Origin of the sequence: Bradyrhizobium sp. LTSP885 (assembly GCF_000938305.1) — a bacterium.
Taxonomy (GTDB): domain Bacteria; phylum Pseudomonadota; class Alphaproteobacteria; order Rhizobiales; family Xanthobacteraceae; genus Bradyrhizobium.
Window position 1 is genome coordinate 1 of record NZ_JYMT01000041.1, and the last position, 115,343, is coordinate 115,343.

98 protein-coding genes (1 of these 98 running past the window's edge) are annotated in these 115,343 nt (G+C 63.2%); 34 read left to right on the forward strand and 64 right to left on the reverse strand.

The features are described 5' to 3' along the window. A partial coding sequence (locus UP09_RS28440) for a caspase family protein (RefSeq protein ID WP_044541679.1) occupies positions 1 to 756 on the forward strand: 756 nt, incomplete at its 5' end. 110 nt (positions 757 to 866) lie between these two features. Here UP09_RS28440 and UP09_RS28445 read toward each other — a convergent pair. The 6 genes from UP09_RS28445 to UP09_RS28470 form a co-directional block, all read right to left on the reverse strand. Then, positions 867 to 1,985 carry a cobalamin-independent methionine synthase II family protein gene (locus tag UP09_RS28445; protein WP_044541680.1) on the reverse strand — a complete coding sequence of 373 codons (1,119 nt, stop codon included), beginning with the start codon at positions 1,983 to 1,985 and terminating at the stop codon, positions 867 to 869. A gap of 30 nt (positions 1,986 to 2,015) precedes the next feature. Continuing rightward, positions 2,016 to 2,732, reverse strand: a complete 717-nt coding sequence (locus tag UP09_RS28450; protein WP_044541681.1) for an ABC transporter ATP-binding protein — start codon at positions 2,730 to 2,732, stop codon at positions 2,016 to 2,018. Then, positions 2,725 to 3,477, reverse strand: a complete 753-nt coding sequence (locus tag UP09_RS28455; RefSeq protein WP_044541682.1) for an ABC transporter ATP-binding protein — start codon at positions 3,475 to 3,477, stop codon at positions 2,725 to 2,727. Before UP09_RS28455 ends, UP09_RS28450 begins: the two co-directional genes overlap by 8 nt. Further along, a complete protein-coding gene (locus tag UP09_RS28460; protein WP_044541683.1) occupies positions 3,474 to 4,505 on the reverse strand; it encodes a branched-chain amino acid ABC transporter permease in 1,032 nt (343 codons plus the stop codon). Before UP09_RS28460 ends, UP09_RS28455 begins: the two co-directional genes overlap by 4 nt. 7 nt (positions 4,506 to 4,512) lie before the next feature. After that, positions 4,513 to 5,382, reverse strand: coding sequence for a branched-chain amino acid ABC transporter permease (locus UP09_RS28465; RefSeq protein ID WP_044541684.1), 870 nt, complete (start codon positions 5,380 to 5,382; stop codon positions 4,513 to 4,515). A gap of 178 nt (positions 5,383 to 5,560) precedes the next feature. After that, entirely contained in the window at positions 5,561 to 6,724 is a 1,164-nt protein-coding gene (locus tag UP09_RS28470; RefSeq protein ID WP_502689095.1) for an ABC transporter substrate-binding protein, read from the reverse strand. A gap of 396 nt (positions 6,725 to 7,120) precedes the next feature. On the opposite strand from UP09_RS28470, the gene UP09_RS28475 reads away from it, so the two are divergent. Then, the gene (locus UP09_RS28475) at positions 7,121 to 7,429 is read left to right on the forward strand and encodes a hypothetical protein (protein WP_044541686.1); all 309 of its coding nucleotides are present in this window, start codon (positions 7,121 to 7,123) and stop codon (positions 7,427 to 7,429) included. 35 nt (positions 7,430 to 7,464) lie between these two features. Here UP09_RS28475 and UP09_RS28480 read toward each other — a convergent pair whose 3' ends face one another. Genes UP09_RS28480 through UP09_RS28490 form a run of 3 tightly spaced genes read right to left on the reverse strand, consistent with a single transcriptional unit; the run spans position 7,465 to position 13,294 of the window. Then, complete coding sequence (locus UP09_RS28480; protein ID WP_044541687.1) at positions 7,465 to 10,578, reverse strand: efflux RND transporter permease subunit; 3,114 nt, start codon at positions 10,576 to 10,578, stop codon at positions 7,465 to 7,467. 11 nt (positions 10,579 to 10,589) lie between these two features. Next, entirely contained in the window at positions 10,590 to 11,714 is a 1,125-nt protein-coding gene (locus UP09_RS28485) for an efflux RND transporter periplasmic adaptor subunit (protein WP_044541689.1), read from the reverse strand. 17 nt (positions 11,715 to 11,731) lie between these two features. Next, positions 11,732 to 13,294, reverse strand: coding sequence for an efflux transporter outer membrane subunit (locus UP09_RS28490; RefSeq protein ID WP_044541690.1), 1,563 nt, complete (start codon positions 13,292 to 13,294; stop codon positions 11,732 to 11,734). Positions 13,295 to 13,553: 259 nt separating this feature from the next. Here UP09_RS28490 and UP09_RS28495 point away from each other — a divergent pair, with 259 nt between their 5' ends. Continuing rightward, complete coding sequence (locus UP09_RS28495) at positions 13,554 to 14,147, forward strand: TetR/AcrR family transcriptional regulator (RefSeq protein WP_156164823.1); 594 nt, start codon at positions 13,554 to 13,556, stop codon at positions 14,145 to 14,147. A gap of 2 nt (positions 14,148 to 14,149) precedes the next feature. Here UP09_RS28495 and purU read toward each other — a convergent pair whose 3' ends face one another. Further along, positions 14,150 to 15,013: a formyltetrahydrofolate deformylase gene (gene purU / locus UP09_RS28500; RefSeq protein ID WP_044541692.1), complete on the reverse strand. Its 864-nt coding sequence runs from the start codon at positions 15,011 to 15,013 to the stop codon at positions 14,150 to 14,152. 136 nt (positions 15,014 to 15,149) lie between these two features. Here purU and UP09_RS28505 point away from each other — a divergent pair, with 136 nt between their 5' ends. Beyond that, positions 15,150 to 15,992: a uroporphyrinogen-III synthase gene (locus UP09_RS28505; protein WP_044541693.1), complete on the forward strand. Its 843-nt coding sequence runs from the start codon at positions 15,150 to 15,152 to the stop codon at positions 15,990 to 15,992. 114 nt (positions 15,993 to 16,106) lie between these two features. Here UP09_RS28505 and fcl read toward each other — a convergent pair whose 3' ends face one another. The 3 genes from fcl to UP09_RS28520 form a co-directional block, all read right to left on the reverse strand. After that, complete coding sequence (gene fcl / locus UP09_RS28510) at positions 16,107 to 17,063, reverse strand: GDP-L-fucose synthase (protein ID WP_044541694.1); 957 nt, start codon at positions 17,061 to 17,063, stop codon at positions 16,107 to 16,109. Next, positions 17,044 to 18,129 (reverse strand): GDP-mannose 4,6-dehydratase, encoded by a 1,086-nt coding sequence (gene gmd, locus UP09_RS28515; RefSeq protein ID WP_044541695.1) that lies wholly within the window; start codon positions 18,127 to 18,129, stop codon positions 17,044 to 17,046. The genes fcl and gmd overlap by 20 nt, the downstream gene beginning before the upstream one ends. Before the next feature lie 142 nt (positions 18,130 to 18,271). Then, a complete protein-coding gene (locus UP09_RS28520; RefSeq protein ID WP_044541696.1) occupies positions 18,272 to 18,946 on the reverse strand; it encodes a Crp/Fnr family transcriptional regulator in 675 nt (224 codons plus the stop codon). A gap of 387 nt (positions 18,947 to 19,333) precedes the next feature. On the opposite strand from UP09_RS28520, the gene UP09_RS28525 reads away from it, so the two are divergent. The 6 genes from UP09_RS28525 to UP09_RS28550 all read left to right on the forward strand — a co-directional run bounded on the left by UP09_RS28525 (position 19,334) and on the right by UP09_RS28550 (position 26,589). After that, positions 19,334 to 20,155 (forward strand): ABC transporter ATP-binding protein, encoded by an 822-nt coding sequence (locus tag UP09_RS28525; protein WP_044541697.1) that lies wholly within the window; start codon positions 19,334 to 19,336, stop codon positions 20,153 to 20,155. Next, complete coding sequence (locus tag UP09_RS28530) at positions 20,152 to 22,080, forward strand: long-chain fatty acid--CoA ligase (protein WP_044541698.1); 1,929 nt, start codon at positions 20,152 to 20,154, stop codon at positions 22,078 to 22,080. The genes UP09_RS28525 and UP09_RS28530 overlap by 4 nt, the downstream gene beginning before the upstream one ends. Positions 22,081 to 22,288: 208 nt before the next feature. Continuing rightward, positions 22,289 to 23,182, forward strand: a complete 894-nt coding sequence (locus UP09_RS28535) for a branched-chain amino acid ABC transporter permease (RefSeq protein ID WP_044541699.1) — start codon at positions 22,289 to 22,291, stop codon at positions 23,180 to 23,182. Positions 23,183 to 23,185: 3 nt separating this feature from the next. Beyond that, complete coding sequence (locus UP09_RS28540) at positions 23,186 to 24,259, forward strand: branched-chain amino acid ABC transporter permease (protein WP_044541700.1); 1,074 nt, start codon at positions 23,186 to 23,188, stop codon at positions 24,257 to 24,259. Positions 24,260 to 24,317: 58 nt separating this feature from the next. Continuing rightward, a complete protein-coding gene (locus UP09_RS28545) occupies positions 24,318 to 25,601 on the forward strand; it encodes an ABC transporter substrate-binding protein (RefSeq protein WP_044541701.1) in 1,284 nt (427 codons plus the stop codon). A 148-nt stretch (positions 25,602 to 25,749) separates the two neighbouring features. Then, positions 25,750 to 26,589, forward strand: a complete 840-nt coding sequence (locus UP09_RS28550) for an ABC transporter ATP-binding protein (RefSeq protein WP_044541702.1) — start codon at positions 25,750 to 25,752, stop codon at positions 26,587 to 26,589. A gap of 73 nt (positions 26,590 to 26,662) precedes the next feature. On the opposite strand, the gene UP09_RS28555 is transcribed toward UP09_RS28550, so the two are convergent. After that, positions 26,663 to 27,814, reverse strand: a complete 1,152-nt coding sequence (locus UP09_RS28555) for an AGE family epimerase/isomerase (RefSeq protein ID WP_044541703.1) — start codon at positions 27,812 to 27,814, stop codon at positions 26,663 to 26,665. 96 nt (positions 27,815 to 27,910) lie between these two features. Between UP09_RS28555 and UP09_RS28560 the strand changes: the two genes are divergently transcribed. Beyond that, the gene (locus tag UP09_RS28560) at positions 27,911 to 29,134 is read left to right on the forward strand and encodes a phenylacetate--CoA ligase family protein (protein ID WP_044541704.1); all 1,224 of its coding nucleotides are present in this window, start codon (positions 27,911 to 27,913) and stop codon (positions 29,132 to 29,134) included. Between the two features lie 88 nt (positions 29,135 to 29,222). After that, positions 29,223 to 30,380 (forward strand): acyltransferase family protein, encoded by a 1,158-nt coding sequence (locus tag UP09_RS28565; RefSeq protein WP_044541705.1) that lies wholly within the window; start codon positions 29,223 to 29,225, stop codon positions 30,378 to 30,380. A gap of 80 nt (positions 30,381 to 30,460) precedes the next feature. Here the strand turns inward: UP09_RS28565 and UP09_RS28570 are convergent, their stop codons facing one another. After that, entirely contained in the window at positions 30,461 to 30,910 is a 450-nt protein-coding gene (locus UP09_RS28570) for a hypothetical protein (RefSeq protein ID WP_156164824.1), read from the reverse strand. 591 nt (positions 30,911 to 31,501) lie between these two features. Here UP09_RS28570 and UP09_RS28575 point away from each other — a divergent pair. The 3 genes from UP09_RS28575 to UP09_RS28585 all read left to right on the forward strand — a co-directional run bounded on the left by UP09_RS28575 (position 31,502) and on the right by UP09_RS28585 (position 34,734). Continuing rightward, a complete protein-coding gene (locus UP09_RS28575) occupies positions 31,502 to 32,656 on the forward strand; it encodes a tetratricopeptide repeat protein (RefSeq protein ID WP_245302261.1) in 1,155 nt (384 codons plus the stop codon). Between the two features lie 155 nt (positions 32,657 to 32,811). Then, a complete protein-coding gene (locus tag UP09_RS28580) occupies positions 32,812 to 33,342 on the forward strand; it encodes an HAD family hydrolase (RefSeq protein ID WP_044541708.1) in 531 nt (176 codons plus the stop codon). Between the two features lie 9 nt (positions 33,343 to 33,351). Beyond that, a complete protein-coding gene (locus UP09_RS28585) occupies positions 33,352 to 34,734 on the forward strand; it encodes a glycosyltransferase family 4 protein (RefSeq protein ID WP_082070326.1) in 1,383 nt (460 codons plus the stop codon). On the opposite strand, the gene UP09_RS28590 is transcribed toward UP09_RS28585, so the two are convergent. From UP09_RS28590 to UP09_RS28605, 4 genes are all read right to left on the reverse strand, one after another. Beyond that, the gene (locus tag UP09_RS28590) at positions 34,731 to 35,828 is read right to left on the reverse strand and encodes a DegT/DnrJ/EryC1/StrS family aminotransferase (protein ID WP_044541710.1); all 1,098 of its coding nucleotides are present in this window, start codon (positions 35,826 to 35,828) and stop codon (positions 34,731 to 34,733) included. The genes UP09_RS28585 and UP09_RS28590 overlap by 4 nt on opposite strands. 11 nt (positions 35,829 to 35,839) lie before the next feature. Continuing rightward, positions 35,840 to 36,307, reverse strand: a complete 468-nt coding sequence (locus UP09_RS28595) for an acyltransferase (RefSeq protein WP_044541711.1) — start codon at positions 36,305 to 36,307, stop codon at positions 35,840 to 35,842. Beyond that, on the reverse strand, positions 36,304 to 37,365 hold the full coding sequence (locus UP09_RS28600; RefSeq protein WP_044541712.1) for a Gfo/Idh/MocA family protein: 1,062 nt from the start codon (positions 37,363 to 37,365) through the stop codon (positions 36,304 to 36,306). Before UP09_RS28600 ends, UP09_RS28595 begins: the two co-directional genes overlap by 4 nt. A 264-nt stretch (positions 37,366 to 37,629) precedes the next feature. Beyond that, entirely contained in the window at positions 37,630 to 39,345 is a 1,716-nt protein-coding gene (locus UP09_RS28605; RefSeq protein ID WP_156164825.1) for a hypothetical protein, read from the reverse strand. 166 nt (positions 39,346 to 39,511) lie between these two features. Between UP09_RS28605 and UP09_RS28610 the strand changes: the two genes are divergently transcribed. Further along, positions 39,512 to 40,825, forward strand: coding sequence for an aminotransferase class III-fold pyridoxal phosphate-dependent enzyme (locus tag UP09_RS28610; protein WP_044541715.1), 1,314 nt, complete (start codon positions 39,512 to 39,514; stop codon positions 40,823 to 40,825). 18 nt (positions 40,826 to 40,843) lie between these two features. Here the strand turns inward: UP09_RS28610 and UP09_RS28615 are convergent, their stop codons facing one another. Genes UP09_RS28615 through neuB form a run of 8 tightly spaced genes read right to left on the reverse strand, consistent with a single transcriptional unit; the run spans position 40,844 to position 47,780 of the window. Next, on the reverse strand, positions 40,844 to 41,509 hold the full coding sequence (locus tag UP09_RS28615) for an LbetaH domain-containing protein (RefSeq protein ID WP_052833236.1): 666 nt from the start codon (positions 41,507 to 41,509) through the stop codon (positions 40,844 to 40,846). A gap of 4 nt (positions 41,510 to 41,513) precedes the next feature. Then, positions 41,514 to 42,290 carry an imidazole glycerol phosphate synthase cyclase subunit gene (locus tag UP09_RS28620; RefSeq protein ID WP_044541716.1) on the reverse strand — a complete coding sequence of 259 codons (777 nt, stop codon included), beginning with the start codon at positions 42,288 to 42,290 and terminating at the stop codon, positions 41,514 to 41,516. Positions 42,291 to 42,300: 10 nt separating this feature from the next. Further along, the gene (gene hisH / locus UP09_RS28625) at positions 42,301 to 42,939 is read right to left on the reverse strand and encodes an imidazole glycerol phosphate synthase subunit HisH (protein WP_044541718.1); all 639 of its coding nucleotides are present in this window, start codon (positions 42,937 to 42,939) and stop codon (positions 42,301 to 42,303) included. 60 nt (positions 42,940 to 42,999) lie between these two features. Continuing rightward, positions 43,000 to 44,178, reverse strand: a complete 1,179-nt coding sequence (locus UP09_RS28630) for an N-acetyl sugar amidotransferase (protein ID WP_052833237.1) — start codon at positions 44,176 to 44,178, stop codon at positions 43,000 to 43,002. Positions 44,179 to 44,215: 37 nt separating this feature from the next. Continuing rightward, entirely contained in the window at positions 44,216 to 45,028 is an 813-nt protein-coding gene (locus tag UP09_RS28635) for an SDR family oxidoreductase (RefSeq protein WP_044541719.1), read from the reverse strand. Continuing rightward, the gene (locus tag UP09_RS28640) at positions 45,025 to 46,065 is read right to left on the reverse strand and encodes a nucleotidyltransferase family protein (protein ID WP_044541720.1); all 1,041 of its coding nucleotides are present in this window, start codon (positions 46,063 to 46,065) and stop codon (positions 45,025 to 45,027) included. Before UP09_RS28640 ends, UP09_RS28635 begins: the two co-directional genes overlap by 4 nt. 3 nt (positions 46,066 to 46,068) lie before the next feature. Then, the gene (locus UP09_RS28645) at positions 46,069 to 46,701 is read right to left on the reverse strand and encodes an acetyltransferase (RefSeq protein ID WP_044541721.1); all 633 of its coding nucleotides are present in this window, start codon (positions 46,699 to 46,701) and stop codon (positions 46,069 to 46,071) included. Continuing rightward, entirely contained in the window at positions 46,698 to 47,780 is a 1,083-nt protein-coding gene (gene neuB / locus UP09_RS28650; protein ID WP_044541722.1) for an N-acetylneuraminate synthase, read from the reverse strand. The genes UP09_RS28645 and neuB overlap by 4 nt, the downstream gene beginning before the upstream one ends. 183 nt (positions 47,781 to 47,963) lie before the next feature. On the opposite strand from neuB, the gene UP09_RS28655 reads away from it, so the two are divergent. The 3 genes from UP09_RS28655 (at position 47,964) to UP09_RS28665 (ending at position 51,145) form a co-directional block, all read left to right on the forward strand. Next, on the forward strand, positions 47,964 to 48,710 hold the full coding sequence (locus UP09_RS28655) for an acylneuraminate cytidylyltransferase family protein (protein ID WP_044541723.1): 747 nt from the start codon (positions 47,964 to 47,966) through the stop codon (positions 48,708 to 48,710). Beyond that, on the forward strand, positions 48,707 to 49,900 hold the full coding sequence (neuC, locus tag UP09_RS28660; protein WP_044541781.1) for a UDP-N-acetylglucosamine 2-epimerase: 1,194 nt from the start codon (positions 48,707 to 48,709) through the stop codon (positions 49,898 to 49,900). Before UP09_RS28655 ends, neuC begins: the two co-directional genes overlap by 4 nt. Before the next feature lie 90 nt (positions 49,901 to 49,990). Further along, positions 49,991 to 51,145, forward strand: a complete 1,155-nt coding sequence (locus UP09_RS28665) for a phytanoyl-CoA dioxygenase family protein (protein WP_044541724.1) — start codon at positions 49,991 to 49,993, stop codon at positions 51,143 to 51,145. A 43-nt stretch (positions 51,146 to 51,188) separates the two neighbouring features. Here the strand turns inward: UP09_RS28665 and UP09_RS28670 are convergent, their stop codons facing one another. Then, positions 51,189 to 51,974, reverse strand: coding sequence for an FkbM family methyltransferase (locus UP09_RS28670; RefSeq protein WP_044541725.1), 786 nt, complete (start codon positions 51,972 to 51,974; stop codon positions 51,189 to 51,191). 160 nt (positions 51,975 to 52,134) lie between these two features. On the opposite strand from UP09_RS28670, the gene UP09_RS28675 reads away from it, so the two are divergent. Then, positions 52,135 to 53,100, forward strand: a complete 966-nt coding sequence (locus UP09_RS28675) for an NAD-dependent epimerase/dehydratase family protein (RefSeq protein ID WP_044541726.1) — start codon at positions 52,135 to 52,137, stop codon at positions 53,098 to 53,100. Between the two features lie 58 nt (positions 53,101 to 53,158). On the opposite strand, the gene UP09_RS28680 is transcribed toward UP09_RS28675, so the two are convergent. From UP09_RS28680 to UP09_RS28700, 5 genes are all read right to left on the reverse strand, one after another. After that, on the reverse strand, positions 53,159 to 54,730 hold the full coding sequence (locus UP09_RS28680; protein WP_156164826.1) for an O-antigen polymerase: 1,572 nt from the start codon (positions 54,728 to 54,730) through the stop codon (positions 53,159 to 53,161). An 84-nt stretch (positions 54,731 to 54,814) separates the two neighbouring features. Next, positions 54,815 to 56,140, reverse strand: coding sequence for a lipopolysaccharide biosynthesis protein (locus UP09_RS28685; protein ID WP_044541728.1), 1,326 nt, complete (start codon positions 56,138 to 56,140; stop codon positions 54,815 to 54,817). Positions 56,141 to 56,196: 56 nt separating this feature from the next. Next, positions 56,197 to 57,585, reverse strand: coding sequence for a hypothetical protein (locus UP09_RS28690; RefSeq protein ID WP_044541729.1), 1,389 nt, complete (start codon positions 57,583 to 57,585; stop codon positions 56,197 to 56,199). Beyond that, complete coding sequence (locus UP09_RS28695) at positions 57,585 to 58,814, reverse strand: LegC family aminotransferase (protein ID WP_044541782.1); 1,230 nt, start codon at positions 58,812 to 58,814, stop codon at positions 57,585 to 57,587. The genes UP09_RS28690 and UP09_RS28695 overlap by 1 nt, the downstream gene beginning before the upstream one ends. Before the next feature lie 5 nt (positions 58,815 to 58,819). Further along, positions 58,820 to 59,818, reverse strand: coding sequence for an NAD-dependent 4,6-dehydratase LegB (locus UP09_RS28700; protein ID WP_044541730.1), 999 nt, complete (start codon positions 59,816 to 59,818; stop codon positions 58,820 to 58,822). A 547-nt stretch (positions 59,819 to 60,365) separates the two neighbouring features. Between UP09_RS28700 and UP09_RS28705 the strand changes: the two genes are divergently transcribed. After that, the gene (locus UP09_RS28705; RefSeq protein ID WP_245302253.1) at positions 60,366 to 61,706 is read left to right on the forward strand and encodes a hypothetical protein; all 1,341 of its coding nucleotides are present in this window, start codon (positions 60,366 to 60,368) and stop codon (positions 61,704 to 61,706) included. Here the strand turns inward: UP09_RS28705 and UP09_RS28710 are convergent. The 8 genes from UP09_RS28710 to UP09_RS28745 are packed head-to-tail and all read right to left on the reverse strand — an operon-like array spanning position 61,673 to position 70,579. Beyond that, positions 61,673 to 62,860, reverse strand: a complete 1,188-nt coding sequence (locus UP09_RS28710) for a glycosyltransferase family 4 protein (protein WP_044541731.1) — start codon at positions 62,858 to 62,860, stop codon at positions 61,673 to 61,675. The two genes, UP09_RS28705 and UP09_RS28710, sit on opposite strands and share 34 nt — an antisense overlap. Then, on the reverse strand, positions 62,857 to 63,786 hold the full coding sequence (locus tag UP09_RS28715; protein WP_044541732.1) for an NAD-dependent epimerase/dehydratase family protein: 930 nt from the start codon (positions 63,784 to 63,786) through the stop codon (positions 62,857 to 62,859). The genes UP09_RS28710 and UP09_RS28715 overlap by 4 nt, the downstream gene beginning before the upstream one ends. A gap of 4 nt (positions 63,787 to 63,790) precedes the next feature. Then, positions 63,791 to 64,642, reverse strand: a complete 852-nt coding sequence (locus tag UP09_RS28720) for a class I SAM-dependent methyltransferase (RefSeq protein WP_044541733.1) — start codon at positions 64,640 to 64,642, stop codon at positions 63,791 to 63,793. Continuing rightward, positions 64,632 to 65,201 (reverse strand): acyltransferase, encoded by a 570-nt coding sequence (locus UP09_RS28725; protein WP_044541734.1) that lies wholly within the window; start codon positions 65,199 to 65,201, stop codon positions 64,632 to 64,634. The genes UP09_RS28720 and UP09_RS28725 overlap by 11 nt, the downstream gene beginning before the upstream one ends. Further along, positions 65,198 to 66,037 (reverse strand): methyltransferase domain-containing protein, encoded by an 840-nt coding sequence (locus UP09_RS28730; protein ID WP_197082757.1) that lies wholly within the window; start codon positions 66,035 to 66,037, stop codon positions 65,198 to 65,200. The genes UP09_RS28725 and UP09_RS28730 overlap by 4 nt, the downstream gene beginning before the upstream one ends. A 46-nt stretch (positions 66,038 to 66,083) precedes the next feature. Beyond that, positions 66,084 to 67,181: a glycosyltransferase family protein gene (locus tag UP09_RS28735; protein WP_044541735.1), complete on the reverse strand. Its 1,098-nt coding sequence runs from the start codon at positions 67,179 to 67,181 to the stop codon at positions 66,084 to 66,086. Positions 67,182 to 67,184: 3 nt separating this feature from the next. Beyond that, complete coding sequence (gene asnB / locus UP09_RS28740) at positions 67,185 to 69,023, reverse strand: asparagine synthase (glutamine-hydrolyzing) (RefSeq protein ID WP_044541736.1); 1,839 nt, start codon at positions 69,021 to 69,023, stop codon at positions 67,185 to 67,187. Positions 69,024 to 69,025: 2 nt separating this feature from the next. Beyond that, positions 69,026 to 70,579 (reverse strand): lipopolysaccharide biosynthesis protein, encoded by a 1,554-nt coding sequence (locus tag UP09_RS28745; protein ID WP_044541785.1) that lies wholly within the window; start codon positions 70,577 to 70,579, stop codon positions 69,026 to 69,028. A gap of 237 nt (positions 70,580 to 70,816) precedes the next feature. Here UP09_RS28745 and rffA point away from each other — a divergent pair, with 237 nt between their 5' ends. After that, the gene (rffA, locus tag UP09_RS28750; RefSeq protein ID WP_082070330.1) at positions 70,817 to 71,959 is read left to right on the forward strand and encodes a dTDP-4-amino-4,6-dideoxygalactose transaminase; all 1,143 of its coding nucleotides are present in this window, start codon (positions 70,817 to 70,819) and stop codon (positions 71,957 to 71,959) included. 18 nt (positions 71,960 to 71,977) lie between these two features. Here rffA and UP09_RS28755 read toward each other — a convergent pair whose 3' ends face one another. Beyond that, positions 71,978 to 72,652, reverse strand: a complete 675-nt coding sequence (locus UP09_RS28755; RefSeq protein WP_044541737.1) for a hypothetical protein — start codon at positions 72,650 to 72,652, stop codon at positions 71,978 to 71,980. A gap of 363 nt (positions 72,653 to 73,015) precedes the next feature. Between UP09_RS28755 and UP09_RS28760 the strand changes: the two genes are divergently transcribed. The 3 genes from UP09_RS28760 (at position 73,016) to UP09_RS28770 (ending at position 77,313) form a co-directional block, all read left to right on the forward strand. Next, positions 73,016 to 76,642, forward strand: coding sequence for an autotransporter outer membrane beta-barrel domain-containing protein (locus tag UP09_RS28760; RefSeq protein ID WP_044541738.1), 3,627 nt, complete (start codon positions 73,016 to 73,018; stop codon positions 76,640 to 76,642). A gap of 69 nt (positions 76,643 to 76,711) precedes the next feature. Continuing rightward, entirely contained in the window at positions 76,712 to 77,002 is a 291-nt protein-coding gene (locus UP09_RS28765) for a type II toxin-antitoxin system RelE/ParE family toxin (protein ID WP_044541739.1), read from the forward strand. Between the two features lie 11 nt (positions 77,003 to 77,013). Further along, positions 77,014 to 77,313, forward strand: a complete 300-nt coding sequence (locus UP09_RS28770) for an addiction module antidote protein (protein WP_044541740.1) — start codon at positions 77,014 to 77,016, stop codon at positions 77,311 to 77,313. A 22-nt stretch (positions 77,314 to 77,335) separates the two neighbouring features. Here the strand turns inward: UP09_RS28770 and gspM are convergent, their stop codons facing one another. The 9 genes from gspM to UP09_RS28815 are packed head-to-tail and all read right to left on the reverse strand — an operon-like array spanning position 77,336 to position 84,838. Continuing rightward, positions 77,336 to 77,896, reverse strand: a complete 561-nt coding sequence (gene gspM / locus UP09_RS28775; protein WP_044541741.1) for a type II secretion system protein GspM — start codon at positions 77,894 to 77,896, stop codon at positions 77,336 to 77,338. Next, positions 77,893 to 78,963, reverse strand: coding sequence for a PilN domain-containing protein (locus UP09_RS28780; protein ID WP_245302254.1), 1,071 nt, complete (start codon positions 78,961 to 78,963; stop codon positions 77,893 to 77,895). Before UP09_RS28780 ends, gspM begins: the two co-directional genes overlap by 4 nt. Positions 78,964 to 78,965: 2 nt before the next feature. Next, entirely contained in the window at positions 78,966 to 79,907 is a 942-nt protein-coding gene (locus UP09_RS28785; protein ID WP_245302255.1) for a type II secretion system minor pseudopilin, read from the reverse strand. Next, positions 79,904 to 80,596 (reverse strand): prepilin-type N-terminal cleavage/methylation domain-containing protein, encoded by a 693-nt coding sequence (locus UP09_RS28790; protein WP_245302256.1) that lies wholly within the window; start codon positions 80,594 to 80,596, stop codon positions 79,904 to 79,906. Before UP09_RS28790 ends, UP09_RS28785 begins: the two co-directional genes overlap by 4 nt. Before the next feature lie 14 nt (positions 80,597 to 80,610). Beyond that, positions 80,611 to 81,015 (reverse strand): prepilin-type N-terminal cleavage/methylation domain-containing protein, encoded by a 405-nt coding sequence (locus tag UP09_RS28795; RefSeq protein WP_044541745.1) that lies wholly within the window; start codon positions 81,013 to 81,015, stop codon positions 80,611 to 80,613. Continuing rightward, entirely contained in the window at positions 80,987 to 81,487 is a 501-nt protein-coding gene (locus UP09_RS28800; protein WP_044541746.1) for a prepilin-type N-terminal cleavage/methylation domain-containing protein, read from the reverse strand. Before UP09_RS28800 ends, UP09_RS28795 begins: the two co-directional genes overlap by 29 nt. Then, positions 81,450 to 81,908 (reverse strand): type II secretion system major pseudopilin GspG, encoded by a 459-nt coding sequence (gspG, locus tag UP09_RS28805; protein ID WP_044541788.1) that lies wholly within the window; start codon positions 81,906 to 81,908, stop codon positions 81,450 to 81,452. The genes UP09_RS28800 and gspG overlap by 38 nt, the downstream gene beginning before the upstream one ends. 25 nt (positions 81,909 to 81,933) lie before the next feature. Then, positions 81,934 to 83,145: a type II secretion system F family protein gene (locus UP09_RS28810; RefSeq protein ID WP_044541789.1), complete on the reverse strand. Its 1,212-nt coding sequence runs from the start codon at positions 83,143 to 83,145 to the stop codon at positions 81,934 to 81,936. A 4-nt stretch (positions 83,146 to 83,149) separates the two neighbouring features. Then, the gene (locus UP09_RS28815) at positions 83,150 to 84,838 is read right to left on the reverse strand and encodes a GspE/PulE family protein (protein ID WP_044541747.1); all 1,689 of its coding nucleotides are present in this window, start codon (positions 84,836 to 84,838) and stop codon (positions 83,150 to 83,152) included. Positions 84,839 to 85,027: 189 nt separating this feature from the next. Between UP09_RS28815 and gspD the strand changes: the two genes are divergently transcribed. Both gspD and UP09_RS28825 read left to right on the forward strand, forming a co-directional pair. Continuing rightward, a complete protein-coding gene (gene gspD / locus UP09_RS28820; protein ID WP_502689096.1) occupies positions 85,028 to 87,343 on the forward strand; it encodes a type II secretion system secretin GspD in 2,316 nt (771 codons plus the stop codon). A 20-nt stretch (positions 87,344 to 87,363) separates the two neighbouring features. Beyond that, positions 87,364 to 87,918, forward strand: coding sequence for a prepilin peptidase (locus tag UP09_RS28825; protein WP_044541749.1), 555 nt, complete (start codon positions 87,364 to 87,366; stop codon positions 87,916 to 87,918). A 21-nt stretch (positions 87,919 to 87,939) separates the two neighbouring features. Here the strand turns inward: UP09_RS28825 and UP09_RS36475 are convergent, their stop codons facing one another. From UP09_RS36475 to UP09_RS28840, 3 genes are all read right to left on the reverse strand, one after another. Beyond that, the gene (locus UP09_RS36475; RefSeq protein ID WP_052833239.1) at positions 87,940 to 89,748 is read right to left on the reverse strand and encodes an acyltransferase family protein; all 1,809 of its coding nucleotides are present in this window, start codon (positions 89,746 to 89,748) and stop codon (positions 87,940 to 87,942) included. A gap of 43 nt (positions 89,749 to 89,791) precedes the next feature. Continuing rightward, positions 89,792 to 90,301 carry a tetratricopeptide repeat protein gene (locus tag UP09_RS28835; protein WP_044541791.1) on the reverse strand — a complete coding sequence of 170 codons (510 nt, stop codon included), beginning with the start codon at positions 90,299 to 90,301 and terminating at the stop codon, positions 89,792 to 89,794. 259 nt (positions 90,302 to 90,560) lie between these two features. Continuing rightward, positions 90,561 to 91,493, reverse strand: a complete 933-nt coding sequence (locus UP09_RS28840; RefSeq protein ID WP_245302258.1) for a class I SAM-dependent methyltransferase — start codon at positions 91,491 to 91,493, stop codon at positions 90,561 to 90,563. Positions 91,494 to 91,604: 111 nt separating this feature from the next. On the opposite strand from UP09_RS28840, the gene UP09_RS28845 reads away from it, so the two are divergent. Continuing rightward, positions 91,605 to 92,327: a WbqC family protein gene (locus tag UP09_RS28845; RefSeq protein WP_044541750.1), complete on the forward strand. Its 723-nt coding sequence runs from the start codon at positions 91,605 to 91,607 to the stop codon at positions 92,325 to 92,327. Positions 92,328 to 92,397: 70 nt separating this feature from the next. On the opposite strand, the gene UP09_RS28850 is transcribed toward UP09_RS28845, so the two are convergent. Continuing rightward, positions 92,398 to 93,285, reverse strand: a complete 888-nt coding sequence (locus UP09_RS28850; protein ID WP_044541751.1) for a right-handed parallel beta-helix repeat-containing protein — start codon at positions 93,283 to 93,285, stop codon at positions 92,398 to 92,400. A gap of 398 nt (positions 93,286 to 93,683) precedes the next feature. Here UP09_RS28850 and UP09_RS28855 point away from each other — a divergent pair, with 398 nt between their 5' ends. Together UP09_RS28855 and UP09_RS28860 are read left to right on the forward strand one after the other, a co-directional pair. Further along, complete coding sequence (locus UP09_RS28855) at positions 93,684 to 94,703, forward strand: glycosyltransferase family 2 protein (protein ID WP_063840165.1); 1,020 nt, start codon at positions 93,684 to 93,686, stop codon at positions 94,701 to 94,703. Beyond that, positions 94,703 to 95,374 carry a class I SAM-dependent methyltransferase gene (locus UP09_RS28860; protein WP_044541752.1) on the forward strand — a complete coding sequence of 224 codons (672 nt, stop codon included), beginning with the start codon at positions 94,703 to 94,705 and terminating at the stop codon, positions 95,372 to 95,374. Before UP09_RS28855 ends, UP09_RS28860 begins: the two co-directional genes overlap by 1 nt. Here the strand turns inward: UP09_RS28860 and UP09_RS37805 are convergent. The 3 genes from UP09_RS37805 to UP09_RS36480 all read right to left on the reverse strand — a co-directional run bounded on the left by UP09_RS37805 (position 95,371) and on the right by UP09_RS36480 (position 100,412). Continuing rightward, positions 95,371 to 96,288 (reverse strand): glycoside hydrolase family protein, encoded by a 918-nt coding sequence (locus UP09_RS37805; protein WP_044541753.1) that lies wholly within the window; start codon positions 96,286 to 96,288, stop codon positions 95,371 to 95,373. The two genes, UP09_RS28860 and UP09_RS37805, sit on opposite strands and share 4 nt — an antisense overlap. Positions 96,289 to 96,295: 7 nt before the next feature. Then, positions 96,296 to 96,982, reverse strand: coding sequence for an acetyltransferase (locus tag UP09_RS28870; RefSeq protein WP_245302260.1), 687 nt, complete (start codon positions 96,980 to 96,982; stop codon positions 96,296 to 96,298). Positions 96,983 to 97,097: 115 nt separating this feature from the next. Beyond that, positions 97,098 to 100,412, reverse strand: coding sequence for a S8 family serine peptidase (locus tag UP09_RS36480; RefSeq protein ID WP_052833240.1), 3,315 nt, complete (start codon positions 100,410 to 100,412; stop codon positions 97,098 to 97,100). Between the two features lie 394 nt (positions 100,413 to 100,806). On the opposite strand from UP09_RS36480, the gene UP09_RS28880 reads away from it, so the two are divergent. Together UP09_RS28880 and UP09_RS28885 are read left to right on the forward strand one after the other, a co-directional pair. Beyond that, the gene (locus UP09_RS28880) at positions 100,807 to 102,000 is read left to right on the forward strand and encodes a CaiB/BaiF CoA transferase family protein (protein WP_044541754.1); all 1,194 of its coding nucleotides are present in this window, start codon (positions 100,807 to 100,809) and stop codon (positions 101,998 to 102,000) included. A gap of 61 nt (positions 102,001 to 102,061) precedes the next feature. Then, on the forward strand, positions 102,062 to 104,398 hold the full coding sequence (locus UP09_RS28885; protein ID WP_044541755.1) for a xanthine dehydrogenase family protein molybdopterin-binding subunit: 2,337 nt from the start codon (positions 102,062 to 102,064) through the stop codon (positions 104,396 to 104,398). Here UP09_RS28885 and UP09_RS28890 read toward each other — a convergent pair. The 6 genes from UP09_RS28890 to UP09_RS28915 form a co-directional block, all read right to left on the reverse strand. After that, a complete protein-coding gene (locus tag UP09_RS28890) occupies positions 104,395 to 105,900 on the reverse strand; it encodes a tripartite tricarboxylate transporter permease (RefSeq protein WP_044541756.1) in 1,506 nt (501 codons plus the stop codon). The two genes, UP09_RS28885 and UP09_RS28890, sit on opposite strands and share 4 nt — an antisense overlap. Before the next feature lie 158 nt (positions 105,901 to 106,058). Next, the gene (locus UP09_RS28895) at positions 106,059 to 106,601 is read right to left on the reverse strand and encodes a tripartite tricarboxylate transporter TctB family protein (protein ID WP_044541757.1); all 543 of its coding nucleotides are present in this window, start codon (positions 106,599 to 106,601) and stop codon (positions 106,059 to 106,061) included. Positions 106,602 to 106,675: 74 nt separating this feature from the next. Further along, positions 106,676 to 107,779, reverse strand: a complete 1,104-nt coding sequence (gene mtnA, locus UP09_RS28900) for an S-methyl-5-thioribose-1-phosphate isomerase (RefSeq protein WP_044541758.1) — start codon at positions 107,777 to 107,779, stop codon at positions 106,676 to 106,678. Next, positions 107,776 to 108,651, reverse strand: coding sequence for an S-methyl-5'-thioadenosine phosphorylase (locus tag UP09_RS28905; protein ID WP_044541759.1), 876 nt, complete (start codon positions 108,649 to 108,651; stop codon positions 107,776 to 107,778). The genes mtnA and UP09_RS28905 overlap by 4 nt, the downstream gene beginning before the upstream one ends. A 148-nt stretch (positions 108,652 to 108,799) precedes the next feature. Beyond that, on the reverse strand, positions 108,800 to 109,747 hold the full coding sequence (locus UP09_RS28910) for a Bug family tripartite tricarboxylate transporter substrate binding protein (protein WP_044541796.1): 948 nt from the start codon (positions 109,745 to 109,747) through the stop codon (positions 108,800 to 108,802). A gap of 247 nt (positions 109,748 to 109,994) precedes the next feature. Beyond that, complete coding sequence (locus UP09_RS28915) at positions 109,995 to 113,906, reverse strand: beta strand repeat-containing protein (RefSeq protein WP_082070327.1); 3,912 nt, start codon at positions 113,904 to 113,906, stop codon at positions 109,995 to 109,997. An 865-nt stretch (positions 113,907 to 114,771) separates the two neighbouring features. Here UP09_RS28915 and UP09_RS28920 point away from each other — a divergent pair. Both UP09_RS28920 and UP09_RS28925 read left to right on the forward strand, forming a co-directional pair. Beyond that, the gene (locus tag UP09_RS28920; RefSeq protein ID WP_044541798.1) at positions 114,772 to 115,095 is read left to right on the forward strand and encodes a PadR family transcriptional regulator; all 324 of its coding nucleotides are present in this window, start codon (positions 114,772 to 114,774) and stop codon (positions 115,093 to 115,095) included. Continuing rightward, positions 115,095 to 115,343: the beginning of a DUF1700 domain-containing protein gene (locus UP09_RS28925; RefSeq protein ID WP_044541760.1), read on the forward strand. It continues 324 nt past the right edge of the window; only the first 249 of its 573 coding nucleotides appear in the window; the start codon lies at positions 115,095 to 115,097; the stop codon falls past the right edge of the window. The genes UP09_RS28920 and UP09_RS28925 overlap by 1 nt, the downstream gene beginning before the upstream one ends.

Below are 115,343 nucleotides of genomic sequence, written 5' to 3' on the forward strand. Positions count from 1 at the left end.
GCCCCGCCCGCAGCCCGTGCGCAGGCCGCGGCGACCGGCCGGCGTGTTGCGCTGGTGATCGGCAACGGCGCCTACGCCCATGTGCGGGCGCTGCCCAATCCGCCCAACGACGCGCGCGCGATCGCAAAAAGCCTGCGCGACATCGGCTTCACCGTGTCCGAGGGCCTCGATCTCGGTCGCGACGCGATGCAGACAACGATCCACGACTTCCTGCGCGAGGCGGCGCGGTCGCAGATCGCGGTGGTCTACTATGCCGGCCATGGCGTGCAGGTCGATGGCCGCAACTATCTCGTGCCGGTCGACATCCAGTTCCAGGCCGGCAGCCGCATGACCGATGCGATGGTCGACATGGACACCATCATGGCTGGGCTCGACGACCAGATCCGCACCAACATCCTGATCCTCGATGCCTGCCGCAACAATCCGATGGCGCCGCAGGTGGCGTCCACCGGTGCCAGCCGCGGCATCGAGGGCGGATCGGGCCTTGCTGCACCGGCTTCGCTTGGGTCGGGCTCGACACTCGGTGCCGGCACGCTGATCGCGTTTGCAACCGCACCGGGCCAGGTCGCGCTCGACGGCGAAGGCGCCAACAGCCCGTTCTCCGCGGCACTGTCGCGCCACCTCGGCACCCCCGGCCTTGAGGTGCAGCAGATGCTGACACGGGTCCGCGCCGAGGTCGTAGCGGCGACCAAGGGCAAGCAGGTGCCGTGGTCGAACTCCTCGCTGCTCGGCGAGGTCTATCTGGCGGAGAAGTGAAGCATACTCTTTCCACGTCATTGCGAGCGCAGCGAAGCAATCCATCGCACCACAAGCTGAGGAATGGATTGCTTCGCTTCGCTCGCAATGACGAGTTGAAGCAGCGGGGCTTATTTCCCCCACACCTCGTTGGCGACCTCGACAGCAAGGCGAAGCTTGGCCCACTGCTCCTCCTCGGAAAGGACGTTGCCCTCCTCGGTCGAGGCGAAGCCGCATTGCGGCGACACGGCGAGCTGCTCGATCGGGGCGAACTTCGCCGCCTCGTCCAGCCGACGCTTGACGTCGTCCTTGTTCTCGAGCTCGCCGAACTTCGAGGTGATGACGCCGACCACCACGACCTTGTTGCCCTTCGGCAGGAAGCGCAGCGGCTCGAAGCCGCCGGCGCGGTCGGAATCATATTCGAGGAAGTAGCCGTCGTAATTGGTGCCGGCCAGCATGGTCTCGGCCACCGGCTCGTAGCCGCCCGACGAAATCCAGGTCGAGCGGAAATTGCCGCGACAGACATGCGTGGTGATCACCATATCGGACGGACGATCGGCGATCGCGTAGTTGATGACGCGGGCATAGAGTTCCTGCAGGCCGTCGGGATTGTCGCCGCGCTCGCGCGCCTTCTGCAGTTCCTCCTGCGAGCAGAGATAGGCCCACACCGTGTCGTCGAACTGCAGATAGCGGCAGCCGGCGTCGTAGAACGCCTTCACCGCCTTGCGGTAGGTCTTGCCGAGATCCTGGAAGAACTCCTCGAGGTCAGGATAAACCTCCTTCGAGATCAGCTTGCGGCCGCCGCGGAAGTGCAGCACCGCCGGCGACGGGATCGTCATCTTCGGCGTGACATGTGCCTGATCGGCGTATTTCTTCAGGAACCTGAAGTGATCCAGCATCGGGTGATGATCGGAGAAATCGAGCTTGCCGGTCACCCTGATCGCATCATGGCGGGTCTGCACGCCCGCGAACTGGATGCCCATGTCGGGGTGGAACAGCTCGCAGCCCGTCAGATGGCTGAGGAAATCGAAGTGCCACCAGGAGCGGCGAAACTCGCCATCGGTCGCGAGCTTCAGGCCGATCGAGGCCTGCTTGTGCACGACCTTCTCGATTTCCATGTCCTCGACCTTGCGCAGATCGTCGGCCGAAATCTCGCCCTTCTCGAGCCTGGCACGGGCCTCCTTGATCTTCGGCGGCCGCAACAGGCTGCCGACCTCGTCGGCGCGGAATGGAGGCTTGGTTCGCTGCATGGTCAACTCCCTGAAGTCGTCAATGTGCTTCTAATGTGCTTTGGCCCCGGACACGCCGAGGTGGCGATCGAGGACGGAGGGATCGGCCTTCAGCGCGCTGCTCGCGGCGTCATGCACGATCGTGCCGCGCTCCAATATCACAACGCGGTCGGCGAGCCCCAGAATCTTTTGCGCATTCTGCTCGACGATGATCGAACAGATGCCGCCGGAGCGCGTGATGGTTCCGATCGCCTTTAACAATTCCTCAACGATGATCGGCGCGAGTCCCTCGGTCGGCTCGTCCAGCAACAGCACCTTCGGGTTCAGCGTCAGCGCGCGGCCGATCGCCAGCATCTGCTGCTCGCCGCCGGAGAGCTGGTTGCCGAAATTGCTGCGTCGTTCCCTCAGCCGCGGAAACATCTCGTACACCCGCTCGACCGTCCACGGCCCGGGCTGGGCCACCGCGGTCATATTCTCCTCGACGGTCAGCGAACGGAAGATGTTGCGTTCCTGCGGCACCCAGCCGATCCCGGCGCGGGCGCGCTGGTCCGGCCGCATCGCGGTGATGTCGAGGCCTGCGAGCGCGACGCTGCCGCCGAAGCGGCGGGTGATGCCGACGATCGAATTGATCAGCGTGGTCTTGCCGGTGCCGTTGCGGCCGAGCAGCGCCAGCACCTGCCCCTCGGCGAGCACCAACGACATGCCAGGCAGCACCACCGCTTCGCCATATCCGGCACGCAGGCCCTGGATGGACAAGAGATCAGGCATCGGACGCCTCGCCGAGATAGACCGCCTTGACCTGCGGATCACGCGCGACCTCGTCGGGCGCGCCTTCCGTGAGTAGCCCGCCATTGACCAGCACCGAGATGCGGTCGGCAAAAGAGAACACCAGATCCATGTCGTGCTCGATCAGCAGCACGGTGACGTCGCGCGGCAGCGCCGCAACTGCGGCCAGGATGTCGTGGCGCTCGCTTTCGGGCACGCCGGCGGCCGGCTCGTCGAGCAACAACACGCGCGGCTTGGCAGCGATCGCGACCGCGATCTCGAGCAGGCGCTGCTTGCCATAGGGCAGCGTCGAGGTGAGCTCGGTCATCACATCGAGCAGATGGAAGCGCGACAGAATCTCGGTGATCTCGGTGTTGACGTCGTCGCGAGTTCCCATCCGCCGCCACCAGTCGCCGCCGCGCCCCATCCGCTCGGACACCGCAAGTCCGATGGTTTCGAGCGGGGTCAGCTCGGCATAGAGCTGGTTGATCTGGAAGGTGCGTGACAGTCCGCGAAGCACCCGCTTGTGCACGGGCAGATCAGTGATGTCATTGCCTTCGAGCAGGATGCGTCCGCTGTTCGGCTTCAGCACGCCGGTGAGCTGATTGATGACGGTGGTCTTGCCGGCGCCGTTCGGTCCGATCAGCGCGTGGCGGGCGCCCTGCGCCACCTTCAGCGAGAGATCGCGGGTGACGCGGAGGCCACCGAACGCCTTTTCCAGCCCTTGAGTTTCGAGCGCGATCGTCATGACGCGTCACTCTCGGGAACGGCGACGACCGCCTTGCGTCCGGCGAACTGGCGGATGATCAAATTCGGCACGAACAGCACCCAACGATGGAGGCGCGCGCGACCGACCAGCACGATCACGACCAGTACAAGGCCGATCCAGAACAGCCAGTATTGTGGGGTGAGGTTCTGAAACAGTTCCTGCAGCATCTTGAACACGACCGCGCCGATCAGGCCGCCGTAGAGATAACCGGTGCCACCGATCACAAGCACCAGCATCAGGTCAGCCGAGCGCTCGAAGGCGAAGACGTCGAGCGAGGCCAGCGCGGTGGTCTGGGTGAACAGCGCACCCGCAATGCCGGCATAGAAGGCGGCGAGCGTATAGACCGCGATCAGACGGCGATTGACCGGCATACCGATCGCCGCTGCCCGCAGCGGATTGTTCCTGATCGCGCGCAGCGACAAGCCGAACGGCGAATGCACGATGCGCCGCGCCAGCAGGAACAGGACGAACAGCACGATCAGCGAATAGAAGAAGCCGGTCTTGCCAAACATGTCGAAGGCAAACAGCCCGAGGATCGGCTGCATCTCGATACCCTGCAGGCCGTCGGTGCCGCCGGTGATGGCGGAGAAGCGTTCGGCGAGCGCTTCCAGCAGCAACGCGATGCCGAGCGTCACCATCAACCGTGTCAGATCGACGCCGCGGATCACCAGGAAGCTGGTCAGGAAACCAACCACCGCCGCAACGAGACCGGCGGCGACGAGCGCGACGACGGGCTCATTGATGATGCCATGCAGCGCCAGCAATCCGGCCGAATAGGCGCCGACGCCGAAGAAGGCCGCATGGCCGAGCGAGACGATGCCGGCATAGCCGAGGATCAGGTCCAGCGACAGCGCGAACAAAGCGAGCCGCACGATATCGGTCATGATCAGATAGCGCGACGGGAACAGGAAGGCGCAGGCCAGCGCCATCACCCAGAACACGGCCTCGCTGATCCGCCAGCGCGCGCTGGCCATTGCGTGAGAGGAGACGTCAGAGAGCGCGGTCATGGCGGGCTCAACGCGCAGCGGTGCGGCCGAACAGGCCGTTCGGGCGCCAGATCAGGATCACGATCATCACGGTGTAGATCACGAACGGACCCACCTTCGGGAAGTAGTACTTCCCGGCAACATCGGCGATGCCAAGCAGCAGCGAGGCCAGGAACGGCCCGGTGATGCTGGAGGAGCCGCCGACCGTCACGACGATCAGGAAGTAGATCATGAATTTCAGCGGGAAATACGGATCGAGCCCGAGGATCTCGGCACTCAGCGCGCCGCCGAGGCCGGCAAGGCCGCAACCAAAAGCAAAAGTGAAGGCGAACACCTGCGGCACGTTGATGCCGAGGCCGATCGCGGCACGCGGATCGTCGACCGCGGCCCGCAAGCGGCTGCCGAACCGCGTCTTGGCCAGGATGAGCTGCAGCGCCACGGTCAACAGGCCGCAGATCACCACGATCATCAGCCGGTACCGCCCGATGCCGACGCCGAACAGATCGATCTGCCCTTCCAGCGCCGCCGGCAGCTTCATGAAGACCCGTGACGATCCCATGATGAAGTCGACCCCCGCCACCGACATGAAGACAAGGCCGATCGAGAACAGCACCTGGTCGAGATGGCTGCCGGCGTAGAGATGGCGGTACAGCAAACGCTCAAGCAATATGCCGATCGCGGCGCTGGCCACGAAGGCGAGCGGCAGCGCCGCAAAGAACGGCCACCCGGAATTGTTCACCAGCACGGCGCAGACATAGCCGCCGGCCATCGCGAAGGCGCCGTGCGCGAGATTGACGAAGTTCATCAGCCCGAGCGTCACCGCAAGCCCGCAGGCGAGCACGAACAGCAGCATGCCGTAAGCGACACCGTCGAACAGGTTGGTGAGGACAGAAGCCATGGATCAACTTAACCGGGGGCAAGTACGAGTGACTACGTCACGAATGTCAAATACACCGTCATGGCCGGGCTTGTCCCGGCCATCCACGTCTTCCTTGCTCGCCGGGAAGAAAGACGTGGATGCCCGGCACAAGGCCGGGCATGACGTGGTGAGAGCGGAGCCCACGCCGCTGACGATGCTATTTCTTCGTCTTGCCGGAATCCTTCACCGCCTCGAACGTCTCGAACTCGACATTGTAGAGCTCGCCGTCGACCTTCTCGACCTTGCGGATGTAGATGTTCTGCACGATGTCGCGGGTTTCCGGATCGATCGAGATCGGGCCGCGCGGGCTTTCCCATTTCATGCCCTTCATCGCCTCGATCAGCTTGTCGCCGTCGGTGTCACCATTGGTCTTCTTCAGCGCCTCGTAGATCAAATGGATGCCGTCATAGCCGCTCACCGCCATGAAGCCCGGACGGGTGCCGAATGCCTTCTTGTAGGCGGCGACGAAATCCTTGTTCATCTGCGAGGGGTGCGCCGCCGAATAGAGATGTGCCGTCACTGCGCCGAGCGCGGCATCGCCCATGTTGTTGAGCAGATCGTCGTCCATGACGTCGCCCGGCCCGATCACCCTGATGCCGCTCTTGTCGAGGCCGCGCTCGGCATACTGCTTCATGAAATTGCCGCCCTGCCCCGCCGGCACGAACACGAACATCGCATCGGGCTTGGCGTCCTTCATCCGCTGCAGGAACGGCGCGAAATCCGGATTGGCCAGAGGCACCTTGACCTCTTCGACGATCTCGCCACCGCCGGCGGTAAAGTGCTGCTTGAAAGACGCCAGCGCGTCGTTGCCCGGCGCGTAGTCCGAGGTCAGCGTCGCCACCTTCTTGATACCGTTCTTGACCGCCCAATCGCCGATGATGGTGGACGACTGCGCCAGCGTGAAGCTGGTGCGCACGATATAGGGCGAACGCTCGGTGATGATGGAGGTGCCGGCCGCCATTACGATTTCCGGGATCTTGGCCTGCGTTGCCAGCGGCGCCGCGGCCAGTGCCGCCGGCGTCACGCCGAAACCGGCGATGAAATTGACCTTGTCGTTGACGATCAACTCCTGCGCGAGGCGCTTGGTGTTGTCGGGGATCGCGGCGTCATCCTTCAGGATGATTTCGATTTTCTTGCCGGCGACGGTGTCGCCCTTCTGCTGCATGTAAAGCTTGATGGCATTGTCGATCTGCTTGCCGGTCGATGCCTGGCCGCCAGTCATCGGCAGGATCAGGCCGATCTTCACAGAATCTTCCGCGCGCGCGGGCGCGGCGGTGCACAGCGCCGACATGGCAGCCGTCGTGGCAGCCCAAAGCAACATCTCGCGACGATTGAACATGGACGTCCTCTCCCCCTTGCAATCTTTTCGAACCGAGTCCCCCGGCTCTGCCTCACGTTAACCCACTTGCTTTGCGGCCAAGCCGCAACGCGACAAGGCGTCTTCGGCCGCCCCGTTGTCAATCGGACGATGGGCGAGTGTTACGTCCCAACGCAGCTAACCCACCTGGCGACTAATGGTATTAAAATACCACAATCTTCGTATCAAAATCAACCGCTACTGCGCACCACGCAGCGCAGGTCGCCTGTCGAAGCCGACCCACTTTATTTGTACGATTGTACAAATGGAATGACGCTGTCAACAAAGCAGCACAATTGCGGAGGAAGCGTCGCGCCTCAAATCCATCATCCTTAAGGACAAGGGTTGTATCCTCAGCATATGCCGAACCGCATCCGCCACATCCTCGCCTTGACCGCCCTCGTGCTTGCGGCTTCCGCGCTCAGCGGATGCGGAACGATCAACGAGAAGTTGGCGAACGGTGCCGGCGATATCCTGCCAGTCTGGGCCGGTGGGCTGCCCCGGGACGTTCCACCGCGCCAGGGGACACCTGAATACGACGCGTTCATGAAGGAGCGGGAGCGCAAGCGCCTGATACCCGCGGCCGAACGCGGCGATGACCCCAAGGAATTAACCAAGGACGCGACCAAGCCGGCGCCAACGTCCACATCACAGGACGCGGTTCACTAGTGTCTCGACAAGACGCATGAAACACCGCGCATCTCTCATTCGGCGGCGCGCGGCTGAGCGGTTGCCCCTAGTCCGGCCGCCTCGAGTTCGATCGTGTCATCGCCTGTAGCAGCCCTGGAATGATCGGCCGCCAACAGAATGTAGAACGCCGGCACCACGAAGAGTGTGAACAGCGTGCCAATCGAAAGTCCCGAAGCGATCACCAGCCCCATGTTGAACCGCGAGGCGGCGCCGGCGCCGGACGCGGTGATCAGCGGCACCACGCCGATCACCATGGCCGCCGTCGTCATCAAGATCGGGCGCAGCCGGATCGCGGTGGCTTCGATCACCGCATCGCGCCTGGAACGGCCGGCATGCTGCAGCTCGTTGGCGAACTCGACGATGAGAATGCCGTGCTTGCTGATCAGCCCCATCAGCGTCACGAGGCCGACCTCGGTGTAGATATTCAGACTCGCGCCCTTGATGCCCAACATGATGAAAATCAGTGCGCCTGCGATCGACATCGGCACCGAGACCAGGATGATCAGGGGATCGCGGAAACTTTCGAACTGCGCCGACAACGCCAGGAAGATGATGATCAATGCGAAGCCGAAAGTGGCGGCGAAACCGGATGACTCCTGGATGAACTGCCGCGACTGTCCGCCATAGTCGATGGTGTAACCCTTGGGCAGGGTCCGGTCCGCGATCTCCTTCAGCGTCGCGAGCGCTTCGCCGGTGATCACGCCGGGCATAGCTACCCCGGAAATCGTGGCGGCATTGACCTGCTGGAAATGGTTCAACGATTCCGGAACCGTGGTTGTTTTCAGCGACGCCACCGTCGACAGCGGAACAGCCGTACCGTCCGAGGTCTTGATGTAGTAGTTCAACACCTGATCGGCGTTGAGCCGCTGGCGCTGCTCGACCTGAGGAATGACCTTGTAGGAACGGCCGTCTAGGCCGAAGTAATTGACGTAGCCGCCGCCCAGCATGCTGCCGAGTGAACCGCCGACATCGCTGAGCTTCAGCCCGAGCTGCGCGGTCTTTTCGCGATCGATGATGACCGAAGTTTGCGGCTGGTCGACCTTCAGGTCGTTGTCGAGGAAGATGAACTTGCCGCTCTTCGCCGCCTCCGCAGTGAACGCCTTCGCGATGCCATCGAGCCGGTCGAACGGATCCGTGGTCTGGATCACAAACTGGATCGGAAGACCGCTCGCCCCAGGCAGCGGCGGCAACTGGAAAGCCACGATCTTGGCGCCGGCAACGCCGGCCATCTCCTGCTGAAGGGCAGGCTGCAGCTCCGCCGCGGTCTTGTCGCGCTTGTCCCAGGGCTTGAGCACCCAGCCCGCGATCGAGCTGCCGATGAGATCGAGCTGGAATACGCCCGCGGTTTCAGGATGCGCGGAGATGCGCCGGTACACCTCAGCCGAGTACAGCAGCTTCTGCTGCAGCGTCGCGTTCGGCGCGACGGTCGATTGCATCAGGATCGCACCCTGATCCTCCTGCGGTGCCAGCTCGTTCTTGGAGTTCGTATAGAGCCAGTAGATGCTGCTCAAGATCAAAGCCGCAAACACGACTGTGACCGGAATCGTTTTCAGGCTGCTGGCGAGCAAGCGTCGATATTGATGTTGCAACGCCTCCATCCGCGTATCGATGAACGCAACGATGCGATCGTCGAGTGTTGGGTTGCCGGTGTTCGGCGGCTTGAGGATGAAGGCGCAGCACATCGGCGTCAGCGTCAACGCGACGACGGCCGACACAGCGACGGCGCCGGCGAGGGTAAAAGCGAATTCGGTGAACAGCGCTCCGGTCAAGCCGCCCTGGAAGCCGATCGGCACGTAGACCGCGATCAGCACGACGGTCATGGCGACGATAGGACCTGCAAGCTCGCGCGCGGCGGCGATCGCGGCCTGCAACGGCTTTGCGCCCTCCGCCAGGTGCCGGTTGACGTTCTCGACCACGATGATGGCGTCATCGACAACGAGGCCGATCGCGAGCACCAGCGCCAACAGCGTCAAGAGATTGATCGAGAAGCCGAGCGCCAGCAGCAGGGTGAAGGTGCCGACCAGCGAGAGCGGTATCGCGATCACCGGAATCAGCACCGAACGCCACGAGCCAAGGAACAGGAATACCACCACGGTGACGATGAGAAGAGCTTCGACCAGGGTATGGATCACCTCGTCGATCGAGCTGTTTACGAATTCGGTCGAGTCATAGATGATCTCGGAATTCAGTCCGTCCGGCTGCTGCGCCCTGATGTCGGGATAGACCGCGCGTATGCCCTTGATGACGTCGAGCAGGTTGGCGTTCGGCGCCACCTGGATGCCAATATAGACCGCGCGCTTACCGTTGAAGCCGACCGATGAGTCATAATCCTCAGAGCCCAGGGTGACGTTGGCCACATCGGACAGCTTGACGTTGGACGCACCCGCCTGCTTGACGACAAGGTCGCGAAACTCCTGTAGCGACTTCAGGTTGGTCGCGGCCGTCAGATTGACCTGCACCATCTGGCCCTTGGTGGTGCCTAACCCGGTAATGTAGTCGTTGCCGGACAGGGCGGTCGACACATCGGACGCGGTCAGGCCATACGCCGCGAGCTTGAGCGGATCGAGCCAGGCGCGCAGCGCGAAGGTCTTGTTGCCGAGCAGTTCCGCCGTCTGCACGCCCGACACGGCCTGCAGCTTCGGCTGCACCACGCGGATCAGATAATCGGTGATCTGGTTCGGCGCCAGCACGTCGCTGCTGAAGCCGAGATACATGGCGTCGATGGTCTGACCGACCTTGACCGTAAGCACCGGCTGCTGCACGCCGCTCGGCAGCTGGTTGAGCACCGAGTTCACCTTGGTATTGATCTCGGTCAACGCCTTGCCGGAATCGTAGTTCAGCCGCAGGTTGACGGTGATGGTGGAAGTGCCGGATTGACTGGTCGACGTCATGTAGTCGATGCCATTGGCCTGGGCGATGGCGTTTTCCAGCGGCGTGGTGATGAAGCCGGCGACGATCGCCAGATCGGCGCCGTAATACGTTGTCGTCACGGTGACGATCGCGTTCTGGGTACGCGGATATTGCAGGATTGGCAGCGAAGCCATCGACTTGATACCCAGCACCAGGATCATCAGGCTGACGACAATCGCAAGCACCGGCCGACGAATAAAGATATCGGTAAAGGACATGTTCGCCTCCCTCACTGATCGGCCGGTACCGGATTTGGATCGTTCGCCACGGGAATCGAGTTGTCGACCTTCAGCAGGCTGCCGTTGCGCAGCTTGATCTGGCCGGCGGTGACGACGGTCGCGCCCCGATCGAGACCCGAGATCACCGCCACCTGATCGCCACGGGTAGCGCCGGTCTTGATGAAGGTCTGGCGGGCCACCATCCCCTCCTTACCGGGCGCGTCGCTCTTGACCGCGAGGAAGACCGAATCTCCATAAGTGTTGTAGACGATGGCGGTCTGCGGCAGCGTCACGTAGCTGGTGGCATGGCCGATAGTGACGTCGATCCGCGCGAACATACCGGGCAAGAGCTTGCGATCCGTATTGTCGAAGATCGCGCGGATCTGGACGTTGCGGCTGGTTTGATCGACCTTGGAATTGAACGCCTGCACGACGCCGTTGAAGGTACGTCCCGGAAACGCGTCGATCCGGGCAGCGACCTCCTGCCCGACCTTGACCTGATCGACCGCCCGCTGCGGCAGCGTGAAGTCGACATAGAGACGGTCGAGCGCCTGCAGCGTGACGATGGTGGTGCCTGCGGTCAGATACTGGCCGACATCGACCTGACGCACACCGAGACGCCCGGCAAACGGTGCCTTCAGCGTCTTCTGATCTACCAGCGCCTGCTGTTGGGCGACCAGCGCAAGCGCGTTGCGCTGATTCACGACGTCATTGTCGACCGTCGCCTGGCTGACCGCATTGATCTTCAGCTGGCCCTGATCGCGCCGCAACGTGATGGCAAAGCCGTCGGCGGTGGCCTGCAAAGACTGCAGCTTGGCGACATCGTCCTCCTTGCGCAGATCGACCAGCACGTCACCGGCGGCGACATCCTTGCCCGATTCGAAATGGATGCTGTCTACGATACCGGATTGCTGGAGCGAGAGATCGGCGCCGTTCACCGCGCGAAACGTGCCGATGGCGGTCAATCCCGACTGCCAGTCGCTGAGCACCGCGGCGGTCGTCGACACCGTCTGCGGCGGATCGGCGAGCGAGGCCATCGCCTGCCTGATCATGCCAGCGCGGAAATTGACGAACCAGGCAAGCGCGGCGAATACCGCACCGACAACACACAGCATGACAATCATGCGCTTCAACATGGCTTCAGACTCTCGCATCAGTTGGCAGGCGGGCTCTGCTGTGCCGGCAATGCCCCTGCAGGAACGAATATCGCGGCAATGCCCGCCGGCTTTGCCGCAGCCGCGGGGGTTTCATCGACACGATTCCACCAGCCGCCTCCGAGCGACTGGTACAGCGACACGCTGTCGGCATAGCGCGAGGCCTGCGCCTTCACGCGGTTGATCCGCGCCGTCAGCAGCGTCTGCTCGGCATTGATGACCGAGATGAACGTGGTGGAGCCGGCCTTGAACTGGGCCTGCGACATCTTCAGGCTTTCGGCAGCTGTATTTTCCGCCTCGACCTGCGCCTTCAGCAGCGCCGCATCCGACTGGATGGCGCGCAGCGAGTCGGCGACGTTCTGGAATGCGGTGATCACGGTCGAGCGATACTGTGCGCTGCTTTGCACCAACGCGGCGACCTTGGACTCCTTGGTATGAAAAAGAGAGCCGGCGTCGAAGATCGGCCCCGTAACGCTCGCGGCGATGCTCCAGGCCGCGGTCTGCGGGCCATACAGCGCAGACAGCGCCAGCGCTGAACTGCCGCCCGACGCCGACAGCGTCACGTTGGGCAGCATGTTGGCGGTGGCGACGCCGACATTGGCGCTGGCCTGGTGCACCTGGTTTTCGGCGGCGCGGATGTCCGGCCGCTGCTGCACCAATAGCGACGGGACGCTCACCGGCAGATCGCGCGGCAGGCGCAGGTTCTCCAGCCGTACCGCCTCGCCCCGATCCTGGTTCGGCAGCCGGCCGAGATAAGCCATCAGCTGGTTGCGGTTCTGCGCGCGCGACTTTTGCAGCGGCGGCAGGGTTGCGAGCGTCTGCGCAAGCTGGGCCTTCTGGGTCAGGACGTCGCTGTTGGAGACTGCGCCGAGCGCGAACTGCTGTTCGAGCAGCGCAACCAGCTGCCGCTGACCGTCGATCTGTTCCTGGGTCACGCGGATCTGCGCCGCGTAGGAGGCATCGCTGATCGCGGCCGTAACGACGTTTGCCGTCAACGTCAGATAGGTTGCTTCGAGCTGGAAGCGCTGATAGTCGGCATTGGCGAGATCAGCCTCGATCCCGCGCCTCTTGCCGCCGAAGATGTCCGGCGTGAATGAAACCGGGACCGAGGTATTGTAGAGGGTGTACAGGGATGCCGGTCCGGTGAGCCCGGACTGCGCCGGCGACACCTGATTGCGCGTCACGCTGGCGTCTCCGGTGATCGACGGCAGCAGCGCACTGGTGTCTGCCGCCGCAACCTCGCGTGCCTGGCGCAGCGCAGCCTGCGCCGCGACGAGGTCCGGATGGCTATCGATCGCTTCGCGGACGAAGGCCCCGATCTGGCGCGAGCGAAACACTTGCCACCAGGCCGCCGACACGTCCGCGCCGCTCACGAATCGCTGCGCCGTGCCGCCGGGCCCATCCGCGGCCTGGGTCGCTGGCAATCCACCTGCGGTGTAGCCGTTCACCGCCGGCGCGGCGAGCGGCTCGAAATCCGGGCCAACCGCGCAGCCGCCCAGAGAGAGCGTGGCTTGAACCAGAGGTATCAGGGCACTTTTATGGAGAAATGTCTTCAACGACATCAGGCGCTCACGATAAAACTGAACAGTTCAGTACTTGACCGCCCGACAGAGAATGTCAATAGTACTGAACTGTTCAGTTTTGTTGCTAGGCAGCCTGATGCCCAAACCAGGCCAGATTCTCTGTTCTTCCCAGTTGTTGATGCGCGGTCATCGTGCACGTTGACACCGACGACCGATTCGCAAGCCGACGGAGCCATCATTGATCGAGACGATCGCCCATCCTGCTCACGAGCAGCCGAGCGCGCCGGCGGGCCGCAAGATGGACATCGTCATCCGCGCGGCGTGGCAGCTATTTCTCGACCAGGGCTTTTCCGCAACCAGCATGGACGCCGTCGCGAAAGCTGCCGGCGTGTCGAAGGCTACGCTCTATGCGTATTTTCCCAGCAAGGAGGCCTTGTTCGCCTCACTGATCGTAACGGAATGCGAGAGCCTGCAACGCGACTTGCCGATGCCCAAGCTGTCGGGCGGGTTGCGCGAGGCGCTGCGGGAGTTCGCCAGGCAATATTTCCGGACCTTCATCAATCGAAAGGACGTCGCCTTTGTCCGTATCATCGCCAACGAAAGCGGCCGGTTTCCTGCACTCGCCCGCCTGTTCTATGAAAGCGGCCCACAGGCGACGATCCGGCGGCTTGCTCAATTCCTCGAAACCGCCAAGGTAGATCATCTCCTGGAATTTGACGACTCAATGGAAGCCGCCAAGCAGTTCCTCTCGCTCGTCCGCGGAGAGCTCCCGCTGCGTATTGTGCTCGGCCTCAACGATTTTACCGAGGAGACGATCGAGCGGGAAATCGAGGCCGGAGTGACGTTCTTCCTCAAAGCGTGCCAACCTGCCTCACTCACAAGCTCGGTATAACGCTAATCGACAAACACCACCGTCTTGCGGCCGTTGAGGATGACGCGGTCGGCAAGGTGGTAACGAATCGCGCGCGCCAGCACGCGGCGCTCGATGTCGCGGCCCTTGCGGACGAGATCGTCGGGCATATCGCGATGGCTGATGCGCTCGACGTCCTGGTCGATGATCGGCCCCTCGTCGAGAGCGCTGGTGACGTAATGCGCGGTGGCGCCGATCAGCTTGACGCCCCGCTCATGCGCCTGATGGTAGGGCTTGGCGCCCTTGAAGCCCGGCAGGAACGAATGATGGATGTTGATGCAGCGGCCCGACAGCCGCGCCGACATCTCGTCCGACAGGATCTGCATGTAGCGCGCCAGCACCACGAGATCGGTCTTTGTGTCCTGCACCAGCTGCCACACCGCGTCTTCCTGCGCCCGCTTGGTCTCCTTCGTCACCGGCAGATGGTGGAACGGGATGTCGCCGAAATCCAGCGACCCATAGGCCTCACGCGGATGGTTGGAAACGATCGCGGTCGGGATCATCTCGAGCTCGCCGGTGCGCCAGCGATAGAGAAGATCGACCAGGCAATGGTCGGACTTGGACACCAGCAGCATCACACGGCGGCGGCTGGCGCGGTCGCGCATCTGCCATGCCATGCCGAAGCGCTCGGCGATCGCGGCAAAGCCGGTCTGCAGCGCCGCCAGCTCGACCGCAAGGTCGGCCGCGGTGAACACCACGCGCATGAAGAACTTCTGGGTCTCGATATCGTTGAACTGCTGGGCGTCGAGGATGTTCTGCCCATTATGGGCCAGAAAGGTCGACACCGCCGAGACGATGCCTGGGCGATCCGGGCAGGACAGGGTCAGAACGAACTGATGGTCGGGCATGCAAATTGACCAAGACTTGAGCAGGAGCGTGGAGCGGCGAATTGCGGCCCTCGTCTATCACCGCCCGCGCTCTTGCGCCAATCCTGCTGCGGGTTCAAATCGAACACATGACTGCAATATCTGTTAAGGCACTCTCATGGCTGACCGGCTGACCGGCTACCGCATCCTGATCCTGGAGACGCGCGAGGAGGCGCAATTCTCCCGCCTGCTCGCCGAGCAGGGCGCGGACGTGCTGCAATGCCCGATGTTCACCATCCACGATGCGCCCAACCCGGCGCCGATCGAGGCCTGGATTCGCCGCGCAATCGAACAGCCGCTCGACGATCTCGTGCTGATGACCGGCGAAGGGCTGCGCCGCCTGATGACTGTGGTGCGCCGGATCGGCGTCGAGGCGGAGTTCGTCGGCAGCCTCGCTAAGCCACGCAAATTCGCCCGCGGCCCCAAACCCGGCCGGGCCCTGCGCGAGATCGGGCTGGAGCCGCAAGTGACGACCGAGAAGCCGACGTCGGAAGGCGTTGCCGAGATGCTGTCGAAACTCGACCTCAGAGGTCATCGCCTCGGCCTGCAGCTCTATCCGGACAAGGACCACGGCAAGCTGATCGGCGCCATCACAGCGCAGGGCGCCGAGGTCGATCCCGTGCTGCCTTACGTCTACGACGCCCGGGCGGCCGACGCCAACATCGTTACCGCGATCGAGGAAATGGCGGAGCGCCGCATCGATGCGATCGCGCTGACGAGTTCGGGCCAGGTTCGCCGCCTGATCGACGTGGCCAAGGCGCATGGTTGCGAGGCGCAATTGCGCGACGGATTGACCAACACGCCGATCGCCTCGGTCGGGCCCGTGGTGTCGGACGAGTTGAAGGCTTGCGGCCTGCGCACGGACATCTATCCGGCGAACGACGCCTTCTTCATGAAGCCGCTGATCTCAGCGATGGCGACCGCGCTGGCGAAGAGCCCACCGCGGAAGGCAGAGCGATAAATTTCGCTGCCGTCATTGCGGAGAGCGTCAGCGACGAAGCAATCCATTCGTTCCTCGCGTGGAGGGGTGGATTGCCTCGCTTCGCTCGCAATGACGATGGGGAGTGAGCGGCGTTTACACTGCCGCCTGCTTCGTCTCGCTCAGGTAAGCCTGATACGCGCGCTTGATGCCGTCGTCGAGCGAGGTCGAGGCGCGCCAGCCGAGCTTGGCCAGACGGCTGACATCGAGCAGCTTGCGCGGCGTGCCATCGGGCCGCGAGGTGTCGAAGCTGATCTCGCCGCGATAACCGACGGTGGCGGCGACCACGCGGGCGAATTCGGCGATGGTGATGTCCTCGCCGGTGCCGATATTGACCAGTTCGGGCGAGGAATAGGTCTTCATCAAATGAATGCAGGCGTCGGCGAGATCGTCGACATAGAGGAATTCGCGGCGCGGCGTGCCGGTGCCCCACACCACGACGTTGGCCGCATTAGACACCTTGGCTTCGTGGAAGCGGCGGATCAGCGCGGCGACGACGTGGCTGTATTCGGGATGATAATTGTCGCCGGGACCATAGAGATTGGTCGGCATCACGCTGATGAAGTCGGAGCCGTACTGGCTGCGATAGGCTTCCGCCATCTTGATGCCGGCGATCTTGGCGATGGCATAGGGCTCGTTGGTTGGCTCCAGCGGCCCCGTCAGCATCGAATCCTCACGCAAGGGCTGCGGCGCCAGCCGCGGATAGATGCAGGACGAGCCGAAGAACATCAGCTTCTCGCACCCATGGGCATGGGCGGCCTGGATCACGTTGGTTGATATCGCGAGGTTGTCGTAGAGGAACTCGGCGCGCAGCGTGTTGTTGGCGACGATGCCGCCGACCTTGGCCGCGGCAAGAAACACCGCCTGCGGCCGCTTCGCGGCGAACCACGCGTTCACGGCGGCCTGGTTGCACAGATCAACCTCGCTGCGCGAGATGGTCAGGAGTTCGGCGCCCTCGCCGGCCAGCCGGCGCATCAGCGCCGATCCAACCATACCGCGATGGCCGGCGACGAAGGCGGTCTTGCCCTTCAGCTCAAACGGAGTGCTTGCCATTGCCGGCGTCCTGTCTGGCGTCCGCAAGATCGCTGGCGACCATTTCCTTCACCAGCTGCGCGAACGGCGTCTTCGGCGCCCAGCCGAGTTTGGCGCGCGCCTTGCTGGCGTCGCCGATCAGGAGATCGACCTCGGTCGGACGGAAATAGGTCGGGTCGATGCGCACCAAGGTCTTGCCGGTGGCCTTGTCGACGCCGGTTTCGTCGACGCCCTCACCACGCCATTCGATTGCGCGGCCGACCTCGGCAAACGCCAGTTCGACAAATTCGCGCACCGAGCGCGTCTCGCCGGTCGCCAACACGAAATCGTCCGGCGCATCGGCTTGCAGGATGGCGTGCATGCCCTCGACATAGTCGCGCGCATGGCCCCAGTCGCGCTTGGCCTCGACATTGCCGAGATAGATGGTGTCCTCGAGGCCGACCTCGATACGGGCGACGCCGCGCGTGATCTTGCGGGTCACGAAGGTTTCGCCACGCATCGGGCTCTCATGGTTGAACAGGATGCCGTTACTGGCGAACATGCCGTAGGCCTCGCGATAGTTCACCGTGATCCAGTAGCCGTAGAGCTTGGCCACGCCGTAGGGCGAGCGCGGATAGAACGGCGTCGTCTCCTTTTGCGGCACTTCCTGTACCAGACCGTAAAGCTCCGACGTCGAGGCCTGGTAGAACCGCGTCTCCTTCTCCATGCCAAGGATACGGATCGCTTCCAGCAGGCGCAGCACGCCGATTGCATCCGCATTGGCGGTGTATTCCGGGCTCTCGAAGCTAACCGCGACGTGGCTCTGCGCGGCGAGATTGTAGACCTCGGTCGGCCGGATCTGCTGCATCAGCCGGATCAGATTGGTGGAATCGGTCATATCGCCGTAGTGCATCAGGAACGGCACGTTGCCGGCGTGCGGGTCCTGGTAGAGGTGATCGACACGCGCGGTATTGAACGAGGACGACCGGCGCTTGACCCCGTGCACGGTATAGCCGAGGCCGAGCAGATATTCGGCGAGATACGCGCCGTCCTGCCCGGTGACACCGGTGATCAATGCAACGCGCCGCTTCGTATCCTGAGCTGTCATGTCGTCTCCAGAGGGCGCGAACCCCGCGCGGCCCCAATCGGGCCGGTCTGTAGCATCCGACCCGGCCCAAGTCTAATGGCCCGGCCGCCCGGAATCGGGGGCCTGGAGCCGATAAAATGGTCCTTCGCGGGCCGGCCTTTCATCACTCGCCGTAGCGACGCAGCCGATCGAGATCGATGATCGTCACCCCGCCATATTCGAGCCGGAGCAGTCCCTCCCGCTCCAGCCGTTTCAGGCACTGGTTGGCGTTCTGCCGGGAGATTCCCGACAACGCGCCGATCTCCTCCTGGGTGATCTCCAGGTGCAGCGTGAGGTCGGGATAGAGAATCGGATTGAACAGCGAGGCGATCGAACGCGCGAGCCGCGCGGTCGCATCCAGCGTGCGGCCATATTCGAGCAGCGCGATGAACTGGCCGAGCCGCTCGTTGAGCTGTCCAACCAGGAAACGGTTGAAGCCGACGCTGTTCTCGAACAGCCAGACGAAGGTCCGGCGATCCATCATCGCCAGTCGCGTATCGCGCAGCGCGACCACGTCGTAGCGCCGCGGCTCATTCTTGAGCACGGTGCCCTCGCCGAACCACGCGCCGGCGGTGAGGCCGGCGAAACTCGCCGCCTTGCCGCCGCGCGACACGATGCCCATGCGCGCCAGCCCGGTGACGATGCCGGTCCAGTACTGGAAATTGTCGCCGCGCATGAAGATGAATTCGTTGGCGCGGTACGATTTCTCGGAGACGCCGGCACGGGCGATCTCGATCTCCTGCTCGGTCAGTTCGCGCGACCAGGCCGCGATGCGCTTGAGGTAATCAGCAGCAATCATGCGAGCGACGACATCCTCACCCCGACATATTGCACCGCAACAACACCGTTTCGGTCAGGAACTCAAGGCGCGGAATGCCCGCGAAAATTTCCTGACCAATTGTCGGGCACATGACAATTCAACCTATCGCTTTCCCGTATTGAGAGCCACCTCGCCCGACGCCGCGTGCAACCCTTAATGGATCGCCGACGGTGGATGACGGGAGGGTCGGACTAAGAGGGCGGGTGCGGCGTTACCGCGCATGACGCTGGTGATCGGAGCGAGCAAGCTCTCGGACACCTGGCATCATTAGTCGGATGGTTTCCGACAGCCGCCCATGTAAGATCGGCGGTGTGGTTCAAGCGATAGATAAAGAGCGCGCCAAGCGCCTGATCTGGAGGGAACAGGGTGGCTTACGGTCTGGAGGTGCGCGGGGTCTCATTGCGCTTTGGTGGCGTCCGCGCGCTGACCGAAGTGAGCTTCGGCGTCAATGACGGCGAGCTGTTCTCCATCATCGGCCCGAACGGCGCCGGCAAGACCTCGATCGTCAACTGCATCTCCGGCCGCTACAAGCCGACCGAAGGCCAGCTGTTCTATCACGGGAAGGACATCACCGGCCTCAATCCGAATGCGCGGCCCGCGCTTGGCATCGGCCGCACCTTCCAGAATCTCGCCCTGTTCCACCATATGAGCGTGCTCGACAACATCATGGTCGGCCGCCATCACCTCCTGAAGAACAATTTCATCACCGGGCCGCTGTACTGGCTGACCGGCGCGCGCCGCGAGGAGCTGGAGCATCGCCGCAAGGTCGAGGAGATCATCGACTTCCTCGACCTGCAGTCGGTCCGCAAGGCAACTGCCGGTACCCTGCCCTACGGCCTGCGCAAGCGCGTCGAACTCGCGCGCGCGATGGCGCTTGAGCCGCAACTGATCCTGCTCGACGAGCCGATGGCCGGCATGAACTTCGAAGAGAAGGAAGACATGGCGCGCTACATCGTTGACCTCAACGAAGAGTTCGGCATGACGGTCATGATGATCGAGCACGACATGGGTGTCGTAATGGACATCTCCCACCGCGTCATGGTGCTGGATTTCGGCCGCAAGATCGCCGAGGGCGACCCGGCGACCGTGCTCGCCGATCCGCATGTGAAGCGCGCCTATCTCGGCGAAGAGGACGAGGTGCTGGTCGATCCCGACGACAAGCCGGCGGTGACGGAGAGCGCCGCATGATGGACTACGCCGGACGCGCTGCCCAAGCCGATACCTATCCGAAGCTGCTGCGCCTCAACGCCAAAGAGCACGGCAACGAGATCGCACTGCGCGAAAAGGATCTCGGGCTGTGGCGTGAATTCACCTGGAACGACTATCAGACCCGCGTTCATGATTTCGCGCTCGGCATGGTCGAGCTCGGGCTCGGCCGCGGTAACGTGATCGGCATCATCGGCGACAACCGGCCGGACTGGGTCTCCGCCGAGATCGCCAGCCACGCGATCGGCGCGATGAGCCTCGGCCTCTATCGCGACGTGCTGGACGAGGAAGCCGCCTACCTGCTGAATTACGGCGAGGCCAAGCTCGTCTTCGCCGAGGACGAGGAACAGGTCGACAAGCTGCTCACGCTGGCCGATCGCGTGCCGCATCTCAAGCACATCGTCTATTCCGACCCGCGCGGCATGCGGAAGTATGATGATCCGCGCCTGATGGAGGCGAGCAAGCTCGTCGCGCTGGGCCGCGACCGCGCCGCGCGCGAGCCCGGCCTCTACGACGGGCTGGTCGACGCGACCAAGGGCGAGGACGTCGCCATCCTCTGCACCACCTCGGGGACGACCGCCAACCCCAAGCTCGCGATGCTCGCGGCCGGCCGCGTGTTGCGGCATTGCGCGATCTACCTCGCCTTCGACCCCAAGGGGCCGGACGACGAATATGTTTCGGTGCTGCCGCTGCCCTGGATCATGGAACAGGTCTATGTGCTTGGCAAAGGGCTGCTCTGCCGGATGAAGGTCAACTTCGTCGAAGAGCCCGACACCATGATGAATGATTTCCGCGAGATCGCGCCGACCTTCGTGCTGTTCGCGCCGCGGGTCTGGGAATCGATCGCCGCCGATGTCCGCGCCGGCGTGATGGATGCCTCCCCGCTCAAGCAGAAACTCTACGACATCGGCATGAAGCGTGGCCTTGCCGCGCTCAGCCAAGGCAAGCACTCGATATTATCAGACAAGCTGCTGTTCCGCGCGCTACGCGACCGGCTCGGATTCACGCGGTTGCGCTCGGCGGCCACCGGTGGCGCTGCGCTCGGACCCGACACCTTCAAGTTCTTCCAGGCCATGGGCGTGCCGCTGCGCACGCTGTACGGCCAGACCGAACTGCTCGGCGCCTACACGCTGCATCCCGAAGGCAAGGTCGACCCTGACACCACCGGCATCCCGATGGCCGACGAGGTCGAGATTCGGATCGACAACCCCGACATCAACGGCGTCGGCGAGATCGTGGTGCGCCATCCCAACATGTTCCTCGGCTACTACAAGAATCCCGAAGCGTCGGTGGCCGACATCAAGGACGGCTGGATGCTTTCCGGTGACGCCGGCTACTACAATGACAACCGACAGCTGGTCGTGATCGACCGCATCAAGGATCTTGCGGAGACCGCACGCGGCGACCGCTTCTCGCCGCAATATATCGAGAACAAGCTGAAATTCTCGCCCTATATCGCCGAAGCCGTCGTGCTCGGCGCCGGCCGCGAGGCGCTCGCCGCGATGATCTGCATCCGCTACTCGATCATCTCGAAATGGGCCGAGAAGAAGCGGATCTCATTCACGACCTACACCGACCTGTCCTCGCGGTCCGAGGTCTATGCGCTGCTGCGCAAAGAGGTCGAGACCGTCAACGCCACCCTGCCGCCGGCGCAGCGCATCTCGCGCTTCCTGCTGCTCTACAAGGAGCTCGACGCCGACGACGGCGAGCTGACCCGCACCCGAAAAGTCCGCCGCAGCGTCATCAACGAGAAATACGCCGACATCATCAACGGGATCTACGGCGGAAAGCGTGACATCCCCGTCGACACCGTGATCCGCTTCCAGGACGGCACCACCCAGCGCATCCGCACCACGCTGCAGGTCGTCGATCTCGGCCGCGCGGTCATCGCGGAGGCTGCGGAATGATGCAGCAACGCTCGGCGATGCTAGTTATCGCGCCCTCTCCCCTTGTGGGAGAGGGCAACTCCGCTAGTCAACGCAACCTCACTTGGGTGAGGGGTCCTCTCTCCACAATCCCGATGCGGAGACAACCCCTCACCCGGCTTCGCTTCGCGAAGCCACCCTCTCCCACAAGGGGAGAGGGTACAGCCGCCGCTCGGAGCGACTGCACTCCATGAACATCCAGTTCCTGATCCAGCTCATCGTCAACGGCCTCGTGGTCGGCACGCTCTATGGCGTGGTCGCGATGTCGTTCGTGCTGATCTACAAGGCGACACAGGTCGTGAATTTCGCGCAAGGTGAGCTGCTGCTGATCGGCGCCTGGGTGTGCTGGGCGCTGCTGACGAAGTATCAGCTGCCGTTCTGGATCGGCATGCCGATCACCCTGGTCTTCATGTTCGTTTTCGGCATCGCGATCCAGGTCGTGATCCTGCGCCCGATGATCGGCGAACCGATCATCTCGGTCATCATGGTGACCATCGGCCTGTCGACGGTGTTCCAGGCGGCGCTGAAGTGGATCTTCGGCGTCAACCCGCAGCCGTTCCCGCGGGTGTTCGAGAGCCAGTCGGTCAGCCTGTTCGGGCTGCAGATCCAGACCGTCTATGTGATGAGCCTCGTGGTCTCGCTCGCCATGATGGTCGGCATGGCCTGGTTCTTCCGCGCCTCCAAATATGGCCTCGCGATGCGCGCCACCGCCTTCAACCAGCAGGTCGCGCAGTCGCTCGGCATTTCCGTGAAGAGCGTGTTCGCGATGGCCTGGGCGATCTCGGCGACGGTTTCGGCCGTTGCCGGCGTCGTCGTCGCCGTGGTCAATGGCGTGTCCTCCGGCCTCTCCACCTATGGCATCAAGGTGTTTCCGGCCGCGATCCTCGGCGGACTCGACTCGGTCGGCGGCGCCGTGCTCGGCGGCATCATCATCGGGCTCCTGGAGAACGTCGCCCAATATGTCGACAGTGAGTATCTGCACTGGGGCAATCTCTACGAGATCGCCCCGTTCTACGTCATGATCATCATCCTGATGATCAAGCCGTACGGCCTGTTCGGCACCAAGGACATTGAGCGGATCTGATCGATGGCAACAAGCACTCTCATTCCGTCCGGCGACTTCCGCACCAGCTATGCGGCTGACACCACGATCTTCCCGACATCGACCAGCCGCAATTTCGCAATTGCCGGCATTGTGCTCGCCTGCTTCGCGCCGATGGTACTGGCCAATTACTGGCTCAGCGTCGCGATCCAGATCGGCATCTTCGCGATCGCAGCTCTCGGCCTCAACATCCTGGTCGGCTTCACCGGGCAGATCTCGATCGGTCACGCCGCGTTCTTCCTGTTCGGCGCCTTCACGTCCGCCTACATCTCCAACAACACGCCGATCCCGGTGTTCTTCGCGATCCCGCTTGCCGGTGTCGTCACCGCGCTGGTCGGCCTGATCTTCGGCGTGCCGGCGGCACGGTTGAAGGGCCTCTATCTCGTCATCGCCACGCTCGCCGCGCAGTACATCCTGCTCGACTTCTTCTCGCGCGCCGACTGGTTTTCCGGCGGCTCGGTGCCGGCCAGCGCCAACCCGTTCTCGATCTTCGGCTACACCTTTCGCGGCGACAAACAGTATTTCTACGTCGTGCTGGCCTATGTGGTGGTCTGCTATCTCCTCGTCACCAATCTGATGCGCACGCGCGACGGCCGCGCGCTGGTCGCGATCCGCGATCACTATCTCTCCGCCGAGATCATGGGCATCAACCTCACCAAGTACCGCACTTTGTCGTTCGGGCTTGCCGCCTTCTTTGCCGGCATCGCCGGCGCGCTCTACGCGCACTATCAGCTCATCGTCTCCCAGGAAGGCTTTGGCATCGAGCGCTCGGTGCTGTTCCTCGCGATGGTAATCATCGGCGGCACCGGCTCGGTAATGGGCACGCTGATGGGCACGGCGTTCGTCGTACTGCTGCCGGAATCGATGGAGTGGTTGAGCGCGGGGCTCAAAGGCAGCGCCATCGACAAGGCGCTGCAGCTCAACAACAACATCACCTTCCTGCGCGAGATCGCGATCGGCCTGATCATCATCGGCTTCCTGATGTTCGAGCCCGACGGGCTCGCGCATCGCTGGCGGCAGATCAAGACCTATTGGAAACTCTACCCGTTCTCGCATTGAAACAGGAACGGGACGCAATCAAAAGAACAGTTCAACGAATAACAGGAGGAAACCAAAAATGACGATTAGATCCCTTTTGAGCTCGGTCTCTCTCGCGCTGCTGATCGGCAGCGCAGCCGGCATTGCGCAGGCGCAGATCGCGATCGGCCATCTCGAAGACCTCTCGGGCGGCACGTCCGACGTCGGCACCCCCTACGGCCAGGGCGTCGCCGACACTCTCGCCTGGGTCAACAAGAATGGCGGCGTCGGCGGCAAGCAGCTCAACGTCGACAGCAACGACTACGGTTACCAGGTGCCGCGCGCGATCGCGCTGTACAAGAAGTGGTCTGCGCCCGACGGCAAGGTCGCGGCGATCATGGGCTGGGGCACCGCTGATACCGAGGCGCTGACCGGCTTCCTCGCCCAGGACAAGATCCCAGACATCTCCGGCTCCTACGCGGCCGCGTTGACCGATCCGGAAGGCACCAGCGGCAAGGCCAAGCCGGCACCGTACAATTTCTTCTATGGCCCGAGCTACTCGGACGCGCTGCGCGCCGAGCTGACCTGGGCAGCCGAGGACTGGAAGGCCAAGGGCAAGTCCGGCAAGCCGAAATTCGTTCATATGGGCGCCAACCATCCCTACCCGAACGCGCCGAAGGCCGCCGGCGAAGCACTCGCCACCGAACTCGGTTTCGAGGTACTGCCGCCGCTGGTGTTTGCGCTCTCTCCCGGTGACTACTCGGCGCAGTGCCTGAGCCTGAAAAGCTCGGGCGCCAACTACGCCTATCTCGGCAACACCGCCGCCTCCAATATTTCGGTCATGAAGGCCTGCAAGACCGCCGGCGTCGAGATCCAGTTCCTCAGCAACGTCTGGGGCATGGATGAGAACGCCGCCAAGACCGCGGGCGATGCTGCCGACGGCGTGATCTTCCCGCTGCGCACGGCGGTCGGCTGGGGCGGCGACGCACCCGGCATGAAGACGGTGATGGATATCTCCAAGATGTCGGACCCCACAGGCAAGGTCTACCGCCCGGTGCACTACATCGCCGGCATCTGCAGCGCGCTCTACATGAAGGAAGCGCTGGACTGGGCCGCCAAGAACGGCGGCGCCACCGGCGAGAACGTCGCCAAGGGCTTCTACCAGAAAAAGGACTGGGTGCCGGTGGGTATGGAGGGCGTCTGCAATCCCTCGACCTGGACCGAGAAGGATCATCGCCCGACGATGAAGGTCGACCTCTATCGCTCCAGGATCTCGGGCACGACCGATGGCGACATCAACGACCTGATGGCCAAGGGCACGATCAAGCTCGAGAAGGCGAAGACCGTCGAACTGCCGCGCAAGCCGGAATGGTTTGGCTGGTGAGTGGCGAGTTGGTCGCCACGAACAAGACCGTCATCCCCCGCGAAAGCGGGGGATCCAGTACGCCGCGGCCTCTCGGTTGATCGCTGGCGCCTCTGGAATACTGGTCACCCGCGTTCGCGGATGACGACAGTGGAGAGTGATCGAAGCAATGACTGAAACCGCAACTGCCCCGCGCACCGTACCAACGGCGGTCCCGCCACCGGCGCTGCTCAGCGTCAACAACATCGAGGTCGTCTATGACGATGTCATCCTGGTGCTGCGCGGCCTCAGCCTCGAGGTGCCGAAGGGCGCGATCGTGGCGTTGCTCGGCGCCAATGGTGCCGGCAAGTCGACGACGCTGAAGGCGATCTCCGGCCTGCTCAAGACCGAGGACGGCGAAGTCACCCGCGGCGAAATCCTGTTCGAGGGCCAGCGCATCAATGGCATCGATCCGGACAAGATCGTCCGGCGCGGCATTTTCCAGGTGATGGAAGGCCGCCGCATCGTCTCCGACATGACGTCGCTGGAGAATTTGCGGCTTGGCGCCTTCACCCGCCGCGACAATGGGGTCGCCAGCGACATCGACATGGTCTTCAAATATTTCCCGCGCCTGAAGGAGCGGACGGGACTGGCCGGTTATCTCTCCGGCGGCGAGCAGCAGATGCTCGCGATCGGCCGCGCGCTGATGGCGCGCCCGAAGATGATCCTGATGGACGAGCCCTCGATGGGGTTGTCGCCGCTGCTGGTCAAGGAGGTGTTCGCGATCATCAAGGAGATCAACCGCGATCTCGGCGTGACGATCCTCCTGGTCGAACAGAATGCGCGCGCCGCGCTCTCGGTTGCGAGCCATGGCTACATCATGGAACAGGGCAAGGTCGTGCTCGACGGCTCGGCCGACGAGCTGCGCGACAACGAGGACGTCAAGGAATTCTACCTCGGCGGCGCCGGCGATCAGCGCAAGAGCTTCAAGAACCTGAAGAGCTTCAAGCGGCGCAAGCGCTGGCTGTGAAGCTGGATGGCGTTTTCGGGCGAAGTGGAGAGCGGTTCGCGTGACGACAACGCATCACAACACCGCGGCGGCTTCAGCCGAGCACCTGCTCGGCTTCCGCGACCGCGCAGAGAACATGATAGAACGAGGACGCAGGGATCGTGGCGACCAGCGACTTGCCGTCGCGGTCGAACTGGTCGTACCAGCCGCCGGCTACGGGATGGCTGAGATAATGCCGCTCCATGCGCACCAGCGCCGCACGCGCCTCGTCCGCGGCGCCGCTTTCGCCCGCCTCGGCCTGCGCGATCCAGGCCTTTGCGATCTCGGTCTGCGGCCACAGCCGCCGCGAGTGACGACGGATATTGCCCTCGGCGTCGCCCTCGTCGACCAGGCAGCCGGTGGCCTCGTCGCGATAGCGCAGGGCGGATGCGAGGAGCTCGCCGCGCTGACGCCCGGTTGGGCATCCCGTGATGCGTTCAAATCCCTTCAGCAGCCAGACCCATTCCGCCTGGTGGCCTGCCTCGACGCTGACCGGCAGGATCCTCGACCAGTCCTCCTCGAAATATTCACCGAGCACGCGCGTCTGCTTGTCGAAGAGATTGGCCAGGAACAGCGCGAAGAACTCTCCGGCGCGGTTCTGGAACGACTGATCGTGGGTGGCGTCGAAACACGCGATCATCGCCTCGAACAGATGCATCTGCGGGTTCTGCCGGCGCGGCATCGAAGGCGGCAACCCTTCCTGGAAGCCGCCATGCGGCGAGCGCAGCTGCGTGTCGAGGAACGCCAGCAACGCGTCGATCTCGGCGCGAATTTGAGCGTCGTGGTCGAGCCCATGGACGGTCGCCAGCGCCAGCAGCACGAAGGCATGGTCGTAGGTGTCGCGAAGCGGGTCGAGCACGCCGCCTTCAGGCGTCAGCTGATGGACGTAGCCCGGCCGGCCGTCGGGCGCTTTCGCCTTCGCAAGCAGGTACTCCAGCCCCTTCAGCGCGATCTCGCGGCCTTCCGGGTACCAGCCCAGCTGCGCCGCCTTGGCGTAGCAGTAGATCTGGCGCGCCTGCACACGCACGCGGCGCGGCGCGGCGCGATCCGGACTGCCGTCCTGATGCAGCCGTTCGATGAAACCGCCGGCCGAGCCGTCCCAGCCGACGGTGGACCACAGCGGCAGCGCGTGATCGATCATGCGGCGCTTCAATCTTGCGACGACGTCGGCGGCTTCATCCGCCGCGACGTTGTGTGCTTCAGCCATTTTATTCCCTGGAACAGTCCCGATACCGGTGCTCGCCGTCTGATAGCACGCGCGAGGCGGCGCGTAACCCTGTGCAAATCTTCCTAAGGATCCGCCATGACCGAGCATTACGACGCCCTTGAAACGCGCGATCCGGCCGACCGCGAAGCCGCGCTGTTCGCCCGGCTGCCGGAGCTGCTGCACAAGGCCATGGAAGCGCCGGCCTATGCCGAGCGGTTGACGGGCACCGATCCTGCCTCCGTCACCAGCCGGGCCGCGCTGGCCCGCCTGCCGGTGCTGCGCAAGTCGGAACTCCCAGCCCTGCACAAGGCCGCCCCGCCCTTTGGCGGCTTCGTGACCGAACGGCCGGGTTCGTTCGCCCGCCTGTTCACCTCGCCCGGGCCGATCTTCGAGCCCGAGGGCCGCCAGGCCGATCCCTGGCGGGGGGCGCGGGCGCTGTTTGCGGCGGGCTTTCGCCCCGGCGACGTGGTGCTGAACACCTTCAGCTATCACCTCACTCCCGGAGGCTTCATTTTCGACGCCTCGGCGCGTGCGCTCGGCTGCGCCGTGATCCCGGCCGGCCCGGGCAATACCGAGCAGCAATTCGAGCTGATCGAGGCCTATCGCCCGATCGGCTATAGCGGCACACCGGATTTCCTGAAGATCCTGCTCGACACCGCGGCGAATGCCGGGCGCGACGTCTCCTCGATCAAGCGCGCGCTGGTGTCGGGTGCCGCGTTCCCGAAATCGTTGCAGGAGGAGATGAAGTCACGCGGCATCGAGGCCTATCAGGCCTTCGGCACCGCCGACCTCGGCATGATCGCATTCGAGACCGCCTCACGCGAGGGCATGACGGTCAACGAGGATCTGATCATGGAAATCGTCAAACCCGGCACCGGCGATCCGGTCGTTGCGGGCGACGTCGGCGAGATCGTGGTGACCTCGCTCGATCCGCATCATCCCTGGATCCGCCTGGCGCTCGGCGACCTCACTGCGGCGCTGCCGGGCAACAGCCCATGCGGCCGCACCAACATGCGCATCAAGGGCTGGATGGGTCGCGCCGACCAGACCACCAAGGTCAAGGGCATGTTCGTCCGTCCCGAACAGATCGCCGAGATCGGCAAGCGTCATCCCGAGCTCGGGCGGCTGCGCCTCGTCGTGACGCGCGCGGGCGAGACCGATCTGATGACGCTGAAGGCGGAAACCGCGTCGGCCGGCGATCCGCTACGCGACACCGTCGCCGCGAGCCTGCGCGCGGTGACCAAGCTGGGCGGCAATGTCGAGCTGGTTGGCACAGGCGCGCTGCCAAACGACGGCAAGGTGATCGCGGACGAGCGGTGAGCGATGTGATCTGAAGAGCTTCTGCTTATTCATCTTGATCCATCGGAATGCGGCAGAGTAACCTCCGCGCGCTTTGAACTGGGTTGGCATGAACGCAGAAAAACGAATACCGGAACTCGACGGACTGCGCGGCTGCGCTATCCTCCTGGTCACTGTCTGGCACTCGGTGATGCTGATCGACCCTTCAAAGGGAGCAATCAACTATTTGATCTGGCGGTTCTCGATCTTCGGCCAGTCCGGGGTTGACCTTTTCTTCGTCCTGTCGGGATTCCTGATCGTCGGGATTCTCAGCGATCACAAGGAGAGCGAGGCTTACTTTTCTACGTTCTATGCCCGTCGAGCCCTCCGTATCCTGCCGCCCTACCTCATCCTGATCATTGGCTTCTACCTGCTCACAAGGCTCCTTGGCACCGGCTATTACATCGGCGCGCGAGTTCCACTATGGGCCTTGCTGACGTTCATTCAGAACTGGTTCTTCGTGTCGACCCAGGGAACCGAGCCGGCTGCCATCACCGGCACGTGGTCGCTGGCCATCGAAGAGCAGTTCTACCTCGTTATCCCTGCACTCGTTTGGTGCGTTCCACGTCGATATCTGCTGTCCATTCTGCTTGCGATCTGCTTGGCCTCCGCTTGTGCGCGGGCGGTCTATTTCTGGTCGTTTCCGACGGATTTCTATGGGCCCTATGTCATGACGCCGCTGCGGCTCGACGGTCTTGCCATCGGAGGGGCGATCGCCGTTGCCTACAGGAATGACGCGATCCGGGCCGGGATTTTCGCCCATATCAAAACGATCCGATCGGCGTGCTTGCTGTTGCTGTCGATCGCGCCCTTCTATGCGTGGTCGCTTCGATCTGCATCCGGCCATCAAGTGCTCTACTATGTCGGCCATCTCTATCTGTCCTTGATGTACGGCCTCATCCTGATCCTGGCGACACGCCCCGGAGATAGCGCAACGAAATCTGCTCTGCGCTCCAATGTCCTGAAGTTTTTTGGACTGATCAGTTATTCGCTCTACCTGTTTCACACGCCCGCCAAGGGCCTCGTCTTCTACTTGTTCTATGGCGCACCCGAACGATTGCAGACAATGTCCGATGCGCTGCTCATGGCTGTCTCGGCCGCAGTGGCCATTGCCTTCTGCATGGGACTTTACCGGTTCGTCGAACGACCTGCTCAGCTCCGTGGCCGGACATTCAGCTACAATTCAAATGCGCAAGATTCCGACTCAATCGCAGTACAGAGACGCTAGAGCCGCTTCCGTTCCGATGGAATCGGAGCGGAATTGATTCACGAGAGCCAACGACCTGCCTCGGTCAATGTGGCGCAGGCCTACTGAGATTGGTCGGTTGGGTCATTGGGCAAAACCGCCCAGTAGGTCCGGCTGTTCGAGTTTGGGTCACTGTTGTCGCTGGCGGAGAACACCACACCACCGCGCCAGTGCGAATATCGCCCGGCTCCCTGCTTCGAAATCGCCTCGAACGTATTGTGGCCAGGTCCGAGCGGTACGGTATCTTCGTAGATCACAATCGGAGAGTGCTGTGGTTTTGCCGTCTCGGGGTCGGCCCAATTCGAGAGGCGATCCAGCGCCGGCTGATGACTGATCGTCGCGTGTTGATAGACCTCAAACGGCTTGACCAGCTGGACCACGATCTTGCCCTTGGGAATAACGTCAACGTATCTCTGCTTCACCCACGCTGCGGCAGGGAAGTAGAGGACAAACAACGCAACAATAGCAACACCAAGCCGGGTCATCGACGCACGACCATAGTTTGACCACATTCGTTCCGTGCTTCCACCGGCGAGGCGCCTCAGTTTCCAGAAATTTCGGTTCCGGAATGCTAGCATGGCCAAGCGCGTTTCGTTAAGGGCCGACGTCCGAGCGGATGCCACCAGCGGCGCTCGCAGCGACCGCTCCATCGGGCTTGACAACGCCCCAGCCCTCCAACGACCAGCCGCTCGACATTCATGCGGCAGCGAAATACTGCCACCGGTTCCATGGCTCCAGCTACCGAATGTGGCACGCGGCAGCACGGGTCTATTCGCGCGCGCACTTTGGCGATATCGCATCACCCCCGATTGTTTCCATATATTGCTACTCAAAAGTGTGTTGCATGCAGCTCCTCCGAACCATGCGCTGCCGCCCAACATTGACATTGTTTAATTTGTCCCACGTCCCCGCTTACGTCCTACTGGCATTCCACCTCGATCACGCGACTGAGTTGAGCAATGAAACGCCTGCTGTTCGCTTCGGCCTTTGCGCTGACGACAATGTCCGCGCACGCGGAGTCCAGCTATGTCTTCGACATGAAGATCGGGCTGGCGCCCTGGGCGTCCTGGATGCCGGTTGAACGGACGCCGGACGGCGTGCAGATGACGTTGCCGGGGACGATCGACGCCAATCATATGGACGGCATCGGTCCATTGTGGCTGCTCGCACACCTTCGCGTCACCGCCATCGGGGGACCAGGAATTGTCGATTTCGACCAGTCCGAGCTCACGATCCGCTTCCGCGCTCACAATCTCCAGTTACACGGCGCGCGAATCCTTTGGTGGCTCACCCGGCAACTGCCGCTGGCAGAAACCGATCCAAAATTTCCGTGGCAGGAGACGAACTGGGCCCTGACCTGCTGTGATCTCAGTTCAAAGCTGGGCGAAGATTGGCAAACCATTACCGTGAAGATGGACAAAGATCCGTCTCACTGGACTTACGCCGGCACAAACCTCATGCACCTCGGCGACTGGGGCAACCGATATGTGGAATATCCACTCGAGAAGGTGCTGAACGACAGCGTCGGGAGCCTGCATCTTGCGATTGTCGGCACCAACGCAACCGATCCGCCCAGCGGGAAGATCGAGATCAGCAGCATATCGCTCCGCACCCTGGAGCCCGCACGTCGCGTGCAGATGATCGGCATCATCCCGCTGATCGCGCAACAGAAATGGGATGAGGCGCGATGGCACCTCGAACGGCTGATGCCGAGCGATGACCCCGAGGTCAATTTTGAACTCGGCCACATCCTGGCATTGGGGTTGGGCGGCGCCCAAGACTATCATGGGGCGGCCGACTGTCTGCAGAAGGCCACCTCACTGCCCGAGGCGCGGCTCGAACTGGCGAAGCTCTATCTCTATGGGCTCGGCGTTCCCAGGGACCAATCGAAGGCCGTTCAACTCATGGAGACAGAATCGACGGCCGTCATCCCGGAAGCCGGCTACACGTTGGGCTTGGCGTATAGCCATGGCATCGGCGTCGAACGGAACGAGGCGAAGGCGATCTCGCTGTTTCAGTACGCGGCAGAGCACGGTCATGCTCACGCAATGCACGAGTTGGCACGGCGATTGAGCGACACCGATCCCGCAAAGGCCTATTATTGGTACAGGCTTGCGCGCGATCGTCTTCCGCCGGGATTGGTTGGCGCGCAAAGCGATATGCTCGACTGGAACATCAGAAGGCTGTCAGCGGCTCTCTCGTCTCCTTCGATCATGCTTGAAGATCTGGAGATCGAGCATTTCCACCCGATCCCCTGACGGGTAGCACGACCGGCTGGGAGCACGCGGGGTCCCCGTCTCGCAAACAGCTCACACCGGTGTTCGGGAAATGGCGACGGCTTTGCGGCGCGTTGCGTTGTGCTATTGAATGGCGGCAGAAGCCGCCTTCACGCGAACAAACGCACGATGCTCTCATGACCAGTTCTCTCATTGACCAGGCAAAGAGACCGGCCGTCTTCTTCGATCGGGATGGCGTTCTCAACAGGGACATCGGCTATCTCTTCGAAAGCAGCAGGCTGGTCTGGATCGACGGGGCACGCGAGGCGGTCAAGGCCGTCAATGATATTGGCTACTTTGCGTTTGTCGTGACCAACCAGTCAGGGGTAGCGAGAGGCCTCTACGAAGAGGCGCAGGTCCAGGAACTGCACCGCTGGATGGCGGATGAGCTTGCCAGGATCGGCGCCCGTATCGACGCCTTCGAGTACTGCCCGTTCCACCCGGAAGGAACCATCGAGCGGTATCGGCAGGTGAGCGATCGACGCAAACCCTCGCCGGGCATGATCAACGACCTCCTGGAACGCTTTCCGGTCGATATCCAAAGAAGCTTTCTGATTGGCGATCAGCCGACCGACCTCGAGGCAGCACGCGCGGCCGGTTTGAAAGCCTATCTGTTTTCAGGGCATAATCTGGAACTATTTCTGAAACCTCTGCTGCCGATCAGCTGAAACCGGCCAATGCTGCGGGAGATCGTCGGAGCGGTCACCACGCCCGGTGAGACGCCAAGACGCTTGAGCAAGGTGCTTGAGGACGGTATCGCGATCACATACAGAGCGGGTCTTCAGGTTATAGCCCAACGAAAGCATTTTACCGCGATGCCGTCCGAGCCCAGGCAAGAAGCGCCAACCCATCGGGAGACGTTTAAAAGGATCCTTTTCGCCACCCAGTTCTATCCGCCGGACTCCAGCACGACGGCAACGTATCTGGGCAAGATCGCCGACGCCTTCGCTGATGATGCGGAGGTTGTCGTCCTGTCCGCCACCAAGCACTCTGCGTCCCCGGCAAATGGCGTGCGCGCAAATCCGTTCGTGATCGAGCTGAACAGTCTTCAGGCAGGAAAGCACGCCGTCATCTGGCGTGCCCTGGCCGTCGTCGCTCTCGCCGCCTCCATGTTCTATTCCGTGCTGAGAAAGGCCCGCAAGGACGACCTCGTATTCTGCGTGACGACGCCATTTACGCTGCCTTATGCAGTCGTGCTCGCTGCCAAATTACGGGGCGCCGCAACCGCCCTGCTGATCTACGACCTGTACCCTGAGGCGCTCGAAGCAGCCGGCTTCATCAGTTCGAAATCCCCGCTCAACAAGCTCTTGCGCCTGCTGAACGGCATCATGTTCAGGGCGCTTGATAGCATCGTGGTCGTCGGTCGCGACGTCCCTCCGCTTCTCACGAAATACCGGAGCGTCGGCCCGGAGAAGATTCACTTCATCCCGAACTGGACGTTTCTGCCGATCGGCTATCGAGACCTGGCTCCAACAAACCCATTCCGGCCACGCGACAGCGCGCATCTGGTCGTCGGATTGTCGGGCAATCTCGGGTTCACCCACGATCCCGGCACGGTTTTCGAAGCGGCCAGGATGCTCCGAAGCGAAGCGGGCATTCACTTCCTGCTCTCGGGCTGGGGCGTCGGCTGGAAACAGCTCAGGGATCTTCAGGCCACGGAAAAACTGCCCAACGTCACGCTGCTCGACCCCGTTCCAGCCGAGCATCTCATCGACTTCCTGTCCGCCGCTGATGTCTGGACCATCCCGTATCGCCGCAACATGGCCGGCGTGTCGATTCCCAGCCGTCTCTACAATCTGCTGGCGGTAGGACGCGCTGTCATCACAGGCACGGACGATCGTTCCGAAGCGGCGATCGAAGTTCTCGGCGAAAAAATCGGCTGGGTTGTCCCCCCTGAGGATCCTGCACGCCTCGCCGAGGCGATCCGCGCTGCCGCAGCCGACCTGAGCGAGGTCGCACGAATGGGCCAGCTAGCGGCGGTAGCCGCCCAGAAATTCACCGAGGAAGCGGCGCTGGCCCGTTACCGCGACGTCGTCGTGCAAATCAGGGCTAAGAGCTAGAATTTTCGAACCAGCTCGATCACTTCGTCCTGCTGCTCGCGCGTGATCTCCGCAAACATCGGCAGCGACAGAATCTGTCCCTGGTCGCGATGCGCATTCGGGAACTGCTCCGCACGATGGCCGAAGCGCGCATAGGCCGCGAGGAACGGCAGCGCGGTCGGATAGTTGATCGCCGTCTGCACGCCGTTGGCATTGAGGTGCGCCGCCAAGGCGTCGCGGCGCGGATGCCTGATCGTGTAGAGATGATAGACGTGGCTGCGCGCGGGCGCGAGCTCCGGCACCACCACGTCCTCGATCTGGTTGAGCCCGGCGTCATAGACTTTCGCGGCATCCTGCCGCGCTTCGGTCCAGGCGGCGAGACGCGGCAGCTTGGCCGACAGGATGGCGGCCTGCATGCCGTCGAGCCGGCTGTTGACGCCTTCGATATGGTGCTGGTGCTTCACCAGCCCGCCGTGGCGCGCCAGCATGGTCATATGCTCGGCAAGATCGGCATCGTTGGTGACGACCGCACCGGCGTCACCCATCGCACCGAGATTCTTGCCGGGATAGAATGAATAGGTCGCGGCTTCACCGAACGTCCCGACCATGCGGCCCTTGTAGCGCGCGAGGTGCGCCTGGGCGCAATCCTCGATCACCCAGAGCTTGTGCTTCTTTGCGATCGCCATGATCGCGTCCATATCGGCCGGCTGGCCGTAGAGATGGACTGGAATGATGCCGACCGTACGCGGCGTAATCGCGGCCTCGATTGCCGCCGGGTCGATCGTGAACGTCGCACCGTCGGTATCGCAGAACACGACGGTGGCGCCGGAATGGGTGATCATCGCCGAGGTCGATATCCAGGAATGCGCGGTGGTGATCACCTCGTCGCCCGGCTTGACCTTCAGCGCCGCCATGGCGAGATAAAGCGCGTCGGTGCCGTTGGCACAGGAGACGCAATGCGCGACCTCGGCAGCCGCGGCGAACTCGCGTTCGAAGGCATCGACATAGCTGCCGCGAATGAAGGCGTTGTCGCGGATGACGCCGGCGATCGCACTATCGATCTCGCCCTTGATGGTCTGGTACTGCAACTGGAGGTCGGCAAAAGGCACCGGCATCGATCGTCCCCTTATTGACCTGCCAGCAGCCGGCGCGCCGGATTGCCGGCATAGGTGCCCGGCGTCACGATATCCTTGGTCACCACCGATCCGGCGCCGATGACGACGTCGTCGGTGATCCTGACCGGCATGATCGTGGCGTTGGAACCGATCGAAACCCGGTTGCCGATCACGGTCTCGCGCCACAGCTCCTTGCGCCCGCGCGCCGGCGCTCCGGTCGAGAACGTATCGTTGACGAACATCACGCCATGGCCGACGAAGCAGTCCTCCCCGATCGTGACCAGTTCGCAGACAAATGCATGCGACTGCACGCGGCTGCGCGCCCCGATGACGACGCCCTGCTGGATTTCGGTGAACGGACCGACGAAACAGTCGTCGCCGATCTTGCAGCCGTACAGGTTGCACGGCTCGACGACCCTGACCCCGGCGCCGAATTCGACGTCACGGATTCCCGCCTGGTGCACCTCGGGCCGGTTCACGATACGACACCCAGCCGGCTCAGCCGCGGCGTGAAGCGCAAGGCTACTTCCGCACCGGTCTCGATCGATTCATAGAGCGCGGAGATCAATTCCAGGCTCCGGCGCCCCTCGAGCCCGTCGACCAGCGCAGCGCGCTGGTTCACCAGGCAATCGACCACATGGTGATAGTACGCCTGATGGCCAAAGCCGTAGACATTGGGCGGGTTGACCGAGAATTTCTCGACGACGTCCTTGTCCGACGGCAACTCATCGACAAAGCGCCAGTGCCGGATCTGGTTGACGGCGAAGCCGGAGATTTCGACCGTTCCCCCCTCTCCCAGGATCGAGAGCGATCCCTCGAGATCGGTCGGGCGCGCGGCGGTGGTCGCTTCGATGATCCCGAGCGCGCCATTGCGGAATTTCAGCGTTGCGACGGCCGTGTCCTCGGTCTCGATCCTGGCCAGCGCTGTGCTCGCGCGCGCGTGAACGCTCACGACATCCCCGAAAAACCACTCCAGCATGTCGACGTGGTGGCTCGCCTGGTTGGTCAGCACGCCACCGTCATAGGCCCAGGTGCCGCGCCAGCTGTCCTGGTCATAATAGGCCTGGTCGCGGCACCAGCGCACGCGCACGGTGCCGAGGATGAGCTTGCCGAAGCGGCCGGCATCGAGCGCCTCGCGCGCCTTAACCACGGGCACGTTGAAGCGGTTCTGCTTGACGATGAACATCTTGACGCCGGCCTCGTCGCAGGCCCGGATCATGTCGTCGGCGTCCTGCAGCCGCAGCGCCATCGGCTTCTCGACCACGACATGCTTGCCCGCCTTGGCGCAGGCGATCACATGCGCGGGATGCATCCCGCTCGGCGTCAGCACCGCGACGGCATCGATGTCCTTGCGGCCCAAGAATTCGTCCAGGTCGTAATGGGCGGGAACTGCGAATTTCGCGGCGAGCGCATCGGCACGCGCGCGAACCGCGTCGCAAACCGCAACGAGGCTCGCTCCCTGGATGTGATTGCCGCCGAGCAGGTCCGAGTGACGCTTGGCGATACGCCCGCAACCGAGCAGGCCAAATCTGATCATGCACAGGCCCAATTTTGTCTAATCGCCAGCCATTGCAACCGGCCGAAAAGAGCCAAGGGAACAAGCGGCCTTGCCGACCGCTCGATAACGTCCATTACTCGGAAAACTTGCAACAAGGCAAGGCATATGCGCCGGTCGACCCGGCAAAACGGGGAGCAAATTCCCGATCGATACCGCCGCCTACGCTCGGACAAGGCTCCGGGCGCGCCGGCGCCTGCGAAATACGCAAGCCTGATCTCGTCGCTTTCGAGGACACTCTCCGCCTCAATCATTAACGCAGGTTTCGCCGCGGTTCGTGCGACGATAGAGTTCGATCGACAGGGGAGGCTTGAGATCGTCGAATGATCGAGCGTCTATCCTTTCGAAACACTTCGCCAGCCCGCGCTTGACGAGCGGTGCCTCCGGGGCCCAAACCAGCCAGGACGGAAATCTGTCCGGTCGCCGCTGCACCACGACAAACTCGAAATCATTGCGCATCCAGTTTTCGGCGGTTTGATCGGTCCAAAACGACAGATCTTCAATCTCCGTGATCGTCGACGCCCTCTGCTCGGCCGTCAGATTGTCGTTCAGGCGGCGGTAGGACGATGTCAGGGTCAAGGTGACAGGAGGGACTCGAATGCCTGCGTCAGACATCGCGAGCGGAATTCTTGAATCTGAACCGATAAACCCCACCACCGAGTTCGCCGGGAGCAGCGTCCTCAGACCATCGCCAACCTGGCGGAGCTCTCCGGAAAGGGAAGTTTCCTGATTGCGGATCGAAGGCAGCCGGTTGCTCCCCACGAGGTACCACGACTGCGACGACGCCAGCACAAGTGACAGCACGATCGCCGCGACCGAGATCATGCGGCCGGCCGTCTTTCTCACGGCCGGCTCGGACAATCCGTTCAGTGCGAGTGCGCCCGCAAGGGCCGCGAAGTAGTCGAAATAGTTGGCGTAACCCTGGATACAGACTGGACAGTACGCCTGGGCGCCCAGATGGTGGAATAGCAGAAGGAAGATGTAGACTGCGACAAATGTCGCGATCCATCCGCGGTTCGGCATCCGGCGAACCACCAAGGCTCCAAGCGCAAGGATGGTTGCCGCGACGGGCAGCACATGATGCGCCAGGAACCAGTTCACCATCATGTCCGAACCGAACACGTAGGAGAGTTGCTCGGTCAGGGAACGCGACGGACTGTCGATCATCAGCATCTGATGGCTGAGGTTCAACGCATGTGGGAAAAGCGGCGGGAGACCTCCGGTCCGAAACAGCCAGTCCGTGACGTTCGGAAACCACAACGAAACGTATATGAAGCGGCTACCCCAGACCCAGGCCAGCGCCGACCAGGTGAGGACGAAGGCCGCCGCGGAAACGAAGTACACACGCCAACGATCGCGACCGGCCCTGACCCAGACGATTGCCAGGCTCACGGCAATAAACGAAACTAAACTGATCCTGACAAAATAGATCATGGTCAGAACGACACCGAGTGCAACGACGACGGCGTAGCCGGCGCTGCGTCGCATCGACAGCATCAAGTGCAAAGCAATAAGCTGGAGGCAGATCGAGAGCCCAAACGGGGTCGCGCTGCTGAAATAGAATATGCTGTCCTCTGTCAGCGCGAAGACGACAATCGCAAAGACGATCGGCCAGACGCCGCAACTGAGCCGACGCAGGAGCTCCGCCAGCAGGCCGATGTTGACCGCCGTGATCAACACGGTGATCGACCGCGATGCGGCAACGTCGTGGCCGACGATCCACTGCCAAATCCCGATCACATAGAAGATCAGGGGCTGATACCATGTCGCATCCTCAGCGGAGTAAGGGCGGACAACTCCGGTGACGTACCACCACGACTTCAGGATGTACCCGGTTTCGTCCGCCCAGGTCCCTTGGCGGGGTACCGCGATTGCTGAAAGGATCAGCCACAGGAGGACGACGCAGCCGAGGGCAGCAATGCCTGCTGCCTGAAAACGCCTGTCACCTGGTGAAGTATGCATAATCTCGGTCGCCCCTGCCCGCTCATCCCCCGGTTTTCTTGCAGTCCTGCGCGACGAATTCAAGCTAAGGTGGACGGGCGGGTCGCCTTGCCCGAGGCCGAGCCATGGGGTATTCACCCGAACGCTTTCCGCCGGGGAATCCGGCGTCGGAAGGCCGGAGGATTTGATGTCGGGAACAGGACAGATACTTTACCGGCGCGCGCGCAAGGTCATGCCCGGTGGCACACAACTGCTCTCGAAGCGACCGGAAATGTTCCTTCCCGAGCAATGGCCGAGCTATTTCAAGTCGGCCAAGGGCGCAGAGGTCACCGACCTCGACGGCAAGACCTATCTCGATATGAGCTATTGCGGGATCGGCGCCACCATTTTGGGGTTTGCCGATCCTGACGTCGATGCGGCGGTAAAGGCTGCGATCGACTTGGGCTCGATGTCGACGCTGAATTGCGCCGAGGATGTCGAACTCGCCGAGCTGCTGGTCGAGCTGCATCCGTGGTCGGACATGGTGCGCTTCAGCCGCGCCGGTGGCGAAGCGATGGCGATCGCGGTCCGGATCGCGCGCGCCGCGACCGGCCGCGACATGGTGGCGTTCTGCGGCTACCACGGTTGGCATGACTGGTATCTGAGCGCCAATCTCGGCGCCACCACCGCGCTCGACGGTCACCTGCTGCCCGGCCTCGATACCAAGGGCGTGCCGCGCGGCCTCGCCGGGCTGATGCAGCCGTTCCATTTCAACAAGCTCGATGAGATCGAGGCCATCGTCGCCGAGCATGGCGAGCGGCTCGCCGCGATCGTGATGGAGCCGGTCCGCTCGAGCGAGCCGGAGCCTGCCTTCATCAAGGGCATTCGCGCGCTCGCCGACCGCTGCGGCGCGGTCCTGATCTTCGACGAGGTGACCTCGGGATTCCGAATCAACTCGGGCGGTGCGCATCTCGCCTACGGTGTCGATCCTGATATCGCCGTGTTCGCAAAGGCGATCGCCAACGGCTTTCCGATGTCGGCCATCGTTGGCCGTGAATCGGTGATGGATGCCGCGCAGGAGACCTTCGTCAGTTCGACCGCCTGGACCGAGCGCGTCGGCCCGGTCGCAGCCCTCGCCACCTTGCGCAAGCACCGCGAGCAGAATGTCGCCAGGCACCTGATGCGGATCGGCGGGCGCGTGCAGAAGGGTTGGGCGGAGGCGGCGCAGGCCACCGGCCTGCCGCTGCACGTCTCCGGTATCTCGCCGCTGGGCCATTTCGCGTTCGACCTGCCGGAGGCGCAGGAGGTGCGCACGCTGTTCACCCAGATGATGCTCGACCGCGGCATCTTCGCCACTGGCTCGTTCTACGCGATGTGGGCGCACACCGACGCCCACGTCGACCGCTACCTGGAGGCGGTGAACGAGGTGTTCCGCGATCTGCGCATCGCGATCGACCAGAACGCCGTCAGGCAATTGCTGCGGGGCCCCGTCGCCCATTCCGGGTTCAAGCGGCTGACCTGATCGGGTCGCGAGCTCTGATTAGCTTGTGATCCCGAAGATGTCGCGCACCACGTTGCGTGTCGTGGCCGAACGGCGCGCATTGGGATAGATGCCATGCAGCACGCTGTCGGCGGCGAGCGCACCGCCGTCGATAATGATGGCCCCTGTCGACACGAAGCTGTTGTCGCCCACCACCGTCTTGCCGATCACCCGGCTGCCGCCATACATCACGATGCCGCGGCCGAACGACGGATAGTCGTTATCGAGGTTCGCCCCGACCGTGCAGTTGTGATAGCAGATGAAATAATCGGCATAACTGGCGCGGCCGAGCACGGTGCCGACCGGATGCTGAACCGCGAACACGTCGGGCAGCTCCACCTCGTAGAACGCGTCGAGCGCGTGCAGCGCCTTGTTGAGCGCATAGGCCTTGTCGGCAATCGGGTGGCCGGGCCTCTCGCGGAATGCGCTATTGGCGAGATAATACAGGAAGATCGCATATTGGTCGGAGTGCCAATGCGAGAACCGCGCCTCGCCGTTGGCGAAGAAACCCTTCAGCCTGACACGGGAGAAGCAGTGCTCGACCCGTCCGAGCGCGAGATCCACGAATTTCAGCAGGTCGGAGAGATCGGTGCCGTCAGGGAACAGGTTCTCGAACTGCTTGCGCACATAGAGGGCGAGTTCGTTGCGGCCGAGCGAGAGCTGCACGGTGCTAGTTCCGACTTGAGGAGCTTGAACGCACGTCGAGACCGCGCGAGGCGAGATGACTGCGCAGCTTGATCGGACTGTGGTCGGTGAACAGGAACATCGAGGAGATCGCCACGGCGGACGCGCCGGCCTCCAGCGCGTCGATCGCATGCTGCAGTGAACCGCACCCGCCGGAGACAATCAAGGGCACGCTCAGCACGCGGGATGCCTCGTGGATGATGTCGAGATCATAGCCGGTCATGGTGCCGTCGCGGTCAATCGAGCCGAGCAGCACCTCGCCGCAATGCAGGTCCTCGCAGCGCCGCGCCCATTCGACCGGATCGAGCGCGACATGTTCGCGGCCACCGTCGATGAACACGCTGGCGTGGTTGGGGCCGATCGTTTTGTAGTCGATCGACACCGTCATGCACTGGTCGCCGAAGGTGCGCGCCGCCTCGCGCAGGAATTCCGGCCGCCGCACCGCTTCCGAATTGACCGACACCTTGTCGGCGCCAGCGCGCAGCAGCATGTTGACGTCGTCGAGCGTCTTGACGCCGCCGCCGACCGTGAACGGCATGAAGATTTCTTCCGACATCCGCTCGATGATCTCGACGACGCGGCCGCGCGAGGCGGCGCTCGGCACGATGTCGAGCACGATCAGCTCGTCGACGCCGTAATCGTTGTAGACCTTCGCGGTGGTCACCGGATTGCCGGCGATGCGCTCGTTCTCGAAGAAGCGGACATATTTCACGAGCCGGCCGTCACGCAGCAGGAATTTCGGGATCAGGCGCTTCTTCAGCATCGCGGGCTTTTCACGGATTCCAGCGCAGGAAATTGCTCACCAGCTCGATCCCGGAGTCCTGGCTCTTTTCGGGATGGAACTGGGTGGCGGCGATATTGTCGCGCGCGATGATCGCGGTGACCGGCTGGCCGTACTGGGCGTAGCCCACCACGTCGGTGGGCGCGTTGCAGCGCATGGCGAAGCTGTGCACGAAATAGAATGCTAGATTGCTCTCGCGGATGTTGGCGAGGATCGGATGGCTGCGTTCCTTCGCCACCATGTTCCAGCCCATATGCGGGATCTTCAGCGCGGGGTCATTGGGCGTCAGGCGCAAGACGTCGGCGTCGAACCAGCCGAGCCCGCGATGCGGGACGGCGTCGTCGGCGTGTTCCTCGGAGGTCTTGGCGAGGAGCTGCATGCCAAGGCACACCGCAAGAAACGGCTTGCCCTTCTCGCGGACATGGCGCTCGAGCATTTCGTCGATACCGCGGGCGCGGATGTTGGCCATGGCATCACCGAACGCGCCGACACCAGGCAAGATCACGTGCGAGGCGTTGGCGATGGCGTCCGCGTCGTGGGTCACGACAGGGTTGAAGCCGCAATATTCGACGGCGTTGCGCACCGACCGCACATTGTTGATGCCGTAATCGACGATCGCAACGTCTGACATCGCCCCGCTCCCAGCAGCGCCGTCACGGCGCCGTCCAATCAAGCCTCGATTATCCCTCGACTATCCCTTGCCGCCGATTTCGACACCCGGATGGTTCGGCCACGGCACCTGCGTGTTGTTCCACTGGTCCATGTCGGGCATTTTCCGGCCCGGCTCGACATTGTTCGGCGAGAATTGCCACGGGCTGACCTCGTGCTTGATCGCGATGCCGAGGAACTGCTCCTCGGTGAGCTGCAAATAGTCGAGGAACAGATCGAGGCTCGGCGGCCGCTTGCCGTCGAACTCCCGCACCAGCGCTTCGCCCTGCTCACGAGTCATGCGCTTGTTGCGGATGTCGATATTGGAGAGATGGTTGGTCCGGCCCATGCCGCGCTTGATGAATTTCAGATAGTCGCGCACGCCCTGGAAGAAGCACTCGATCTTCTCGTAATCGTATTCCGGCGGAATGCCCTCGACCTCCTGGCCCTTCCAGCCGAGTTCGCGCTTGATGATCTCGACGTGCTTCTTGGTGTCCCACTTGATGTAGCTGCCAAGGCAGATCGAGCGGCACTTGATCCGCATCAGCTCCTTGCGCGGCGGATAGACGAACGGATAGAGGTCGCGCTTGGCGACGCGGCCGCCCAAAAATTCGTACATGTCGTCGGCGGTGATGCCGAGATTCATCGCACGGTTGAAGCGCTTCTCGTCGACCTCTTCCATCTCGTCGTAGGAATAGAACGACTGATATTCGGCCAGGCTTTCGCCCCAGAACAGCAGCGGCGTCTCGTAGCGGATCGCGATCTGCATGGTGTGGGCATAGATGCCGGTATGACAGTGCCAGCAGAAGTCGCCGCGGCGCTTCAGCGATTCCAGCATCAATTCGCGCACCACATGCCAATTCGGCGTGAAGTTCAGCACATCGACGCCGAGCTGCTTGAAGACAGAGGTGTTGTTCTCTTCGATCAGCGGCCGGTAGAACCAGTGGTCGAAACGCACCACCAGCGGCTTCAGGCCGAGTTTCTTCACCACGTACCAGAGCTGGAAAACGCTGTCCTTGCCGCCCGAATAGGGAACGATGCAGTCGTAAAGGCCCTTGTCGCGGTATTGCGCAACCAGTTCCATCATCTGGCCGTGGCGCTCGTCCCAATTGATCAGGGTGTCGCGAACTTCGATCTGCGCACAGACGCTGCAGGAACCCGCATCATCGAACGATGTCGCCTCAGCCGTTTCCGGCAACAAGCATTTGCTACAGCTCAACATTTCCAGGATTCTCGCAATTGCATGATTTGCCGAGGGATTACCACGCCGTCCACCCACCGTCGACCGCAATGCACTGGCCGGTCACATAGGCCGACAAATCGCTCGCCAGATAGGCCACGGCGCCCTTCATATCGTCCTCACGCGCCATGCGCGCAAGCGGCGTGCGGTCCACGTACCGGCTCAGGAACGGCTCCGGCGTGGCCCGGAATACACCACCCGGCGCCACCGCATTGACCCGGACCCGCGGCGCCATGGTGGTCGCGAGCCATCGGGTCATCTGCAGCAGGCCACCTTTGCTCGCTGCATAGGCCGCCGGGTTGCCGAGGCTGGTTCCCTCGTAGAGCCGCCAATCCGGCCCGGTGAGCCCATAAATCGAGGAAATATTGATCACGCTGCCATGACCGGATGCCGCCAGGTCTTCCGCGGCGGCCTTGATCAGGATGAACGGCGCGGTCAGGTTGACCTCGATCGCCCGCCGCCAGGTCGCATCCGACTGCTGCGCGAACGGCACCGCCCAGCCCTCGAGCCCACTGGTGCCGACAAAGGCGGCACAATTCACGATGATGTCGATGCGGCCGAACTTTTCGCGCACCCGACGCGGCAGCTCCTGCACGGCGGCGGATTGCTCGAAATCGCACGCAAAGGTCTCGGCACTGACCGACCAGCTTTCGGTCAGCTTCGCCGCGACATCGGCACCAGTGGACTCCGCGATATCGACAAGCGCGATACTGGCGCCGAGTTCGGCAAGGCCGTTGGCAATGGCACGACCGATATGGCCGGCGCCGCCGGTGACGAGCGCAACGCGCCCACTGAGCGACATCATTTCGCGGAGCGAGCGCTCGGTGCTCATCCGAAGATCCTCTGGAATTCGTCGGAGGCGCGCTGCAGGTCGTCGAGACGACCGACATCGATCCAGTATTCCCGCAACGGGAACACCACCGATTGCTTGCCGTCCGCAATCGTCCGCTCGATCAGCGTCGGCATGTCGACGGTCTCGTTGGCCTGAAGATGATCCAGCACGCCTGGATCGAGCAGATAGACGCCGGCATTGACGAAGAATTTCTGGGTCGGCTTCTCGCGGATCCCGAGCAGGCGATGATCGTCGAAATCGATCACGCCGAACGGCACCGTCACCGCGTGCTCGCGGATGCCAACGGTGGAGAACGCCTGATGCTCGCGATGATATTTCAGCATCTGCTCGAAGTTCACGGTCGTGAGCAGGTCGCCGTTCATGACGAAGAAAGGCTGCTTCGGGCGCTCCGGCAGCAGCGAGAGCGCACCGGCGGTGCCGAGGCGCTCATTCTCCTGGAGGTACTCGATCTCGACGCCCCAGGCCGAGCCGTTGCCGAAATAGTCGCGGATCATCTCCGCCTTGTAGTTGACCGAGATGAAGAACTTGCCGAACCCGGCCTTGACGAAGCCCCCGAGCACGGTCTCCAGGATCGGCTTGTCGCCGACGCGGATCAGGGGCTTCGGAATGTCGTCGGTCAACGGCTTCAGCCGCGAGCCGAGGCCGCCGGCCATCAACACCACCCAGTGGTCGGACTGCTGCCCGAGCGCGAGATCGTCGATCAGCTTGACCTCGACCACCCGGCCTTCGGGATCGACGACCGGCAGCTGATGGATCGAATGCTTGCGCATCAGATTGAGGGCCGCCGGATTGGAAATGCCGACCGGCGCGGTGATCGGCGTGCGGTTCATGACGTGGTCGACGGACGCATCGAGGCCGATACCGCCGAGCAGCCCACGCCGCACGTCGCCGTCGGTCACGGTCCCGACGATCTTGCCGTCGCGCTCGACGACGGCAAGCTGCAAATGGCCCTGATCGATCCGCCGCAGCGTCTCGATCAAAGGCGTATCTTCACTGACAAAGCAAACTTCGTTCATGACCTAATCCCGGCCGCCGCCGGCGAATGCGCCAGCCTCGACATTTCTTGCGACCACGGCGCCGGCGGCAACGATCGATCCCGCTCCCACGCTGACGCCCCCCAAAACCACGGCTCCCGCACCGATATGCGCGCCCTCGCCGACCGACACACCGCCGCAAAGTATTGCCCCCGGAGCAATATGGGCGTGATCGCCGACAAGGCAGTCATGCTCCACCACCGCACGCGTGTTCACCAGGACATTGCGGCCGATCCACGCGGCCGGCTGGATCACGGCGCCGGCCATCACCTGCGCACCGTCGCCGAGCGCCGCGTCTGACGCGATCACGGCTGATAGATGCGATATGACCGGAAACCTGTAGCCCAGGCCGGCAAAACGGCCAAACAGCGCCCGCCGGCCCGCCAACCCGGAATCCGAACGCGAGGCTTGGTTGCCGAGACCGTTGGCGAGTTCGACTGCATTGGCGTCCATCTTCAGGATATCTTCGTCCGGTCCGGTGATCGGAATGCCGCCAACGGCCTCGCCGATGCGCGCCGGGTCGCGGTCTGTCACGGCCGTCGGCCGTATGCCACGGCTCAGCAATGCTTCGATGACAACGCGGGCATGGCCTCCGGCGCAGAGCACGATCAGGCTCATGGTTCCAGCGCCTCATTGGCCGCGTAGTCGCGCGGCGCGGGCCTGCCGAGATAGGTCCAGTACTCGATCGGCGGAATGCCATTGCCGGGCCGCTTGACGCCGAGATTGTCCTCGGTGAAGCGCTCGCCGCTTTTGATCGCACGGATGGCGACGAGGCTCCTGCGCGCCACCGTCCGGTTCGGCAGTTCTTCCGGGGCCGGCACCTTGCGGCCATCGCCGAGCGCGGCCTCGATATCGCGGATCGAAGCGATCATCGTGGCCATCTCATCCGGCTCGATCGAGGCGCGGTGATCGGGGCCGGGCAAATTTCGGTCGAGCGTCAGGTGCTTCTCGATCACGGTGGCGCCGAGCGCCACGGCGGCGGCTGCGATGTGAATGCCGCGGCTGTGATCGGAGAAGCCGACCGGAAGCCCGAACGCATCGCGCAACGTCGCCATCGCGCGCAGATTGATCGACTGCGGATCGGCGGGATATTCGGTCGTGCAGTGCAGGAGCGTGACCTTGGTGCGCAGCTCAGTCCAGGCCGCACGGTCAAGCAGGACGTTTGCGAGATCGGCCGGCGTCGGCCGCGTACGGGCATCGCCGAGATAGCCGAACGCGATGACGCCGAGCGCCTGCTCGACTTCGGCGAGCGTCGCCATGCCGGTCGACAGGATGATCGGCAGCTTGAAGCGCGCAAGATGCAACAACAGCGGTGCGTTGGTGAGATCGCCGGAGCCGACCTTCAGCGTGGCGACGCCGATGCGCCGGACGAGGTGGGTTGCGCTGTCGGCGTCGAACGGCGTCGACATGTAGGTAATGTCGGCGGCGGTGCAGGCGGCCGCGATGCGCGCCTCGTCGTCCTCGCTGAGCTCGAGCGCGCGCAGCATCTCGAGCTGGGATTGCTCGCTTCCGGTCGTGACCTTCTGATAGCTCGCCTTGGCAGCGTCGCTGGTCGCCAATTTGTCGGCGCGAAACGATTGAAACTTGACGACGTCGGCGCCTGCGCGCGCGGCCGCGCCGACCAGCGCGAGGGCCTGCGCAGGGTCGCCATTGTGGTTAACGCCAGCCTCGGCAATGATCAGGGTTCGGCGATGCATGCGGTTTCGTCGCGGGACGCGGTGGGCGACCGAAATCACCCTCCAATCAAGCGGTTGTCTTAGTCGAGTACACTGGTAAAAGCAACGCAAGCGGGTTGCGGCTGGTACAGCTGAAAGCCGTGCAGTGGTAAGAACTTGCGCATCCCTCGCGGGGATGCCAGCGGCAGGACTCATCGAAAGCGCATGGCTGAGACGGCACAGATATTGTTCCTGTTGGTGGGGCGCGGCGGATCGAAGGGATTGCCGGGCAAGAATTTGCGCGAAATCGGCGGGCTCAGCCTGATCGGCTACAAGGCGAAGTCCGCCCTGCAGTCGCGCTATTGCTCGCGGCTGATCGTCTCCAGCGACAGTGCTGATATCCGCAACGAGGCGGTGCGCCACGGCGCCGAAATGCTGTTCGAGCGGCCGGCCGAGCTTGCGACCGACACCGCCTCCTCCAACGACGTGGTGCTGCATACCATGGACTGGATCGAGGCGCATGAAGGACGGCGCTACGACGCCATCATGCTGCTGGAACCGTCATCGCCGTTCGCGCGCCCCGAACATTTCAACGAGGCGATCGAACTGTTCCTGGCGCGCAAGGCGAGCCTCGTGGTCGGCATGCGCGAGACCGAGGTCTCGTCGATCTTCGTTGGCACGCTCGGCGCGGACGGCTCGATCGGCGGCATCGTCGACAGGATGCTCAAGACACCGGCGCAGCGCCGCCAGGATCAGCCGATCGAGGTGACAATGAACGGCGCGCTCTATCTGGTCGGCTGGGACGCGATGCGCAAGCACCGCAAGATCTACGCCGATCCGGTCGCGAGCTACGGAATCATGATGGACCGGATGCACTCGATCGAGATCGAAAGCGCGGCCGATCTCGCCTATGCATCCTACGTCATCGAGCACGGCATGCTCGACGCCTCGCCGTGGCGGATATCGCCATGACGGCCGCGCCACGCCGCATCGCCGTCGTCACCGGGTCGCGGGCGGACTACGGCTTGCTGCGAGGCATTTTGACGCGGCTGCAGAAGATGGACGTCGATCTCAGCGTCATCGCCTGCGGCATGCATCTGGTGCCGAGGTTCGGCGAGACCTGGCGGATCATCGAAACCGACGGATTTCCGATCGCCGCGAAGATCGATCTGAAGCTCGACGACGATCGCGCCGCGACGGTGGCGCACGGTACCGGTATCGCCGTCTCCGGCTTTGCCGACGTGCTGCCGAAGCTCGCGCCCGATCTCCTCGTCGTGCTGGGCGACCGCTACGAGATCCTGGCGGCCGCGGTCGCAGCGACCCTTCTGAACATCCCGATCGCGCATATCCATGGCGGAGAAGTCACCGCCGGCGCCTTCGACGACGCCATCCGCCATGCCATCACCAAAATGGCCTGCCTGCATTTCGTTGCGGCCGAACCGTATCGGCGCCGCGTCATCCAGATGGGCGAGAACCCCGACTTCGTCTTCAACGTCGGCGCGCCGGGCCTCGATTTCGCTGATACCGCACCCGTGCTCAGCCGCGCCGAGCTATTCGCGCAATTGGGCATCACCGGCCCGGAACGCTTCCTGCTGGTGACGCTGCATCCGACCACGGCGCAGCCGGAAGCCGACGCGGCCAATGTCGCGGCACTGCTCGGCGCGCTCGCGGAGATCGGAGATCGGAGCTTTGTCTTCACCGGCGTCAATGCCGATCCCGGCTATCGCGCGATCGACGATGCAATCCGCGCCTTCGTGGCGTCGCGGCCGGATCGGGCACATTTGTTCACGTCGCTCGGCAGCGAGCGCTACTGGGCAGCGCTGCGGCTTGCCGATGCCGTGGTCGGCAATTCCTCGAGCGGCATCCTGGAGGCACCAGCCGTCGGCGTGCCTTCGATCAATATCGGCGACCGCCAACTCGGACGGTTGCGCGCCGCCTCGATCATCGATTGCCCGGCCGACTCCGCGGCGATCCAGGCTGCCCTCGAAAACATCTTTGCGGACCGGTTCCGTCCCGACCCGTCGCTTGTGCCGCCCTATGGCCTCGGGGGTGCGTCGGAGCGAATCGCTGGAACCCTTCAAAAGATCGACCTTCGCCAAGCTTTCCCCAAGCATTTCCATGACTTGGAAGCTCCCCTGAGCGGACCAGATCCAGTCTCATAGCGCTCGGGCGCGGTTGCTTGCACAACGCCCCAGGTTGTATAGATCGGCCGGGCCCGGGGATAATTATGCGGGCGCCGCCGGAGACCCGACATGACGACGATCGAGACGCTTTCCGACGTGGCACCGGCCGCGCATGCCGTCGATATCCGTGAGCTGCCGACCCCGCCCTATCGCGGCACCACCCTGCCCGACATCGACTATGACGCGCACCCCGCCTATGGCGGCATGCTGCCGAAGCCGACGCTGAGCGAACGGCTCTATGCGCTGAAGATCTTCGTGAAGACGTTCGCCTTCGTCAGCCTCCGCCGCATCGTCGATTACGAAAACATGCCGCTGCTGTCCAAGGAAGCCGGCTTCAGCGGCCTGAACTTCTCGACCGCGCTGCGCTACGTGACGATGTTTGCGCGCATCCGCGCCAGCCGCATGATCGGCACGCTGACCGGCGCGCGGCGCCCGGCCATGCCGGCGAACCCGGCACTGCTGAACAAGATCAAGGCGGACGGCATCGTCTGCCTGACGCTGGCGCCCGAGGAACTCGACCAGATCCGCAACGCGACCAATCCCGGCTTTGCCAAGCTCGACGAGCGCCGCGCCAATATTCTGCCGGAGAAACGCAAGTTCGACGACAACGTCTACTGGTGCACACGCACGGCCGATCCGGCCGCCTTCGCCACCGTCGAGAACGTCTTCAAGCGCTACGGCATCATCGAGGCCGCGAGCGCCTATCTCGGCCGCCCTGTCGGCGTGAAGCATGTCAACGGGCAGATCAACGACCAGGACCTCACCTTCTGGAAACGGGTGTTCCCCGACACCAAGCTCGCCGATCCATGGGGCAGCTATCTGCACATCGACGCCACCTACGGCATGCTGAAATGCGCGATCTACGTTCATGACATCGGCCCGGACGGCGGTCCGTTCTGCTACATCCGCGGTAGCCAGAACGCCAGGATCGGCTGGTTCGAAGGCATGGTCCGCCGCACCAATGACTTCTGCGGCTTCTCCGGACGCCGGCCCGACGCGCGCCAGAAGTTCATGGCGCTGCCAGCCTTCCTGCGCAGGAAGGCTGATTTCGGCGGCGACCTGCCGGACAATTCCCCCGACGTGGCCCGCCTGCGCGAAGGTCATTTCGCGGCGACCTCGAACTACGGCAATTGCGTCCTGTTCGACGGCAACGGCATGCATCGTGGCGGAATGGTCAACAAGGGCGAGCGGCGCTGCCTGTTCATCCTGCTCGCGGAGATCTGACGCGCATGCCCCGCAATCGGGGGCGCGATCAGCTTTGCGTACCCTACAGCTTGCTCGGCCGCTTCAGGTAGGCGGCAAGCTGGTCGGCGCTGAAATAGGCCGCCTGGCTGCGCAGCTTGCTATCCTTGCGGACAAAGGCGAGATCGATCTGCGCAAGCGCGCCGTCGAGCGACCGCATGTGCCCCTCGAGCACGTCATAGACCGCGAAGCCCGCCTCGTCGCAGAAGCGCACGATGTCGGCAAACTCGGGGATGCCGTGGCGCATCGGCATCATCGTGGTTTCCAGGATCAGGAGGTCGATCTCGCCGATGCGCGAGCCGAGCCCCTTCAGCACTTCGAGCTCGGCGCCCTGGGTGTCGACCTTGAGGAAGACCGGATGCTCCAGCTGCTCCGGCAGCAACGAATCCAGTCGCCGCATCGGCGTCGGCCGCGCCTCGCCGTCGAGCACCTTGCCTTCGACCTGCGCGAAGATGCTCGATCCGGAGATATCGTCGTGCACGTTGAAGGTGACTTCGCCGTTTTCGGCACCGGCGGCGACCAGGAAATAGTCGGCGTTGAGACGCTGCTTGAGCTGCTCGAGGATTGGACGGCATTCCGCGACCGGCTCGACCAGAAAGTAGCGTGCCCGCGGAAACGCGTCGTAGATCGGCGAGGTGCCGAACGCGATGCCGACGTCGACCACGGTCTTCACATCGAAGCCGAGCGACTTGAGGTGCTTGAAGAACAGGCCGAAGTTCCGCACCGGCGCATTTGTGCGCATCAGACGCAGGCCGATCGGCTCCAGCAGGCCATTGAGGCACTGGAACGCCGCTGAAACGAATGCCTTCATGAAGCGAGCGCCGGTTGTCTGGTGACGGGAAGCGTCCGATCGCAAAGTGCCCTCGCCCGCGAAGGTTTCGCCGCAGTTTGCAATCGACTATTCGGTTTGGTAAATCAGCCCGGCAAGCTGGTCAAGCGACCGCTTTTTCCTCGGAAACAGCCAAATCCGCATGAAAGTTCTGGTGACCGGCAGCTCCGGCTTTATTGGTCAGGCGCTCGCGCAACGATTGAAAGCCGAGAATTGGAAGGTCCTGGGTATCGACAGGCGCCCGGGTCCGTCGACCAATTTCTTGTGTGACATCCTCGACGCCAAACAGTTGCTGGAGACAATTCAGGCCTGCGCGCCTGATGCACTCGTCCATCTGGCGGCGCGAATCGACATCGACGAAAAGGCTGATGTTTCGGGCTACCCGGCCAACGTCGAAGGGGTTCGAAATGTCATTGACGCGGTTCGCAGCACCCCCTCGATCAAGCGGACCGTATGGACCTCATCGCAGCTGGTCTGTCGCGTCGATTACGCGCCGAAGAGCGACACCGACTATAATCCGGACTCGTCCTATGGGCGCAGCAAGGTCCTGACCGAGCAGACCGTCCGCGAACAGGACGGCGGAGCAACCCAATGGTGTCTCGCGCGCCCGACTACGGTCTGGGGACCGGGCATGAGCGCGCACTATCAGCGCTTCCTGCGCATGATTCAGCGCGGATACTATTTTCACATTGGACGCGAGCCCTTGCTGAAATCGTTCAGCTATGTCGGAAATATCACTCATCAGTACCTGCAATTGCTGAAGGCCGACCCGGATCGGATCCATCGCAAGACGCTTTATCTGGCCGATTATGAACCGCTCGACCTGGTCGCCTGGGGCGATGCCTTCCAACGCGCGCTTCGCGCCCGGCCGATTCCCAGGATGCCCGTGCCTCTCGCGCGGGCAATGGCCTACTCCGGTGACGCGGCAATCGCGCTCGGACTACGACAGTTTCCTCTGACCTCGCGCCGCCTGAAGAACATCCTGACCGAATACCAGTTCGACCTGACGGCGACCGAAGCGATCTGCGGATCGCTTCCCAGCACGTTCCAGCAGGGAATCGACGAGACGGTCGAATGGTTCAACAACCTGTCGCAGCCGAAGGCATAGCCGCGCGCATTGGTCTAGACTCGCAAGAGGCGGTCCACCGGTGAATACCGGCCAATCATTATTGGTCTTTCTCCTGATCGCCCTGCTTCGCGGTTCCGGTCCAGACGTCGACGGCCAGCCCGACGACGAGCATTGAGCCAAGCACCAACGCCGAGTTGGCGACGCCGAGCGGGCCCTGAACGGGGCTGAGAAGGATACTCGCGAGAACAAAGACCAGAAGCAGTTGCGGCGTCATCAGACTGGAGCGTCTTGCTCCCGCCGCGCTCCAGCCCGCCACGCATCCCCAGACCAGGATGTAGATGACGGCGCCTGCGATTCCAAAATCGATGAAGGCGGCAAGCCAGACCGTCGGGAAGAAGCCGTAAGTCCCGGCCGATCGCTGCTCGGCTTCCATGGTGGCGACATGCTGGTTCTCCGGCGCAAACACCCGCAGGATCGGCGACAGCACGCCGACCTCATAGACCCCCCACTGCCTGGAGAATTTGTCGCGTGCGTGCCAGGCGATATCGATCGTTCGGACACCGTGGGTCAGGTAGAAATAGGTGCTGAGGCCGATCATCGCGGCGCGCGCCGACAGGTGGCTGGATTCGAGCGCGGACGTGACATAGCCGCGCGGTTTCACGTTCCAGGCTTCCAGCCTGATCGCGAGCACCGCATCGGCGGAACTCACTTCCGGCGAAGGCGCCGGCGCAGCGGTCGCCTCGGCCATCCGCTTGCTGAAGTCGGTGGCGGTCATCACCTCCGCAGACTTCGGCTGGGTGGTCGACGAACCGGCTTCGGTTGAGGGACGAACCGGAGCCTCGTCCGCTTTCGGCGCAGCCTCAAGCTGAGGCTGAGCAGCATCGCGCTCCTTCTGCTTCGCCTGCAGTTCGCGGATCAGCGGCGATACCTGCGCGCAGAAATTCTGTCGGCTCGACCAGATCGAGCTCGAATAGATCGCAAACAGCCCGATCGCCACAATCGTCTTGAGCAGCAGATGGTGCCCGGGCGGCAGAGGCTTCCGTCCCTCGCTGATGCGCACCAGAATCGTGACGATAATCAGGACAAGGACGAACAGGATCGGCATCCGTCCGGAATAGAGCAGCGCGTAGCCCACCGGCGAGACGACCGACAGCTGCGCAAGCGCCGCCGCCCAGCCCTTGATCGCCTCGCCCCGCAACAGAAACACCACCACCGAGACGAAGCCGAACGAGAACATGATGTAGCCGAGATACAGCAGCGGCGTCCGCTTGATCGCAACGGCATCGACCAGTCCCGGCGCACAGCGCAACATCTCGGCATAACCGCCGTTGCTCACGCCGCTCAGGACGGTGCGATCAAGCGCAATAAATCCAATTCCGGCGATTCCGATAAGCGAACTCGCGATGACGATTCGATTCAGCATCATCGAGGAAGGCGCGTGCATTTGTCCCTGGCGCGCGAACCGGCGCTCGAACAGGACGCCGCCGGCGCGATACGCCACGAGGAACAGCAGCACACCCGCTCCGACCACCGTCAACACGATCAGCGACGGTTGTGCCGGATAATCGATCGGCCCAACGGCAACGAGGGCAAGCGCCGCGCACCAGACCACGACAATGAGAATAGCTGGCGACGAGGTGCCGCGAGCTAGCCGAATGAAGGGTTGCATATTGCCCCCGTTTGAAAATATCGCCGCAAAACGAGGGCTGTGTAGCAAGGTCATTACGACACCCCCATGACGCGCCAGTCGATCTCAGGGATAGAGCATGTCCGGATCCGTGGGAAGGCCGACGGTTTCAGCTACGCTGCGTTCGCCGCCATTCTCCCGCACATTGCGGACCGCCAAGGCCGTCAACGAGACGAACAGCACGGTGCTTGCGGCTCCGCCGGCCAGCGCCGCGCCATAGATGCCGAGCCGTGGAACCAGCAGCAGATTGAGCAGGGTCGACACAACAGCGGAACCGAGGTTGCAAAGCAGGAGGTATCTGTCCGACCGTGCGGCGTACAGGGCGTATGAGGGAACGTCAGCCAGCATGCGCAGGAAGATTCCCGGCAACATTGCGTAGAAGACCCAGATATTCGCCCCATAGGCAGTCAATCCGAGCACCGCCAGCATCGGTTTCATAACGAGACCGGAGGAGATCATCGCGCCCGCCGCCAGCGCCAGCATTGACCAGAAGAACGGGCGCAGCGCCGCCCGATAGGCCTGCGTCCCGGCCGTGTATCCGGCGATGACCTTCGGCAGGAACTGGTGCGAAACCGATCCACCGAGCGACAACATGCCGATCAGGATCGTCGAATAGAACGTGTAGATGCCGAGCGCATCACGCCCGACAAATTCATCGATGACGAAGCGGTCGACATAGGAAATAACCAACGCGCCCGCCGCGGTCAGCATGAACGGACGGGCCGTCCACAGGCCCTCGCGGATGGCCCGCCAGTCGGGACGGTATCCACGCAGCGTCCGCCAGGGCAGGTCGGAGAGCGAACGGGCCGAGAAGACAATCGCTGCCATGCCGCCGAGCGCCCACCAGATCAGAACCGTTTCGAGCGTGTGCGTCGAAGGCACCGTAAACATCAGAAGCGCGATCGCGTAGACCCAGATGCCGCCGCGAAGGAACACGCCAACATAGGCCCGCACCGGACGCGAGGTGATGATCAGGATTCGCGTCGCTTCGAGCGACAGATGCTCGGTGACGAGGATCAGGAGGAACCACGGCGCCAACCGGACCGGAAACCTGCCGGCGAAGATCGCAACGCCGACCACAAGGCCGACCAGCAGCAACGCAATCGCGCAGAGCGCGATCTGGTCCGCGATGATCCGGGTTCGCCGCTCCGGTGTCGCTGGCACCAGTTCACGCAACGTGTAGGAGTAGAACTCGAGCCCGACCGTCAGCAGTGCGAAAGCCAGCGCCGCCGTCAGGAGGCCGTATTCCCCCATCTCCGCCGGCGACAGCATCCGCGCCAACAGCAGCGACAGCAGGAAGCGGCTGGCGAGCGTCAGCACCCGCAGAATGAGGGCCGACATGGTGCCGGCGACCGCGGGGCGCGTCAGCAGATCAACCAGACGAGATCGCATCGCTGTTCCATCACCACCGGCTATAGACGTCAGGTTGCAGACAGCTCGCGGGATTGTCAGGCTGCGGTTCTGCAGGACTTCATAAATCTCGGCAAATACGCGTTCAGCGAACGTACCAGCGGCTCGACTGATTTGCGTGCAGCCTCGTTTTCAGGATCGAAATTGCGCCAGCCGAAATAATCGCCCTCGACGCTGATCGCCGCAAGGTGGCGCATGACGTCGCGTTGCGTCGCCGCGAGATCCTCTGGGACGCGCCATCGCGCGAGCTTCTCGGGAAGGCCCTCGATCTCGTCGACGTCGCGGACATGCAGGAAGTTCTGCTCGGTGGCGTAGTAGGGATCGGTTGCAACGGAACAAAGCCCTGCCAGCGCTGCCTGGAAACCGATCGTGCCTGTGAGGGTGACCGAAACCGCGCATTTTCCGATCAGGAGATTGGCCGGAACGTCGTAAGGAACCAGAGTGACACCAGGCAGCTTCGACAACCGCTCGAACAGCTCGCGCTGGCGGAAGCCGAACTGCAGCGGATGATCCTTGACGAACACGCGATAGCCTGCGCCCCCGAACACCTCGCAATAGCGCACCACCACGTCATCATGCGCCAGCATGCGCTGCGACGACAGCCAGTAGTCCATCGAGGCTTCGGGAAACAGCTGCAATCCCAGGAACACGCGCCGATCTCGCGGCACTTCGGAAACTCGCCCGTCCCAATCATGGTCGAGAAGTCCGAGGACCGCGACGTCGCCTGGACGCACCTTGTGCTTCAGCCGCTTCAGTGCATCGAGGTAATGGCAATTGTAGCGGTCGTGCTTGAAGAAACGCCAGACATTGAAAAACGCGCCGCGCAGCGCGTAGTAGCCGAATATCCGCCAGAACCTTACGAGCGTGAAGCGCTTGGCATCGCGCACATAGGACGGCGTAAAGTCCTCCTTGCAGAGCAGGCCGACCGCGGCCTCGACGTCGGCATTCGAGGGCTCGCGCAGCCAAACCGGCCGACCGCGGCGCATCAGCATGACCTGATCAGGAATGATCGAGGTGGTCATTTCGAGAAAGTCTATCCCGCGCCGGTTTGCCGTGCGCGCCATGACGTCCATGACATAGCGGTCGATGGTGAACGTCACGACGAGTTCGGGCACCAGCATATCAAACGCGCGCTCGATCGCCTGGACCATGCCGCCGATCATCCGGAGCGCTAGGCCGCGGTCGAGACTCCTGAGCACGCGGCACCGCAGGATGATGTCGGCGCAGCCGTCGTCGCCGAACCGCGCGATCGCAACCTCGCCTGCGTCACCCCTGTCGATAAAGCGATAGAAATCGTCGACCAGCGGATAGCCGCCATCATCGCGCAGATCGCTCAACACCACGGTGTCGGCGAATTCCATGCGCGACGCCAGGTATTTCCACCACGGGGTCGTGCTGTGAATGGTGAAGAAGACGACGCGGGACATCAGATCTTGTTCGCGTTTTCTTTCCCGCCGGCGGCAAGGAATGGACTGCTCGGCAGGTTGATGCAGCGCCTATACATGTCCTCAGCGACGTCAAGCGGCGAACGCGGGCAATCACGATACATCGGAAGCATGTGCATCGGCGTCCACAACGGCCGCGCCTTGACACCATGGCCATGCAGCGCCGACAGGAGCCGGTCGCGCTCGCCGGCACATTCGCGGTCGAGCACCAGCGTATTCAGCCAGTAATTGCTTTGTGCCCCCTTCGGCTCGCGATAGACGCGCGCGCCGGGAAACTGGCTGAAGGCCTGCAGGTAGCGTTCGGCAAGCTCCCGCTTGGCGGCGACCATCGCGGGCAGCCGCTCCATCTGCGCGCAGCCGAGGGCCGCGTTGATGTTGGGAAGGCGGTAGTTATAGGCCACCTCGTCATGGTCGAACGCCCAGGCGTGCGATTTCTTGGCGGTCGAGGTGACGTGCCGCGCGCGGCGGGCATGATCGTCGTCGCTGGTCAGGATCATGCCGCCACCGCCGGTGGTGACGATCTTGTTGCCGTTGAAGCTGAGCACGGCGGAGTGACCGAAGGTGCCACAGCTCTGCCCGTTCAAGATCGAGCCGAGCGATTCGGTGGCGTCCTCGACGACCACCAGGTCGTATTTCGCGGCCACCGTTCCCAGCGCCGCCATGTCGACCGGGTGCCCGAAGATATGGACGGGAACCACCGCGCGAAGCCGGCGGCCGGTCTCCTTGTTGATCCAGCCGCCATTCCGGTGCACCGCGATGGCCGCAAGATGCTCGTCGAGGGCCATGGGATCGAGGCCAAGCGAATCCCAGGTCGAATCGACGAAATGCGGGATGGCGCCGGCGTGGCTGACGGCATTCGCCGTCGCGACGAAGGTGATCGCAGGCAGCAGCACCTCGTCGTTGGGCTGCACGCCCTCGAGCAGCAGCGCGGCGTGAAGCGCGGCGGTGCCGTTGACGATAGCCACCGCATGTCGGGCGCCCGTCGCCTCCGCGACCATCTGCTCGAAGCGGGTCACGTACTGGCCGGCGGAGGACACCCAGTTGGTATCGATACAATCGAGCACAAACTGACGCTCGCGCTCGCCGAACCTCGGCTCGTGCAGTTCAACCGGGCGCGGCTGCGCGCCAAGAACGGCATCGACGGCGTCGAGAACCGGCTGCAGGTCGAGTGCCGCGCCGACATGGCTGGCTTGCTTGGACAAAATGCTCATCAGGGTCACAGCGTGTAGGCGTTGGCGCGATAGCGCGACAGGTTCTCCTGCCTGGTGAACCAGGCGATGGTCTGTTCGAGGCCCTTGCGCAGCCCCTCAAGGCCGCCAAAGCGCGGCGACCAGCCGAGCAACCTCGCGGCCTTGGCGTTATCAGCCCACAGCCGTTCCACCTCGCTTCGGTCGGGGCGGACGCGGACGTCGTCCTGCTCGATCTCGATCTCGGCCCCCATCAGCTCGGCGATCAGGCGCGCGGTGTCGCCGATCGATATCTCGAAGCCACTGCCGATATTGATGACCTCGCCGATACCGGCCCTGGTCTCCAGCGCCGCCAGGAAGCCGCCGGCCGTGTCGGCGACATAGTTGAAATCTCGGGTCGGGTGGACGCTGCCCAGCTTGATGCGGCGCTGGCCGGCTGCGATCTGGGTGATAATGGTCGGAATCACCGCGCGGGCGGACTGCCGCGGACCATAGGTGTTGAACGGCCGCACAACGGTCACCGGCGTGCCGAAGGAGCGCTCAAACGACAGCGCCAGTTGGTCCGCCCCGATCTTGGTCGCCGAATAGGGCGATTGCCCCTGCAGCGGATGCTCCTCGGTGATCGGAACGAACTGCGCCGTGCCGTAGACCTCGCTCGTCGACGTGTGCACCACATGGCCGACATCGAGATCGCGCGCCGCCTGCAGCACATTCAGCGTGCCGCGAATATTCGTATCGAGATAGGTGTCCGGCGAATGATATGAGTAGGGTATGGCAATGAGCGCGGCGAGATGCAGGACTGCACCACACCCCTTCATCGCGGTTCGTAACCCGTTTGGGTCACAAATGTTGCCCGCAAATACGTCAATCTTGTCGAGCACCTCGCTGGACAGCGTATCCAGCCAACCATATGATCCCATGCTATTGTAGTGCACGAAGGCGCGCACGCTGAACTGTCGGCGGACCAATTCTTCAGCAAGATGAGAGCCGATGAAGCCACCCGCGCCCGTCAGCAATACCTTTTGCAAGCTCCAAGTCTCCTTAAGTTCAAATTTCCTGAGCTCCAAGTTAGCTCCAAGCCTCCTTTAGCTCCAAGCCTCCTTGAACGCGGACACAATCCGGTACCACCGCCGCTTCTAGACACTCCGGTGCCGCCAGACCAGATGGAAAGTGCCGAAAGGCGAACGAACCATGCGACAGGCCGCATGACTTCGCTTCACGGTTGTGGGAAAATCGAATAAGATATTGAATTACTTTAGTAATCTGGATGACTACAGAAACATCGGATCAAACTGCCGTCCCGGTGAGGTAAATTTATCGAGGCAACCAGCTCCGCAAACGCCGCCACGTTCGCCTGCCCTCTCTGCAGCGCTATAACGGAGCGAGCAAGGGTTCGCGGGAGCGCCTGATCAGGGCATACGGAACGGCATCGGGGCTCAGAGCTTGATGGAACAAAAGACGCTGGCACGCACCACTGTCGCGCGTATTCACAGGCAACTGCAACAGCCGTTGTACGGGCCATTTGAATGGGCTATCGGACGGCCTGTTGCTGCCAAGCCTTGCTGGAGACGTTAAGTGGGTTGGATCGGTCTCGACCGGATGCCGGAACGTTACAGACTACCGGTCCTGATTTACCTTCATGTCGCGACGATCTGCCTGTCGCTTGCCTGCGTCGCGTATCTTTACTCGGATTATCATATCTTCTTCCGGCGCGATGGCCTGTTATCGGCGATCGTCGTCGCCGCGGCCTTCTCGACGGTTGCGAGTCTCTTCGTCTATGCCGAATTCAGCTTCGGTTACTTCGCAGGATTTTATCTCTTTACGATGATTGCAGGCTATCTCTGGCTCAATCAGTTCTCGGAGTTCATCTACAATCATACATTGAGCGGGCTCTCCGCGGCGGCGTCGGCCGTCGCATTTCTCCTGCCTGCGCTGTTCATTCGATCGCGTCTGCCGCAATACTGGACCCTCTCGCCAAAGGCGCTCGACCGCCTCGTTGACGTCATCCTTTTGCTCGGCGCGGTGGTGGTATCCGTCGGTGCGACTTACGACTTCCAGCTGGTTTCCATCGAGCACATCTACGAGTACCGCGAGTCGCTTCGCTCGCCGAGAGCTCTCAACTATTTGATGGGGATCATGAGCGGGGCCCTGCTGCCGTTCGCCTTTGCATGCTGTGTCGAGCTCAAGAAGAATAGGCGAGCGATGGTCGCGCTCCTGCTCCTTCTCGCTTTCTATCCGGTCACGGTGAGCAAGTTGGCACTCCTGACGTCCGCGTGGCTAGTCGTGATGACCATCCTTTCAAGGGTCTTCGAACTCAGGATTGCCGTCGTCGTCTCGCTGCTCGCGCCGCTCACGGTTGGGCTGTTGCTGTTCGCACTGTTCGAGTTCGGGTGGGCCTCGTACCAGATAGCGATCCCCTATTTCGGATTGGTCAATTTCAGGATGATTGCGATCCCGTCGCTGGCTATAGACTACTACAACGACTTTTTCTTCAAGCATGACCTGACTTATTACTGTCAGATCGGGCTGTTCAAGCCGCTGATGTCCTGCCCGTATGACGAGCCGCTCTCGGTCGTCATCTACAAGGCATTTGGAATCGGCGGCTACTTCAATGCATCGCTGTTCGCGACCGAGGGCGTTGCGTCGATCGGGGCGCTGTTCGCTCCCGTCGCGGCGCTCGCCTGCGGACTAGTCATCGGTCTGGCGAACCGGGCATCGGCAAACCTCCCGCCCCGCTTTGTCATGGTCTCCGGAGCCGTGCTAGTCCAGCTGCTGCTCAACGTCCCCTTCACGACCGTGCTGCTGACCCACGGCGCGATCCTCTTGTTCCTGCTCTGGTACATAACGCCGCTCACCACAGCGGAGCGTTCGTCCGACAAGGGCTATCCCGCCCCGGGCCTGCCAACATCCCGCTGAACGGCCCGCTGCATGGTGGCCGCAAAGCTGGCCGCGAATGCGCTGACATTGTCCTCCTGATGCGGGACAATATTGCGGACGACAGGCGTGCCGGTCTGCTGTGACACCTGCATGAGATGGTCCGCCAGCGCGGCCGGGTCATCAACGCCGAAATACCGCGCAGCTCCCGCGGTCTGCTCACGGTGCACGCCGATATCAGACAGGATCATCGGAACACCGAACGATTTTGCCTCCTCCACGGTCGAGCTCCATCCCTCGAAGCGCGACGGGTTGACCATTGCGGTTGCGGCCCGCAACAGCGCGTAGACATGGGGAAAGGGAATGATGCCTACATGGCGGAAATGCGTCTCGAGACCGCGCTTGCATATATCGGCATTGATCTGATCGTAATAGCCTGGCTCGCGCCGATCCTCCGTGCTGCCGGATGCGCAAACCACAACGTCGACGCCGCGGTCTTTTAGGATCGCCAGGGCGTCGACGACCAACTGGTGGTTCTTGTGGCGATAGAACTGATTGGGCAGATAAAAATAGTTTTGCGGCAGGCCATAGCCAGCAATGACTTGCGCCGGATCCGCGTTCAGGAAGGCGAGTTGCGGCTGGGTTGCGAAGCGAACCACGTTGACGTTGTTTTTGACCCGTGGATAATAGGTCCTGAAATCACCTAGCGCGCTTTCGCTGCTCAGCATGATGGTCCTGCGTCCTGCGATCTGCATGCGGAAGCCGAACTCGCGCCGCCAGCGCGCAGCTCTTGGAAACAGATGCGGCAAAGATCGATGTTGCAGATCGGGGATCCAAGCGATCGCCGGGATCGGCAGCCGCCAGCCGAAGAAGCGCGCCGACTCGACGACCGCATCGATCCGCGCGGCCTGAAACGCCGCGTTGGCTTCGCGCGCCAGGCCGAGGGTGAGTGCCTTAGCTAGTTCGGGCTGGCCTTCGAAGGCATCCGATCGAACGATCTCAACGCCGGGAATCGCGGCAAGCTCGGCGAGTTCACGCGCGTCGCCGCCGTTGCCGGCAAACACGACAGGAGCGAACTCGCCGGGCCGGAACCGGGCCAGCGCCGCGAACAGATTGCTCTGATAATTGTACCCGCCGGCCCAAAGGGTACGCGAGATGTAGTTGAACGCGATGCGCATCGGAGCTTGCGGTGTCATGAGGCCTGCTTCTTGAACCACGCCACATAGTCGACAAGGCCACGGTCGAGGGGAATCCTCCAATCGAACCCGATGCGGCGCAGGCTCTCGTCGTCGGCCAACAGGCTCACCGGATCTCCAGCCCTGCCGATCCCGGAGTATCGCACGATAGTGTCGCCGCCCCACTGCCTGATCAGACCGTCCGCGATGTCGGCGACGCTCGTTCCTCGACCTGAACCACCATTGACGACACGGAATGCGTCCTGCGACGCTGGTTCCGCGACGCCGGCAAGCAATCTGGCGACATCACGAACATCGGTCCAATCCCGGATCTCCCGCCCTGTTCCGCCGAGATTCAGCGACGGCACCTGCGCCTTCAGCCGCAAGCAGATGTCCCACAGCAGCTGTTTGCGGAGGTTGGGTCCGTAGACCGAGAACAGCCGCACGACAGTGCACCGGATGCCGAACGAGTGGGCGTAGCTCCGGCACAATTGCTCCATCATGAGCTTGTGCTGGCCATAGGGCGACATCGGAGCCGGCACCGCACTCTCCGGGATCGAACCGGAATGGTCGGCCCCGTAGACCGCCGCGCTTGACGCTGCGACGAGCGAGCAGTTCGGCGCGAACCCGCGCAACCATTCGAGCAGCCGGGCGGTGCTGGCGACGGTGCGGGAGAAATCCTCGAACGGCCGCTCGATCGACAGGCCCACCGACGATCCGCCGGCCAGATGGAACACCAGCGACGGCAGCCCATGCGCGGCCGCAAGCGCATTCAGATTGGCAGCGTCGACCTCGCCGTTGATCCAGCTCTGCAAACCGAGGCGGCGCGCCTCCGCGTCATCAACCGCCCCGTGGCCGACACCATGGACCGCATGACCCGCGTCAGCCAATTCACGGACCAGATGGCGGCCGATAAACCCGTTCGCACCGGTGACCCAGATCGACATGCACTCAAGCCTTGTGACAGACGAACGAATAGAGCCGGCCCGGCCGGTGGTCGAACCGTTCGGCAATCGAGAGCAGTGAGGCAAAGACGGAGCGCGACGCCAATGCGGTCCGCCACACCGGCGCAACCGGAATTGTCCGCGTCAGCTTCGCCACGACGGCATCGCGCAACGTCTCCGGCGTATAGGGGAACAGATTGATCGGACTTTGCAGCGGCGCCAGTGTGTCGATCGCGGAAAATCCGGCGGCCGTCAGCGCGCCGGTGTAGCGATCGAGCAGGAAGGCGTGTTCGCCGCCGTAGAGGTGATGCAGTGGATGCTGTGCGAGGAATTGCGGCAGATCGGTTTCCTTGCTGATGACGTGCTCGCGCGCCGCGATCAGCACGCCGCCGGGTCGCAGCACGCGGAACATCTCCCGGCACGCGCTTTCGAGGTCGCGCGTGTGATGCAGCACGGCGCGGGCAAACACGAGATCGAACGCAGCGTCGGCAAATGGCAACCGCTCGGAAAATTCCTCGACCACCTGGATCGGCAGCTGCGCCTGCGCCGCCAGTTCGCGGATCGCCGCGGCTCCCACGATTGCGCTTGCGTCCGGCTCAAGCGCGGTCACGGCAAAGCCGCTCCGGGCGAGCGCGTAGCTGGCAATGCCGCGCCCGGCGCCGACGTCGAGCGCCGTGCCGGAACGCCCCTTCAGCAGCGACGTGACCGCCTGCCATTCGGTGCTCTGAAAATAGCGCTTCGCTGCTGCGATCAGGGGATCGTCGTAGAACGCGTCGAGCACGAGCTGATGCTGGTCCGGCTGATGGCGCAGCCAAACCACGGCATCCTCCCAGCTCGTGAACTTGCGCTCATCGTTCATCGGGCGCGAGCTCCCTCACCAGCACGGCCGGATTGCCCGCCACGATCGAAAACGCCGGGACGTCCTTGGTCACCACCGCGCCGGCCGCAACGATGGCGCCTTGCCCGACCGTCACGCCGCGCAGCACCATCGCGCCTGCGCCGATCCAGGCATCATCACAGATTCGAACCGGGCTCTCGTCAAGCGAGATGTGGGATGGATGACCGCGCGTGAAGATCTCCCGGACTTGCCGGTGCCGTTCCGCGGCGCGCAGCGGATGCGTCAGATTGTCGAACACATTCGCCGAATGCGAGATCAGGACGCGGTTTCCGATCTCGATCGAGGCCGCCGACCAGATCCGGGTCCCCTCGCCGACATAGCACCATTCGCCGATCTTGATCTCTCCGCCATGCGCGAAGGTCAGCAGTTCGCCCAGGATACGGCTGTTGCGGCCAACCACGATTCTGTCGGCATCGCCGCGGATATTCCTGATCCGGGCATGGCGGCCGAGCGCTGCGTCCAGCTCCAACCGGCAGGTCGCGCGTCCGATCAGGCGCTGGATCAGGTAATCGAGATTCATGCCGTCAACTGCAGGCAGGCTACGGCGCGCGAAGATGCCGCCAAATCGTCGCCGCGTCCCTTGCCACTATGGATGTCGTGAACGCTGGCTTCGGCAAGCGCCGCGGCGCTCTGGCGCGACCAGCCATTCCGCGTATAGCCGAAATAGTCGACCTGCGACGATGTCGGCCCGAACGCTTCGATGATCCGCTCGACCATCGCGAGGTCGAATACTTGGTACCAGCCGAGATTGTCACGCTTGCCGAATGGCACCGAGATGAAGCAAACGCCGCCGGGCTTGAGAATGCGCTTGAACTCCTGCACCGCCGGAACAAAGCCGTCGCGGTCGGTTTCCGCGTCCTGCGGATCTCCGGTGTAGAGCATCTGATTGTCGAGACCGATGTGCTCGATCGTCGACATGCTGGCAATCGTGTCGAAGACGTGATCGCCGAACACCGTCTTCCTGAGATCACCGAACACATAGGAATAGCCATCGCGCCAATAGCACCTCCGCTCGGGCGCCAGGGTCATGATGGTGAGATCCGCGCCGCGCAACGGCGCGCGCTGCAGCAGGAAGTCGTGGTTGAAGGTCGACCCCGCGTCGAGCATCTTGCCGACCTTGTTGAGCCTGGCATACACCCACGGATATTCCACGACGCGTTCGTCCATCGCGATGCCGTAGCCCTGCGGCAGTTCGCGTCCGGCCTTGAGCACGCCCGCATCGATCGCCGAGGTGATGGTGTCGCGCTTGACCGTCTGATAGCCCGGGCCGAACGGCCGCGGCCGCAGCCTGAACAGCGGCACGGCCAGTCCGTCGGCCGCCCATTTCAGCTGATGGATCAAGTCACCCGCAGACATCATCAATTCCCGTTTGCCCGCCCCATTGGCCGGCCATGGGCCCCCTCTAGCACGGCTTAATCCGTGCGACGAGATCGGTGAAATGCGCCCATTGCGAGGCCTTGCTGTAGGTCTCTAGGAGACGCCTTCTGCCGGACGCGGCAATGCCGGCCGATTGCGGCCAGTCCTGCAGGCTGCGAAAGATCGCCTCGGTGGCCTGCTCGGGGGTTTCGTAGGTGCGCATGGTGACGCCGTCGGCCATCCCCTCCGGATAGCTGCCGGTGTCGGATACGAGCAGCGCCCCGCAGCCCATCGCCTCGAAGCAGCGCATGTTGCCGCGATCGTTCCCCGCCATGTCGATTGCGCCGTTGAGCACGATCTTCGCCGAGCCAAACAGCGCGTAGAGGTCGCGGCCGAACACCGGCGGCCGCGCGATCGCAGCGATCGCGTCGGGGCGCCGGTGCTTGCCGAGCGGCAACAACCGGCCGATCGCACTTTCCGCAAGCCGCGTCAGCCGCGAGGCGTCGAGACAGAACACGATCTGATGACCGGAGGCGAGGCCCGCCACCTGTTCGAGCGTCCTGCCCCGCGCGCTGTGATGCCGCGAATAGCCGCCGACGAACGCCACGTCGATCGGCCGCTCGCCATGGCCGTACTCCTCCATCACCGGGTCGATCGCGGGAAAGAACAACTCGGCGCGGCATCCCTTGCTGCGCCAGGACTCCAGGATCGAGGGAAAATTCCCAAGCACCGCGCCATAGGCGGTCAGGTCGGCATTGCCGGAGGGCGCGGCGCGCCAGCACAGCGTGGTTTTCACGCAAGCCGGAAGCCTGGCGACAAGCGCACTCGGATAGCGCACCGGATCGAGATTGTAGAACACCTCGGTTGCGTGGTGCTCGATCTGCGCCAGCAGGATGGCCTCGAGCGTTGGCGTCCCCGCCATGCCCTGCGCACGCGCCCATTGCCGCTGCAACACCTCGTCGTCGCCATTGGTGAAGAAAGCCTCCGGCGCACCGTCCAGCACCGGCTGCAGAAAATGCGCCGCGCCGAAGCGATCGTGCAGGAACACGTCGCGCCGCGCCTCGAACCGCGATGTGTTCTCGGCAAGCTGGTTCAGCCGCGGCAGATAGGATGGATAGAGGCCGCTATTCTGGAACAGACGCATCGTTCACGCGTACCTTGCCAACATCCATTTCATGTTCAGATAAGGCCAGATCCGGCCGACGGTCTCCCAATCCCAGCTCTGCTGAGCCGTCAAGCGGCCGACCGCCTGGCGAAGCGGCGCTTCATCGACGATCTCGGCGAACGCCGGCACGTTGCGGCCGAGCAGCTCGGCGGTCCAGCCGGCCAACGGCCCGTTCAGCCATTCCGGCATCGGCGAGTTGAAGCCGACCTTGCGGCGCGCGGTGCGGATGCTTTCGGGCATCAGGTTCGCCATCGCTTGCCGCGCCACCACCTTGGTGTAACCATCGGACGATTTGCTGGTTTCCGGCAACGCCATCGTATAGGTCACCAGCCGCCAGTCCATGAACGGCATCCGGACCTCGATCCCGTGCGCCATCGAGAGCCGGTCGAAATTGCGCAGGATCGTCGGCAGCGTGGTCGAGTGGAACATGCGGTAGAGCCGCCGGTTCAATGCGCCCCACTCGCGCGGCAGGTCATCGTCCTCGGCGACCAGCGGAAGCGGCGCGGGAATCGCGGCAAGGCCGCCGCGCAGGAAATAGTGCCCCTGGCGCTTGATCATCTGCGCCCGCAGGAAATCGACGCCGCGCTGCGCCAGCGACGACCGGGAGGTCAGCGCCGCCGCCGCGTTGCGGATCCGGAATGCGGCCGACTGGCCCTCCTGCAGGTAGGCGCCCATCAATTCGTCGGCGCCGTGGCCATCGAGCGACACCGTGACGTTCTGGCGCCGCAGCTCGCGATAGATCAGCCATGGCGCGCTCGGCAGTCCGATATAGACGTCGTCATTGTCGTCGAGGATCCGGTCGATGTCGGCGAGCGCATCGCTCCGCCCGATCTCGAGGAAGGTCGGTTTGACATCGGCCCAGGCCGCCGCTTCCTCGGCCATCGGCCGCTCGTCGTTGATGGCGCCGGGAAACGTCGCGACAAAGGCATGGCGCCAGGCGGTCGAGTCACGCGGCCCCATCCCGGCCTTCTCGTGCGCCGCCATCGCGCAGATCACCGCGGACGAATCGAAGCCGCCGGACAGGCAGGTGCCGATCGGCACGTCGCTGCGCATGCGCAAGGCGACCGAATCCTCGAACAGCTCGCGAAAGCGCGCCACGCGATCGGCTTCGGCATCAGGGATATCAGGCAGGTGATCCACCGTGCGCCACCAGCGCCGTACCTCGATGCGCCCCTGGCGCAGCCACATGCAGTGGCCGCCCTGCAGGCGGCGCAACTGCCGGAACAGGGTCCGCTCGCTGCCTTCAATCCCGAACGGGTCAAGCAGCAACCGCCGCGCCACGTCGGTATCGACAGAGGCCTCGACCAGCCCGCTCCGCGCCAGCGCCCGCTGTTCGGATGCGAACACGAAGCGCTCGGACGACAGCGCATACAGCATCGGCTTGATGCCGAACCGGTCGCGCGCAAGGAACAAGTCATCCGTGGTGGTGTCGTAGATCGCCAGCGCCCACATGCCGTTGAAGCGCGGCAGCATGTCCTCGCCCCAGGCCTGCCAAGCGGCGAGAATCACCTCGGTGTCCGACTGGCTGCGGAACACCGCCCCCTTCGCTTCGAGCTCGCGCCGCAGTTCGAGGAAATTATAGATCTCGCCATTGTAGAGGATCACATGACGGCCATCGCCCGACACCATCGGCTGATAGCCGCCGTCGGTGGGATCGATGATCGCGAGCCGGCGATGGCCGAAGGCCAGGTTTCGCCTCGCGCTGAACCAGGTGCCTTCGCCGAACGGACCGCGATGCGCGAGCAGATTGGTCAGCCGCGAGATGTCGGCCGGCTCGACGGGATTGTCACGGAGATTAACGATGCCTGCGATACCGCACATGTCTAGACGGCCTTGAAGGGCAAGAAGCGATTAGCGATGGCGCATAGATCGCGCCAGCAAACGGCGCGATAGGGGCCGAGTTGCGACGCGGCGACGGTGGCGACAAAGATCGCCGCTGCCGACATCACATACAGCGACACCACATACCACCAGGACGGCGCCTGGTCGAATGACCCGTGACCGAGCTGAGACGACAGCGCCAGCGCAGTCGCGATCCCGACACCGAGCGGTATCAGCACGAAATGGACGACGCGCGACCATATGCCTGGCACTTTGAAGGTCCGCCGCAACAGGACCACCGTGGTGACCATCTGCGCGATCATGCCGACACAGGCGCTCCAACCGGCGCCCGGCCAGCCGAAATACGGCAATGCGATGGCGCTGGTCGCGAGCGTGAAGATGCCCGTGAGCAGGGAGATCAGCGCGTTGGAACGGGACCGCCCCTGCGACAGCAAATAGAACGCAAACACGTTGGCGCTGGACCCCATTATTCCGCTGATCGACAGCACCACCAGCACCAGTTGAGCCTCGGCGGCGACCTCGGCACCGGTCCATCGATGGAGCAACGCGCCGGCGACCGGGATCAGGCCGCCCAACGCGCTCGCGGCGAGCACGTTGAGGATCCAGGAGGAGCGCAGCAAAAGATCGACCTTGCGATCATCGGCCTCCTTCTGCAGCGTGCTAAAGAACGGGAACAGGATCTCGCCGATCTTCAGCACGCCGATATAGACCGCCTCCTCCAGCCGCTGCGCGACGCTGTAGAATCCGACGAATTGCGGCTGCAGCAGCGCGCCGAGCAGATAGCGGTCCGCCTGGCCTGCAAACAACGCGCCGCTTTGCGCCGCCATTTGCCAGCCGCCGAGCTTGACCAATGCGGTGAGCGCATTGCGATCGAACGCGGGCCGCGCCACCCATTCACCGATCATGCGCCGCGACCAGCCGAACGCCATCAGCAGATTGGTTGCAAAGCCCAGCGCCTGGCAGCCGAGGAATGTCGAGGCGCGCGGCGCGTGCGGGATCAGCAGCAGCATCGACATCGCCGTCACCACCGTACCCGCGACGCTGATCGAGGCTATCCGCCGGTAATCCTGGCGCGCCGTGAACAACGAAAGGAAGACGACGAACAGGCACTGGAATAGCCAGCCGACGCCGGCCAGCACAAAGGCAAGCCGGAGATCGTTGGCGGCCGGGCCGCCCAAGTGAAATCCCAGTCGCGCGAGCGGCGCTCCGGCGAGGCAAAGCAGCGCCGCAATCAGGCTGCCCACGACGAGGGCAAGCGCAAGCGCGGTGGCGAAATAGCGTCGCGCCTCGCCGCGATCGGACGGCTCCAACCTGTGCGCGAGCTCACGCGCCGTCGACAGGCCAAGCGCATTGCTGAACATCAGCGCCGGGGCGACGCAGGCCGTCACCAGCCCCGCAACGCCGAACGCGGCGAGACCAAGACGGAAGATCACGAACGGCAGGATCGCGAGGTTGAGCAGCACCGCGACCGCGAAGGCAATCGCATTCCATGCCGAATTACCGAGCAGATCGGATGGACCTTTTCTCAATACCATGCCAGCTTTCGGGCCGTCGCTTCGATGCGCCTCAAGTGCCTCTGCCATCAAGGCAAAATCCCTTCAGCATCGGGACCGGGCTAGCAGCCGGCGCGGTGATTGTCGAGGGTCGGTCGGCGGCCGGATAGACCCGGCGCCACGGTTGCGAATTGGCCGTTGATTCCGCGCACCGAAACCGCCTATCTGGCGTCATCCGCGCGCAATTCCGCTCTCATCGCGCGGCCTGAAAGCAGCACCGTGGCCATCGACCCGATTCCGTTCAACCGGCCCTACATGACCGGAAAGGAGCTCGACCATATCGCCGAGGCGCATCGCGGCCTGCATTTGTCCGGCGACGGCAGCTTCACCAGGCGTTGCCACCAATGGATCGAGCAGCAGACCGGCTGCGCCAGGGCACTGCTGACCCATTCCTGTTCGTCCGCACTCGATATGACGGCGCTGCTGCTCGACATCGCCGCCGGCGACGAGATTATCATGCCGTCCTACACCTTCGTGTCGACCGCGAATGCGTTCGTGCTGCGCGGCGGCGTGCCGGTTTTCGTCGACATCCGCGAGGATACGCTCAATCTGGATGAACGCCTGATCGAGGCCGCCATCACGCCGCGCACGCGCGCGATCGTCCCGGTACACTATGCAGGCGTTGCCTGCGAGATGGATGCGATCATGGCGATTGCCAGACGGCACAACCTCGCCGTCGTCGAGGATGCTGCGCAGGGCGTGACCGCCTTCTACAAGGGCCGCGCGCTCGGCGCGATCGGCGACCTCGGCAGCTTCAGCTTCCATGAGACCAAGAACGTCATCGCGGGCGAAGGCGGCGCGCTGCTGGTCAACGACCCCGCGCTGGTGCGGCGCGCCGAGATCATTCGCGAGAAAGGCACCGATCGGGCCAGCTTCTTCCGCGGCGAGGTCGACAAATACACCTGGCAGGATGTCGGCTCGTCCTATCTGCCGAGCGAGATCAACGCGGCATTCCTGTGGGCGCAGCTCGAAGAGGCCGAACGCATCACGCGCGAACGGCTCGCATTGTGGCAGCGTTACCATTCCGGGCTCGAAGATCTGGAGCGGCGGAGCCTGCTTCGCCGTCCGATCGTGCCGGCGGATTGCCGGCACAACGGCCATTTGTACTATGTGCTGCTGGCGCCCGGCATCGATCGCCAAACGGTCTTGCAGAAGCTGAAGGACAACGGCGTCAATTCGGTGTTCCACTACGTCCCGCTGCACTCCTCACCAGCCGGGCAGCGCTTCGGGCGCGCGCATGGCGATCTGCCGCTGACGACGTCACTGTCCGAACGATTGATCAGGCTGCCGATGTGGATCGGCCTGACCGAAAGCCAGCAGCAGCGGGTTTGCGAGCTTCTGGATCAGATCCTCGGAACATGACGGCCATTTCGGACAGGCTCACAGCCCGTCCGGCTCGCCATTCTTCGGCGTCGCGCGCGGCGTGAAGGGCGCGTAGGAGCCGTCGAGCGCACCGGCAACGGGCATTGGAAGGACGCCCGCCGCCGGGGCCGTCGTGGCTTCCTGACGCTTCAGGGCGAGAACCTCGCTGCGGTCGGCCTTCTTGAAGGTGACCTCGCGGGGCTGGACGACGCTGAGTTGCCAGCCGGCATGGCTGTCGCCTTGCCTCAAGCGGACAACCTTCTGCGTGGTCTGGTCGAGAAACACCGCTATCGCATCACCATAGCCGACCACCGCCCCGATCAGCGCCAGCGCCGGACGCTCGGGTTGAGCCGGCGGCGGTGCGACGGCAGACTCGGCGGTCGGGGCCACCACCGCACGCTGCGGCGGACGCCGCGAGGCCGAGAAGATCGGCCTGGCTTCGGTCGCCGTCAGCGCCGACAACGGCACCGCCCACAGCGGATTCCCGCCCGGCAAGGGTGTTGCCGGCTCCCGAACCGGTCGCGCCAGCGGCTTCAAACCACCGACATCGACGGAATCGGAGCCATCGCCGGCATGGTCGGCGGGGAGAACCTCGAGTGACGAGGTCGCAGCCCGAAGCTCGGGCGAGACGCCGACCAAAGCAGTCGCTTCGCACAGCAGCGCGAGGGCCGCGATTTTAGGCCACCTGACCATCCTGATCCCAACACCAGCCGCTCGACACGATCGCGGCGTAACCGACTGGCCGGTAGCCTACCCGCGGCGGTTCATTCCAGCAACCAGACGCGATTCGCGGCCACGCCCCCGCTTCGCGCCCGCCATGTACGGTGAGACCGGCTTCCCAAGGCTATCGTCGCCCGCGTTCGGCTGGCAAATGTTGCCAAACGGCCACGCCCACCAAAATACGCAGGCAGCCAAGTCCAAAACACCGGCACGGGCCATCCCGACGCGTTGCCAGCCGTCGTAACGCTGTGAGATCATGGCGAAAATCGGTGCAGTTCGTGGCGCTGATTTGCGAATTGCTCGACGCATTGACCTAAAGATTTTTGAGACAGCACCATGGCCGACCTGAAATTGCTCAGCCGGGACGCGCAGCGCGGATTGCAGTCCGTGACGCGCCATTCGATCGCGGTCTTGCTCGCGACCACGGCGCTGGGCGTCGTCTCCGCACATGCGCTCGATGGCATCTGGACCGGCGCCAGTAGCAATGAGTGGACGGATGGCACCAACTGGACCTCCAACCCCAACGTGCCGGACGGCGTCGCGACATTTACGAACACCGGTCCGGCCAATCTCGACAGCAGCGGTCTGGTCAATATCGGCAGCGTCGTGTTCACGGCCACCCCCAATGCCCAAGCCTACACCATCAACACCAACGACATCTTCGTGGTGAATGGCGTCGGGATCTCCAACAATTCGACCAACACGCAGACCTTCAACGTCGGTTCCTCAATGGTGTTCACGAATTCGAGCACCGCGAGCGGAGGCAGCGCGCCCGTGACGTACAACGTCAGCGGCGGCTCGATGAGCTTCACCGACACCAGTACGGCCGGCACGGCGACGATCGTCAACAACGGCATTGTGCAGTTCAACAACAGCAGCACCGCGGGCAGCGCCAACATCACCAACAATTTGGAGATGGATTTCTTCGACAACGCGTCCGCCGGCAGCGCCACGATCGGCAATGCCGCCTCCGGCACGATGACCTTCAACAACACGGCGACCGCCGCCACCGCAACGATCACCAACGCTGGAACGCTGCAGTTCAACAACTCTTCGACCGCGGGCAGCGCGACCATCACGACCAACAACGGCGCCACGACGACCTTTAGCGGCACGAGCACCGGCGGCAGCGCGCGCTTCATTACCAATGCAGGCGGCACCTTCAACATCTCGGGCCTCACCTCGGGCGGCATGACCGCCGGCTCAATCGAAGGCGCCGGCAGCTATGTTCTCGGTGCGAAAACGCTGACCACCGGCAGCAACAATCTCTCCACCCAGGTCGACGGCGTGATCTCCGGCACCGGCGGCGGGTTGACGAAGGTCGGCACCGGTACGCTGACGCTGACCGGAATCAACACCTATACCGGTGCCACCATCGTCAATGGTGGCACGCTGGCGCTATCCGGCTCCGGCAGCATTTCCAGCTCCAGCGTCGTCACCGTGAACGGGACGTTCGATATCTCGGCGACGACCTTCCCGGGCGCCGCCATTACGACGCTTGCGGGAGGCACTGGCGGCGTCGTGCAGATGGGCAGCAAGGGCCTGTTCATCACCAACGGCTCGACCGAATTCGCGGGCTCGATCCAGGGCACCGGCGGGCTTGAGGTTGGCGCCGGAACGCAAACGCTGTCCGGCACGAACACCTACAGCAACGCCACGATCGTCGATGCCGGCGCGACGCTGGCGCTGAAGGGCAATGGCTCGATCGCAAGTTCGGCCTATGTCGGCTTCTCGCCCGGCGGTCTCGGTCAGGTCGGCACTTTCGATATCTCGCAGACCAATACGGGCGCATCGATCAGCGGGCTATTCGACGTCGCCGGCGTCGGCATCGTGGCGTTGGGCTCGAAAACGCTCACGATCACCAATGGCAGCACCTTCGCTGGCGTCATCCAGGATGGCGGCATCGGCGGCGGCGCGGGCGGCAATCTCGTCATCGCCAATGGCGCGGTACAACAACTCGCCGGCACCAACACCTATACCGGCTCGACGACGATCGCGGCTGGCGGCGAGCTCGACCTGATCACGCTTGGCCAGAATGGCAGCATCGCCACCTCCAGCGGCGTCATCAACAACGGCGTCTTCGATATTTCGGGCCTCTTCAACGGAGGCACCTCGATCAAGTCGCTATCGGGTGCAACAACCGGTTCGGTCAATCTCGGCAACAACACGCTGACGATCACCAACGCGAACGGGAATTTCGCCGGCGTGATCGGCGACGGTGGCGCTGGCGGCAACCTCGTTCTCGCGGGTGGCACGCAGGTGCTGTCTGGCACCAACACCTATAGCGGCACCACCACCGTCAACGCCGGCACGCTGGTAGTCGACGGCTCGATCGCCACCTCGTCACTGACAACAGTCAATGCTGGCGCCACGCTTGCCGGCTCCGGCATCGTCGGCACCACGTCCATCGCGGGCGGCACGCTGGCGCCGGGCTCGACCGGCGGCAGCGTGTTCGGGCCGCTCACGGTGCAGGGCAACCTCTCCTTCACCGCGGCCTCGACCTACATGATCCAGGTCTCGCCGGCCAATGCCGGCCGCACCAATGTGACCGGCACCGCCAACCTTGGCCTTGGCAGCGCGAAGGTGAGCGCGGTGTTCCTGCCTGGCAGCTACGTCAACCGGCAGTACACCATCCTCAATGCAACTGCCGGCGTCAGCGGGACCTTCGATCCGACCGTCACGTCCAACAATGCGAACCTGCAGACGTCGCTGAGCTACGACACCAACAACGCCTATCTCAACATCAAGCTGTTGTTCAATCCGCCGGGCGGCCTGAACGTCAACCAGCAGAACGTCGCCAACGCGATCACGGGCTTCTTCAACGCGACCGGCTCGGTTCCGGCGACGTTTGCCTCGCTGAACGCGGCCGGGCTGACGATCGCCTCGGGTGAGCTCGGCACCGGTGTGATCCAGTCCTCGATCAATGCCGACAGCCAGTTCCTCAATCTGCTGCTCGATCCGACGATCGCCGGCCGCGGTGCAGGCTTTGCCGCACCGGGCAGTGCCTCGCACTTTGCCGACGATGGGGACGCCTATGCCGACCGGCGCCCGGCGACGGCCAGCGAGCGCGACGCCTACGCGATGGCGACCAAGGCTCCATTGTTTGCACAGCAGCCCCTCAACCGCTGGAGCGTCTGGGCGGCGGGTTATGGCGGATCGGCCAAGACCGACGGCAACGCGGTGGTCGGCTCGCAGGACACCACGTCGCAGGTCTGGGGCGTCGCTGCGGGCGCCGACTACAAGCTCTCGCCGGACACGTTGATCGGTTTCGCGCTCGGCGGCGGCGGCACCAATTATTCGCTGGCGAACGGTCTCGGCAACGGCTCGGCCGACCTGTTCCAGGCCGGCGTGTACGGCCGTCACAACATCGGCGCGGCCTATCTGTCGGCGGCGCTGGCCTATGGCTGGCACGACGTCACCACCAACCGCACCGTGACACTGGCCGGTTTCGACCAGTTGCGGGGCCGCTTCCGCGCTGAAACCTTCTCGGCCCGGTTCGAGGGCGGCTACCGCTTTGCCACGCCGCTGGTCGGCATCACGCCCTATGCGGCGGCCCAAGTGATCAGCTTCCACCTGCCGTCCTACGCCGAGACCGCTGTGATCGGCACGCCGATGTTCGCGCTGAACTATGCGGGCCAGACCACGACCGCTGCTCGTACCGAACTCGGCCTGCGCACCGACAAATCCTACGCGCTACAGGACGCGATGCTGACATTACGCGGCCGCGCCGCCTGGGCGCATGACTACGACAACGCCAACTCGGTGACCGCTATCTTCCAGTCGCTGCCGGGCGCGAGCTTCGTCGTCAACGGCGCGCGCCCCAATCCGGACGCAGCCCTGGTCAGCGCCGGCGCTGAGTTGAAGTGGCTGAGCGGCTTCTCGCTCGCCGCCACCTTCGAAGGCGAGTTCTCCGGCAACGTCACAAGCTACGGCGGCAAGGGCGTCGCGAAGTATAGCTGGTAGGCGCTGGGTACACCTGGAGTGATGGCACCCTGTTGACGTCGGACCATTTGTATCCTATAAGATACAGATATGTTTGAGGTCCTGAAAACCGACCTGTTTGACAGTTGGCTTTCGAACCTCGCCGATCGGCGAGCCGCCGCCAAGATCGTGTCCCGAATAGAACGGCTCGGCCTCGGCAATCCCGGAGACGTCAGGCCCGTGGGCGAAGGCGTCAGCGAAATGCGACTGGCATACGGTCCGGGATACCGTGTCTATTGCAAGCAAACCGGACAACGCATCATTCTGATCCTGTGTGGCGGCGACAAATCGACTCAAGACCGCGACATCAAACGAGCCAAGGAAATCGCGGCACAACTCTGACAGGCAGCAAGATGGTCAAGATTTCGAAGTTCGATGCAGCGGACTATCTGAAGGACCCAATTTCGATTGCGGCTTACCTGACCGAAGCCCTCGAGACCGACGATCCTGCGCATATCTGTACAGCGCTCGACACGGTCGCGCGCGCCAAGGGAATCGCCGACATCGCGAAGGCGACCGGGCTGTCGCGCGAGAGCCTCTACAAGACCTTCAAGGAAACGGCGCGGCCGGAGTTCGATACGGTTCGCAAGGTCATGAACTCGCTCGGGGTGAAGCTGGTCGCCGAGCCTATCGACGCGCCGAAGGTTGCGTGAACGCTGTGCTGCCGATCGTCGGCTACTTGCTGCCCTGCCACTGTCCGGAGACGCCGAGCACGACGCGGATGCGGCCGTTGTTGGTGTCGCTGATCGCCGTGGTCTGCGGCACCTGGACGTCGAGCTGATCGACGAACAGGAAGGGCATGCCGACCTCGAGGTCGTACAGCAGCTTCTGCAGCGCCGGCTGCTCCATCTCGCAGCTGACGACGAGGCCGACATAGCCGTCCTTGGCCTGGGTGCCGAGCACGTCGACCTGCGAGGACTGCACCGTGCCGCCGACATTGCCGACCGCGGCCGCGACCCGCTGCAGCAGCGCCGCGCCCGCAACCGTCACCGTCGGCCCTTCGAGGAACGGCGTGCCGGGATGCTCGGCCGACAGCGCGGCCGGGCTGCGCGGCTTGCGCCCGCGCATTTGTTCCAGCAGGTCCGAGGTCTGCGCCAGCGCGCGCTGGTGGTCGAAGATGTCGGCGACCGCGACCGCACTTGCGGCCACGAGCCCGCCGAGCACGACGAGATAGAGCACGACTGCGATCAGCGGCGACTGCGCCAGCGTGCGCGTCACGATGTTGCCCGCGCTCATGGCGCCACCGTGTTGCCGACGGCGTTGCCCATATTGTTCTTGGGCTCGACCCGCGCCTCGATGTGGAAGCGTTCGCCGGGATCGGACGGCGCGCGCGTGGTCGGCGCGTAGAAAGTAGCGCGGGTGAAGTGCTGCGACTGCTCGATCAGCGGGATCAGCGACGGCGCATCGGTGGTGATGCCCGAGATCTGCAGCTTGTTGCCGGCCAGATGCAATTCGGTGACGTAGGTGTGGTCGGGCAGCAGCCGGCTCAGCGTCTCCAGCACGATCACGCTCGCCGGCGTCTCGTATTTGCGCCGCTCCAGCGCCGCGACCGGCGAGCGATCGCCGCCGTCGCCCCCGGCGCGGATCGCCGCGCGCCGCGTCGATATCTGCCGCGCCAGCTCATCCTCCTGGGCGCCGAGGCTGCTTCCGACATAGGCCGACACGCCGATCGCCAGGACCGCGACCACGGCGACAACGCCGAGCACCAGCTGCAGCACCCGGCTCAGCCGTGCCGCATCGAGATGGCCGCGCGCGCTCTGCTCGAACACCTTGACGGGGTTCGCCTGGCCTTCGACGCCGGTGCAGACCGCGACCGCCGACGGGTGGAACGCAGCCACGGCCTGCGTGTAGGTGGTCGCAACCTTGCGCGTGGTGGCGGCGATCATGGTAGAGATGGTGTCGCTGCCGCCGGCAACCGGCGCGGTGCAGCCGAACACCGCCTCGGCTGCACTCCACGGCGTCAGCCGGTCGATCTGTGCGCGCACGATGCCTTCGATGAAGTCGGCCGCCCGTGCCGGCAATTCCAGCGGCCGGAACAGGAAACGCTTCGGCTGCAGGATGATCTCGACCCTTCTGCCGCGGAACAGGGCTGCGAGATTGGGTGCCGTCAGCGCGCCGTCGGCATACGCGATGCGCGAGGGAAGAATGTCGACGTTGCCGGTCGCCTGCACTGCGAAGCCGCCGTCGTCGGCCTCGACCAGACGCACCACGCGCGGCGAGACGATGCGATTGACGCAGGCGATGATCGCGTTCGCGACGCTTCCGGTCCAGGCGCTCAGGGTCGCGCCGATGGTCGAAAACATGGTCATCTCGAAGAGGCCCTCTGCGGCGCCGTGCTGCCGTCGGAATTGTTGCGCCACGACAATACACGATAGGGCTCGTCGCCGCTGTCGAGAAGCAGGATCACCACCTCGCTGCCGCGGCGCCTGCCGTCACCGAACTCGGCATCGACGGTGACGCGGTAGGCCGTGGATGCGGCGATCGTCGCCCCCTCGCCGCCGCTGGTGCCGATCAAGGCGCGCGGATCAACCGTGGGGTCGGCGCGCTGCGACAGCACCGCCTGCAGCGTCTCCGGCGTCATGTTCGGCAGCGCCGCCAGCACCTGCGGGGCGGCGTCGAGTACGTTGACCTGCGGCAGGTTGCTGAACACGGTCACGAACGGCAGCATGCGCTCGATCACCGCACGCGGAATCCCGTAGACCAGCCACAGTTCCTCCGGTGCGGGAAACGGCGCGTGCCGCGGCAAATAGGCAACGCCCGAGGTCTTGTAGAACGCCGTCTCGGGATCGCTGTCGCCGAGTTCGGTCGGCGCCCGCCAGGCCAGGATGCGGTCGGCATAGCTGGCCGCATCGGACGGGCTGACGCCGAGCCCCGCGATCAGGCCGGACAACAGCCCCTTCGACGCGACATTGAGGTCGATCCGCGCCGCCTCAGAACGGAAGGTCACGAACACCCGGCCGGGGCCGACCCGGGCGTTGAAGGTTCCGCTGCTCGGGCGCGCGACATTGCTGTAAGTAGACAATTTCAGCGCGGTCAGCTCGACACCGGCGGTGACCATCGCCTCGACTTGGATCCGGTCGGTGCTGCCGGCCACGACCACGGCAGTGTTGGTAACGTAGGTGAGATAGACCAGCACCAGCGCGGCGAGCGCGGCAAGGATCCATAGCACCGCGATCACGATGAAGCCACGCTCCGATCCACGCTCCGATCCTTGGCCTCGCACGCTATCGTGGGGCGCGACCGTCAAAGCTGCTCCTCCTTCTTGTCAACGGCCGGATTGCTCCGCGCCGCGAGACAGGCCACCGCGTTCTTCGCGCGCGCGCATTCCGCCGGCGCATTGACATGCACGATCGCGGCGCTCGAGACCGCCAGCACCTGCCCGGTGCCGGCATCGCGCACGGAGACGCGGACCATGCTCGGCAACTGAACCTGGTCGCGCCAGCTCGGCTGCCAGACCTGATCGGGCCCGGCATAAGCGAAGGTCACGCGGAACGGCGCGCGGATCAGCACCACCTGATCGGCAAAACGAATCTGCGCATCCGCTGGCATCGGGCTGAACGGCGCGCGCTCGCGCACCAGCGCCAGCCCCTGGGCGTCGGCCTTCTCCATCAGGCGAATGATCTCGAGGCCGGGACGGATATTGGGCCCGACCGCCGTGCGCACGAAGGTGACGGAGAGCTCGGAGCCCTCGAACAGCGGCCGCTTGCCATCCCCGCTCATCGGCACCATCTCGGCGACCGAGAGATCGGCGAGCGCCCGCTCCATCCCGATCGCCAGCCGCTCGGCGCGCTGCACCCTGACGATGCCGCGGTTCCAGTTCGGCAGCCATTGCGCCGTGACGGTGGCGAGCGCGGCAAGGATCACCGTCATCAACAGCGTCGCCAGCAACACTTCGAGCAGCGTGAAGCCGGCCTCATCGCGCCAAAAATTACGCACTGACCGCCGCGGTCTCATTCGGCGGCCTTCGGCACCAGCCGCACGGTCGTGACCTGGATCTGCGCCCCGCCCGGCCCCTGCATCCGCATGTTGACCGCGAGCGGCACGAAGCGGCTCGACGGAGCATCGGCGGCCGCGGCATTGATCGGCGCGACGTCGATGCGCCAGCGATGCCCGGCCAGCGCGCCGGACTGCCGTCCCACCTTCAGCGCGTTGCGCGCCGGGAGTCCGGCCAGCACGGTTTCGGCGGCGCCGCTCAGCGCCAGCTTCTGGTCGATCGCACGGGTGCCCTGCACCGTGGTGGCGATCACGCCACCGATCGAGCCCAGCACGGCCGCGATGATCGCCAGCGCCACCAGCGCCTCGATCAGCGTAAAGCCCCGCTCGCCGTCAGAGGATCTTTTGCGGCTGCACGACAATGTCGACCCCCCCGGTCAGCCAGTTGACGCGAACCTCGTAGCCGATGCCGGGCCGCGCCAGCGCGATCGCGCCGCCGCAGGACATGCCTGACGGAAAGAAATCGATCGAGCGGCCGGCACTGCGGTCCGCGCAGCGCGACGCCAGCGCGGTGTTGATGGTGATATCATTGGGCAGCCGGACGACGCGGCCGGTGGCCCCGGAGCGGATCGCGCGCGCCTCGGCGTCGACCAGCGTCGCGATCTGGACGTGCCGGCGCAGTGCCGCGCTGCGGTCGGCCTTGAGCAGCGCCGCAGTCGCGACCGCATAGCTTTCCAGCCGCGCCCGCGAAGTGGCACGCGGGATCGCCGGCAGAATGATGGCCGCAAGCAGGCCGATGATCGCGAGGACGCATAGGATTTCGATCAGCGCGAAACCCGCCTCGCCTCGCGCTCGGTCAGCGCGTGCCACTGATGATGTCAGCTGCCGTGCCACTGCCGCCCTCCTGGCCGTCGGAACCGAGCGAGATGATGTCATAAGGCGCGCGCTCGCCCGGTGAGCGATAGATGTAGCTGTGGCCCCAGGGATCGTTGGGCACGACGCCGCCGCGCAGATAGGGGCCATTCCAGCCGGCCGCGTTGTTGCTGCGCGCCAATGCGGTCAGTCCCTCATTGCTGTTCGGATAGCGGCCGAGGTCGAGATAATAGAGATCGAGCGCGCTGGAAAAGCTCTCGATCTGGATCTTGGCGGCTTTGGCCTTGGACTCGCTGAGATAGTTGAGCACCCGCGGCCCGACCAGCGCCATGATCAGGCCGATGATGGTGATGACGACGAGGATCTCGACCAGCGTGAAGCCGGCCTCGCCCTTGCGCCGGCGTCGCCCCGGCCTCGTGACGGATGTCTGCAATATCTTCATCTCGAACAACCTCAATCAACAAACCTCAATCGACCAGCTGGCTGACAGACATCAGCGCCGTCATCACAGACACAATCAATCCGCCGACCACGAAGCTGATCACGATGATCGCCGCGGGGCCGGCGATGCCGACCACGCGGTCCAGCGTGCGCTGCAGCTTGGCCTCATAAAACTCTGCGACCCGGCCTGCCAGCATCGGCAACTGCCCGGTCTCGTCACCGAGCCGCAGCATCCGCACGGCCATCGCCGGCAGCGCCTCGGTATCGGCCATCGCATCCGACAATTTGGCGCCATGCCGGACCCGATCGGCGGCGTCGATCCACACCGTGGGCGAGCCGATCGAGGCCATCATGTCGACCAGGATGCGCAAGGTCGTCGTCAAATTGACGCCGCTGCCGAGCAGCAGCCCGAGGTTACGGCAAAACAGCGACGTCCGGTAATATTTCATCACCTCGCGGATCGCCGGCAGCCGCGTCAGCGCGGTCATCAAGCTGCGGCGGACGCCTTCCCGCCGCAGCGACAGCCAGCCGATCGCAATCACGGCGGCAAGGATCGCCAGCACCGCATCCGAATTGGCGCGCAGGAAGGTCGAAAGGTTGAGGAACCCGAGCACGAACGGATCGACCTTGGCGCCGAAATCCTGCAGCACGTTGGCGAACTGCGGCAGCACGAAGGTCAGGAAGAACAGCAGCACGCAACTGGCGGCGCCGAGCACGAACAGCGGATAGCGCACGGCATCGCCGAGCCGGCGCTTCAGCGCCTCGGTGCGGCTGCGTTCATCGGCCAGCACCTCCAGCACCCGGTCGAGCGAGCCGGACGCCTCGCCCACGCGAATGAGCGCGACATACATCGGCGGAAACAATCCCTGATGCCGCGCCATGGCCTCGGCCAAACTCTCGCCGGCCACAACGCGGGAACGGATGTCGGCGACCACCGGCCGCAGCCGGCCGAAATCGCGGTCGGCCGCGAGCAGTTCGAGCCCATCATTGATCCGCGCGCCGGCGCGCAGCAGCAGCGCGAGGTCGCGGGTGAAGATCGTGACGTCCTCCGCTTTCGGCTGGTTGAACAGGCTGAAGGCACGGCCCGCCGGGCTGCCCTCCTCCAGCGTGACATTGTCGACCAGCACGAGACCAAGCCGCTCGATCCGGGCCGCGACGTCGCCGGCGGCGGGCGCCGCGATCGCGCCGGAGACCAGCTCGCCGTCAGAGTTCATCGCGCGGTAGCGGTAACTCGGCATCACATCACCGGATCGTCGTGACGCGGAATACCTCGGGCACGGTGGTCATGCCGGCGCGGCACTTTCCGACCGCATCCACCAGCATCGTGGTCATGCCGCCGGCCATCGCAGCCTGGTCGATGGAGTGAGAATCGGTCTGCGGTCCGATCAGCCTGCGCACGTCATCGGTCAATTCGAGGATCTCGAACACACCGTTGCGGCCGCGATAGCCGGTGCCGCCGCAGCGCTCGCAACCGCCGGCCTCGTGAACCACTTCGCCGGCCTTGAAGCCGATCACGGCAAAGCGCGGATCCTTGTCGATGTCGGCGCTCGAGAGCGTGTGCGGCACCTTGCAGCGGTCGCACAGCACGCGCACCAGCCGCTGCGCCACCACTGCGCGCAGCGTCGACTTCAGCAGGAAGCCCTCGATGCCGAGATCGATCAGCCGCGGCACCGCGGCCGCCGCGGTCTCGGTGTGCAGCGTGGTCAGAACAAGATGGCCGGTCAGCGCCGCATGGATCGCGATATGCGCGGTCTCGGCGTCGCGGATTTCGCCGACCATGATCACGTCAGGGTCCTGGCGGACAAAGGAACGCATCGCCGAGGCAAAGGTCAGCCCGATCGCCGGCTTCACCTGCGACTGGTTGATGCCCGGAATCTCGTATTCGACGGGGTCCTCGATGGTCAGGATCTTGCGTGTCGGCTCGTTGAGGATCGACAGCATGGTGGCCAACGTCGTGGTCTTGCCGCTGCCGGTCGGGCCCGTCACCACGATCATGCCATGCGGCAGCGCCAATAGCTGCGACATGGTCTTCTCGTCGCGCGAAGCCAGCCCGAGCTTGCTCATCTCGAGCAGGCCGCGGTCGCGCGGCAGCAGGCGGATCACAGCACTTTCTCCGGCCTGCGTCGGCATCGTCGCGACGCGAACGTCGAGCTCGGCGCGGCTGACGCGGACGCGCGCCGCGCCGTCCTGCGGCAGGCGGCGTTCGGCGATGTTCAGCCCTGCGAGAATCTTCACGCGCGAGATCAAGGCTTGCGGCGGAATCCCCGAAGGCGACGGGATCGCACGCAGCAGGCCGTCGACGCGGAAGCGAACGACGAGACCGGTGCGGAACGGCTCGATGTGGATGTCGCTGGCGCGCAGCTCGACGGCACGCTCGAGCAGATCGTTGAGCGCGCGCACCACGGGCGCGCCGCTGGCGAGATCGCGCAGGCTTTCGATATCGTCGTCGGATTGCTGGCTCGATCCCTTCGCACTCTCCTCAGTGCCGGCGCCGTCGGCCTCGACGCGCTGGTCGAGCACGGTCGTGACATCCTCGAACGATGCCACGGCGACCTCGACCGGCTCGCCGAACACGATCTCGGCGGCGCGAATGGCGGCGGTGTCGGAGGGGTCGGCGACCGCGATGCGATAGCCGCCGTTCGGTGCGCGGAACGGGAAGATCGTGGACTCCCGCAGGAAGCGGCGCGAGAACCCGTCGAGGCACGGCGTCGCTGCGAGCAGTTGCGGCAGGGTCAGGCGCACCACGCCGAAATAGTCGGAGACCTCATCGGCAAATTCGGCAGCCGACAGGTCGGTCGCTTCCCACAATTCGCGCAACGGACGCGCCAGGGTTGAATTGGCGGGATGCTGGGCGCGCGCACGCGCGCGTGGCGGCAGGGAGTATTTTTCGAGGAGATGCTGTCGGAAGGTCTCTGCGGACAGGTCGCGCATCGAATTCCCACCGCTAACCTTGTTACTGGAATACAACAGCGATTGCCTGTAGCAACAGGGCCTTAGCGCTTGACTCTTCTAGTAGCAAAAACATAATCGTGGCGCAAATTTAGCAATGTCCGGGCCGTGGGGACCGGACGTGATTTCAGTATCAACTGTAGTATCGGTAGGCGTATTTTGTTCAAAGTGGTGCACCCGCTTTCGCGCCTGCGTTCAGGGTTGGCTGGAACGCTCGTTCTATTTTTGTCCGCCTTCGCGCTGACCGCGTGCATCGTCACCGCCGACCAATCGGTCGAGAAGAGCCCAAAAGACCCCCGCCCGCAGGACATCGCCGAGAAGGTCAATTCGATCGACCTGCTGCCCCGTCAAACCACGGATACGGGCGCGGGCGGCTTGCGGCAGCAGGACGCGTCACGCCCGGCGATCTATCTCAGCGACGGCACGACACCCGCCGGCGGCGCACTCGCCGATCGCGATGGCGGCGGCAACGGCTACGATCTCAATTTCGAGAACGCGCCGGTCGCGTCCGTCGCAAAGGTCATCCTTGGTGACGTATTGAACGTCGGCTACACGATCGACCCGCGCGTGCAGGGCACTGTGACGCTGGCCTCGGTCCGGCCGGTGCCGAAAGCGGATGCGATCTACGTTCTCGAGAATGCGCTGCGGATGTCGGGCGTCGCCCTGGTGCGCGACCGCGGTGGCAGCTACCGGCTGTTGCCCGCGGCGGAAGCAGGCCCCGGCAGCATCGACCGCAACGACACCGCCGAGGCCGGACAAGGCATCAGCGTGGTGCCGCTGCGCTACGTCTCGGCCCAGACGATCTTCAAGCTGCTCGACGGCTTCGGCGCGAAGGCCACCACGCTGCGGCCCGACAACGGGCGCAACACGCTGATCGTCACCGGCAGCGGATCCGATCGCGCGGCGACGATCGACACCATCCTGAGCTTCGACGCCGACTGGATGCGCGGACAATCGGCCGGTATCTTCCCGGTCCACAATTCATCGCCAGAGCCGCTGATAACAGAGCTCGAGAAGCTGATGGATTCCGGCGAGGGCGGGCTGAGCGCCAACGTCGTCAAGTTCCAGGCGATCAACCGCCTCAACGCCATTCTCGTGGTGAGCCAGAAGCCCGACTATCTCAAACGCGCCGCCACCTGGATCGCACGGCTCGACCGCTCCGACACCGAGGCGGTGAATCTGAAATCCTATCCGCTGCGCTACGGCAACGCGAAGACGGTCGTGGCGTTGCTCAACGACATGCTGATCGCCCCCTCCAGCGGCACCTCGTCCCTCGACAACGGCACCAGCCAGATCGCGCCGGGCTCGGGCGTGACGACGTCCTCGTCGGGCAGCAACCCGGTCGCCGCGCTCAGCGCGATGCCGACCGCGGCGTCCGGTGCGGCGACGCAGGTCACTGGCGCCGGCGGCGCACCGCTGAACGCGCGCGCCGCCCCCTCCGCGTCAGGTACGGACCAGCTGTCGGGCAATCTTGGAGCGCAAGGCAACAAGACGGGCAACAGCAGCTTCCTGCCCAATGTCCGCCTCACCGCCGACATCACCAACAATGCCGTGCTGGTCTACGCCAGTGGCGACTCGCAGCGCGTCATCGAACAGACCATCCGCCAGATCGACCGGCCGCAGCGCCAGATCGCGATCGAGGCGACGATCGCCGAAGTGACGCTGAACAATCAGTTGAACTACGGCGTGCAGTTCTTCCTGGCGAGCCAGAAGGGCTCGATCACCAATACGGTCGCGACCGGCGGCGGCACAACCAACACCGTCGATCCGCCGAGCAACGCCGTGAACGCCGCCGCCAACGCGCTGCTGAACCGCGCCCTGCCCGGCTTCAATTTCCTGATCGGTTCGGAGAATTCGCCGCGCGTCATCCTCGACGCGCTGCATAACGTCACCGACGTCAAGGTGCTGTCCAACCCGTCGCTGGTCGTGCTCGACAACCAGGCGGCGACGCTGCAGGTCGGCGACCAGGTGCCTTACTCGACCGGCACCGCCACCGTGCTGACCGCCAACAACACCGTCGTCAACACCATCGACTACAAGAACACCGGCATCATCCTGCGCGTGCTGCCGCGCGCCAACGCCAACGGCCACATCGTGCTCGACGTCGAACAGGAGATCTCCAGCGTCTCCTCCGCCGGCGCCGGCGGCCTGACGCCGACCATCGCGCAGCGCCGCGTCAAGAGCTCGATCGCCGTCACCAGCGGCCAGACCGTGCTGCTGGCCGGGCTGATCACCGAGACCGAGAACAAGCAGCGCCAGGGCATTCCGGGGTTGGATTCGATCCCCGGCGTGGGCGATGCGTTCTCCCACCAGGTCACCTCGCGGACGCGCACCGAGCTGATCCTGTTCATCCGCCCGACGCTGGTGCGCGACGCGGTCGATGCGCATGTGATCGCCGAGGAGATGCGCAGCAAGATGAACAGCCGGCTGGTCGGGACCAGCAATCCCGTGGTCGTGACCACCCCGCCCGGGGTGCCAGCGCGCTAGCCGTGCCTGATCCGGTGACCATGGACGACGCGCTCCGCCAATTCGGTCTCGCCATTGTCCTGGTTGCCGTCGTAGCGGCCAGCCTGCTGACCGTGCCCGGCCCGGATGGCGTGCTGGGCGCGTTGCTTGGTGCACTGATGCTGGCGATCGCCACCACCGATGCACGACGCTATATCATTCCGAACGAGCTGGCGGGTGCCGCAGCCGCGCTGGCGCTGCTCAGAGCCGCGACGGTGGGTCCGGACGCCGGCTGGTACAGCCTGCTCTGGGCGGGCGGCCGGGCGCTTGCGATCGCCTTGCCGTTCCTGGCGCTGATGGCGGGCTACCGGGCCTGGCGCGGCCGCGACGGGCTCGGGCTCGGCGATATCAAGCTCGCCGCGGTTGCCGGCGCCTGGCTCGGTCTGGTCACCGTGTTTGCCGTGGTCGAGGCCGCAACATTGGTGGCGCTGGCGGCCTATGTCGCCAATGGCGTGCTGCTGAGGCGGCCGCTGCGATCGAACGCTTTCCTGCCCTTCGGCCTGTTCCTGGCGCCGGCGATCTGGCTCGGCTGGCTGGCGGAAGCAATCCTTGGCTAGCCGGATTACGGCCGTGTGGACTCAATCCAACTGTAAGAGTGCTCCCACTAGCCTAGCGCCCGCGGCTGTCAGGTGGCCGGAATCCCACGACAGCAATTCCGCTTGAGATTTCGGACTGTGCGTGAGACAGCCTTGTTGATTGCAAAGCGCGATAAACGGTGAAACGAAGCGCACGTGCGTGTTGGCCGACATGCCGGCGAGCGCCTGGTTGATCTTGTCATAGGGTAACGGCTTCGGCGGCAATCGGTCAGGAAGCCTGCCGGTCGAATGCCAGAAGCCGTAGACTTCGGTGGGAAGGTCGGGCGCCCAGTTTGGAGCCTGCCCGACAACGACGACATCATCGACGTGCTGTTTGAGCTCCTTTAGCACAGCCACGAGCCCTTCGTCTTGCACGTTGTCCTGTTGATAGTTCCTGTAGCTGGCCCAATTCGCGAACAGAATCACTGTTTTCAGCTTCAGCTCGGCTATCTTTCGAAGCACGGCGAGGTTGCTATTCTCGCAATTCTCGTAGCTGCCGATCGTGGACGGAGGGCAGAAATCCCGCGTGAATTGCGCGATGTCGATGCCGTCCCGCTTGAGCCCCGCATAGAGCCGGCCGGCATATGAATCGCCCCAGATCAGCGTAGCGCCCCGGTTGCATTCGGCGCTGTAGTCTGCAAACTTCCCTTCCGTGTCCAGCCAGCACTTCCACACTCTTGCATTTGACGCGCCGTCGTATTGCAGGGTCGCAAGCACCTTCTGGATTTCGTCAGGATATCGCCAAAGCAGTCCGCCGCTTCGCCAGATTATGCCCGACAGACCGACGACGAGGGTCATCGCGGTGACCGCCAGCGGCCCCCCCCATTTCCGCAGGGACCCGAACCGGACAGGACGCTCAACGAGGATCATCGTCAGTGTTGCCAGCGCAAAGCTCGCCACAACCACGGCCGCCCTTGTCGTCAGCGACGTCGCGCCTGCAATCGCCGCGAACGAAAGAAGAGGCCAGTGCCAGAGATAAAGCGGGTAACTGATCAGCCCGACGAATTCGGGGCCCTTCCGGCCAAGCAGGTCCGAACCGAAGACGATAACAAGCACGGTTCCAATGACGGGGAAAAGCGCAAGTGCGCCCGGAAAAGGACTAGCCTTTGTCAAGACCAGCGCACCTCCAACAATGAGTGCAATCCCGATATAAGAGATTGGGTTGCGGCTCGTCACGTTCTGAGGGCGGCACGCGAGGACTCCCCCTATTCCGAGCTCCCACAGTCGCGACCAGGGCGCATAAAAGGCCTCGGTCGGATGATAAGCTACCGCGACGCAACTGTAGAGGAAGGATGCCACCACGACGACTGAGAGAATCGGGACGAGCCGGATCGACAGCCGCTTGAGCAGCAGCAGGAACAGCGGCCAGACCAGATAGAATTGTTCCTCGACGCCGAGCGACCAGAGGTGCAGCAAGGGCTTGGTCTCCGCCGCTCCGTCAAAATATCCAACCTCGCTCCACGATAGGAAGTTCGGAAAAAACAGCGCGCCGGCGAACGCGTGCCGCGCCAAGCCTTGATAGGTCGTCGGCAGAAGCTGCGACCATCCAATGACCAATGTGGCCGCGATGACGAGAGCGAGCGCCGGAACGATCCGGCGCGCTCGCCGCCTGTAGAAGCCGCGGAAGGTAAACTTGGATGCCTCCATATCCGCTAGGATGATGCCAGTGATCAGATAGCCGCTGATTACAAAGAAAACGTCGACGCCGATGAACCCGCCGCGTACGACGTCGGGAAACGCATGGAACGCGACCACCAGCACGACGGCAACGGCACGAAGACCATCAATATCGGCACGATATTTGGGCGTCATAGTCAACCGGACTTCTTGATTCGTTCAAAGCGACTGTATTTTCTCATCGCTCCCGGGTGGGCGCCCATTCCAACGCCCGCTGCCGCGCCTGCGCGATCTCGCCACGGGACATCTTGCCGGTGACGGCGTCGCGGATGCGCTGCCGCGCCTCGCGCGCCCTGGGCGGTGCGGCCGCGGTCGACAGATTGAGCCATTTGCCGGCTTCCACGATGTCGCGCGGCACGCCCTGGCCGCGGTCGTAGAGCAGCCCGAGCGAGTATTGCGCCAGGCTGTCGCCCTGCTCCGCGGCACGGCGATACCACATCGCGGCTTCCGTGTAGTTCTGCGGCACGCCGCGGCCGGTCTCGAACAGAAAGCCGAGATAGGCCTGCGCCGACGGATTGCCGTGTTCGGCCAGCGGAATGAAGATCCGCGACGCCTGCTGATAGTCCTGGCGATTGAGGGCGGACACGCCCTGGTTCAGCGATTGCGCCGGTGCGCTGCCGGTCGTGACTGCGAGAAGGGCCATCGCGGCGGCGATGACAGCAAGCTGTGACGGCAGGCTGCGTCTCATTCGGCTCAAATCCTCAAGGCGGGTCATCATCAATCCCATCGCGTGGCTCTGGCGCGGACACTAGAACATTTTCGACTCTGATTGGAATCAGAACCGCAGCGCTGCCTGCACCGAGCGGCCGGGCCGTGAGCGCTGATTTGCTCAACATGGCAAGCGCCCGCTGCAAAAATATTTCGGTTTATCGAAATCGCAAATCAGTGTATAGATGTCCCCGTGCCATCCACCCTCACGACCGCTTCTTCTCCCGATCCGATTGGGCTCACACCGCGCGGGCGACCACGACGCGGCTGCCGCCGGCCGGCCATCGCCATCCAGCCAGGGTCAGACGAACCTCGGCGCGAAGGACGGCGGTCAACGGACCATTGATCCGCGGGTCCAGCGTGAACTCCCGCTCGATGTCGTCGTTGCCACCCTTGCCGCGGCTCTTGAGGCGGCTCACGATCATCAACGGCAGCAGGACGGAGGTGTAGGATGTCGAGAACAGCACCTCGAAGCCGTTGTGGCGAAGCTTGGCTTCCAGTTCTCCGCGGCGGTAGCGCCGCTGGTGATAGGCGATGTCATCCGCGTGGCTCCACAGCCAGGGATGCTGGGGCACGGCGATGATAATGCCGCCTCCGGTTCGCGTCGCGGCACGCATCCCGCGCAGCACGCCCTCGTCGTCGGCGATATGCTCGATCACGTCAAAGGCGCCGGTGAGATCGAATACGCCGACGGCTGGGATGTTGCGCGCATCCATCTGGACGAACTCGACGCCGGTCGGCATGCGCTGCCGCGCATAGGCCAGCCCCGATGGGTGCAATTCGGAGCCGACCAGACGCTCCCAGTCTCGCGATCGAGCCACAGCGCTCAGTACGGCTCCGTTGCCGCAGCCAATCTCGAGAAAGCGTCGCGCGCCGGGAAAGAACTTGTCGATGAGGCCAACAATGAGCTCATTGCGCGCGACAAACCAGAAATGCTCGGCCTCGACTTTCGAAAGCATCTCGAAATTTTTCGGATCCATGCCGCTGATAGTGTCGGCAAGCTCCGGCGCAAAGGTCGGAATCCCGTCCTGCTCGGCAACTTGGTGCCCGCAGGCTCGACATTGCCAACCGAGGGGCCAAACGGGCTCGTCGGCAGGCAGATCCTCTCCGGCCGCGCACGCAAGACACCGCCGCCGGGGGGGGATTGAAGCGGTCATGCCGAACGAGCGCAACAGGCGGAAATGATCGGGATATTTGGCAATTTGACCATCGGATGATTATAAGCATCGAAAGCACTGCTGGCCAGCAACGATCAGCGTTATCAATTTCCCGGTAAGTGACACGTGCGCATTTGCATCATCCAATCCTGCTACATTCCCTGGAAAGGTTTTTTTGACCTGATCGGGCAATGCGACGAATACGTGATATTCGACAGCGTGCAATACGCAAAGCGGCATTGGCATAACCGCAACCTGATCAAGACCGCCAACGGCACCCAATGGCTCACCATCCCGGTGATCACCAAGGGACGGTTCGAACAGCCGATCAATGAGGTCGAGATCGAAAAGAAGTGGGCTGACAAGCACTGGCACGCGATCGAGCATGCCTACAAGCACGCGACATTCTTCGAGCAGTTCGCGCCCCTGGTAAGGAGCTGGTACGAGGCTGCTGACCAGCAATCGCGGTTGACCGACGTCAACGCGATCTTCCTTCGCAATATCGCGACGCTTTTCGGATTCAGAACCCGTATTGTCGTCGATACGATTTATCCGGCGGAAGGCACAAAGACTGAACGGCTATTGGGAATCGCTCGCGCGGCCGGCGCAAACCGCTATCTTAGCGGCCCCTCCGCGCGAGGGTACTTCGACGAGGCAATGTTCGCCGATGCCCGGATCACGGCGGAATGGATGAGCTATGAGGGCTATCCCGAGTATTCGCAGCTTCACGGCGGCTTCGAACATGCGGTCACGGTGCTGGATTTGTTGTTCAACACCGGTCTGGATGCGCCGCAATATTTGAGGAAGCTTGCCGGGGGCAAAGCCGACGACAATCTTCGCGCCAAATAATACGCCTCGGGCCTAAGGGGCCCGAGGCGTCAGTCTCTTGCTCGCACGAATGAGAAAGAACCCAAATACCTTACTGCTGACTCGCGGGCGTCGGAGTTGTTCCGAGCGTACCAACGACCCTGTTGTTCCCGTACGTCACAGAAGCCCCTCCGAACGCAGTTCCGTTGAAGACGATATCGGAGTTCGACACGCGGAGATTGCCGCTGCCCAGGATACCCGTCGTGTTGCCACTGATCGCGCTGTCGTCGACGCTGACAGCCCCCCCGGAATCGGCCTCGACCCCTGCCGTCGTGTTACCGGAGAAGACCGACCGCTTGGCCACAATATTGTTACCGCTGCCTGCAGCAACGCCGAAGAGGTTGTTGATCAAGCTCACGTTCTCAAGCTCGATGTTGTTGGGGCTTGTTGCGACACCGGCAACACCGGTCGATGTGTTGTTACTGATAATGGTGTTCCTGATGAAAAGCTTGGTGTTACCGGCTGTTCGCGCATCGGAAACTCCCTGCTGCCCAAACGCGGTGATCACACAGTCTTCAATCGAGACCACAGCTGCACCAACGATTCGAACGCCGATGGTTCCGGGCGTCGGAGTCTGGTTGAGTCCCTGGATCTGGATTCCGCGCAAAGTGACCCGGTCGGTTGCACCGGCATTGATCGTGACGCCAGGCGTGCCGGCAACAAGAATCGACCCAAGGGTCGCTGTGCAGTTGAGGGTCATGGCCTTGGTGATCGTGATGCCGCCAAAACCGCCCGGATCGAGGCAGTTTATTTCACCGCCCGCCGCCGTCTTCGAAATGGCACCGGCAAACGTCTTGCAGGGTGCGGTGCGGCTGCAGGGGTTGGCGTCATCGCCGACACCCGAAACCCACGTCCTGGTCGCTTGGGCGTGGGCAGGAGCCGATAAGACTGCGGGAAGCAACAATCCAACCAAAAGAGCAAGTAAACGAAAACGATACATGACCTACCTCCTTGTCCTAATTGAGATTTCTGGCAGAAAAAGCGAGAAAAATGAGAGAAGAAACAACGACTAGAAGTCCACACGCCACACTACCGAACGCGTACCGGTCATCCAAGGTCGTACACTTTCTAAGTTACGCTATTTGCAGTATCCCGCCACACAGAGCAACTAAAGATGTGGCCAATCGTGGGGTCTTACGGAAATCTGAGCATGCAAGCAGCAGGCGCCCCCTCCCTGAGAGTATGTCCCCTCGGCAACAAACCGGTTCAACCGATTTTTGCGATTTTTAAACCAACTCGCGGACGTTGCAATGCGACGAAGCCGCGCAACGCGACGGAGCCTGTGCCAGACAATCCGGCCCGGACCGAGCCAGCCGCCGCACGCTACTGGAACTTCTAATGTCTGGCGATCCGCAAGAGAGAATCGTGAAAATCTCCGTCGTGACAACGTTGTACCGGTCGGCTTCGACGATCGAAGAGTTCTATCATCGGACGATGAAAACCGCAGGGGAGCTTTTCCCTGACATCGAGCTAATCATCGTGAATGATGGCTCTCCCGACCACAGCCTCGACGTTGCGTTGGAGTTGCACCGCAAGGATCCACGCGTCGTCATTGTCGATCTGGCTCGCAATTTTGGTCACCACAAAGCGATGATGACCGGCCTCGGTTACGCCAACGGGGAATTGGTATTTCTTATCGACAGTGACCTCGAAGAGAAGCCCGAGGATATCAAGCTATTCTACCAACGCTTCGCGAAAGGCGATTGCGACGTCGTCTACGGCGTACAGGAAAGCCGACGCGGAGGGCTGATCGAGCGCTTTACCGGCGCGGCCTTCTTCACCTTGGTCGCCGCGCTGAGCGATCATCCGCTCCCCCGCAATCTCGTCACGTCGCGGTTGATGACGCGCGCGTATGTTCGCGCGCTGGTACGACACCGCGATCGCGACTTCCTGATAGCTCACCTGTGGGACATCACGGGATTTCGACAGCAGCCGTTGACCGTCGGTAAACTATCCCTTTCCCCGTCAACCTATTCGACCTGGCGACGGATCGAAATGGCGGTCAAACATGTGACTACGACGTCCACGCGACTGCTCTATCTTATTTTGTTTGCCGGCATCGCGATTTTTGGCCTCTCCGTTGTCGTGATCCTCTATTACCTCGCCCGGTATTTCACCTCGGGCATCGGCGTGAACGGCTTCACCTCGGTAATCATCTCGATCTGGTTTCTGGGCGGTTTCATCACCCTCATTCTCGGAATACTCGGCATCTATATCTCCAATATTATGGCGGAGACGAAGCGGCGGCCGTACACTGTCATACGCCGAGTCCACAAGACGGACGTCACGCGTGATCCGCCTGACAATATCATCGAGCCCCGAACTCCGACCTCCAGCCCAGACGAGAGCTTTCGTTGATGAACGACATCGTTCAGTCCAGGATTTTGCCGGAAGTTGCGTCCTATTATGCTTCAAAGCTCAAGGTGTACGGAGCGACGCCGCAGGGCGTCGATTGGAACGGAGTTGATTCACACCAGCTGCGGCACCGCCAGTTTCTTCGCCTGCTCGACGGAGATCCGGCCGCGAGCGTGATGGACCTCGGCTGCGGTTTCGGGGATTTTCTTGGGTTTCTCCGCGCCAACGGCCATCACGGCCGCTTCGTTGGTTACGACATCGCGCCAACCATGATCGAAAAAGCGCGCGAACTCTATGGCGAGACCGCTGACAACGAATGGAGGATCGGAGCCGTCCCCACGGAAACCGCAGACTTCGCGATTGCCAGCGGCGTTTTCAACGTCAGGGGCGACTTCGCAAGGGATGACTGGACACGCTATGTGCACAACACCATCGATCTGCTCGCAAAATGCGGGCGGCGGGGTTTTGCTTTCAACGTGTTGAGTCTGTCTAGCGATGCAGATCGCCGCCGGCCGAACCTGTATTATGCCGATCCCTTAGAAACCTTAGCGCACTGCCTCTCGCGCTATGGCCGTTCTGTTGCCCTCCTGCAGGACTATGGCCTTTATGAATTTACGGTCCTGATCCGACATTCTGCACCACCGATCGAACAGGCACGACCAGCGGGCGTTTAAATCGGCAAGGCGCCGTCCCACACCGCAAGACCGAATCCGGTCGCACCATATGCATTGCCGTTGTAGGCGAGCCATAACCGGTCGCGATGCCAGAACAGCGCCGGATAACATGTCATTTCCTCGTCCCAACCACTGGAAGAGGGGAGAAGTCCGAGAACTGCATCGAGACGGGTCCAATTTATTCCATCGATGCTTGATGCGGCTCCGACGCGATAATGGTCCCCGCGACAAGCAAAGCACATCAACAATCTGTCGCCGCATCTGACAACGCTTGGCCGGGCCAGCGCATATTCTTCGTTATTCGCGAATCCGAGGCTGGTTGCACCGTCACACGTCCAACGAATGCCATCGTTCGATCGGGCCATCTTGATCACATGCTGCATATCAGCATTCCCGACCGCTGGCCTCAGGTTTGAACCGTACCACATCCACCAATCTCTGGGAGCCAATCGCAATACGCAAGGATATGACAGCGTGTAAGGGTCTTCGGGCGACCGATCGAGGATAGGTCCCGGCGAAAATCGCTCGAACGGCGTTTGCAGTGTTCGCGATCGCGCCAGACCGATCGCGTTGCGCCACGGCGAGCGAACGCCCAAATTCCATCCCATGTAGTAAAGCGCAAAGCCGTCATCGGTTGCCGTGATGCAGCCAATTCCGACTCCACTGTCGTCGAAGGTGCCGTCTTCACCCGGCGACAACGCAGGTTGGCGCGCCACCTGCATAACACGCGGCGTTTCCGATACCTCGACGTCGACCCATCCGACGTATGACCGCCTCTCGATATCTCGCGAACTGTAGAACACGCGGAAAATATCCCCGTCGAGATGCATGGGCACCGGCAGCGCGGCGTGGCTGCGCGCGAAGGCATGTTGGCCATCAGGTGCAAAAACACGACCAAGGCGCTTCCAGGGCATCCCGCTCTCACAGGCTTCGGAGACGAGTGCTCGGTACCGGTGATCGCTCGGATCCGCGCGGCGCCACCACCGCAAGGTCCGGTTGATCTTCCAGGACGAGCGCGCCGGCGCCGAGCACACACTTCTTCCCGATCGTAACGTGATCACGGATCGTGACGTTCACCCCGACGAAGCTCCCCTGCCCAATCGTTACTCCGCCGGATACCACAACGTGCGATGCCAGAAAGACATCATCTTCGATCCTGGAATGGTGACCGATGTGATTGCCGCTCCATAGCGTGGCGTTCGCACCCACAGTTGCGAAGGGCTGGATGGTGTTGTTTTCGAGAATGAAGCAGTTCTCTCTGAGTTGAAAATCAGGAAATACCGTAGCGCGGCTGCTCAAATAGGAGACCAGCCGATATCCCTTGGCACGCGCGGCAGCGACCTTCTCGGCACGTACTGCGTTGATCCGTGCGTAGCTTACGGCGACGAAAAACCCGAACTCCTGGGGCGCGAATTCCTCGTCGACCCGCTCGAATGCCACCACTGGACGCCCGCGAAATTCCGTCTGTTTGAGGAACGCGCTGTCGACGGTAAACGCTGCCACTTCGTATTCGGAATCATGCGTGAAGTAGAAGTCCGCTAGCTCGGCGATTTCGCCGATGCCAAAAACGACGATCCGGTGCTTTTTCGATCGGTCGTGTGCCATCATGGGAAATGCTTGTAGCGCAACATTCGCGGTTCGCCCATGCCCTAGGTCGGTTCGGCGGATTTTGGCGTGTATGATCGTACCGGCGAGTTTCAGCCAAAGCAATCCGCTGTTCGACTCAGTGGATAAGCGTCGCGCTCGAATGTAGATCGGCGATCTTGATGTTCGCCGCCGTACTCAGATCGCCAAGGCCGCCGAAGAACTCATGCCCCAGGTGGTCCGCCGGCGACGGCGCATCCAAAGCGGCAATCTCCGAAAATGCCGACGGCTGACTGCCTCTGGGAACTGGACCAATGAATCCCAACAGGTCGGCATCGATGGTATTCACAACAGGCTCGGCGCGGAAAAAGAAGGAGCTGCCACTGAGCGGCTCGCCTGCCAGTGCCGCAGACGCGAACGATTGCACGGGATGTACGCTAGATTGATTTGCGGGAATCCCTGTCGTACCGTCGCCATTGAGATCCTGATGGAAGGTCGTCTCCAGCGATTCCAGCGCCGTGCTGCTGCCGGAGACGGAATCGACCAACTTGACGGTGTCATTGCCGTTGGCGTCGGTAGCCCAGACCGTATATTGATCCGCCCCGGCAAGCTTCCAGGCCACGTCATATCCGGTTGAAGTCGCCTCAGCGCCGATCGGCGACCAGCCGGCAAACTCGCCGACTGTGATCGCTGCCCCCTGATACTTCAGCGTCGGCCCGGTGCCGCCGCCGACGGGATTGAGATCGTATACATTTCCAACCTGCACCAGACTCGTTGATCCGTGCGACTCGATCGTCGTCGAAACAATGCCGATCACACCATCGCCATTGAGATCTTGATGGAGGGTCGTCTCCAGCGATTCCAGCGCCGTGCTGCTGCCGGAGACGGAATCGACCAGCTTCACGGTGTCATTGCCGTTGGCGTCGGTGGCCCAGACCGTATATTGATCCGCCCCGGCAAGCTTCCAGGCCACGTCATATCCGGTTGAAGTCGCCTCAGCGCCGATCGGCGACCAGCCGGCAAACTCGCCAACTGTGATCGCTGATCCCTGGTACTTCAGCGTCGGTCCGGTGCCGCCACCGACAGGATTGAGGTCATAGATATTTCCAACCTGCACCAGACTCGTTGATCCGTGCGACTCGATCGTTGTCGAGGGAATGCCGATTACACCATCGCCATTGAGATCCTGATGGAGGGTCGTCTCCAGCGACTCCAGCGCTGTGCTGCTGCCGGAGATGGAATCGACCAGCTTCACGGTGTCATTGCCGTTGGCGTCGGTGGCCCAGACCGTATATTGATCCGCCCCGGCAAGCTTCCAAGCCACGTCATATCCGGTTGACGTCGCCTCAGCGCCGATCGGCGACCAGCCGGCAAATTCGCCGACTGTGATCGCTGCCCCCTGATACTTCAGCGTCGGCCCGGTGCCGCCGCCGACGGGATTGAGATCGTATACATTTCCAACCTGCACCAGACTCGTGGATCCCTGAGACTCGATCGCCGTCGAAACAATGCCGATCACATGATCGCCATTGAGATCCTGATGGAAGGTCGTCTCCAGCGATTCCAGCGCTGTGCTGCTGCCGGAGACGGAATCGACCAGCTTGACGGTGTCATTGCCGTTGGCGTCGGTGGCCCAGACCGTATATTGATCCGCCCCGGCAAGCTTCCAGGCGACATCGTATCCGGTTGAAGTCGCCTCAGCGCCGATCGGCGACCAGCCGGCAAACTCGCCAACTGTGATCGCTGCCCCCTGATACTTCAGCGTCGGCCCGGTCCCGCCCGCAACCGGATCAAGGAAGTAGTGGCTTCCAGTCTGCGCCAGCTCGGTCGATCCGATCGCCTCGATCACAACGACGTTCAGCGCCATCGCCGCGGCGACTGCCGCATTGACCTGCACCAGACCGGCTCCGCTGACGGCCGAATTGGCCATCGGAAGCGCGGTCTGCTCCATGATCTGTTCGACCTGCGCCGGCGTGAGATTCGGATCGGCCGCCAGCATCAGCGCCGCAACGCCGGCGAGGCTCGCCGATGCGGCCGAGGTGCCGTAGAAGTCGCTGAGATTCCCGGAAACCGTCGTCGCGATGTCGTCCAGCCCCGAAACCACGACCGGGCTCAACAGATCGGGCGACGACAGCGCCGTGCCATTGTTGGCGAACAGCAGTTCGGTTCCGGCGCCCGACGACGAAAATACTTCGCTCTGCGCGCTGGTGCCGAAGGCCGGCGTCGAGGCCGCACTGACGGCACCCGCGGTGATCGCCCCGGGCGTCATCGCATGCCCGTACACCGTGCCGCTGTTGGCGCCGCTAATGGTGACCGGCAGACCGTCGGCGGCGGAGATCAGCTTGATCAAGGTCGGATCGGAATTGGGTATCGACGAGAGGTTGTCGATCACGATCTGGTAAGTGCCGGAAGCGGTGAACTGCAGTGCTGTCCACGGATTGGTGGACGAGCCGACCGACCTGTTCGACACCGAGCCCAGATAGGTTCCGTTCTGGAAGACGTTCAGAACGAGATCGGCCGTGGCGGAGCCATAGGCCTGGTTCCATTCGAGCAACAGCGGAGATGGATTGGTTGTGCTGGCGGTGACCGTGATGTTCAGCGCCATGCTGCCGCCGAAGCTCTCGGCGTCCACGAAGCCGTATCCGTCGAACACGCCGGAAATCGGCGTCCATGCCGCCTGATAGGCGTTGCTGGCGTTGTTGCCGGCGGCCGTGATGTAGGTGACGCCCTCGGCCTCTACGGTCTGAATGGCCTGCGCGACGACGCCATTCTGGAAAAACGGCTCGTCGTAATAGCTGACGTCGTCGCAGATCACTTTGCAGCCGGCGGCCGCAAGCGCGAGGATGCCGTTGGCAAAATCCTGCTCGCTGACATCGGCGGTGTAGAACGCAAGGCTGGCGCCCGGCGCGATGTCATGCACGATCTGCATCATCGCGCGGCCCTCGTCGGTTCCGCCCGAAGATCGGTCCTCCAGCACCTGGATATTTGCGGCGGACGGCAACGCACCGCTGGCCTCGTCCGCGGCGGCGCCGCCCTGATTGTTGAAGCTGTCCGAGATCACGCCGACCTTGATACCGGAGCCGTTGACGCTCAGACCGCTCTCGTTCAGGGCCTGCTGAACCTGCGCCGCGGTGGCGCCCCCGGAACTGACGGCAGAACTTGTGGCGCCCCCGCCCGTCCCCGATATCGGATTGGCCAAGCTGGCCAAGGTCGCGATCGGTTCAAAGGCGGATGCGGCCGGCTGGGTCAGCGCGGCCAAACCTGCATTCAGGTCCGAGACCTCGCCGCCAAGCACCTGGGCCGGAGCAACATGGGCGAGCAGCGTCCCGGTGACAGGCATAGCTGGTGTCATCGACCCCGACGAATCCATCGCGTCCCCGGTCGGATCCAAGCCGTCCCAGTTCGCAAGGAAATTGTCGCCGAACGCGTCGAAACCGTCGTGAGGGCGCTTCATCGCTTAGCCGAAAATCTTACTCAAAAGAATTGCCTCATTTGATCCCTTGCGGGCTTCTTGGATGAATCACCCAAAGACGGGTCGAGAATAACATGGCCCAATGACATTTCGTCTCCTGCAATTTTGCAGAAACAGCATTGGAAAATCATTAAAGCGCACGGGTCAACCGGCAGCCGCGGCTTGGGCAAATGTCAGCCATCAGCCCGGTGCTCCAGGTCGACGCCGCCGTAGATTTGCGGTTATCGTATCCACCCAGCCGTATTCGGGAGCCGGCCCGGACGAACCGGTCGTTTCCGGGCAATTCCAACGCCTAACAGTTGGAAAGGCTTGGCAAATTGTCTAAGTCAGACCGAACCGACTTCCGGAGCGGCCCGCCAAACAAGAGGTGTTCTCAATGCCCTTTCCGCACGCGTCCCAAGCCCTGTCCCGTTTCACCGTGCTCGATCTGACCCGTGTCCGCTCCGGGCCGACTTGCGTGCGGCAGCTCGCGGATTGGGGCGCCAATGTCATCAAGATCGATGCGCTGCTGGAGGATGCCGGCGGCGAGCAGCTCGGTGGCGCCCGTCAGGGATCCGATTTCCAGAACCTGCACCGCAACAAGCGCGCGATGACCCTCAATTTGAAGGACCCGAAGGGTCTGGACGTGTTCAAGCGCCTGGCGGAACAGGCCGATGTCGTGGTCGAGAATTTCCGTCCCGACGTCAAGGCAAAGCTCGGCATCGATTACGACAGCCTGCGCCGGATCAATCCGAAGATCGTCTACGGCAGCATCTCCGGGTTCGGTCAGGACGGCCCGTATCACAAGCGGCCGGGCTTCGATCAGATCGCGCAGGGCATGGGCGGGCTGATGTCGATCACCGGCGCGCCGGGCGAAGGGCCAATGCGGGTCGGCATTCCCGTCGCCGACCTCACCGCCGGACTGTTCTGCGCGATGGGAATCCTGACCGCGCTGTTGGAACGCGACGTCTCCGGCGAGGGCCAGTGGGTGCAGACCTCGCTGTTGCAGGCGCAGATTTTCATGCTGGATTTCCAGGCCTCGCGCTGGCTGATGGAAAAGGACGTGGCAAAGCAGGCCGGCAACAATCATCCGACCTCGATCCCGACCGGCGTGTTCAAGACGTCCGATGGCTACATCAACATCGCAACGACAGGCGGGCGGATCTGGGAACGCTGCGCGCAGGCTCTCGGCGCGCCCGAGCTTTTCAACCATCCCGACTACGTCACCGCTCCCCTGCGCTCGAAGAACCGCGACGCGCTGAATGCGACTATCGACAAGCTCACCCAGACAAAATCCGCCGAGACCTGGGTCAGGGAATTGAACGAGGCCGGCGTGCCCTGCGGACCGATCTACTCCATCGACCAGATGTTCGAGGATGCCCAGGTCAAGCATCTCGGCATTGCCCAGCACGTTCCCAATGACGAGAACCGGCATATCCAGCTGGTCGGACAACCGGTGACGCTGTCGCGGACGCCAAGCAAAATGGCCGCGCGACCGCCGGAGTTTGGCGAGCAGACCGAGGAAGTGCTGGCCGAATTCGGCTTCGACAAGGACGAGATCGCCGAGCTCAGGCAGCGCAAGGTGGTGTGAGAAAGCCGCTCGTGAGCGGCTGCAATCCAACGAGCACGCGCCTATCGGATGCGACCGTCCCATGACCGAACCTTTGTTGGGGCGCAGCATCAACCGCCTCGAAGACGAGCGCTTCGTGAGAGGTCGCGGCCACTACATCGCCGATCATGCGGCGCCAAACGCACTTCACGGCATGGTGGTGCGCTCGATCCATGCGCACGCGCGCATTGTTGCTGTTCAGAGCGAGTCGGCCAAGCAAATACCAGGCGTTGTGGTCGTGCTCACCGGAATGGACATGGCTACCGACGATATCGGCTCGCTGCCTTGTGCGGCGACCCATATTCCGATGACCACGCCGCTCGTGATCCCGCCGTATCACGCGCTGGCGCGTGATACGGTTCGCTATGTCGGCGAGCCCATCGCCTTCGTGGTCGCGGAAGACGCCGAAAGCGCGCGCGACGCCGCCGACGCCGTCGTCGTTGACTATCAGCCGCTGCGGCCGGTGATCGCGTTGGCCGATGCGGTTCTGCCGGAAACCCCGCGCATCTGGCCGGAGGCCACCAATAACATCGCATTCCAGTTCAACCGCGGCGAGATTGGCCCGGTCGAAGCAGCGATCCGCAGCGCCGCCCATATTGTGGAATGCGAATTGATCAACAACCGCGTCGTGGCCGCGCCGCTGGAAACACGCGGCGCGCTCGGCGAATTCGACGCCGCCAGCAACCGTATGCACCTGACCGCCTCGGCCGCCGGCGCGCATGGGATCCGCGACCAGCTCGCCGACTCCGTTTTTCGCATCCCGCGTGAAAAGCTACGCGTCAGCATTCCCGACGTCGGCGGCGGTTTTGGGATGAAGAACGTGCTCTATCCGGAATGGGTGCTGGTGCTATGGGCAGCACGTCGCCTCGGCCGTCCTGTCAAATGGATCGGAGACCGCAGCGAGGATTTCCTTGCCTCCGCGCATGGCCGCGACAGCATCGCCCACGCCCGCCTGGCGCTCGATCGCGATGGCCGGTTGCTGGCGCTCGAAACCAGGGTGCTGGCCAATCTCGGCGCCTATGTCTCGACGGTGGCGCCTCTCGTGCCGACCATGGCGATGGCGAGCGCGATGGGCGGCGTCTACGACATCCCGCTGATCGCGTTCGAGACGAGAGGCGTGTTTACCAACACGACGCCGGTCGACGCCTATCGCGGCGCCGGCAAGCCCGAGGCGAATTACCTGATCGAGCGCCTGATCGACATCGCCGCCGCCGAGCTCGGAATGGATGCGCTAGAACTGCGGCGCAAGAATATCTTTCGTCGCTTTCCGCATCCGAGCGCAATGGGGCTTACGGTCGAACAAGGCAGCTTTGCCTACTCGATTGATCACGCCGTCGCCACCACGACCGGATTTGAGGCGCGCCGGAAAACTTCGCGCGCGCGCGGACTGCTGCGCGGGCTCGGCTATGCCTGCTTTCTCGAAACCGCGCGCGGCCAGCCCAATGAGATGGCCGAATTGGGTTTCGGCGAAGACGGCCGGATCGATCTGAAAGTCGGCACGCACTCCAACGGCCAGGGCCACGAGACCACCTACGCCCAGATCGCAGCCGACGCGCTTGGCCTGCCGATCGAGCGATTTCGATTCCGACAGGGCGACACCGACGATCTCGACCGCGGCGGCGGCCATGGCGGCGCACGTTCCATGCACCAGGGCGGCACCGCGCTGGTGATGGCGGCCGAAGGCATGATCGAAAACGGCCGAAAACTCGCGGCGCGGCTGCTGCAGACTACCGTCGACGCTGTCCATTACGAGGCGGGCATACTGCGGGTGGCGACGACCGGCCAGGAGATCAGCCTCGACGATGCGGCGCGAGCCTCGTACCAGATGCCCCGCGACGAGTTCGCGCCGGGCCTCGTGTACCAGGCAACCCACCTCTGCGACCGCTACACCTTTCCCAATGGCTGCCATGTTGCCGAAGTCGAGATCGACCCCGCGACCGGTCACGTGACGCTCGACCGCTATTCCATCTTCGATGACTACGGTCGCCTGCTCGATCCGCGCCTGACGCTGGGGCAGGTTCATGGCGGCGTGGTTCAGGGGATCGGCCAGGCGCTATTCGAGCACGCCTGCTTCGATGGGGAGACCGGCCAGATTTTGACAGGTTCGCTGATGGATTACGCGCTGCCCCGCGCCGGCGATATTCCTTCATTCGAGGGCCGGCTGACGTCGGACTTTCCGAGCCACGCCAACCGGCTGGGCGTTAAAGGAAGCGGTCAGGCCGGCGCGATCGCGGCACCCGCCACCATCATGAACGCCGTGATGAACGCACTGGGGCCGCTTGGCGTGCGCCATCTCGACATGCCCGTAACGCCCTGCCGTGTCTGGCACGCGATCCAGATGGCACGGGGCCGCTCGAATGAACAAGCGGCCCAAATCTAGCTTCGTCGCAGCAGCCGTCCGACGCTGCCCACCGCCCTGTCGATCAGGGGCCAGAACAGCAGCGCTATCGCAAGCGTCGTGATCGAGCCGACCAGACCGTTCGACCAGAACACCGTCATGTCGCCACCCGATCCAATCATCGACAATCGAAACGCGTCCTCGGCGCGGCTGCCGAGCACCAATGCGAGCGTGAATGGCGCGAGCGGGATGTCGATCTTCTTGAAGACATAGCCGACGACACCGAAGCCCAGCATCAGCCAGATGTCGAACATCGCATTCTGGATCGCATAGGCACCGATCGCGCAGGACACCACGATCATCGGCGCAACGGCCGCGAAGGGCACACGCAGGATCGAGGCAAAAATTGGGACGGTGGTCAGCACCAGCACCAGGCCGACGACGTTGCCAAGATACATCGAAGCGATCAGGCCCCAGACAAAGTCCTTGTGCTCGACGAACAACAGCGGCCCGGGATTGAGGCCCCACACCATCAACCCGCCGAGCAGGATCGCCGCGGTACCGGAGCCGGGAATGCCGAGCGCGAGCATTGGCAGCAGCGCGGCGGTGCCCGAGGCATGCGCCGCGGTCTCCGGCGCGAACACGCCTTCGATACGGCCTTTGCCGAAGCTTTCCGGGTCCTTGGAAAAGCGCTTGGCGAGATTGTAGCCCATGAACGAGGCCGCGATCGCGCCGCCCGGCGTAATGCCGAGCCAGCAGCCGATGAGGGACGAGCGCAACAGCGTCACCCAGTATTTCGGAAGGTCCTTCCACACCGAGAGCACCACGCGCAGGCTGATGCCGGCGGCGTGTCCGCGCAGCGCCAGACGTTCTTCCATGGTCAGCAGGATCTCGCTGATGCCGAACAGACCGATCACAGCGACAAGGAAGTTGATGCCGCGAAGCAGGTCGGCCGAGCCGAACGTCATGCGAAGCTGGCCCGACACCGTGTCCATGCCGACGCCGGCGAGCAGAAGCCCGAGCGACATCGAGATGACAGTCTTGTGCTTGGCTTCACGGCCGAGCCCGACGAATGAGCAGAAGGTCAGGAGATAGACGGCGAAGAATTCCGGCGGACCGAACTTCAGCGCAAACGACGAGATCATCGGCGCCAGGAAGGTGATCAGGAGCACAGCGACCAGCGAGCCGATGAAGGACGAGGTGAACGCCGCGGTAAGCGCTTCGGCCGCCCGGCCCTGTTGCGCCATCGGATAGCCGTCGAAGGTGGTCGCGACCGACCAGGCCTCGCCGGGGATGTTGAACAGGATCGAGGTGATGGCACCGCCGAACAGCGCACCCCAATAGATGCATGACAGCATCACGATGGCCGAGGTCGGGTCCATCGTGAAGGTCAGAGGCAGCAGGATCGCAACCCCATTCGGTCCGCCTAGCCCGGGCAGCACGCCGACGAAGATGCCGAGCACGAGGCCGACCATCATCAGCAGCAGAGTTTTCCAGGTCAGCAGGACGGCAAAGCCGTGCAGCAAGAGACCGAAGGCTTCCATTACTTGTTCCCAAACATTTCGTCATTGCGAGGAGCCAACGGGTCCGGCCTTCGGCCGGCCCGATGACAAGCTCCGCGACGAAGCAATCCATTCTTCCTTCGCCGCGGCATGGATTGCTTCGCTTTGCTCGCAATGACGGGACGGGTCATGCCGATCGCTCAGTAGCCGAACGCCGCTTCGAGCGGGCCCTTCGGCATGATGACGTCGAACGCGATGTCGAAGGTCACGAACATCACGGCGGTGAAGATGAAGGCGGTCGAGAGCGACTTCCACAGCGCGATCTTGCCGACCAGCCGCATGAAGCCTGCGATCAGGAGAAAGCTCGCGACATACAGCCCGAGGAACTGCGTGGCGAGGCAGAACAGGAATGTCGGCACGAACACGGCCATCACCCGGCGAAGCTGGGCGCGGGTGACAAAGGTTTCAGCGGCTTCGCGGCGCGAGACAAATGCGACGCCGAGACCGTAGAGGCTGGCGGCGCCGAGGATGACCGAGAGATAGAACGGAAAATAGCCCGCTTGCGGTCCGGTCGAGTCCCATGACGCGCCGGCGCGCCAATTGTCCCATCCGAGCAATATCGCGAGCGCAAGCAGCAGCAGCGACACGACGACGTCGACAACGCCGGTACTGACGACCGCAGGCGAGTTGGCCTCGGGCGCGGTCGGATCGTCGACGACGATTTCAATATCAGTCTTGGACATAGATCGGAAGAATCCGCGCTAGCGAGGGCGAGGACTTGGATAGCGTGCCGATACAATCGACGTCAATGCAGCCTTCAGCCGGCGGCAGAGCGTTCGGGAAACGCACTCGCAAGTGCAGCACGGTCCGCCCTGAGCACACCGCGCTCGGTGATCAATCCGGTCACCAGCCGCGCAGGCGTCACGTCAAAGCCGAAATTGGCGACCGGCGAACCGTCCGGGACCACGCGCACGGTCTCGATCCGTCCATCCGCGGTGCGCCCGGTGAGATGCGTCACTTCGCTCGCCGCGCGCTGCTCGATCGGAATCTGCCTGATGCCATCATCGATACTAAAGTCGATGGTCGGCGACGGCAGCGCAACATAGAACGGCACGCCATTGTCGTGCGCGGCGAGCGCTTTCAGATAGGTCCCGATCTTGTTGCAGACGTCACCATTGGCCGCGACCCGATCGGTCCCGACGATGGCCAGATCGACCATGCGATGCTGCATCAGATGACCTCCGGTGTTGTCCGGGATCACCGTATGCGGCACGCCGTGATGACCGAGTTCCCACGCGGTGAGCGAGGCGCCCTGATTGCGCGGACGCGTCTCGTCGACCCAGACGTGAACCGGAATGCCACGATCATGCGCCTGGTAGATCGGTGATGTCGCCGTTCCCCAATCCACGGTTGCAAGCCAGCCGGCATTGCAATGCGTCAGGAGGTTGACCCGTTCACCCGGCTTCTTCGTCGCTGATATCGCCTCGATCAGGCCGAGGCCGTGGCGGCCAATGTCTCTGTTGATCTCCACATCTTCGTCGGCGATCTCACGTGCGCGGGCGTAAGCCGCCTCCGCGCGCGCCGCGGCCGGAAGCGGCGCAAGCGCGTGCTGCATCTCGTCGAGCGCCCATTTCAGGTTGATCGCCGTCGGCCGGGTCGCGATCAGCATCTTGCCCGCGCGCTCGAGTGCCGCGTCGGAGGCATCGTCATGCATCGCGAGCGCCATGCCGTAGGCGGCGGTGGCGCCGATCAGCGGCGCGCCGCGGACCAGCATCGAGCGGATCGCCTCGCCGGCCTCGTCAGCAGTCGTGATCCTGGTGACGATGAACTCGTGCGGCAGCCGCCGCTGATCGATCGCGCCGACCGACCAGCCATCGGGCTCGAGCCAGATGCTGCGAAAATGCTGTCCGTCGACCTTCACGACCGCAACACCCGTCCGGCGACGGCATCGAGCTTCCCGAGAAGCTCCGGATCACGGGCCTCGGGCGCCGTGATCAGCGCGGTATCCAGTGCGCGGTCGGAGCCGATCGGACACGGCTCGTGCTGGCGCGGGAGATCCTGCGCCAGACGTGCAACCAGCGTCTTTGCCTTCTCGGCATTCGAGCTCAGTACACGGATGATATCCTGCACCGTCACCGCATCGTGGGCTGGGTGCCAGCAATCGAAATCGGTGACCATCGCCACACTGGCGTAACAGATTTCGGCCTCACGGGCGAGCTTGGCTTCCGGCATGTTGGTCATGCCGATCACCGAATAGCCCTGCGCCTTGTAGGTCAGGCTTTCCGCCAGCGAAGAGAACTGCGGCCCCTCCATGCAGAGATAGGTGCCGCCGCGCGCGAAATTGATGGCCTCGGCTTCGGCTGCAGCCCCCAGATGCGCTGCGAGAAGCGGCGATACCGGATGCGCCATCGAGACGTGCGCGACGCAACCTTTTCCGAAGAACGAGCTCTCGCGCTTGTGGGTGCGGTCGACGAACTGGTCGACCAGCACGAAGGTGCCCGGCGGCAACTCTTCCTTGAATGAGCCGCAAGCGGACAGCGCGACCAGGTCCGTGACCCCTGCCCGCTTCAAGACGTCGATATTGGCGCGGTAGTTGATGTCGGACGGCGACAAGGCATGCCCTTTGCCGTGCCGCGGCAGGAACACGATCGGCAATCCCGCCATCTCGCCACGCCGCAGCGCCGCCGACGGCTCGCCCCACGGGCTCAGAATCGTCTCCTCGCGGACGTCTTCCAGACCCGGCAGGTCGTAAATTCCGGATCCGCCGATGATCCCGAGAACGGCTTTGGTCATGATCGCTCCTCTCGGTCGTGCGGCGGCGATAGCCGATTGGGCACCCCGCACGCTCGACCATAATGCGGCGCAATAATCACCGCGTGTCGGCGAGTTGCAAGGCCATTCCGCGCTGAAGGTAAAGCGATTGCCGCCATGGCGGGGCCGGCTATTTTGCGACGAATCCCGCTTCGTTCATCAGCGTCGCGTTAAGCTTGTCGTCGTCCTCGAGGAACTCCAGCATGTCCTTGCCGGTGAGGAAGATCGGCTTCAACGCCTGCTTTTCCATGTAATCCTTGTACTCGGGCGTCTGCGTCACTTTCTGGAACAGGTCGGCATAGAACGCCTGCTGCTCGGGGGTGACCTTGCCGGGCAGGAACATCGCGCGCAGCATCAAATACTGCACGTCGAGCCCCTCTTCCTTGCAGGTCGGGATATCGTTCCAGGACTGCGTCTCGGTGACCTTGGTCTTGTAGGCGATGCGCTCCTTGTCGAACACGCAAAGCGCGCGGACCTGGCCGGCACGCCAGACCTCCAGGTTTTCGCTGGGGTTGTTGACGTTGGACTCCGTGTGGCCGCCGACCAGCTGGGTCGCAGCCTCGCCGCCGGACTTGTACGGCAGATAGGAGAATTTCGCGCCGGTCTTCTGTTCGACGAAAACGGTCAACACGTGGTCCTCGCGCTTGGACCCGGTGCCACCCATCTTGAACGGCGCGCTGGCGGCCTTCGCCGCCGCGATGAAGTCCTTCACCGTCTTGGGGCCCGACGCATTGTCCCAAAGCACGAACTGGTCGAGCGCGATCACCGACACCGGCGTAAGCTCGTGCCAGTCGAACGGAATCTTGGCCGACAGTGGCAGCATGTAGATCAACGAATAGGCGATCAGCACCTTGTTGGGATCACCCTCGCTGGACTTCATGTACATCAGCGCTTCCGCACCCGACGCGCCGCCCTTCAGCGAGACCACGATCGGTTGCTTCATCAGATTGTTCTTCTGGATCGCCGCCTGCATCATGCGCGCCATCTGGTCGGACGCGCCGCCCGCGCCGGCCGCGACCACGATCTCGACCGGCTTGCTCGGCTCCCAGGCGGCGAAGGCCGGCGTGCTGAGCAGCATCGCGGCAATGGCCGCCGTGGTTTTCACAATCTGTCCCACGTGTTTCTTCCCTATCTATTTGTTCGGGTTGATGAAACCCGCAAGAATGGCCGGTTGCCGTCATTGTGCGGATAATGCCGGTGAGTTCAAGCTGCGAACTACCGCATCGCGCATGACTTTGGAATGAGGTTGATGCGCAAGTTCCGGAATCAAAAAAGCGCGGGCTCACAGGAAGCCCGCGCCTCGATGTCGGCTCAATCGCGTCCGGTTACACGACCAGGATGTCGTGCGGATGGAGGACCACGCCCGCCTGCACGCTCGCCACCGCGATCGCGGAGGCCTGCGTTCCATCAGCACTGAAATAGAGCGTCTGGTTGGCGGTATCGAAGTGCAGCTCGGCACCGGAACCGGAGAACAGATTGTCAGCGGAGGTCTCGAAGGTCGACGTCACATCCATATTGGCGCTGAGGCCGCCGCCAAATCCGCTGGCGGAAATGGCGATTCGATCGTGCTCGGTGGTGTTGTTGAAGTCGGTGATCACGCCCGGCCCGTCCGTCGAATGCAGGAACGCGAAGGTATCGTTGCCGCTGCCGCCGGTCATGACATGGCTGCCGGCATTGCCGATCAGGATATCGTTGCCGGCGCCGCCGTTCAGCGTTTCGTTGCCGTTGGTCGCGATCAGGATGTCGTCTCCGCTGGTGCCGGTGAGCGCCGTCGCCGAAGCGGCATTGTTGGTGACGTTTGCAGTGGCTGAATTGCTGGTCGCATGACCGTCCGATGACGTATAGGTGAACGAGCCGCCAGGCGTAGAATCATCGGTGAAAAAAACGTCAGCCCCGCTCAGCGTGGCGCTTCCGCCCGAACTCGAACCGACACCGTTGACGAAGAGATGGTCGGTCGTATCGGGATCGGTGTTGTTGGCCGCAATTGCCCATCCCGGAATATCGACGGTGCCGTTGGCATCGACATCGGTGACGATGTTCTCGCCGACCGCAGTCGGCGCATCGTTGGTGCCGTTGATGGTGACGGTCACGTCCTGCATCGTCGAGCCGCCATGATTGTCGGCCACGGACACCAGGTAATCCTGGGTCAGGGACTGGCCCTGCGCCAGGAACTGGATGTCCGCATTGTTGACCGTGAAGTGCCAGGCGACCGATCCGCTGCCCGACGCCTCCGTGACCGGATCAAGCGAGAACGTGCCGACATAGCCGCTCGTCACCGGCGCGAAACTGGCGGTATGGATGTCGCCCGTTTCGGCGTCGGAAAACGAAATCGCGCCGGAGGTCTGTTCGGTCGGCGGTCCCGACGCCGCGGCGACGCTGACGGAATCGAGGATCATGCCGTCGGAATCGTCGGTGTAGGTGAATTGCAACGGCGTGGCCGAGGCCGCCCCATCGCCGACGACGTCGAATGCATAGTGATTGACGCCGGCGGGCACGTTGCTGAGCGACAGCAGGGACAGGCCATCCCAGGTCACCGAGAGCGGGCTGTCGACGCTCTCCGGATCGCCGATGACGTCGAAGCTGATGAAATAGTGCTGGCCCGGCGTCGTCGCGATGTCCTGCGACAGCGTTTCGGGAACGTTGGTCGGCGCGAGTTGCACCGAGTAGTGCCCAAAACTGCCCCCGAACTCGTACTGCTGGACCTGGATATGCGAGCCGCTGGTGGTCCAGCCGGTGAGATCGCCGGTTTCGAAATCGCCGTTGATAATGGCCGGCGGACCCGCATCCTCCGTCACGGCGCCACTGGCGCTTGCCGCGGTGACGATCGGATTGTCGTTGGCACCCGATATGTTGAAGGTCAGCGTGGTCGTGGCCTGATGACCCTCGCCGTCATCGACCGTGTAGGTGAATTGATCGGTGACATGGTCACCTGCCTGCAGGGCGTCGACCGACGCGTTTGCCACGTATGAGTAGACGCCGTCAGGACCGAGGATAAGCGAGCCACAGGTGCCGGCGACCGCTATGCCGACATTGGCCGCGCTGCCGTTGACCTCCGCGATCGTCCGTGGCGTGCTCGAATCAACCGGGTGCGAGACATCGGAAATCTGGCCGCTGGCAATCGTATTGCCAGCGTCGGTGCCGGCCGTGTCTGTCGCGTCGACCGCCACCGGCGTCACCGACAATGGATCCGCCGCACCGTCGATCGTGACCGTGACGGTCTGGGTCGAACTGGTCGACCCGTCGGCGACCGTGACATCGTAGCTCACGGTCAATGTCTCGCCGGTGCTCAGGAAATCCAGGTCGCGGTCCGGAATGCTGAAGGTCCAGTCGAGTGACCCCGTGCCCGAGCCGGTTGAATCGTGCAGCGTGGTGGCCAACGCCGTCTGCAGGTCGGCGAAAGTATCGGCCGGCAGGAAGCTTGGATTGGCGGACCAGGAGGCGGAATCAAATGCGACACTGACCGAGTGGACGTCCGACAGGTCGGCGTCGGTGAAATTCAGGGTTGCCGGGCTTGTCATGTCGGGCACGCTTGAATTGGTCACCCCCGGCTGCTCGGCGAGCGACGCATGCTCCGGTGCGCTCGCCATCGTCACGGGGTCGTTGGCGCCGGTGATGACCACCGAGACCGTCTGGGTCGAGCTGGTCGAGGCATCACTGACCTTGACGTTGTAGTTGACGGTCAGCGTTTCGCCGGCGGCAAGATAGTCGAGGTCGCGGTCGGGAATCGCGAAATTCCAGTCGATGCTGCCGTTACCGCTGCCGGTGGAATCGTGCAAAGCCGTCGTCAAGGCGGTGGCAAGATCCGCCTGCGTCGCAGCCGGAACGGTTCCCCCCGACGTCGAGGCCAGCGTCACTGCGACCGTATGTGTGTCGTTGGTGTCGGGGTCGGTGAAGGCGAGCGTCCCGGCCGGCACGGTCGGCGTCGTGTCAGGGGTCGCGGAACCGGTGGTGTTCGCGAGCTCGGACACTGTGGACGATTCCGCCGCGCTGGTGATCACCACGGGATGGTTGGTGCCGAGAATCGTCACGGTGACGTTCTGCGTGTCGGTTGCCCCGGACGGGTCCATGACGGTGACGTGATAGACCAAAGTCAGCGTTTCGCCGCCGCTGAGGAAATTGGTCTCACCATTCGGCAGCGCGAAACTCCAGGAGATATCTCCGAGAAGGTGGCCCGTCGAATCCGGGCTGAGCGCGGTCCCGAACGCTGCCAGCAACGCAGCGTTGTCGAGCGGGATCGAGCCGCCTCCCGAACGGGCGGCGGACACCGTGGTCGAGACCGTATGGGTGTCCGAGAGGTCGACATCGCCGAACACGAGATCGCCATGGGACGTCAGATTGCCTGCGGGACTGACGTTTTGGCCCTCGACCAGATGGGCGGATTCCGCGGGCGACAGGAACACCGGCTTGTCGTTGGTGCCGACGACCGTCACCGTGACGGTCTGCGTCGAGATCCCGCCAGCATGATCGTCGAGCTGGACGGTGTAGGTGATGTTGAGATGCTCGCCAGCCGCGAGGTAGTCAAAGGCCAGGTCCGGCGCCGAGAACGTGGTGTTGATCGTGCCGGCGCTGGAGCCTGAATTCTTGATGACGTTGTCGACGTTGTAAAACGACATCAATTCGCCGGTCCCGAGCGAGCCCGGCAGCAGGCCGGACGTATTGCCGGAGGCGCTGGCTGCGATGACGGTCGCGGTTTGACCCGTGTTGGTGAGGTCATCGTCGGTGAAGTTCAGCGCGACGTGAACGGTATCGGGCGAGAGCGACAGCGTCTGGTTGGCCTGCTCGGTGACGGTCGCAACCGTCGACATGTTGATGACCGGCTTGTCGTCGGTGCCGGTGACAGTGACCTTGACCGTCTGGATCGTCGAGCCGCCGTGATTGTCCGAGACCGTGATGTCGTAGGTCAGAACCAGGGTCTGGTTCTTGGACAGGAAATCAAAATCGTCGTCGGCGTCGCTGAACGACCATTTCAGGGAGCCCGAGCCGCTGTGATCGCTGGTGATCTGGGACGTCATCGCGGCCTGGAAATGCGTCAGCGAAGCTGCCGGGATGATCGAGCCGCTTGAAAGCACTGCCGAATGAAGGGTGGCCGCGGTTGTGTGAGTGTCGCCGTGGTCGGCATCGGTGAAATTCATCGTGCCGGACAATTGATGCAGCGCGGTGGAATCGGTGGTGTTGGCGAATTCCGTAAAGCTGCCGGACGCGGACGAGGACGTAAAAACCGGAATATGATTGGTCATAGAAAACCCCTGCGTGCGTTGACACATGCGCTGCAGCAAGCCTGCTGCAGCGGCGTAACGATCAGCCCTGGATTGTTCGCAAACCGCGTTCGGCGTCAGAAATGGTGATTGGCAATGGGTGCCGACGCGGTCGACATCGTCGAAAAAATTAGCAGTGTCGCTTCTCAGTTTGATGACCTGTGGCTGCAGCCGCAGTCACAAGCAGATTCGAAGACACGTTTGATTCGAAGACACGCCGATTGAACGGTCGCTATTGAATGGTCGCGTGAAAAACAAAAAGACAACGAGCAACAACCGGAAACGATCATAAGCTTGAGGTTGTAATGGCGTCAATACGAACGTGTTGTGCATTGAACCTTCGCCGCGCGACGCGCACTAAGACTTGGGTAGTCAGGTCAATCGCGCGGTCGGTGGAACATTCGCGTTTTGTGAAACAGCGAATTCAGGCTGAAGTGGGCGATCGATATCGTCGATGGAACACAGGATTTAATCCATTCCGATTCCACACAAAAATAGCTGTCCCGACCGGCTGCGAGCCACCAGCTCCGCGAAGCAATCGTCATTTATCCGCTCGCGGTGACGCTGTCTGAGTGGCGTGCGCCCGCCCCTCAATCGGGTGAGACGGACAGATCTACACACTGATTCAACATTCCGATCAACGGAAATAACTTTAGCGCCAGTGCCTGCCACGTCGGGCAAGTCGGCGCCTGGGGCGCACGCTCACAAAGCCCCGATGCCTGCTTGGCCGTCATCGCTCTGGCTGCGCTCGTGATCTCCGCGGGACTACCTCTCATAAACTAGTACCTTGCTATAACAGATACCTTGCAATATGCTTTCTCCGAACCAGGCCAACCGCGCGGCTGCCATGACCGAACCGAACCAGATCCAGCTCAAGAAAGGCGCGCTCGAATTGTGCGTGCTGGCGCTGCTGGCGCGCGGCGAGAGCTATGCCTACGAGATTGCCAGCGCACTCGCGGCCGGCGTCGGCATGGGAGAGGGAACGATCTATCCCCTGATGCGGCGCATGCAGGACGACCGACTGGTCGAAACCCGCCTCGCTGAATCGAACAGCGGCCCGCCGCGCAAATACTATCGGCTGACCCCGGCCGGCCGCGCTGCCTTTGCAGCGCAGAAACGCGAGTGGCGGACGTTCACCGACGCCGTCAACCAGTTGCTGGGAGAACGCTGATGAACCGCGTTGCCTTCTTGACCATTCTCAATGATGGGCTCGCCGGACTTCCGGCGCGGGAGATCGACGATATCCTCGCCGACTACATGTCCTATTTCGACGAAGCCGAGGCCTCCGGGCGAAGCGAGGCCGAGGTGGCTGCGGCGCTCGGCGACCCCCGGCGGCTAGCGCGCGAACTGCGCGCCGAAACCGGGCTGCGCCACTGGGAAAATCATCGCAGCCTGCGCAATTCCGGGGTCGCCCTGCTG

Bases quoted from the DNA above. Each gene is read 5' to 3' on its own strand.
- UP09_RS28445 (WP_044541680.1), bottom strand. From the start codon at position 1,985: ATGCAGCGAACCAAGCCTCCATTCCGCGCCGACGAGGTCGGCAGCCTG.
- UP09_RS28450 (WP_044541681.1), bottom strand. From the start codon at position 2,732: ATGCCTGATCTCTTGTCCATCCAGGGCCTGCGTGCCGGATATGGCGAA.
- UP09_RS28455 (WP_044541682.1), bottom strand. From the start codon at position 3,477: ATGACGATCGCGCTCGAAACTCAAGGGCTGGAAAAGGCGTTCGGTGGC.
- UP09_RS28460 (WP_044541683.1), bottom strand. From the start codon at position 4,505: ATGACCGCGCTCTCTGACGTCTCCTCTCACGCAATGGCCAGCGCGCGC.
- UP09_RS28465 (WP_044541684.1), bottom strand. From the start codon at position 5,382: ATGGCTTCTGTCCTCACCAACCTGTTCGACGGTGTCGCTTACGGCATG.
- UP09_RS28470 (WP_502689095.1), bottom strand. From the start codon at position 6,724: ATGTTGCTTTGGGCTGCCACGACGGCTGCCATGTCGGCGCTGTGCACC.
- UP09_RS28475 (WP_044541686.1), top strand. From the start codon at position 7,121: ATGCCGAACCGCATCCGCCACATCCTCGCCTTGACCGCCCTCGTGCTT.
- UP09_RS28480 (WP_044541687.1), bottom strand. From the start codon at position 10,578: ATGTCCTTTACCGATATCTTTATTCGTCGGCCGGTGCTTGCGATTGTC.
- UP09_RS28485 (WP_044541689.1), bottom strand. From the start codon at position 11,714: ATGTTGAAGCGCATGATTGTCATGCTGTGTGTTGTCGGTGCGGTATTC.
- UP09_RS28490 (WP_044541690.1), bottom strand. From the start codon at position 13,294: ATGTCGTTGAAGACATTTCTCCATAAAAGTGCCCTGATACCTCTGGTT.
- UP09_RS28495 (WP_156164823.1), top strand. From the start codon at position 13,554: ATGGACATCGTCATCCGCGCGGCGTGGCAGCTATTTCTCGACCAGGGC.
- purU (WP_044541692.1), bottom strand. From the start codon at position 15,013: ATGCCCGACCATCAGTTCGTTCTGACCCTGTCCTGCCCGGATCGCCCA.
- UP09_RS28505 (WP_044541693.1), top strand. From the start codon at position 15,150: ATGGCTGACCGGCTGACCGGCTACCGCATCCTGATCCTGGAGACGCGC.
- fcl (WP_044541694.1), bottom strand. From the start codon at position 17,063: ATGGCAAGCACTCCGTTTGAGCTGAAGGGCAAGACCGCCTTCGTCGCC.
- gmd (WP_044541695.1), bottom strand. From the start codon at position 18,129: ATGACAGCTCAGGATACGAAGCGGCGCGTTGCATTGATCACCGGTGTC.
- UP09_RS28520 (WP_044541696.1), bottom strand. From the start codon at position 18,946: ATGATTGCTGCTGATTACCTCAAGCGCATCGCGGCCTGGTCGCGCGAA.
- UP09_RS28530 (WP_044541698.1), top strand. From the start codon at position 20,152: ATGATGGACTACGCCGGACGCGCTGCCCAAGCCGATACCTATCCGAAG.
- UP09_RS28535 (WP_044541699.1), top strand. From the start codon at position 22,289: ATGAACATCCAGTTCCTGATCCAGCTCATCGTCAACGGCCTCGTGGTC.
- UP09_RS28540 (WP_044541700.1), top strand. From the start codon at position 23,186: ATGGCAACAAGCACTCTCATTCCGTCCGGCGACTTCCGCACCAGCTAT.
- UP09_RS28545 (WP_044541701.1), top strand. From the start codon at position 24,318: ATGACGATTAGATCCCTTTTGAGCTCGGTCTCTCTCGCGCTGCTGATC.
- UP09_RS28550 (WP_044541702.1), top strand. From the start codon at position 25,750: ATGACTGAAACCGCAACTGCCCCGCGCACCGTACCAACGGCGGTCCCG.
- UP09_RS28555 (WP_044541703.1), bottom strand. From the start codon at position 27,814: ATGGCTGAAGCACACAACGTCGCGGCGGATGAAGCCGCCGACGTCGTC.
- UP09_RS28560 (WP_044541704.1), top strand. From the start codon at position 27,911: ATGACCGAGCATTACGACGCCCTTGAAACGCGCGATCCGGCCGACCGC.
- UP09_RS28565 (WP_044541705.1), top strand. From the start codon at position 29,223: ATGAACGCAGAAAAACGAATACCGGAACTCGACGGACTGCGCGGCTGC.
- UP09_RS28570 (WP_156164824.1), bottom strand. From the start codon at position 30,910: ATGTGGTCAAACTATGGTCGTGCGTCGATGACCCGGCTTGGTGTTGCT.
- UP09_RS28575 (WP_245302261.1), top strand. From the start codon at position 31,502: ATGACGTTGCCGGGGACGATCGACGCCAATCATATGGACGGCATCGGT.
- UP09_RS28580 (WP_044541708.1), top strand. From the start codon at position 32,812: ATGACCAGTTCTCTCATTGACCAGGCAAAGAGACCGGCCGTCTTCTTC.
- UP09_RS28585 (WP_082070326.1), top strand. From the start codon at position 33,352: ATGCTGCGGGAGATCGTCGGAGCGGTCACCACGCCCGGTGAGACGCCA.
- UP09_RS28590 (WP_044541710.1), bottom strand. From the start codon at position 35,828: ATGCCGGTGCCTTTTGCCGACCTCCAGTTGCAGTACCAGACCATCAAG.
- UP09_RS28600 (WP_044541712.1), bottom strand. From the start codon at position 37,365: ATGATCAGATTTGGCCTGCTCGGTTGCGGGCGTATCGCCAAGCGTCAC.
- UP09_RS28605 (WP_156164825.1), bottom strand. From the start codon at position 39,345: ATGCATACTTCACCAGGTGACAGGCGTTTTCAGGCAGCAGGCATTGCT.
- UP09_RS28610 (WP_044541715.1), top strand. From the start codon at position 39,512: ATGTCGGGAACAGGACAGATACTTTACCGGCGCGCGCGCAAGGTCATG.
- UP09_RS28620 (WP_044541716.1), bottom strand. From the start codon at position 42,290: ATGCTGAAGAAGCGCCTGATCCCGAAATTCCTGCTGCGTGACGGCCGG.
- hisH (WP_044541718.1), bottom strand. From the start codon at position 42,939: ATGTCAGACGTTGCGATCGTCGATTACGGCATCAACAATGTGCGGTCG.
- UP09_RS28630 (WP_052833237.1), bottom strand. From the start codon at position 44,178: ATGTTGAGCTGTAGCAAATGCTTGTTGCCGGAAACGGCTGAGGCGACA.
- UP09_RS28635 (WP_044541719.1), bottom strand. From the start codon at position 45,028: ATGAGCACCGAGCGCTCGCTCCGCGAAATGATGTCGCTCAGTGGGCGC.
- UP09_RS28640 (WP_044541720.1), bottom strand. From the start codon at position 46,065: ATGAACGAAGTTTGCTTTGTCAGTGAAGATACGCCTTTGATCGAGACG.
- UP09_RS28645 (WP_044541721.1), bottom strand. From the start codon at position 46,701: ATGAGCCTGATCGTGCTCTGCGCCGGAGGCCATGCCCGCGTTGTCATC.
- neuB (WP_044541722.1), bottom strand. From the start codon at position 47,780: ATGCATCGCCGAACCCTGATCATTGCCGAGGCTGGCGTTAACCACAAT.
- UP09_RS28655 (WP_044541723.1), top strand. From the start codon at position 47,964: ATGGCTGAGACGGCACAGATATTGTTCCTGTTGGTGGGGCGCGGCGGA.
- neuC (WP_044541781.1), top strand. From the start codon at position 48,707: ATGACGGCCGCGCCACGCCGCATCGCCGTCGTCACCGGGTCGCGGGCG.
- UP09_RS28665 (WP_044541724.1), top strand. From the start codon at position 49,991: ATGACGACGATCGAGACGCTTTCCGACGTGGCACCGGCCGCGCATGCC.
- UP09_RS28670 (WP_044541725.1), bottom strand. From the start codon at position 51,974: ATGAAGGCATTCGTTTCAGCGGCGTTCCAGTGCCTCAATGGCCTGCTG.
- UP09_RS28675 (WP_044541726.1), top strand. From the start codon at position 52,135: ATGAAAGTTCTGGTGACCGGCAGCTCCGGCTTTATTGGTCAGGCGCTC.
- UP09_RS28680 (WP_156164826.1), bottom strand. From the start codon at position 54,730: ATGCAACCCTTCATTCGGCTAGCTCGCGGCACCTCGTCGCCAGCTATT.
- UP09_RS28685 (WP_044541728.1), bottom strand. From the start codon at position 56,140: ATGCGATCTCGTCTGGTTGATCTGCTGACGCGCCCCGCGGTCGCCGGC.
- UP09_RS28690 (WP_044541729.1), bottom strand. From the start codon at position 57,585: ATGTCCCGCGTCGTCTTCTTCACCATTCACAGCACGACCCCGTGGTGG.
- UP09_RS28695 (WP_044541782.1), bottom strand. From the start codon at position 58,814: ATGAGCATTTTGTCCAAGCAAGCCAGCCATGTCGGCGCGGCACTCGAC.
- UP09_RS28710 (WP_044541731.1), bottom strand. From the start codon at position 62,860: ATGACACCGCAAGCTCCGATGCGCATCGCGTTCAACTACATCTCGCGT.
- UP09_RS28715 (WP_044541732.1), bottom strand. From the start codon at position 63,786: ATGTCGATCTGGGTCACCGGTGCGAACGGGTTTATCGGCCGCCATCTG.
- UP09_RS28720 (WP_044541733.1), bottom strand. From the start codon at position 64,642: ATGAACGATGAGCGCAAGTTCACGAGCTGGGAGGATGCCGTGGTTTGG.
- UP09_RS28725 (WP_044541734.1), bottom strand. From the start codon at position 65,201: ATGAATCTCGATTACCTGATCCAGCGCCTGATCGGACGCGCGACCTGC.
- UP09_RS28730 (WP_197082757.1), bottom strand. From the start codon at position 66,037: ATGTCTGCGGGTGACTTGATCCATCAGCTGAAATGGGCGGCCGACGGA.
- UP09_RS28735 (WP_044541735.1), bottom strand. From the start codon at position 67,181: ATGCGTCTGTTCCAGAATAGCGGCCTCTATCCATCCTATCTGCCGCGG.
- asnB (WP_044541736.1), bottom strand. From the start codon at position 69,023: ATGTGCGGTATCGCAGGCATCGTTAATCTCCGTGACAATCCCGTCGAG.
- UP09_RS28745 (WP_044541785.1), bottom strand. From the start codon at position 70,579: ATGGTATTGAGAAAAGGTCCATCCGATCTGCTCGGTAATTCGGCATGG.
- UP09_RS28755 (WP_044541737.1), bottom strand. From the start codon at position 72,652: ATGGTCAGGTGGCCTAAAATCGCGGCCCTCGCGCTGCTGTGCGAAGCG.
- UP09_RS28760 (WP_044541738.1), top strand. From the start codon at position 73,016: ATGGCCGACCTGAAATTGCTCAGCCGGGACGCGCAGCGCGGATTGCAG.
- UP09_RS28765 (WP_044541739.1), top strand. From the start codon at position 76,712: ATGTTTGAGGTCCTGAAAACCGACCTGTTTGACAGTTGGCTTTCGAAC.
- UP09_RS28770 (WP_044541740.1), top strand. From the start codon at position 77,014: ATGGTCAAGATTTCGAAGTTCGATGCAGCGGACTATCTGAAGGACCCA.
- gspM (WP_044541741.1), bottom strand. From the start codon at position 77,896: ATGAGCGCGGGCAACATCGTGACGCGCACGCTGGCGCAGTCGCCGCTG.
- UP09_RS28780 (WP_245302254.1), bottom strand. From the start codon at position 78,963: ATGTTTTCGACCATCGGCGCGACCCTGAGCGCCTGGACCGGAAGCGTC.
- gspG (WP_044541788.1), bottom strand. From the start codon at position 81,908: ATGAAGATATTGCAGACATCCGTCACGAGGCCGGGGCGACGCCGGCGC.
- UP09_RS28810 (WP_044541789.1), bottom strand. From the start codon at position 83,145: ATGCCGAGTTACCGCTACCGCGCGATGAACTCTGACGGCGAGCTGGTC.
- UP09_RS28815 (WP_044541747.1), bottom strand. From the start codon at position 84,838: ATGCGCGACCTGTCCGCAGAGACCTTCCGACAGCATCTCCTCGAAAAA.
- UP09_RS28825 (WP_044541749.1), top strand. From the start codon at position 87,364: ATGGACGACGCGCTCCGCCAATTCGGTCTCGCCATTGTCCTGGTTGCC.
- UP09_RS36475 (WP_052833239.1), bottom strand. From the start codon at position 89,748: ATGACGCCCAAATATCGTGCCGATATTGATGGTCTTCGTGCCGTTGCC.
- UP09_RS28835 (WP_044541791.1), bottom strand. From the start codon at position 90,301: ATGAGACGCAGCCTGCCGTCACAGCTTGCTGTCATCGCCGCCGCGATG.
- UP09_RS28850 (WP_044541751.1), bottom strand. From the start codon at position 93,285: ATGTATCGTTTTCGTTTACTTGCTCTTTTGGTTGGATTGTTGCTTCCC.
- UP09_RS28855 (WP_063840165.1), top strand. From the start codon at position 93,684: ATGTCTGGCGATCCGCAAGAGAGAATCGTGAAAATCTCCGTCGTGACA.
- UP09_RS28860 (WP_044541752.1), top strand. From the start codon at position 94,703: ATGAACGACATCGTTCAGTCCAGGATTTTGCCGGAAGTTGCGTCCTAT.
- UP09_RS37805 (WP_044541753.1), bottom strand. From the start codon at position 96,288: ATGCCCTGGAAGCGCCTTGGTCGTGTTTTTGCACCTGATGGCCAACAT.
- UP09_RS28870 (WP_245302260.1), bottom strand. From the start codon at position 96,982: ATGATGGCACACGACCGATCGAAAAAGCACCGGATCGTCGTTTTTGGC.
- UP09_RS36480 (WP_052833240.1), bottom strand. From the start codon at position 100,412: ATGAAGCGCCCTCACGACGGTTTCGACGCGTTCGGCGACAATTTCCTT.
- UP09_RS28880 (WP_044541754.1), top strand. From the start codon at position 100,807: ATGCCCTTTCCGCACGCGTCCCAAGCCCTGTCCCGTTTCACCGTGCTC.
- UP09_RS28885 (WP_044541755.1), top strand. From the start codon at position 102,062: ATGACCGAACCTTTGTTGGGGCGCAGCATCAACCGCCTCGAAGACGAG.
- UP09_RS28890 (WP_044541756.1), bottom strand. From the start codon at position 105,900: ATGGAAGCCTTCGGTCTCTTGCTGCACGGCTTTGCCGTCCTGCTGACC.
- UP09_RS28895 (WP_044541757.1), bottom strand. From the start codon at position 106,601: ATGTCCAAGACTGATATTGAAATCGTCGTCGACGATCCGACCGCGCCC.
- UP09_RS28905 (WP_044541759.1), bottom strand. From the start codon at position 108,651: ATGACCAAAGCCGTTCTCGGGATCATCGGCGGATCCGGAATTTACGAC.
- UP09_RS28910 (WP_044541796.1), bottom strand. From the start codon at position 109,747: ATGCTGCTCAGCACGCCGGCCTTCGCCGCCTGGGAGCCGAGCAAGCCG.
- UP09_RS28915 (WP_082070327.1), bottom strand. From the start codon at position 113,906: ATGACCAATCATATTCCGGTTTTTACGTCCTCGTCCGCGTCCGGCAGC.
- UP09_RS28920 (WP_044541798.1), top strand. From the start codon at position 114,772: ATGACCGAACCGAACCAGATCCAGCTCAAGAAAGGCGCGCTCGAATTG.